The 115,343-nt window shown below is 61.5% G+C and carries 95 protein-coding genes and 7 pseudogenes (1 of these 102 running past the window's edge); 50 read left to right on the top strand and 52 right to left on the bottom strand.

Annotated features, from left to right (window positions below; translation table 11 throughout):
- Together IF204_RS17685 and IF204_RS17680 are read right to left on the bottom strand one after the other, a co-directional pair.
- A protein-coding gene (locus IF204_RS17685; protein WP_418287803.1) for an ISL3 family transposase crosses the window boundary here: on the bottom strand, positions 1-885 show its 5' portion. It extends 732 nt beyond the left edge of the window; only the first 885 of its 1,617 coding nucleotides appear in the window; its start codon is at positions 883-885; the stop codon falls past the left edge of the window.
- 82 nt (positions 886-967) lie between these two features.
- Positions 968-2,062: pseudogene (locus IF204_RS17680) on the bottom strand (S-(hydroxymethyl)glutathione dehydrogenase/class III alcohol dehydrogenase); the annotation flags it as partial.
- A gap of 111 nt (positions 2,063-2,173) precedes the next feature.
- Between IF204_RS17680 and IF204_RS17675 the strand changes: the two are divergent.
- Positions 2,174-2,758 carry a HutD/Ves family protein gene (locus tag IF204_RS17675; protein ID WP_194098483.1) on the top strand — a complete coding sequence of 195 codons (585 nt, stop codon included), beginning with the start codon at positions 2,174-2,176 and terminating at the stop codon, positions 2,756-2,758.
- Here IF204_RS17675 and IF204_RS17670 read toward each other — a convergent pair.
- A complete protein-coding gene (locus IF204_RS17670) occupies positions 2,719-4,077 on the bottom strand; it encodes a formimidoylglutamate deiminase (protein ID WP_194098482.1) in 1,359 nt (452 codons plus the stop codon). The genes IF204_RS17675 and IF204_RS17670 overlap by 40 nt on opposite strands.
- An 87-nt stretch (positions 4,078-4,164) precedes the next feature.
- On the opposite strand from IF204_RS17670, the gene hutI reads away from it, so the two are divergent.
- From hutI to hutU, 4 genes are read left to right on the top strand one after another with little or no spacing between them, the layout of a single operon-like run.
- Complete coding sequence (gene hutI / locus IF204_RS17665; protein WP_194098481.1) at positions 4,165-5,376, top strand: imidazolonepropionase; 1,212 nt, start codon at positions 4,165-4,167, stop codon at positions 5,374-5,376.
- Positions 5,373-6,911 (top strand): histidine ammonia-lyase, encoded by a 1,539-nt coding sequence (gene hutH, locus IF204_RS17660; protein WP_067548316.1) that lies wholly within the window; start codon positions 5,373-5,375, stop codon positions 6,909-6,911. The genes hutI and hutH overlap by 4 nt, the downstream gene beginning before the upstream one ends.
- Positions 6,908-7,720, top strand: a complete 813-nt coding sequence (gene hutG / locus IF204_RS17655; protein ID WP_194098480.1) for an N-formylglutamate deformylase — start codon at positions 6,908-6,910, stop codon at positions 7,718-7,720. The genes hutH and hutG overlap by 4 nt, the downstream gene beginning before the upstream one ends.
- The gene (gene hutU, locus IF204_RS17650) at positions 7,717-9,384 is read left to right on the top strand and encodes a urocanate hydratase (protein ID WP_067548322.1); all 1,668 of its coding nucleotides are present in this window, start codon (positions 7,717-7,719) and stop codon (positions 9,382-9,384) included. Before hutG ends, hutU begins: the two co-directional genes overlap by 4 nt.
- Positions 9,385-9,427: 43 nt before the next feature.
- Here the strand turns inward: hutU and IF204_RS17645 are convergent, their stop codons facing one another.
- Positions 9,428-10,567 (bottom strand): DSD1 family PLP-dependent enzyme, encoded by a 1,140-nt coding sequence (locus IF204_RS17645; RefSeq protein ID WP_194098479.1) that lies wholly within the window; start codon positions 10,565-10,567, stop codon positions 9,428-9,430.
- A gap of 29 nt (positions 10,568-10,596) precedes the next feature.
- On the bottom strand, positions 10,597-11,286 hold the full coding sequence (locus tag IF204_RS17640) for a UTRA domain-containing protein (RefSeq protein WP_194098478.1): 690 nt from the start codon (positions 11,284-11,286) through the stop codon (positions 10,597-10,599).
- Positions 11,287-11,480: 194 nt separating this feature from the next.
- Between IF204_RS17640 and IF204_RS17635 the strand changes: the two genes are divergently transcribed.
- Genes IF204_RS17635 through IF204_RS17620 form a run of 4 tightly spaced genes read left to right on the top strand, consistent with a single transcriptional unit; the run spans position 11,481 to position 15,632 of the window.
- A complete protein-coding gene (locus tag IF204_RS17635) occupies positions 11,481-12,437 on the top strand; it encodes an ABC transporter permease (RefSeq protein WP_194098477.1) in 957 nt (318 codons plus the stop codon).
- A gap of 13 nt (positions 12,438-12,450) precedes the next feature.
- Complete coding sequence (locus IF204_RS17630) at positions 12,451-13,299, top strand: ABC transporter permease (protein ID WP_067548354.1); 849 nt, start codon at positions 12,451-12,453, stop codon at positions 13,297-13,299.
- Between the two features lie 3 nt (positions 13,300-13,302).
- Positions 13,303-14,565 carry an ABC transporter ATP-binding protein gene (locus IF204_RS17625; protein ID WP_194098476.1) on the top strand — a complete coding sequence of 421 codons (1,263 nt, stop codon included), beginning with the start codon at positions 13,303-13,305 and terminating at the stop codon, positions 14,563-14,565.
- Positions 14,565-15,632 (top strand): succinylglutamate desuccinylase/aspartoacylase domain-containing protein, encoded by a 1,068-nt coding sequence (locus IF204_RS17620; RefSeq protein WP_194098475.1) that lies wholly within the window; start codon positions 14,565-14,567, stop codon positions 15,630-15,632. The genes IF204_RS17625 and IF204_RS17620 overlap by 1 nt, the downstream gene beginning before the upstream one ends.
- On the opposite strand, the gene IF204_RS17615 is transcribed toward IF204_RS17620, so the two are convergent.
- The 7 genes and pseudogenes from IF204_RS17615 to IF204_RS17585 form a co-directional block, all read right to left on the bottom strand.
- The gene (locus IF204_RS17615; RefSeq protein ID WP_067548339.1) at positions 15,629-16,789 is read right to left on the bottom strand and encodes a 2Fe-2S iron-sulfur cluster-binding protein; all 1,161 of its coding nucleotides are present in this window, start codon (positions 16,787-16,789) and stop codon (positions 15,629-15,631) included. The two genes, IF204_RS17620 and IF204_RS17615, sit on opposite strands and share 4 nt — an antisense overlap.
- Before the next feature lies 1 nt (position 16,790).
- Positions 16,791-17,831 carry an aromatic ring-hydroxylating dioxygenase subunit alpha gene (locus IF204_RS17610; protein ID WP_067548342.1) on the bottom strand — a complete coding sequence of 347 codons (1,041 nt, stop codon included), beginning with the start codon at positions 17,829-17,831 and terminating at the stop codon, positions 16,791-16,793.
- A 93-nt stretch (positions 17,832-17,924) separates the two neighbouring features.
- A complete protein-coding gene (locus IF204_RS17605; protein WP_194098474.1) occupies positions 17,925-18,866 on the bottom strand; it encodes a LysR substrate-binding domain-containing protein in 942 nt (313 codons plus the stop codon).
- A 57-nt stretch (positions 18,867-18,923) separates the two neighbouring features.
- Positions 18,924-19,681 (bottom strand): IS5 family transposase gene (locus tag IF204_RS17600; protein WP_194098473.1). Its coding sequence is split into 2 segments (ribosomal slippage): positions 18,924-19,357 and positions 19,357-19,681, totalling 759 coding nucleotides; the frame shifts between segments, so codons are not numbered across the junction.
- A 28-nt stretch (positions 19,682-19,709) separates the two neighbouring features.
- The gene (locus IF204_RS17595; protein WP_194098472.1) at positions 19,710-20,006 is read right to left on the bottom strand and encodes a hypothetical protein; all 297 of its coding nucleotides are present in this window, start codon (positions 20,004-20,006) and stop codon (positions 19,710-19,712) included.
- A gap of 68 nt (positions 20,007-20,074) precedes the next feature.
- Positions 20,075-21,104, bottom strand: a pseudogene (locus tag IF204_RS17590) (IS110 family RNA-guided transposase).
- A gap of 102 nt (positions 21,105-21,206) precedes the next feature.
- Positions 21,207-21,407: pseudogene (locus tag IF204_RS17585) on the bottom strand (transposase); the annotation flags it as partial.
- Positions 21,408-21,583: 176 nt separating this feature from the next.
- Here IF204_RS17585 and IF204_RS20280 point away from each other — a divergent pair.
- From IF204_RS20280 to IF204_RS17545, 8 genes are all read left to right on the top strand, one after another.
- Positions 21,584-23,899: a helix-turn-helix transcriptional regulator gene (locus IF204_RS20280; RefSeq protein WP_194098471.1), complete on the top strand. Its 2,316-nt coding sequence runs from the start codon at positions 21,584-21,586 to the stop codon at positions 23,897-23,899.
- A 195-nt stretch (positions 23,900-24,094) separates the two neighbouring features.
- Positions 24,095-25,123: an ABC transporter permease gene (locus IF204_RS17575; protein ID WP_194098470.1), complete on the top strand. Its 1,029-nt coding sequence runs from the start codon at positions 24,095-24,097 to the stop codon at positions 25,121-25,123.
- On the top strand, positions 25,123-26,013 hold the full coding sequence (locus tag IF204_RS17570; RefSeq protein WP_194098469.1) for an ABC transporter permease: 891 nt from the start codon (positions 25,123-25,125) through the stop codon (positions 26,011-26,013). Before IF204_RS17575 ends, IF204_RS17570 begins: the two co-directional genes overlap by 1 nt.
- Positions 26,014-26,015: 2 nt before the next feature.
- Complete coding sequence (locus IF204_RS17565) at positions 26,016-27,692, top strand: dipeptide ABC transporter ATP-binding protein (RefSeq protein WP_228069599.1); 1,677 nt, start codon at positions 26,016-26,018, stop codon at positions 27,690-27,692.
- An 18-nt stretch (positions 27,693-27,710) separates the two neighbouring features.
- Positions 27,711-29,267, top strand: a complete 1,557-nt coding sequence (locus tag IF204_RS17560; RefSeq protein ID WP_194098468.1) for a hydantoinase/oxoprolinase N-terminal domain-containing protein — start codon at positions 27,711-27,713, stop codon at positions 29,265-29,267.
- The gene (locus IF204_RS17555) at positions 29,260-30,372 is read left to right on the top strand and encodes a DUF917 domain-containing protein (protein WP_194098467.1); all 1,113 of its coding nucleotides are present in this window, start codon (positions 29,260-29,262) and stop codon (positions 30,370-30,372) included. Before IF204_RS17560 ends, IF204_RS17555 begins: the two co-directional genes overlap by 8 nt.
- Positions 30,369-31,484 (top strand): DUF917 domain-containing protein, encoded by a 1,116-nt coding sequence (locus IF204_RS17550; RefSeq protein ID WP_194098466.1) that lies wholly within the window; start codon positions 30,369-30,371, stop codon positions 31,482-31,484. The genes IF204_RS17555 and IF204_RS17550 overlap by 4 nt, the downstream gene beginning before the upstream one ends.
- A 20-nt stretch (positions 31,485-31,504) precedes the next feature.
- The gene (locus tag IF204_RS17545) at positions 31,505-33,076 is read left to right on the top strand and encodes an ABC transporter substrate-binding protein (RefSeq protein WP_194098465.1); all 1,572 of its coding nucleotides are present in this window, start codon (positions 31,505-31,507) and stop codon (positions 33,074-33,076) included.
- 267 nt (positions 33,077-33,343) lie between these two features.
- Here IF204_RS17545 and IF204_RS17540 read toward each other — a convergent pair whose 3' ends face one another.
- Both IF204_RS17540 and IF204_RS20145 read right to left on the bottom strand, forming a co-directional pair.
- Entirely contained in the window at positions 33,344-36,424 is a 3,081-nt protein-coding gene (locus IF204_RS17540) for an AAA family ATPase (RefSeq protein WP_228069621.1), read from the bottom strand.
- The gene (locus tag IF204_RS20145) at positions 36,421-37,512 is read right to left on the bottom strand and encodes an exonuclease SbcCD subunit D (RefSeq protein WP_265588454.1); all 1,092 of its coding nucleotides are present in this window, start codon (positions 37,510-37,512) and stop codon (positions 36,421-36,423) included. Before IF204_RS20145 ends, IF204_RS17540 begins: the two co-directional genes overlap by 4 nt.
- Here IF204_RS20145 and IF204_RS17535 point away from each other — a divergent pair.
- Both IF204_RS17535 and IF204_RS17530 read left to right on the top strand, forming a co-directional pair.
- Positions 37,486-38,421 carry a WYL domain-containing protein gene (locus tag IF204_RS17535; protein ID WP_194098515.1) on the top strand — a complete coding sequence of 312 codons (936 nt, stop codon included), beginning with the start codon at positions 37,486-37,488 and terminating at the stop codon, positions 38,419-38,421. The genes IF204_RS20145 and IF204_RS17535 overlap by 27 nt on opposite strands.
- Positions 38,422-38,734: 313 nt before the next feature.
- On the top strand, positions 38,735-39,724 hold the full coding sequence (locus tag IF204_RS17530) for a mediator of RNA polymerase II transcription subunit 4 (protein WP_194098463.1): 990 nt from the start codon (positions 38,735-38,737) through the stop codon (positions 39,722-39,724).
- A 265-nt stretch (positions 39,725-39,989) separates the two neighbouring features.
- On the opposite strand, the gene IF204_RS20275 is transcribed toward IF204_RS17530, so the two are convergent.
- From IF204_RS20275 to IF204_RS17480, 10 genes are all read right to left on the bottom strand, one after another.
- Entirely contained in the window at positions 39,990-43,073 is a 3,084-nt protein-coding gene (locus IF204_RS20275; RefSeq protein WP_194098462.1) for a C-terminal helicase domain-containing protein, read from the bottom strand.
- Positions 43,070-44,932 (bottom strand): phospholipase D family protein, encoded by a 1,863-nt coding sequence (locus IF204_RS17520; protein ID WP_194098461.1) that lies wholly within the window; start codon positions 44,930-44,932, stop codon positions 43,070-43,072. Before IF204_RS17520 ends, IF204_RS20275 begins: the two co-directional genes overlap by 4 nt.
- The gene (locus tag IF204_RS17515; protein ID WP_194098460.1) at positions 44,922-46,088 is read right to left on the bottom strand and encodes a DUF6361 family protein; all 1,167 of its coding nucleotides are present in this window, start codon (positions 46,086-46,088) and stop codon (positions 44,922-44,924) included. Before IF204_RS17515 ends, IF204_RS17520 begins: the two co-directional genes overlap by 11 nt.
- Before the next feature lie 14 nt (positions 46,089-46,102).
- Positions 46,103-49,303: a UvrD-helicase domain-containing protein gene (locus IF204_RS17510; protein ID WP_228069595.1), complete on the bottom strand. Its 3,201-nt coding sequence runs from the start codon at positions 49,301-49,303 to the stop codon at positions 46,103-46,105.
- Between the two features lie 2 nt (positions 49,304-49,305).
- Positions 49,306-51,852 (bottom strand): PD-(D/E)XK nuclease family protein, encoded by a 2,547-nt coding sequence (locus tag IF204_RS17505; protein ID WP_194098458.1) that lies wholly within the window; start codon positions 51,850-51,852, stop codon positions 49,306-49,308.
- A gap of 126 nt (positions 51,853-51,978) precedes the next feature.
- Entirely contained in the window at positions 51,979-53,547 is a 1,569-nt protein-coding gene (locus IF204_RS17500; protein ID WP_194098457.1) for an ADP-ribosylglycohydrolase family protein, read from the bottom strand.
- Positions 53,548-53,580: 33 nt separating this feature from the next.
- Complete coding sequence (locus tag IF204_RS17495) at positions 53,581-54,567, bottom strand: helix-turn-helix transcriptional regulator (protein WP_194098456.1); 987 nt, start codon at positions 54,565-54,567, stop codon at positions 53,581-53,583.
- A 49-nt stretch (positions 54,568-54,616) separates the two neighbouring features.
- On the bottom strand, positions 54,617-56,620 hold the full coding sequence (locus IF204_RS17490) for an AAA family ATPase (protein ID WP_194098455.1): 2,004 nt from the start codon (positions 56,618-56,620) through the stop codon (positions 54,617-54,619).
- 339 nt (positions 56,621-56,959) lie between these two features.
- A complete protein-coding gene (locus IF204_RS17485) occupies positions 56,960-57,802 on the bottom strand; it encodes a hypothetical protein (RefSeq protein WP_194098454.1) in 843 nt (280 codons plus the stop codon).
- 237 nt (positions 57,803-58,039) lie between these two features.
- Positions 58,040-58,693, bottom strand: coding sequence for a hypothetical protein (locus IF204_RS17480; RefSeq protein ID WP_228069593.1), 654 nt, complete (start codon positions 58,691-58,693; stop codon positions 58,040-58,042).
- A 209-nt stretch (positions 58,694-58,902) separates the two neighbouring features.
- On the opposite strand from IF204_RS17480, the gene IF204_RS17475 reads away from it, so the two are divergent.
- Positions 58,903-60,156, top strand: a complete 1,254-nt coding sequence (locus IF204_RS17475; protein WP_322743309.1) for a Fic family protein — start codon at positions 58,903-58,905, stop codon at positions 60,154-60,156.
- A 54-nt stretch (positions 60,157-60,210) separates the two neighbouring features.
- Here IF204_RS17475 and IF204_RS17470 read toward each other — a convergent pair whose 3' ends face one another.
- Positions 60,211-60,489, bottom strand: coding sequence for a hypothetical protein (locus tag IF204_RS17470; protein WP_407658947.1), 279 nt, complete (start codon positions 60,487-60,489; stop codon positions 60,211-60,213).
- 194 nt (positions 60,490-60,683) lie between these two features.
- Between IF204_RS17470 and IF204_RS17465 the strand changes: the two genes are divergently transcribed.
- The 14 genes from IF204_RS17465 to IF204_RS17400 are packed head-to-tail and all read left to right on the top strand — an operon-like array spanning position 60,684 to position 71,980.
- A complete protein-coding gene (locus IF204_RS17465) occupies positions 60,684-61,010 on the top strand; it encodes a hypothetical protein (RefSeq protein ID WP_010138156.1) in 327 nt (108 codons plus the stop codon).
- Positions 60,967-61,650 carry a lytic transglycosylase domain-containing protein gene (locus IF204_RS17460; RefSeq protein ID WP_194098505.1) on the top strand — a complete coding sequence of 228 codons (684 nt, stop codon included), beginning with the start codon at positions 60,967-60,969 and terminating at the stop codon, positions 61,648-61,650. Before IF204_RS17465 ends, IF204_RS17460 begins: the two co-directional genes overlap by 44 nt.
- Positions 61,647-61,961, top strand: a complete 315-nt coding sequence (locus IF204_RS17455) for a TrbC/VirB2 family protein (RefSeq protein WP_194098453.1) — start codon at positions 61,647-61,649, stop codon at positions 61,959-61,961. The genes IF204_RS17460 and IF204_RS17455 overlap by 4 nt, the downstream gene beginning before the upstream one ends.
- Positions 61,962-61,970: 9 nt before the next feature.
- On the top strand, positions 61,971-62,249 hold the full coding sequence (locus IF204_RS17450; protein WP_194098452.1) for a type IV secretion system protein VirB3: 279 nt from the start codon (positions 61,971-61,973) through the stop codon (positions 62,247-62,249).
- A complete protein-coding gene (locus IF204_RS17445) occupies positions 62,239-64,623 on the top strand; it encodes a VirB4 family type IV secretion/conjugal transfer ATPase (protein WP_194098451.1) in 2,385 nt (794 codons plus the stop codon). Before IF204_RS17450 ends, IF204_RS17445 begins: the two co-directional genes overlap by 11 nt.
- A complete protein-coding gene (locus IF204_RS17440; protein WP_127561468.1) occupies positions 64,620-64,835 on the top strand; it encodes a hypothetical protein in 216 nt (71 codons plus the stop codon). Before IF204_RS17445 ends, IF204_RS17440 begins: the two co-directional genes overlap by 4 nt.
- 4 nt (positions 64,836-64,839) lie before the next feature.
- Complete coding sequence (locus IF204_RS17435) at positions 64,840-66,006, top strand: lytic transglycosylase domain-containing protein (RefSeq protein ID WP_194098450.1); 1,167 nt, start codon at positions 64,840-64,842, stop codon at positions 66,004-66,006.
- The gene (locus IF204_RS17430; RefSeq protein ID WP_194098449.1) at positions 66,003-66,800 is read left to right on the top strand and encodes a type IV secretion system protein; all 798 of its coding nucleotides are present in this window, start codon (positions 66,003-66,005) and stop codon (positions 66,798-66,800) included. Before IF204_RS17435 ends, IF204_RS17430 begins: the two co-directional genes overlap by 4 nt.
- Positions 66,797-67,462: a virB8 family protein gene (locus tag IF204_RS17425; protein WP_194098448.1), complete on the top strand. Its 666-nt coding sequence runs from the start codon at positions 66,797-66,799 to the stop codon at positions 67,460-67,462. The genes IF204_RS17430 and IF204_RS17425 overlap by 4 nt, the downstream gene beginning before the upstream one ends.
- Positions 67,459-68,160, top strand: coding sequence for a TrbG/VirB9 family P-type conjugative transfer protein (locus IF204_RS17420; protein WP_194098447.1), 702 nt, complete (start codon positions 67,459-67,461; stop codon positions 68,158-68,160). The genes IF204_RS17425 and IF204_RS17420 overlap by 4 nt, the downstream gene beginning before the upstream one ends.
- The gene (locus IF204_RS17415) at positions 68,157-69,482 is read left to right on the top strand and encodes a TrbI/VirB10 family protein (protein ID WP_194098446.1); all 1,326 of its coding nucleotides are present in this window, start codon (positions 68,157-68,159) and stop codon (positions 69,480-69,482) included. The genes IF204_RS17420 and IF204_RS17415 overlap by 4 nt, the downstream gene beginning before the upstream one ends.
- Position 69,483: 1 nt before the next feature.
- Positions 69,484-70,518, top strand: a complete 1,035-nt coding sequence (locus IF204_RS17410) for an ATPase, T2SS/T4P/T4SS family (RefSeq protein ID WP_194098445.1) — start codon at positions 69,484-69,486, stop codon at positions 70,516-70,518.
- Entirely contained in the window at positions 70,515-70,955 is a 441-nt protein-coding gene (locus IF204_RS17405) for a hypothetical protein (RefSeq protein ID WP_228069589.1), read from the top strand. Before IF204_RS17410 ends, IF204_RS17405 begins: the two co-directional genes overlap by 4 nt.
- A complete protein-coding gene (locus tag IF204_RS17400) occupies positions 70,955-71,980 on the top strand; it encodes a type IV secretion system protein (RefSeq protein ID WP_194098444.1) in 1,026 nt (341 codons plus the stop codon). Before IF204_RS17405 ends, IF204_RS17400 begins: the two co-directional genes overlap by 1 nt.
- Positions 71,981-72,435: 455 nt before the next feature.
- Here IF204_RS17400 and IF204_RS17395 read toward each other — a convergent pair whose 3' ends face one another.
- From IF204_RS17395 to IF204_RS17375, 5 genes are all read right to left on the bottom strand, one after another.
- Positions 72,436-73,698, bottom strand: a complete 1,263-nt coding sequence (locus IF204_RS17395; protein ID WP_194098443.1) for an NAD(P)/FAD-dependent oxidoreductase — start codon at positions 73,696-73,698, stop codon at positions 72,436-72,438.
- Positions 73,699-73,722: 24 nt separating this feature from the next.
- Entirely contained in the window at positions 73,723-74,487 is a 765-nt protein-coding gene (locus tag IF204_RS17390) for an amino acid ABC transporter ATP-binding protein (RefSeq protein ID WP_322743308.1), read from the bottom strand.
- A gap of 12 nt (positions 74,488-74,499) precedes the next feature.
- Positions 74,500-75,420 carry an amino acid ABC transporter permease gene (locus IF204_RS17385; RefSeq protein WP_194098442.1) on the bottom strand — a complete coding sequence of 307 codons (921 nt, stop codon included), beginning with the start codon at positions 75,418-75,420 and terminating at the stop codon, positions 74,500-74,502.
- 64 nt (positions 75,421-75,484) lie between these two features.
- A complete protein-coding gene (locus IF204_RS17380; RefSeq protein ID WP_194098441.1) occupies positions 75,485-76,372 on the bottom strand; it encodes an ABC transporter substrate-binding protein in 888 nt (295 codons plus the stop codon).
- 109 nt (positions 76,373-76,481) lie between these two features.
- The gene (locus IF204_RS17375; RefSeq protein WP_228069587.1) at positions 76,482-77,975 is read right to left on the bottom strand and encodes an aldehyde dehydrogenase; all 1,494 of its coding nucleotides are present in this window, start codon (positions 77,973-77,975) and stop codon (positions 76,482-76,484) included.
- Positions 77,976-78,208: 233 nt separating this feature from the next.
- Here IF204_RS17375 and IF204_RS17370 point away from each other — a divergent pair, with 233 nt between their 5' ends.
- Genes IF204_RS17370 through IF204_RS17355 form a run of 4 tightly spaced genes read left to right on the top strand, consistent with a single transcriptional unit; the run spans position 78,209 to position 81,429 of the window.
- Positions 78,209-78,973 (top strand): UTRA domain-containing protein, encoded by a 765-nt coding sequence (locus tag IF204_RS17370; RefSeq protein WP_194098440.1) that lies wholly within the window; start codon positions 78,209-78,211, stop codon positions 78,971-78,973.
- A gap of 2 nt (positions 78,974-78,975) precedes the next feature.
- Complete coding sequence (locus IF204_RS17365) at positions 78,976-80,295, top strand: UbiD family decarboxylase (RefSeq protein WP_194098439.1); 1,320 nt, start codon at positions 78,976-78,978, stop codon at positions 80,293-80,295.
- Positions 80,292-80,903: a UbiX family flavin prenyltransferase gene (locus IF204_RS17360; RefSeq protein ID WP_194098438.1), complete on the top strand. Its 612-nt coding sequence runs from the start codon at positions 80,292-80,294 to the stop codon at positions 80,901-80,903. The genes IF204_RS17365 and IF204_RS17360 overlap by 4 nt, the downstream gene beginning before the upstream one ends.
- A gap of 1 nt (position 80,904) precedes the next feature.
- On the top strand, positions 80,905-81,429 hold the full coding sequence (locus IF204_RS17355) for a TIGR02444 family protein (RefSeq protein WP_194098437.1): 525 nt from the start codon (positions 80,905-80,907) through the stop codon (positions 81,427-81,429).
- Between the two features lie 141 nt (positions 81,430-81,570).
- Here IF204_RS17355 and IF204_RS17350 read toward each other — a convergent pair.
- From IF204_RS17350 to mobC, 5 genes and pseudogenes are all read right to left on the bottom strand, one after another.
- Positions 81,571-83,388: pseudogene (locus tag IF204_RS17350) on the bottom strand (type IV secretory system conjugative DNA transfer family protein); the annotation flags it as partial.
- Positions 83,389-83,451: 63 nt separating this feature from the next.
- On the bottom strand, positions 83,452-84,678 hold the full coding sequence (locus IF204_RS17345; protein ID WP_194098436.1) for an IS256 family transposase: 1,227 nt from the start codon (positions 84,676-84,678) through the stop codon (positions 83,452-83,454).
- Positions 84,679-84,726: 48 nt separating this feature from the next.
- Positions 84,727-84,954 (bottom strand): hypothetical protein, encoded by a 228-nt coding sequence (locus IF204_RS17340; RefSeq protein ID WP_194098435.1) that lies wholly within the window; start codon positions 84,952-84,954, stop codon positions 84,727-84,729.
- Complete coding sequence (locus IF204_RS17335) at positions 84,947-87,295, bottom strand: relaxase/mobilization nuclease domain-containing protein (RefSeq protein WP_194098434.1); 2,349 nt, start codon at positions 87,293-87,295, stop codon at positions 84,947-84,949. Before IF204_RS17335 ends, IF204_RS17340 begins: the two co-directional genes overlap by 8 nt.
- The gene (gene mobC, locus IF204_RS17330) at positions 87,282-87,869 is read right to left on the bottom strand and encodes a plasmid mobilization relaxosome protein MobC (RefSeq protein WP_194098433.1); all 588 of its coding nucleotides are present in this window, start codon (positions 87,867-87,869) and stop codon (positions 87,282-87,284) included. Before mobC ends, IF204_RS17335 begins: the two co-directional genes overlap by 14 nt.
- A 552-nt stretch (positions 87,870-88,421) precedes the next feature.
- Here mobC and IF204_RS17325 point away from each other — a divergent pair.
- The 3 genes from IF204_RS17325 to IF204_RS17315 all read left to right on the top strand — a co-directional run bounded on the left by IF204_RS17325 (position 88,422) and on the right by IF204_RS17315 (position 90,123).
- Positions 88,422-89,141 carry a nucleotide-binding protein gene (locus IF204_RS17325; RefSeq protein WP_194098432.1) on the top strand — a complete coding sequence of 240 codons (720 nt, stop codon included), beginning with the start codon at positions 88,422-88,424 and terminating at the stop codon, positions 89,139-89,141.
- A gap of 10 nt (positions 89,142-89,151) precedes the next feature.
- Positions 89,152-89,793, top strand: a complete 642-nt coding sequence (locus IF204_RS17320; RefSeq protein ID WP_194098431.1) for a hypothetical protein — start codon at positions 89,152-89,154, stop codon at positions 89,791-89,793.
- A 159-nt stretch (positions 89,794-89,952) separates the two neighbouring features.
- Complete coding sequence (locus tag IF204_RS17315; protein WP_194098514.1) at positions 89,953-90,123, top strand: hypothetical protein; 171 nt, start codon at positions 89,953-89,955, stop codon at positions 90,121-90,123.
- A gap of 294 nt (positions 90,124-90,417) precedes the next feature.
- On the opposite strand, the gene relB is transcribed toward IF204_RS17315, so the two are convergent.
- Positions 90,418-90,717: a type II toxin-antitoxin system RelB family antitoxin gene (gene relB, locus IF204_RS17305; RefSeq protein WP_194098430.1), complete on the bottom strand. Its 300-nt coding sequence runs from the start codon at positions 90,715-90,717 to the stop codon at positions 90,418-90,420.
- Between the two features lie 607 nt (positions 90,718-91,324).
- On the opposite strand from relB, the gene IF204_RS17300 reads away from it, so the two are divergent.
- Together IF204_RS17300 and IF204_RS17295 are read left to right on the top strand one after the other, a co-directional pair.
- A complete protein-coding gene (locus tag IF204_RS17300) occupies positions 91,325-92,380 on the top strand; it encodes a hypothetical protein (RefSeq protein WP_194098429.1) in 1,056 nt (351 codons plus the stop codon).
- Positions 92,374-93,132: a hypothetical protein gene (locus IF204_RS17295; RefSeq protein WP_194098428.1), complete on the top strand. Its 759-nt coding sequence runs from the start codon at positions 92,374-92,376 to the stop codon at positions 93,130-93,132. Before IF204_RS17300 ends, IF204_RS17295 begins: the two co-directional genes overlap by 7 nt.
- Positions 93,133-93,187: 55 nt before the next feature.
- Here IF204_RS17295 and IF204_RS20125 read toward each other — a convergent pair whose 3' ends face one another.
- The 4 genes from IF204_RS20125 to IF204_RS17275 all read right to left on the bottom strand — a co-directional run bounded on the left by IF204_RS20125 (position 93,188) and on the right by IF204_RS17275 (position 96,084).
- A complete protein-coding gene (locus IF204_RS20125) occupies positions 93,188-93,451 on the bottom strand; it encodes a hypothetical protein (RefSeq protein ID WP_228069584.1) in 264 nt (87 codons plus the stop codon).
- 218 nt (positions 93,452-93,669) lie between these two features.
- Positions 93,670-94,869, bottom strand: a complete 1,200-nt coding sequence (locus tag IF204_RS17285; protein WP_194098426.1) for a nucleotidyltransferase domain-containing protein — start codon at positions 94,867-94,869, stop codon at positions 93,670-93,672.
- Positions 94,866-95,852, bottom strand: coding sequence for a CBASS cGAMP-activated phospholipase (locus IF204_RS17280; RefSeq protein WP_194098425.1), 987 nt, complete (start codon positions 95,850-95,852; stop codon positions 94,866-94,868). The genes IF204_RS17285 and IF204_RS17280 overlap by 4 nt, the downstream gene beginning before the upstream one ends.
- A 7-nt stretch (positions 95,853-95,859) precedes the next feature.
- A complete protein-coding gene (locus tag IF204_RS17275) occupies positions 95,860-96,084 on the bottom strand; it encodes a DUF2188 domain-containing protein (RefSeq protein ID WP_194098424.1) in 225 nt (74 codons plus the stop codon).
- A gap of 104 nt (positions 96,085-96,188) precedes the next feature.
- Between IF204_RS17275 and IF204_RS17270 the strand changes: the two genes are divergently transcribed.
- Both IF204_RS17270 and IF204_RS17265 read left to right on the top strand, forming a co-directional pair.
- On the top strand, positions 96,189-97,259 hold the full coding sequence (locus IF204_RS17270) for a helix-turn-helix domain-containing protein (RefSeq protein WP_194098423.1): 1,071 nt from the start codon (positions 96,189-96,191) through the stop codon (positions 97,257-97,259).
- Between the two features lie 8 nt (positions 97,260-97,267).
- Entirely contained in the window at positions 97,268-97,771 is a 504-nt protein-coding gene (locus tag IF204_RS17265; RefSeq protein ID WP_194098422.1) for a PIN domain-containing protein, read from the top strand.
- An 87-nt stretch (positions 97,772-97,858) separates the two neighbouring features.
- Here the strand turns inward: IF204_RS17265 and IF204_RS17260 are convergent, their stop codons facing one another.
- The 6 genes and pseudogenes from IF204_RS17260 to IF204_RS17235 form a co-directional block, all read right to left on the bottom strand.
- Positions 97,859-99,016: a HEPN-associated N-terminal domain-containing protein gene (locus IF204_RS17260; protein WP_194098421.1), complete on the bottom strand. Its 1,158-nt coding sequence runs from the start codon at positions 99,014-99,016 to the stop codon at positions 97,859-97,861.
- A 60-nt stretch (positions 99,017-99,076) separates the two neighbouring features.
- On the bottom strand, positions 99,077-99,817 hold the full coding sequence (locus IF204_RS17255; protein ID WP_194098420.1) for a peptide arginase family protein: 741 nt from the start codon (positions 99,815-99,817) through the stop codon (positions 99,077-99,079).
- Between the two features lie 119 nt (positions 99,818-99,936).
- Positions 99,937-100,191, bottom strand: a pseudogene (locus IF204_RS17250) (WGR domain-containing protein); the annotation flags it as partial.
- Positions 100,192-100,275: 84 nt separating this feature from the next.
- Positions 100,276-101,208, bottom strand: coding sequence for a DUF2493 domain-containing protein (locus IF204_RS17245; RefSeq protein ID WP_194098419.1), 933 nt, complete (start codon positions 101,206-101,208; stop codon positions 100,276-100,278).
- A gap of 363 nt (positions 101,209-101,571) precedes the next feature.
- Complete coding sequence (locus tag IF204_RS17240; protein ID WP_194098418.1) at positions 101,572-102,603, bottom strand: DUF7146 domain-containing protein; 1,032 nt, start codon at positions 102,601-102,603, stop codon at positions 101,572-101,574.
- 3 nt (positions 102,604-102,606) lie between these two features.
- Positions 102,607-106,992 (bottom strand): bifunctional class I SAM-dependent methyltransferase/DEAD/DEAH box helicase, encoded by a 4,386-nt coding sequence (locus IF204_RS17235; RefSeq protein WP_194098417.1) that lies wholly within the window; start codon positions 106,990-106,992, stop codon positions 102,607-102,609.
- Positions 106,993-107,169: 177 nt separating this feature from the next.
- Between IF204_RS17235 and IF204_RS17230 the strand changes: the two are divergent.
- A pseudogene (locus tag IF204_RS17230) lies at positions 107,170-107,466 on the top strand (hypothetical protein).
- Between the two features lie 27 nt (positions 107,467-107,493).
- Here IF204_RS17230 and IF204_RS17225 read toward each other — a convergent pair.
- Entirely contained in the window at positions 107,494-108,846 is a 1,353-nt protein-coding gene (locus IF204_RS17225; protein WP_194098416.1) for a hypothetical protein, read from the bottom strand.
- A 331-nt stretch (positions 108,847-109,177) separates the two neighbouring features.
- Between IF204_RS17225 and IF204_RS17220 the strand changes: the two genes are divergently transcribed.
- Together IF204_RS17220 and IF204_RS17215 are read left to right on the top strand one after the other, a co-directional pair.
- On the top strand, positions 109,178-109,639 hold the full coding sequence (locus tag IF204_RS17220) for a helix-turn-helix domain-containing protein (protein WP_194098415.1): 462 nt from the start codon (positions 109,178-109,180) through the stop codon (positions 109,637-109,639).
- Positions 109,636-110,241: a mobile mystery protein B gene (locus IF204_RS17215; RefSeq protein ID WP_194098414.1), complete on the top strand. Its 606-nt coding sequence runs from the start codon at positions 109,636-109,638 to the stop codon at positions 110,239-110,241. Before IF204_RS17220 ends, IF204_RS17215 begins: the two co-directional genes overlap by 4 nt.
- A gap of 3 nt (positions 110,242-110,244) precedes the next feature.
- Here the strand turns inward: IF204_RS17215 and IF204_RS17210 are convergent, their stop codons facing one another.
- The 4 genes from IF204_RS17210 to IF204_RS17195 all read right to left on the bottom strand — a co-directional run bounded on the left by IF204_RS17210 (position 110,245) and on the right by IF204_RS17195 (position 111,938).
- Entirely contained in the window at positions 110,245-110,889 is a 645-nt protein-coding gene (locus IF204_RS17210) for an antitoxin of toxin-antitoxin stability system (protein ID WP_194098413.1), read from the bottom strand.
- Positions 110,882-111,301, bottom strand: a complete 420-nt coding sequence (locus tag IF204_RS17205) for a hypothetical protein (protein ID WP_194098412.1) — start codon at positions 111,299-111,301, stop codon at positions 110,882-110,884. Before IF204_RS17205 ends, IF204_RS17210 begins: the two co-directional genes overlap by 8 nt.
- A 75-nt stretch (positions 111,302-111,376) precedes the next feature.
- Positions 111,377-111,574, bottom strand: coding sequence for a hypothetical protein (locus IF204_RS17200; protein WP_194098411.1), 198 nt, complete (start codon positions 111,572-111,574; stop codon positions 111,377-111,379).
- Between the two features lies 1 nt (position 111,575).
- Positions 111,576-111,938: a DUF6915 family protein gene (locus tag IF204_RS17195; protein WP_407658946.1), complete on the bottom strand. Its 363-nt coding sequence runs from the start codon at positions 111,936-111,938 to the stop codon at positions 111,576-111,578.
- Between IF204_RS17195 and IF204_RS17190 the strand changes: the two genes are divergently transcribed.
- Together IF204_RS17190 and IF204_RS17185 are read left to right on the top strand one after the other, a co-directional pair.
- Positions 111,933-113,042, top strand: coding sequence for a tyrosine-type recombinase/integrase (locus IF204_RS17190; RefSeq protein ID WP_068246004.1), 1,110 nt, complete (start codon positions 111,933-111,935; stop codon positions 113,040-113,042). The two genes, IF204_RS17195 and IF204_RS17190, sit on opposite strands and share 6 nt — an antisense overlap.
- Positions 113,039-115,126, top strand: coding sequence for a tyrosine-type recombinase/integrase (locus IF204_RS17185; protein ID WP_106406201.1), 2,088 nt, complete (start codon positions 113,039-113,041; stop codon positions 115,124-115,126). Before IF204_RS17190 ends, IF204_RS17185 begins: the two co-directional genes overlap by 4 nt.
- A gap of 117 nt (positions 115,127-115,243) precedes the next feature.
- Here IF204_RS17185 and IF204_RS20335 read toward each other — a convergent pair.
- A pseudogene (locus tag IF204_RS20335) lies at positions 115,244-115,343 on the bottom strand (DUF6915 family protein); the annotation flags it as partial.

The raw sequence follows: 115,343 nt of genomic DNA, 5'->3' as shown, positions 1-115,343 counted from the left end.
AAGCCCTTGATTTCGGAGTGCATGAATGGTGGCGAAAATCTCTTCCCGAGACGTCCTGTGCGCAAGGCGTGACTTCAGAAGGTTGCCGGCGGCGGTGATGTTGTCGGCGTCGGACAGCAGCGCCCTGCCGGTCGCACGGCCATGAAGGTTCATTTGCTCCTCTATGGCCTGCCGCAGGTTTTGTACGATATGGAACCGGTCAGCGACTTGCTTCGCCTGCGGTGCCCCTTGCCGTGCGGCCTGGGCGTAAAGACCGCAGCGATCTCTACTGATCACTTCCACCTCGGGATGTCGCTTCAGCCAGTTGGTGCAGGTGACGACATCTCGATCCTCGAGAACATCGATGACCACGCGCCGCTCCAGATCGACAATGATCGTGCCGTAGGTCTGCGACTTCCGCCAGCTCCAGTCGTCGATCCCGATGACTGTCGGCGGCGCGGCGGTGTCTTGAGCACGCTTCTTCAACTGCCTGAGCACTGTGTCATCGCTGATCCCAAGGCCCAAACGGTGCAAGAGCCGCTCGGCCGGCCGCCCGCCGGTCGCATGCCCAAGATGGCTGACAATCCCCCCGACACGCGAGGTGCGCCGCGCATAAGGACGCGCAATCGAGGCGATCTGGTCCGAGAACGTCCGACGTGGGCAAGCGGGCGTCAAACATTGCCAACGGCAAACCCAGAGAGCCACCGTAACCCCGTCTCCATGGGCGGGGTAATCCTGCAGCCGCCGACGCCGCCATCCGTGACGTCGGCGTGAATGCAATCCACAGTCCGGGCAAATGCCGTTTGGTGTCAGACTGCCCGATACAATCCACCCGCCGGAATCACTTCGCTCGACGCTTTGAACCGAAACTTCGCCCCCGGGCGACCAATGGTGCTTCGAACTCACAATTATCCCTCCTGAATTTTCCAGTTTCAGGATAGTTGCGCCACACAAAGTGAGGCAGAGCCCAATTAAGGGCTACGCGACAGCTCCGGATGCTCTCGCCCGCGTGCATCATCTCGAAGCCCTTGTTGATCTCTTCCAGCTTCAGAATATGCGTGATCATCGGGTCGATCTCGATCTTGCCGTCCATGTACCAGTCGACGATCTTGGGCACGTCGGTGCGCCCGCGCGCGCCGCCAAAGGCGGTGCCTTTCCATGTGCGGCCCGTGACCAGTTGGAAGGGGCGCGTGGCGATTTCGGCGCCGGCGGGGGCGACGCCGATGATGACGCTCTCGCCCCATCCCTTGTGCGATGCCTCGAGGGCGGTGCGCATGACGCCGACATTGCCGGTGGCATCGAACGTATAGTCGCCGCCGCCGGTCAGCTCGACCAGGTGGCCGAGCAGATCGCCCTTCACCTCATTCGGGTTGACGATATCGGTCATGCCGAAGCGCTTGGCCATCTCGACCTTTTGCGGGTCGATATCGACGCCGACGATCTGGCTGGCCCCCGCCATGCGCAGGCCCTGGATGACGTTGAGGCCGATCCCGCCGAGACCGAAAACGATGGCGCGGCTGCCCATCTCGACCTTGGCGGTGTTGATGACCGCGCCGATGCCCGTCGTGACACCGCAGCCGATATAGCAGACCTTGTCGAACGGCGCATCCTTGCGGATCTTGGCCAGCGCGATCTCGGGCAGGACGGTGTGGTTCGAGAAGGTCGAGCAGCCCATGTAATGCAGGATCGGCGTGCCATCGAGCATGGAGAAGCGGCTGGTCCCGTCGGGCATAACGCCCTTACCCTGCGTCGCGCGGATCGACTGGCAAAGGTTCGTCTTGGGGTTCAGGCAATACTCGCACTCGTGGCATTCGGGCGTGTAGAGCGGGATCACGTGATCGCCCACTTCCAGCGAGGTGACACCCTCGCCCACCTCGACGACGACGCCCGCGCCCTCATGGCCGAGGATCGCAGGGAACGCGCCCTCGGGATCGGCGCCCGACAGGGTGAAGTCGTCGGTGTGGCACAGGCCCGTCGCCTTGATCTCGACCAGAACCTCGCCCGCCTTGGGGCCGCCCAGGTTCACTTCCATGATTTCCATGGGTTTTCCGGCCTCAACGGCTACGGCGGCGCATGTTCTCATTGCAGATGTCACTTGAATTTATGTATAGACATATAAGGCGTCACCACGTTGCAGAAAGCGTGACTGGCCCCGTCAAGCATTTGGCGTCATCTGGGATGAAAGGAAGAAATCATGCAGCTGCTGAAGGGCGTCGATCTGGTGGAGGTGCCGTGGAAGAACGGCGGCGGCATCACCCGCAATATCGCAGAAGGCAAGACGGCGCTTGGCCCGACATGGCGACTGAGCCGGGCTGATGTGGCCGGGGATGGGCCTTTCTCGAATTTCGCGGGGCTGCGGCGGGTACTTACCGTTATCTCCGGCGCTGGCATGGACCTTTTGCACACGGATGGCACCTTGCGCGCCGATCCGCTAAAGCCGGTGGCGTTCGATGGGGGCCTGCCCGTCACGGCGCGCCTGCTGGACGGGCCGCTGACCGATCTGAACCTGATGTTCGACCCGGCCCATTGCGACGGCGCCGTGCGCCTGTTGCGCGGCGCGGCCGTGCAGGACGTGGACCCCCCGTCTGGCGGGCTCACGGCAATCCACGTCGTTCAGGGCCGCCCGCGGATCGCGGGCGACGCGCTGGCTGTCGCGGATACCGCGTTCTTGACCGGGCCTGCTGATTTGCAACTGGCCGAGAGCGACGCTCTGCTGGAGATATCCTTGCGGTATCTCGATCAGAGTGCTGCCGTCACACTGTCCATTGCGGCCCGATAGCGCGCGACGATACCCTCGCGCGCGACATGCCTGCCGCCCTGAACCATGTGGCGCCCGGCGGACCAGACATCGGTCACGGCGGCGTCCGTCGCGGCAAAGACCAGACCATCGAGCAACTGGTGGCGCGGCAGCGCCATCAACGCGGTATCATGGCTGTCGATCGCAACCAGATCGGCCAGCTGGCCCACCGCGATCGTGCCCGCCTTGCGGCCCAGGGCCTGCGCCCCGCCGCGCGCCGCGCCGGTATAGAGCATGTGACCGACCGACCCTTCCTCGACGACCATGACATTGCGCGCCATGTCGCGCAGGCGCTGCGAATATTCCAGGGTGCGCAACTCCTCGGTCAGTGAGATCCGCACGTTGGAGTCCGATCCGATGCCGAAGGCCCCGTGCGCCTGCAGATAGGCGGGCCCGTTGAACGGGCCATCGCCCAGATTGGCCTCGGTGATCGGGCAGAGGCCCGCAACCGCGCCTGAATGGGCCATCGCCCGCGTTTCGGCATCGGTCATGTGGGTGGCGTGGATCAGGCACCATTCCGGCGTGACATCGGCATTCGCCAACAGCCAGTCCACAGGGCGCGCGCCCAACCACGCCTCGATATCGGTGACCTCCTTGGGCTGCTCGGCGATGTGGATATGGACGGGGCCGCCCTCATGCGCGGCCAGCGCGGCCGCCAGATCATCCGGCGAGGTGGCGCGCAGAGAATGGGGCGCGATGCCGACGCGGCAATCCTCGGGCAGATCTGCCACCGCTCGGCGCGCATGCGCGACCAGATCGCCGAAACGATCCACGCTGTTGCCGAATCGTGCCTGTCCCGGCTGCAACGGCGTCTGTCCCGCGCCGCCATAGGTATAAAGCACCGGCAGATGCGTCAGGCCGATGCCCGACACTTGCGCGGCGGCAGCGATACGCGCCGAAAGCTCTGCCAGATTGTCATAAGGCCCGCCGTCCGGCTGGTGGTGCAGGTAATGAAACTCGCCGACGCTGGCATATCCCGCCTCCTGCATTTCCAGGAAAACGAAGGCGGCAATCGCCTCGATATGCTCGGGCGTCAGATGCGCGGTAAAGCGGTACATCAGATCGCGCCATGTCCAGAAGCTGTCTTTGCCGGCTGCGCGATACTCGGTCATGCCCGCCATCGCGCGCTGAAAGCTGTGGCTGTGAAGGTTGGCAAGCGCGGGCAAAACTGTGTCGACGCGCAAATCATCAGGCCCGGCGCTGGCGCCTGCGGTCACCTCGGTGATCGTGCCGGCCTCCATGCTCAACCGGACATCGCTGGCCCATCCATCCGCCAAAAGCGCCTGTTTTGCGAAAATCATTTGACTGCCTTTCGAAAGCTTATGTATAGACATATACAGCGCCCAAAGCCGTTGGAAAAGCGAAACTTCAGCCATTTCGGACAGTTTATGACAGATAGCAGCACCCTTTACGTTGATTTAACAGCCGCGACCATGATTCCGGGGGACGAGGCTTATGGCCAGATCCAGGATGCGGCGATTGTCGTCGAGGACGCGCGAATCGCCTGGGTCGGGCCGCGCGGCGATCTGCCTTCCCAGTATGATAGCCTACGTGCGCACAGCCTGGGGGGGCGCCTTGTCACGCCGGGACTGATCGACTGCCATACCCATGTGGTGCATGGCGGCGACCGGGCGGGCGAGTTCGAGATGCGCCTCAACGGCGCCAGCTATGAGGAGGTCGCGCGCGCCGGCGGCGGCATCGTCTCGACCGTGACGGCCACCCGCGCGTCGGATGTGGACCGGATGGTGGCCGATGCCCTTCCCCGCGTCGATGCGCTGCTTTCCGAGGGCATCTGCACGCTGGAAATCAAGTCGGGCTACGGCCTCGACACCGAAACCGAGCTGCGGATGCTGCGCGCCGCGCGCCGGATCGGGCACGAGCGCCCGGTACGGGTCTGCACCACGTTCCTCGGCGCGCATGCGGTGCCCGCCGAATATGACGGCCGCCCCGACGCCTATATCGACGAGGTCTGCATCCCCACCCTGCGCAAGGCGCACGGCGAAGGGCTGGTCGACGCGGTCGATGCGTTCTGCGAGGGCATCGCCTTTTCGCCCGAACAGGTCAACCGCGTCTTTGACGCGGCGCGCAAGTTGGGCCTGCCGGTCAAGATCCATGCCGAGCAGCTGTCGAACCTCGGCGGCGCGATCATGGCGGCAGGGCATGGCGCCATCTCTGCCGATCACATCGAATATCTGGACGAGGCGGGCGTCGCCGCGCTGGCCAAGTCCGGCACCGTTGCCGTGATCCTGCCCGGCGCCTTCTACACCATCCGCGAGACCCAGGCCCCGCCCATCGCAGCCCTGCGCAAGGCGGGCGTTCCCATGGCGCTGGCGACCGACAACAACCCCGGATCGTCGTCGCTGACCTCGCTGCTCTTGACCATGAACATGGCCTGCACGCTGTTCCGCATGACCCCCGAAGAGGCGCTGGCCGGCGCGACGCGCAACGCGGCTGCCGCGCTGGGGCTGGATGATTGCGGAACCATCGCCAAGGGCAAGCGTGCCGATCTGGCCGTCTGGGACGTCAAGACACCGGCCGAGCTGAGCTATCGCATCGGGTTCAACCCGCTTCATTCCCGCATTTTCGGAGGCATTTCGTGACCACGCTTACCCTGACGCCCGGCGCCGTGACGCTGGACCATCTGGCGCAGATCTATTGGAGCGAGGCCGCCGTGCGCCTCGATCCCGCGTGCCACCCGGATATCGAGCGCGCCCATGCGCGCATCGCCCGCGCCGTTGCCGGAACCGATGCCGTCTATGGCGTCAATACCGGCTTTGGCAAGCTGGCCTCGGTCAAGATCGCGTCCGAGGATACGGCCACGCTGCAGCGCAACCTGATCCTATCTCATTGCTGCGGCGTCGGCCCGGCCATCCCGCGCCGGATGGCGCGGCTGCTGATGGCGCTCAAGCTGCTCAGCCTCGGGCGCGGCGCGTCGGGTGTGCGGCTCGAGCTGACACATCTCATCGAAGCGATGCTGGACAAGGGCGTGACGCCCGTGATCCCGGCGCAGGGCTCGGTCGGGGCGTCGGGCGATCTGGCGCCGCTTGCGCATATGGCGGCCGTCATGATGGGTCATGGCGAGGCCGAATTCGGCGGCACGGTGATGGCGGGCGACAAGGCGTTGGAGACCGCGGGCCTCAGCCCGATCGAGCTGGGCCCCAAAGAGGGCCTCGCGCTGATCAACGGCACGCAATTCTCGACCGCCTTCGCACTGGCGGGCCTGTTCGGCGCATGGCGCGCGGCGCATTCCGCGCTGGTCACATCCGCGCTCTCGACGGACGCCATCATGGGCTCGACCGCACCCCTGCAGCCCGAGATCCACAGCCTGCGCGGCCATCGCGGCCAGATCGAGGCAGGCGAGGCGATGCGCGCGCTCTTGGACGGCTCCGAGATCCGTGAGAGCCACAGGGACGGCGACGCGCGCGTGCAGGATCCCTATTGCATCCGCTGTCAGCCGCAGGTGACGGGCGCCGCGATGGATGTGCTGCGCCAGGCCGCGCGAACGCTGGAAATCGAGGCGAATGCAGCAACGGACAATCCGCTTGTGCTGACCGATGCGGATCTGATCGTCTCAGGCGGTAACTTTCATGCCGAGCCGGTCGGCTTTGCCGCCGACATGATCGCGCTGGCCGTGGCCGAGATCGGCGCCATCGCCCAGCGCCGCGTCGCGCTGATTGTCGATCCGGTGCTCAGCCACGATTTGCCTGCCTTCCTGACGCCGCGTCCGGGGCTGAATTCGGGCTACATGATCGCCGAAGTCACAACCGCCGCATTGATGAGCGAGAACAAGCATCTGGCCAATCCTTGCGTTACCGACAGCACGCCGACATCCGCCAATCAGGAGGATCACGTGAGCATGGCCGCCCATGGCGCGCGGCGCCTGATGCCGATGCTGGACAACCTCACCCGCATCCTCGGGGTCGAACTTCTTTGCGCGGCGCAGGGCGTCGATTTCCGCGCACCATTGACCACCAGCGCCGCGCTGGCCCGCGTTGTCGTGCGTGTGCGGCAAGAGGTCGAGACGCTGGGCGATGACCGCTACATGGCCCCCGATCTGGAGCGCGCGGCGCATATGATCGCCACGGGCGCCATCATCGAGGCGGCAGGCACGCCGATGCCGGAGCTGGGCGCATGATCCCGGTCGAGGTCGCGCGCGGCGACAGCCCCGTGGTGCTGGGCCTTCCGCATACCGGCACCCATGTGCCGGACGCCATCATGGCGGATCTGAACGAGCGGGGCCGCGGCCTCGACGATACCGATTGGCATATCGAGCGGCTCTATGACGAGCTGCTGCCCGGCGCCACGACGGTGCGGGCGACCTTCCACCGCTATGTGATCGACGCCAATCGCGACCCGTCGGGCGCGTCGCTCTATCCCGGTCGGAACACGACCGGCCTCGTGCCGCTGACGGATTTTGACGGGCATGACATCTGGCACTGCGCGCCGGATGACGCCGAGATCGAGGAGCGCCGTAAGACCTTCCACGCCCCCTACCACGCGGCCCTCGCCGCCGAGATGGAACGGGTGAAGGCGATCCACGGCATCGCGATCCTCTATGACTGCCACTCGATCCGCTCGGAAATCCCGTTTCTTTTCGATGGCGTGCTGCCCGATTTCAACATCGGCACCAATATGGGCGCCACTTGCGATCCGGCGATCGAGGCCATTGTCCAGGACGTTTGCAATGCTGCCGAAGGGTATAGCAGCGTTCTCAACGGTCGTTTCAAGGGCGGCTGGACGACGCGTCACTATGGTAAACCCACGCACCGCATGCACGCCATCCAGATGGAACTGTCGCAAGCGACCTATCTGAGCGCCGAAAGTCCGCCCTGGACCTATGACAGCGCGAAGGCCGAGCGTCTGCGCCGCCCCCTAAAGGACATTCTGACCCAACTGGCCGATCCGGCCCTTATCGCAAAACTCACGCCCGGAGGCACCTCATGAGCAATCCCCGCAAGAATACCCGCGACATCTATCCCGCGACCGGCAGCGAGATCACAGCCAAGAGCTGGATGACCGAAGCGCCCATGCGGATGCTGATGAACAACCTGCATCCCGACGTGGCCGAGAACCCGCACGAGCTGGTCGTTTATGGCGGCATCGGGCGCGCCGCGCGCACGTGGGACGATTTCGACACCATCGTGGCCAGCCTCAAGGATCTCGAAGAGGATCAGACGCTGCTGGTGCAATCGGGCAAGCCCGTGGGCGTTTTTCAGACGCACAAGGACGCGCCCCGCGTGTTGATCGCCAACAGCAACCTCGTGCCACATTGGGCGACCTGGGACCATTTCAACGAGCTGGATAAGAAGGGTCTGGCGATGTACGGCCAGATGACCGCCGGATCGTGGATCTATATCGGCAGCCAAGGCATCGTTCAGGGCACTTACGAGACATTCGTCGAGGCGGGCCGCCAGCATTACAATGGCGATCTGACCGGCAAGTGGATCCTGACCGGCGGCCTCGGCGGCATGGGCGGCGCACAGCCATTGGCCGCCGTGATGGCCGGCGCCTGCTGTCTCGCGGTCGAGTGCAATCCCGACAGCATCGATTTCCGTCTGCGCACCCGCTATGTGGATGAGAAGGCCGAGACGCTGGACGAGGCGCTGGAAATGATCGAGCGCTGGACCAAGGCGGGCGAGGCGAAATCGGTTGCGCTGCTGGGCAATGCCGCCGATGTCTTTCCCGAGCTGGTCAAGCGCGGCGTGCATCCCGATATCGTCACCGACCAGACCAGCGCGCATGATCCGGTCAATGGCTACCTGCCGCAGGGCTGGACGATGGCCCAGTGGCGCGACAAGCGCGAGAGCGATCCCAAGGCCGTCGAGAAAGCCGCCCGCGCCAGCATGAAGGTGCATGTCGCCGCGATGGTCGATTTCTGGAACGCAGGTGTGCCGACGCTGGACTATGGCAACAACATCCGGCAGGTCGCGCTGGAGGAAGGTCTGGAGAATGCCTTTGCCTTCCCGGGATTCGTCCCCGCCTATATTCGCCCGCTTTTCTGCCGCGGTATCGGGCCGTTCCGCTGGGCGGCCCTCTCGGGCGATCCCGAGGACATCTACAAGACCGACGCCAAGGTGAAAGAGATCCTGTCCGAGGACACACACCTGCACAACTGGCTCGACATGGCGCGCGAGCGGATCAGCTTCCAAGGCTTGCCCGCACGCATCTGCTGGGTCGGCCTCGGCGTGCGTCACAAGCTGGGCCTCGCCTTCAACGAGATGGTCCGCAATGGCGAGTTGAAAGCGCCCATCGTGATCGGGCGTGACCACCTCGATTCAGGCTCGGTTGCCTCGCCCAACCGCGAGACGGAGGCTATGAAGGACGGCAGTGACGCCGTATCCGACTGGCCACTGCTCAATGCTCTGCTGAACACTGCGTCGGGCGCGACATGGGTGTCGCTGCATCACGGCGGCGGCGTGGGCATGGGCTTCAGCCAGCATTCCGGCATGGTCATCTGCTGTGATGGCTCGGAGGATGCCGACCGCCGCATCGCGCGTGTCCTCTGGAACGATCCGGCGACCGGCGTCATGCGCCATGCCGATGCGGGTTATGAGGAGGCGCTGGACTGCGCCCGCGAGCAGGGGCTGAACCTGCCCGGCATCCTCTGATGCGCTTTCGCCGCCGGTCCATAAAGGCCCGGCGGCGCCCCCACTACCAGCCGCCGAAACGCGGCCATTCCATCAGTGGTCCGCCATCCTTCGGGATGACGTGATACTCGCCATGCTGCGATGCCGTTGCGCAGGCATGGTTCGGCAAGATGCGCAGGCGCGTGCCGATGGGCAGGTCCGGCATGGCCGCGTCCGAGCTGGGGCGCGCGGCAATCGTTCCATGCTCCTGACTGGTCTGGGTGACGATCAGATCGGGGATCGGGCGCCCCGCCTCGTCGCAGACCAGTCCGTAGCCTTGATCCACCTCCTGCGCCGCCGTGCCGCGATCGCGCGACATGGCCATCCATCCCGCATCGACCATGATCGAACCGCGCGCGGGTTGATGGCCGATCACGGTCGTCAACACCGACAGCGCGATATCATCCACCGCGCAGGCACCGATACCCGCCATCACCAGATCGAAAAACACATAGACGCCCGCGCGCAGTTCGGTCACGCCGGTCAGATCCGTCGCGGCATGGGCCGTGGGGGTCGACCCTGCGCTGACCACCGGGCATGGCAGACCTGCGCCGCGCAGCGCCTCTGCCGCAGCCACCAATGCGGTGCGCTCGACCTCGGCGAACTTGGCCTGCGCGGCGCGGCCCACCGCGCCATAGCTCTGGCCCGCGTGACAGAGGACACCCGCCAATTCGGCGCCCCCATCCTGCAGGATGCGCCCGATCTCGATGATTTCCGGATCATCCGGCACCAACCCGCTGCGATGACCGTCGCTGTCGATCTCGATCAGCGCCGGAATGGCAATGCCCGCCCGCGCCGAGGCGTCTGCAACGGCCCGCGCCTGCGGAGCGGAGTCGACGAGGACCGTCAGGCGGCACCCGGCGCGGTGCAGATCCAGAACGCGGTTCAGCTTGTTCAAGGCGATACCGACACCATAGGTGATGTCGCGGATCCCGGCAGCGGCAAAGACCTCGGCCTCGGCCAGGGTCGAGACCATCGCAGGCCCGGTGCCGCCCGGCAGCATCCGGCGGGCCACCTCCACCGATTTGCCCGTCTTGAGGTGCGGGCGCAGCGGCACCCCGAGGCTGGCCGCATGGGCCGCGAGACGCTCGATGTTGCGCATCATCCTCGCCTCGTCGACGATCAGGCAGGGCGTCATCATGGTAGCGAGTGATTGGGGGCTCATAGCGGGTCTTTCGATATCAAGGGGCGCGCTCAGTAACGCGTCGTCATGCGGTGACCGGGGCGATAGGCCAGCTTGACGAAGGTGTTTGCACTGCCTTCGAACCATGTCGCCCGCTCGACCGTGAAGAGCGGATCGCCCGTCTGGCAGCCAAGATGTCCGGCCAGCGCGGCATCGGCCAGTGTCGCGGAGAAGCTGATCTCGGCGGTCGAGAAGGGGATTGTCGAGACCAGCCATTCATTGGGGCCGACCTGCGAGAAGTCGGCATCTCGCGCCTGCGGCAGAACCTCGAGATTGATCCAGCGATCCTCGTGCTGGAACGGATCGCCATCGGCGTAATGCATGCAGACGAGGTGCAGCGCGTCGGTCCCCTGCCCCAGCTGAAGCCGCGTGCGCAGCCAGTCGGGCGCGGTCTCGATGCTGCGCGACGCAAGGCTGTAGCGATATTCGGCGCCCTTGTCCTCGATCTCGCGGCGCACAAGCGGAATGTCGAAACGCGCCTGCCGGATCGGACTTGCGCGGACCCGCGTGCCTGCCTTGCGCCGCCGCTCGATCAGGCCGTCATCCGCCAGCTCGCGCATAGCGCGGTTCACGGTCGCGCGGGCGCAGCCATAGGTTTCCGCCAGCTCAATCTCGTTCGGAATAAGGCTGCCGGGTTGCCAATGACCGCTGGTGATCTTGGACAGGATGTCCGATTTCACATCCTTGTAAGTGGCATTCATCGGGCAAGCCTTCGCATAAGTTCGCGCTATTGCACTTATAGTCTATATCTTATCCCACACCAAGCCTGCGGCGCGACCTTGTAGATATTCTAAACGACGGCGCTGCAAGCCTGCGCTTGCCGGACTAGGCGACCTCTATCACCCTATATATAGTCTAGACATAAACGGAATCCCTTGGACAAGAAGCGGTTTAGATGCGGACTATCCTGTCGATCATTCTGAAAAGACTGCTGGTCGGATGCATGACGCTTTTCGTCGTGACGATCATCATCTTCGGCGCCATCGAAATGCTGCCCGGCGACATCGCGACCGAGGTTCTTGGCCAGGCCGCGACCGAAGAAAGCCTGAACGCCTTTCGCGAGAAATACGATCTGAACCGGTCCTTGCCCGCGCGCTACCTGTCATGGCTTGGCGGCGCCATCACGGGCGATTTCGGCATCAGCCTCGCCAATCAGCGCCCCATCTCCGAACTGATCGGCCAGCGCGCCGCCAACACGTTTTTCCTTGCAGGCTATGCCGCCGCGATCGCGGTTCCGATCGCCGTGGTGTCGGGCATGCTGGCCGCGCTCTATAACGGATCCGTCTTCGACCGGATGCTCAGCAGCTCGACTTTGGCCGCGATCTCGTTCCCCGAATTTTTCATCGCCTATATCCTGATCCTGATCTTTTCGGTCGTACTCGGCTGGTTTCCCAGCCTCGCCAATGTCGATCCCGGCACGGGCCTCGGTGAGCGGCTTTACCTGACGTTTCTGCCCGCGATGACGCTGACGTTGATCGTGCTGGCCTACATGATGCGCATGACACGGGCGGCGATTCTGAACCTTTTGGCGCTGCCTTATATCGAGATGGCGCATCTGAAGGGGATGAAGCGCTGGCGCGTGATCGCGGTTCATGCCCTGCCCAATGCGCTCGCGCCGATCATCAACGTGATCGCGCTGAACCTTGCCTATCTGATCGTCGGGGTGGTGCTGGTCGAGGTGGTCTTCGTCTATCCCGGCCTGGGTCAGATCCTGGTCGATGCGGTGTCGAACCGCGATGTGACCGTGGTGCAGGCCGCCTGCCTGATATTCGCGGCCACCTACATCCTTTTGAACCTCGCGGCGGATATCCTGTCGATCATCGCCAATCCCCGCCTTCTGCACCCGAGGTAGCGCCGTGAACGAAATACTATACACCTTACGCGGCGCGCCGGTTTCGGCCTGGAGCGGCATCGCGATCATCGGTCTCTACGCCATCCTGGCCATTGCCGCGCCGCTGCTGGCCCCCTATCCCGAGGCGGCCTCGGTGGGTGCGCAATATCAGCCCTGGGCCGCGCCACATTACCTTGGCACCGATGCGCTGGGGCGCGACGTGCTCTCGCGTCTGATCTACGGCGCGCGCAATACGGTTGGCATCGCGCTGGCCACGACGGCGCTGGCCTTCCTTCTGGGCGCGACCATGGGCCTTCTGGCCGCTACCCTCGGCGGATGGTTCGACGCGATCAGCGCGCGCGTGGTCGATGTGCTGATGGCGATCCCGGCGCTGATCTTCGCGCTGCTCATCCTGACCATCACCGGTACATCGGTCCTGGCCCTGATCTTCGTCATCGCCATCCTGGACAGCACCCGTGTCTACCGCCTGTCGCGCGCCGTCGCCCAAGGCATCCTGACAATGGATTATATCGAGGTGGCGCGGATGCGCGGCGAGGGCCTGTGGTGGCTGATCCGCAAGGAGGTGCTGCCCAATGCCGCAGCGCCCCTGATCGCGGAATTCGGCCTGCGCTTCTGCTTTGTCTTCCTCTTCATCTCGGCGCTGTCATTCCTCGGCCTCGGCATCCAGCCGCCCACCGCCGACTGGGGCGGCATGGTCCGCGAAAGCGCCAAGCTGATCGGCTTTGCCGATTTCTCGACCTGGCAGACCGCCACCTTCGGCCTTGCGCCGCTGCTGCCCGCCGGGGCCATCGCGCTGCTGACCATCGGCGTCAACCTGATCGTGGACTGGGTGCTGCACATGTCTTCGGGCCTCAAGGAGTAACGCATGAGCGATCTGCTGCTGGAGATGACCGATATCCGCATCGAGGGGCGCTCGGAACGGGCGTGGAAGCCCATCATCAAGGGTGTCGATCTGGCGCTGCGACGGGGCGAGATCCTGGGCATCATCGGCGAGAGCGGCGCGGGCAAATCCACGCTGGGCCTTGCCGCAATGGGCTATACCAAGGGCGGCTGCCGGATCAGCGGCGGCTCGATCACATTTGACGGGCAGGAACTTGTGGGAGCGCCACAAGGCACGCTGCGGAAGCTGCGCGGCAAACGCATCGCCTATGTCGCGCAATCCGCAGCCGCCGCCTTCAACCCGGCCTACAAGCTGATCGACCAGTATTCCGAAGGCCCGGTCAAGCACGGGGTCATGAGCCGCGCCGAGGCAGAGCGCGACGCGAAAGAGCTCTATCGCAAGATCCGTCTGCCGGACCCGGACCAGATCGGCTTTCGTTATCCGCACCAGGTATCGGGCGGGCAGCTGCAACGCGCGATGACGGCGATGGCGATGTCCTGCCGGCCCGATCTGATCGTCTTCGACGAGCCGACGACGGCGCTGGACGTGACCACCCAGATCGAGGTGCTGGCCGCGATCCGCGACATCGTGCGCGAATACAACACCGCCGCGATCTACATCACGCATGACCTGGCGGTCGTCGCGCAGATGGCCGACCGGATCAAGGTGCTCTTGCGGGGCGAGGAGGTCGAGGATGCGCCCGCGCGCGACATGCTGGCCAATCCGCAAGAGGAATACACCAAATCCCTCTGGGCGGTCCGCGATTTCCGCCGCGATCCGATGCCTCCGCAGGAAGCGGGTATCGCGCCGCTGCTGGAGATCGAGCTGGACCCGGACGAATTCATCGACCGCCTTCCATCCGAGTTGTCCGGGGGGCAGAAACAGCGCGTCTGCATCGCCCGCGCTCTGGCGGCCGAGCCGGAATTCATCATCTGCGACGAGGTGACATCGGCCCTTGATCAGCTGGTGGCCGAGGGCATCCTGCGCCTGCTGGACCGGCTGCAGCGCGAGATGAACCTGACCTACATGTTCATCACGCATGATCTGGCGACGGTGCGCTCCATCGCGGATAATGTCGTGGTGGTGCAAAACGGCGTCATTGTCGAGCAGGGCACGAAGGACGAGATCTTCACGCCGCCACACGCCGCCTATACCGAGCTGCTTTTGTCATCGGTGCCTGAAATGGATCCCGATTGGCTGACCCAACTGCTGGCCGCGCGCGGCGCAAGCGGGCAAGGGCAGCCATGATGGGCCTTGCATTCGGCACCGTCTCGTCCGCGCTCAATCTTGATGCTCCGGGCAAGCGTGCGGGACAATTCGGCCTGACGCATTCGGGCAACCGACATGCCTTTTCCACCATCCGCGCGCCGCTTGGCGTCATACGTGGTGGGGATGGCCCCACGGCCCTGATCTGCGGCGGCAACCACGGCGACGAATACGAGGGGCAGATCATCGCACGCCGCCTCTACGAGCGGCTCGAGCCGGGTGATCTGGCGGGGCGCCTCATCCTGGCGCCTGCGCTCAACATGCCCGCAATCGAGGCAGTCAGCCGCACCTCGCCGCTGGACGGCGGCAACCTGAACCGCTCCTTTCCCGGCGAGGCGCATGCCGGCCCCACGCGCGAGATTGCCGGGTTTGTCGCGACCCAGCTCATGACTGTGGCCGATCTCGCCATCGACCTGCATTCAGGCGGGACCGGCACCGCCTATCTGGACGCCGCCTATCTTTGCCTTTCGGGCGACGCGGCGCGCGATGCGCAAACCCGCGCCATGGCGACGGCGATGGGTCTGCCCTTCGCGATGGTCGTGCCGCCGGGCGATACGCCCGGAGATTTCGACGGTGCCGCGCATGCGGCGGGCTGCGCCATGCTGTCCTGCGAGCTGGGCGGTGAGGGCAAGGTGTCACGGCGCGCGCTAGAGGCAGGCTGGCAGGGCGTCTTGCGCGTGCTGGTTGACGCGGGCATCCTGCACGAGGCGGCAGCGACGCGTCTGGGGGCGGGACCCGCGCCGCAGACGCGGTTTCTGGATCTCGGCGCCGCTTCGGCGGCTGTTACATCGGATCACCACGCGCTTGCCGAGCCGCTGGTTGCGTTGGGCGAGGCGGTCAGCGCTGGTCAGCCTATCGCCCGCCTACGCGATCTGCATCGTCTGGACGTTTCGGCCATTGACCTGACCGCGCCCGTCGCAGGCATTGTCGCCATTCAGCGTGCGGGCGCGATTGTCGCGCCCGGCGATCATCTTTGCGTTATCTGCCCGGAACTCTCCGGCACGGCACTGGATGCTCTGCTGGAGCAGACCGCGCGCGGCGCGCCCTAGATATCCAGCACTACGGCCCCCTTGGGGCGGGCGCAGCAGATCAGCACCTCGCCCGGCGCGGGCGGGTTCAGCGGATCCTCGAAATATTCGACCTCGCCCGACACAAGCGCGCATTTGCACGAGTTGCAGATCCCGGCGCGACAGCTGAATTCAGGATTGAGGCCGGCATTCTCGGCAAGCTCCAGCAAGGAGGCCGCCCTGCCATCCCATGCCGCTGCCTTGCCGGATTTACGGAACGTCACATCACCCACGGCCGCAACGGGCGCAGCCTTTGGGGCCAGCTCGACCGCGGTTTCGTCGCTGGCCCAGGCATCGGGATTGGTCAGGAAAGTCAGCGACCGGACGGAGGCCGCCGCCTTCGACGCGGCCTGCGACGGCTTATTGGGAGGCGCGGCACTTGTCTGGTCCAGAGACATGGCCTTGCCAAAGAACTCATAGGCAATCCGGTCCTTTGGCAGGCCCAGCTCTTGCAACAGCTGATACATCGCCGCCATGAACGGAGCGGGGCCACACATATAGGCCTCGTAGTCGCCGATGGGGACGTGATCTTGCAGAAACGCCTTGTCGATCATGCCCTCGGCGTGGTTGCGCGCGGCGCTGCGGTCCTCTTCCGTGGGCGTGCGATAAACAAAGAGGGTGCGGATATTGCCACCTGCAAGCGCCTCGACCTCATCGCGCAGCGCGTGGACCGCGCCATTCTCGCAGGCGTGGATGAAATAGACGTCCCGCCCGCTGCCCTTGAGGCTGTGCAGCATCGACACCAAAGGCGTCAGCCCGACACCGCCCGACAGCAGCAGGACGGGGCGGCGGCTGTCCTCGTCCAGAACGAAACTGCCGCGCGGGGCTGCGATCTCGATCTCGTCGGCGATGTCGATCCGGTCATGAAGCCAGCACGATCCGACCCCGTCGGGCGCGCCATTCTGTCCTGCCTCACGCTTGACCGTGATGCGGTGATGACCCGTCTCCGATACGGCATTCGACACTGAATAGGTCTTGAGCACCGGCGCGCCCTCACCCGGCATTTTCAGCGTCAGATACTGTCCCGGTTTGACCGGCCAGAGGGCCTTTCCATCCACCGGCACCAGATGAAAAGACGTGATGATATCGCTCTCGCGCCGCTTGTCCGCGACGCGAAAGGTTCGGAAGCCGCCCGCCATCTTACTGGCTCATCTTGGCGTCGACCATCGCCTCTTCGGCGATCATCGCTTCCAGTTGCCGCCGGAATCGCAGCTGGCCCGCGTCGATATGCAGGTCGATATGCGGTGACGTTTTTTCGGTCATGCCGATCTGCACCTCGTTCAGGACGGCGCGATCCTCTTCGAAGGCACCGCGCACGTCCTCGCTCATCATTTTCGACAGCTCTTCGTCGTCAGGACGGATATTGCGCAGCTGGAACCAGTAATAGCGCGTCTCGGTCTCGGTGGTCGGCGTCATGAAGTTGTAGCTGTCCATGACAAACGTCTTCTCGTGCAGGGTGCCATCGACGCCGCCGGTTCCGGCGGGGGTGAACACGGCGCGGATCAGCGCGTGGCTGGGATAGCGCACTTCGTAATGCTGCAGACGGTCGCAATTGCCCTCGAACTCGACAACCTTCTTGTAGAAGGGCGCGGGCTCGTGATCCATCATCCAGCGGTGGACGATGACGCCCGTGTCGGTCTTGGTCACGCGCAGCGGCGTGTCCTTGGTCGCCGCGGCCGCAAAGGAAGACTCGTGGACCCAGGCCACATGCGTCGGATCGAGCAGGTTGTCGCACATCAGCAGGTAATTGCAATTCAGCTCCATCGCCGCGCCGCGATTGATGCCCCATTCGGGGTTGTCGAAATTCGGGATGTCGATGATGTCCTCGGGGTCCGCGATCGCCGCATTGCCCATCCAGATCCAGACCAGCCCGTATTTCTCATGCACCGGATAGGGCCGCACCTTGGCGGCCGAGGGGATACGCCCGCCGCCCGGCGCCCAGACGCACTGCCCCGCGCAATCGAAGGTCAGACCGTGGTAGCCGCATTCGACATTGTCGTCCTTGATCCGGCCCTTGCTGAGCGGCAGCTTGCGATGCGGGCAGGCATCCTCCATCGCAATGACTTCGCCCTCGCTGTTGCGGAACATGCAGATCTTCTCGCCGAGCACCTTGACCTGCTGCAACTCGTCCTTGATCTCGTCGCTCCATGCGGCGACATACCATGCGTTCTTCAAAAACATGCCGGGACTCCTGACTGGCTTGAGTGTGGCTGGATCTTTTCGATCTATATTGAAGACACGCCGGAATTAAATGCCGTTCTGCAGGATGATTGTTTAGTTTTCCTGAGACCCAGGAGATCGGGGCATGCTTTGGTCCGAGCGCGCCTCGGACAGTATCCAGTTCAGGAACCTGCGCGAGACATCGTTCTCCAGCAGCATTGGCGACCAGCAGATGTGATAGGGTTCGGGCATGGGAATGGACTGCTCGGACAAGCGCACCAGCCGTCCCAGTTTCAGATCCATCGAGGCGAAGGAATGCTGTGCCAGCGCCACGCCCTGTCCGCTTGCGACCGCCTCCAGCGCCGAGCCGGAAAGCGAATGGATCGAGACGGGTTTCTGTTTGGGGCGCGGCTGATCCTGCGCGGCGAGCCAGTCGCCGAGGCGAGGCACGCTCGCATAGCCTGGCCCCCAGTCGATATCGACCCAAGGCAGCGATGCCAGTGCCCGGGGATCTGATGCCTCGGGGTGGCGTGCCAGAAACTCCGGCGCGCAGACCGGAAAGCAAACGTCATGAAACAATGCGCGCCGGTGCGGATGCACCTCGGACGCTGCAGCATAGGTAAGGCGGAACATGTGGTTCAGAAACTGCGGCTCCGGCTCCACATAGGTCGCCTCAAGTCGAAAGGAGGCCGAGCCGTGCGCTGCCTCGAAGCGGTGAAGGCGCGGATTCAGCCATTTCAGCAGCAACGTCGGTAGCCCCGAGATACTCACGTCCCGGTCGGCCATCCGCTCTGCCAACAGCCCCTGCGCCTGCTGGAGCTTGGCGAAACCCGCGGATAGCAAGTCATGATATGATCGCGCCGCAGGCGCCAGCGATGCGCGCCGGCCGTCCTTCATGATCAAAGGGATCTTGAGCTGTGTCTCGAGGATCTTGATCTGCTGGCTGATCGCGCCGGGCGTCACGCCCAGTTCCTTGGCCGCCGCCGTGACAGAACCGAGCCGCCCGAAGCTTTCGAAGGCCTGAAGCGCACGGAGAGGAGGAAGAGTGGATTGCATAGCCTGCCTATAACATGCGGTCGCACCAGATACACTTAGAAAGCCTAGGGTCAGGATTCATAACCAGTAGATGACGGTTGCCGCGAGAGCGATGGCTGAGAGAAAGACCTTTGGACAGCGGTCATAGCGGGTTGCCACGCGCCTCCAGTCCTTGAGGCGCCCGAACATGATCTCGATGCGGTTTCGCCGCTTGTATCGGCGCTTGTCGTATTTGACCTGGGTTTTACGTTGCTTTCGGCCGGGAATGCAGGCGCGTATCCCTTTGTCTTTCAACGCATCTCTGAACCAGTCTGCGTCGTAGCCTCGGTCTCCAAGCAGCCATTCGACCTTTGGCAAACGGCCCAGCAAAGCCCGTGCGCCGATGTAGTCGCTGACCTGTCCGGCGGTGACGAACAGGTTGAGCGGTCGTCCCTGGCTGTCGCAGATGGCATGCAGTTTTGTGTTCATGCCGCCCTTGGCTCGACCGATCAGGCGACCGCGCCCCCCTTTTTCGCGGCCATGCTGGTCGCGGTGCGGTGTGCCTTCAGGTAGGTCGCGTCGATCATCACGGTCTTTTCCTCACCGTGTTCGGCAGCCAGGCCGACCATCATTTGGGCGAAGATGCCTTTCTCGCTCCAACGCCTCCACCGGCTGTACAGCGTCTTGTGCGGACCGTAGGCTTCCGGAGCGTCTCGCCAGCGCAACCCATTGCGATTGATGAATATAATTCCACTCAGCACCCGTTTGTCGTCGACCCGAGGCTTGCCGTGGGACTTGGGGAAGAAAGGGGAAAGCTTGGCCATCTGCTCGTCAGTCAGCCAGAAAAGGTCGCTCATGTCACCGCTCCGTTTTCCGGGCCGTGAATCACGCAGCGCTCCGGAAATCAATGCATCCTGACCCTAGGATCTGGACTTCGGCAACGGGGTCGTCTCGATCAAGCGATTTTACGCAGTCAAATTGATCCGCCAAGGCGGTTTCTTCGGATTGGTTTCGCCCGTCGTTGTTTTCCGGCTGCCTTCGGCTGAGGCCCTTGGGGTACATGCTTCGGTTCGTGGTCAGCGCGGCGGCTGCCAACATGATGCTGGTTCGATGTAATTCCGATGTGCCGATCTCATAGGCGTTCTTGACGGGAGTCAGCGACAGTCCAAACCACGGCATCATCGGAACCACGTCCCTGCGGGACCTCGACAGCCTGCGATCAGACAGGCAACGGGTGACTTGGCAGCCGGTTAGGCAACGTTCGGCGCGGCTTCCGCTTGGAGGGTTGTGCCATCGACCCAAATCCAATGAAGGATGACCGCGATGCAGCATGCTAGGGCGACCATCGCGAATTTGCGACCACGGCGTTGCGCAAACTGGGCTCCCCATGTTCTCAGCCAAGTCGAACGGTCACGGTTCATCATGACCGTAGCGGCCTGGCACAACGCACGCCTCAGTTTTACATCACCTGCTTTGGTGATGCCGCCGGAAACATCTCGCTCACCGGACTTCTTGCGTGAGGGTGTCAACCCAACCCAGGGACCAACGCTCTTTGCAGATCGAAAGCGGGCCGGATCGTCGATTGCTGCGCGGAAAGTCAGCGCTACAACCGCACGGATCCCCGGCATCGTCATTAGACGGCTGCATACGGGGTCGTCCCCCCGCAAATTGGCGCACGCGCTTCTCGAGACCGGCCAGTTCCTGTCGCAGGCATGCCCTGACCCGCAGCATAGGTGCTGTCGCGGTTTCCAACATGAGGTTGTCTTCCGCCAGTTCCCGGATCCGGGCTTCAAACCTACCGCGAGAGATCGCGCCAACTTTCAGACCAAAGCTCCTGAGCAGTCCTCTGAGCGACATTTCCAAAGCGATCATGTTCTGCTGAATCGCTTTTCGAGCACCGAGCACAGCGCGCATCTCCTGCGCAGAGAATGACTTGCAATGCACTGGGCGGAACCATCCAAGGTGAAGCAGACGCGCAATTCCCTCGGCATCCCGCCGATCCGTCTTGATGGGCATCGCCTTCAGCGCGCCTTTCACCTGACGCGTCTCCATAAGGACCGCATCAAGACCAGCTTCGATCAGTCCTTGATACAGCCATTGCGACAGCGGCCCGGCCTCCAGGCCAATCGCCGCGATGCTGCCGTCCAGATCATCCAGCCAGCGCGCCAGAACCTCAGGTGCGCTTTCTATCTCTGCCTCTTTGAGGATCTTGCCATACTCGCTGATCACGCAGACTGAGGTCTTCGCAAGCGATACATCCAATCCAACAAACAACTTCATCCCGTCATCCTCCATGTAGGGTCAATACGATAATGGCGACAGCGCGGTGCTGATCTGACAAGTGGCAACGGTCGTGCGTGACGCAGGCCCCGATATAGCATCTCATAGCCAATAGATGACGAGTGCTGCGAGTGGGATGGCTGACAGGAAGACCTTCGGGCACCTGTCGTAGCGTGTTGGCACACGCCGCCAATCCTTGAGCCTGCCGAATAGGATCTCAATCCGGTAGCGCCGTTTGTAGCGACGCTTGTCGTACTTTATCGGTTTCTTCCGCAGTTTTCGGCCAGTGATGCAGGGGCGTACCCGCCGCAGACGCTTTGGGATAAGTCTATCTGGGAAAAGGCGGAGCCTGCCATTCAGCCGAGTGGTCTAATGGAGCCTCTCAGGTCAAAGGTATATTCGCGGACCGCCTTCGTGGGGATTGAACCGACCTTTCGGATCGGCTCGCGTCATGGCAGACTCTCTTCTTTGACCTTGGTGTGGTGGATATCCAATTGGTGGAAGAAGGACAGGATCGCGAAGAGCTCGTTGACGCGGCCGATCGTCTGATTTCGCGCCTTGGCGCCGGACTGAGGGTGATTCTGTTGCACGCGCTGCCGGGGGCCGGGAAAACGACCCTGCTGTCCCGGCTGGCGGCTCGGCGCGGGGTTGCCGTTCATCACGGGATGCCGGACGATCTTTCCCCGAAAGACAGTCTGGTTCTTGTCGATCTGCCAGAGACTTCGTCCATCGCGCTGCCTGGCGGCGATGCGCCGCCCTGCATTGTCGCCGCAAGGCCGGAGCAGATCCGCGACTTCTCGCGCCTGGCACTCTATGGTGAGGTCAAGTCAGTCGGGAACACGGACTTGTTTCTGCCCGACGATGGTTCGGAGGCATGGCGGCGGTCGTCCGGGTGGCCGGCGCTTTACGGACATTACCGGCGCGCACCCGAAGATGACGCGACGGTGCTGGCTTTTCTGAAATCCACGGTATTGCCCAGTCTGACGTCCGACCTGTCGGCATTGCTTCAATCGGTCTGCAGCGCGCATCATGGGGTTGTCGACAACCGGCTGTCAGAAACGCAACGGGCGGGATTCACATGGTTGCACCCTGTCGTCGTGCGGTCCCCGCACGGGGTCTGGCACCTGCCGGACACACCCTTGTCGGACCTGCTGCGCCGGGCCATGCAGGACGAACCGCAGATCCCGGCAACCGCGCGCATTCTGTATCGCGGAGGCGAGCCGGACGCGGCCATTCGTGGCCTGTTGGCGGCGGGGCGGCGCAAATCAGCCGTGTCATTGTTGCAGAAGGGCGGAGGGGTGATGTTCGGTCACCGATACGGCCCCCATGCGGCGCGCGCGGTTCTCGACGCGTTTGGCGAAGACAATGACCCATCGGTGCTGGCGCTGAAAGCGATGACGGTCATGAAGGCCGGACAGGTCGGACATGCGAAACGCTTGCTCGATGCGGCCATGAGTGATCCCGCGATTGCGCGGAATGTCGAACTTCGGATCGCGCGATTGCTTTTGCAGGTCTATAACGACAGCGCGGCGGTCTGGACGGGGTCTCAGTCGGAATACGGGGCGCTGCTGGCTGAAATTCCGCCCGAAAACAGCATTTTGCGAGGGTCGGTCTACAACATCGCGCTCGATCACCAGATCGAAATGGGCATGACCGGCGAGGCCGAGGCGACGGCGACCCGTGCCTTGCTGCACTATCGTGAGGCAGAGGCGCCCTACCTCGCGTTTTACATCCATGTCCACTTGTCCCTGATGCATCTCATGCAGGGGGCGGTCGCCAAGGCCGAACCTTACCTCGACCGAGCGGCCGAGGAATTGGCGGCGACACCATTCGATACGCCGCAGGATGATCGGTTCCTCGAATTGCTGCGGGCACAGGTGGCCTACGAGCGGGGTGAGCCCAAGGCCATGGCGGATTTCGCCGAAACCGCCTTCGAGGGCTTCGTGTATGGCGAACTCTGGCCAACCATAGCCGAGCAGGCGTTGGCGTTCGGGGCAGAGGCTCTGTTGCAGATGCGGGGTGTTGAAGCGGCAATGTCCTATCTCGAAGGGTGGCGTGTGCAGATGTGGCGGACGCGCCGCTTTCGGCTCGCCGTCGAGCGGCGCGAAATCATGCTGCTGCAAACCGTGCGGCGCTGGCATGAAGCGCGGACCAAGCTCGAGTCGATGGCCACGCGGATCGGGCGGGTCTGGATCGACAGCGCGGGAGAGAACCTCGTTGATCTGCGCGACGCCGAAGATATCATGCAGGCCCTCATCTGGTTGCGGCAGCACCTTTTCGAAAGGCCGCGGGATCAGATCCTCGCGGACCGTTTGTCCTTTCTGGCGGCCAACCCGAACCTGACATGGCGGCAAAGCCAGATCGTGAAGATCTGGCAGGCCGTCTCGGCGCGCAGGCGCGGGCAGGTCGGGGATGCGCGCCACCTTCTGGCGGATGCGCTTGAACATTGCACGGCGCGACAGTGCCTCGCGCCGATATTGGAGGAGCGCCCGCTGGTGATCGGGCTTCTCGACGATCCCCGGATGGCGGGTGGCCCCATGCGCCATGTGAAGCCGCCGCGCCAGCTGCGCACCGGTGTTGTCGGCCAGGCGCCCACAGGAGGCCTGTCGCGGCAGGAATTGCGGGCGCTGCTGTTGCTGGTCGAAGGGTGTTCGAACAAGGAAATCGCGCACCAGATGAGCGTCAGCCTTCCGACCGTCAAGTTTCACCTGAAAAACCTTTTCCGAAAGCTCGACGTCTCGGATCGGCGCAGCGCGGCCATGGCGGCGCGGCACGCGGGAATCGTCGAGACCTGACGGTCCCCCGTTAGCCTCTCTGAAGACACGGCCTTTCTTTTCCCGGCAAACAACCGGGCGAGAATGGGTGCGTCCAACATCTGCATCTAAAAAACCTATCCTAATATCTAAAAAACCTATCCCACTCCTTTCTGGATTTATATCCGGCGGTTCGCGAAGCTCTGGTCATCGGCCCCAAACGGAGCGTTGCACCTCATGCATTCGACCTTTCTTGAATTCCTTTTGCGAAGGATCGTCGGCTTCGCCGCAGTGCTTCTGGTGCTGTCGCTGATGATCTTTCTTCTGGCCCGCGTTGTGCCCGGTGACCCGGCCCGCATGGCGATGGGGCCCGCTGCAAGCGAAGAGCAGGTTCAGGATCTGCGCGAAGAGATGGGCCTCGAAGACCCGTTGCCGACCCAATACATCCGTTTCCTGTCCGGTGCGGTGCATGGCGATTTCGGCACGTCCCTGATTTCCGGCCGCCCCGTGACGGACGAGATCATGCGGGTTCTGCCGGCCACTTTGGAACTCGTCCTTGTCACCCTGCTTCTCATGGTCGTGGTCGGTCTGCCCCTGGGCGTGATGGCCGCCCGGCACAGGAACGGATGGGTCGATACGGTCTTGCGGCTTTTGTCGATGGTCGGGGTCACGATGCCCGCTTTCCTCGTGGCGATCCTGCTACAGCTCTTCGCGGCCTACTACCTGTCCGACTGGCCGCTTCTCGGGCGCATTGACCGCGATCTGACTGTGCCGGACGGCCCGACCGGTCTGCTGATCATCGACGGGTTGCTGTCCGGGCAATTCGCGGTCGTCTTGAGTGCGCTTCAGCATCTGGCATTCCCCGCGTTGGCCTTGGCGCTCTCGGGGATCGGGCAGATCATGCGGATCACCCGCTCGGCCATGATCGAGAACCTCCGCCGCGATCACGTGCAGACCCTGCGCAGCTTCGGCGTGCCCGACCGGGTCGTGACCTTCCGCTACCTTCTCAAGCTCTCGTCCATTGCGCCCCTCACGATCCTCGGGCTGGAATTCGCGTCGCTCATCGGCAACGCCTTCGTGGTGGAGATGGTCTTCGTCTGGGGTGGCTTCGCCTCGCACGGGCTGGAATCGATCATGCAGAACGACCTTAACGCCGTGATGGCGGTGGTGATGGTCTCCGGCATGTTCTTCGTGCTCGCCAATCTTGTCATCGACATTGCCATCGGCGCGCTCGACCCGCGCCTTCGCTTGAAGGAGGGCCGCTGATGTCCGCCAATTCCGTTTCCATTCCCGAGCCTGACGCCCCGGTTATCCTGTCAGCCCGGCGCATGGCCTGGCTTCGGTTCCGCTCCAACCCGGTGGCTCTGATCGGTGCCTTCATGGTCATCACTGTCCTGCTCTGTGCAGCATTCGCGCCGTGGATCGCGCCTTATCCGGATCATGCGGGCAACGTGATCGACTTTGCCAATCGCCACGCCGCGCCGTCCTCCGAACATTGGGCCGGGGCCGACAAGGTGGGCCGCGATATCCTGAGCCGGGTGATCTTCGGTTTCCGTGTTTCGCTGCTGCTGGTGGTCGGTGTCCTCGGGGTTGCGGTTCCGGTCGGCGCGTCCCTTGGCCTCTGTGCAGGGTATTTCGGCGGCCGGACAGAGTTCCTGATCACCGGCTTTACCAACGTGATGCTGGCCATTCCGCCGCTTGTCATGGCACTGGCCGTCGGCAGTGTGCTGAGCCCGACGCTCATCAACGCAATGATCGCCATCGCCATGCTGTGGTGGACGTGGCACGCGCGGCTGGTCTACCGGGTCGCCAAATCCGTTGCGGCTGAGGATTTCGTGGAAGCCGCACGGCTGGCCGGGGCAACTCATTGGCACATCCTGACCAAGGAAATCCTGCCCAATTGCATCGCCGTGATCTCGGTCAAGACGACACTCGACGCGGCCTTCGTGATCCTTTTCGGCGCAACGCTGTCCTTTCTTGGCCTCGGCGTTCGCCCGCCCACCCCGGACCTCGGGTCGATGGTCGCCGACGGGCGTCAGTTCCTCCCCGAGATGTGGTGGGGCGTGCTGACCCCGGCACTCGGGATTTTCTACGCAACCCTCGGCTTCAACCTGCTGGGTGACGGGCTGCGCGACATGTTTGACGTGGAGGTCTGAGAATGGCGCTTCTTGAGATCAATGACCTGAACGTCTCGTTTTCTTCCTACGGCCAGCGCACCCAGGTTCTGCGTGATGTGTCGCTGAAAATCGAACAAGGCCAGCGCGTGGCCCTGATCGGGGAAACCGGCTCAGGCAAATCCGTGACGTCCAAGACGATCCTCAACACCCTGCCCGGAAACGCCAAGGTCGAGAGCGGCCAGGTGTCGTGGCGCGGAGAGGACCTGCTGAGCAAATCCGATGGCGAGCGCGAGCGCCTGAAGGGGATCGAAATGTCGGTCGTCATGCAGGACCCGCTGTCGTCTTTCAATCCGGTCTTCACCATCGGACGGCATCTGGAAGACGTGCTCTACTGGGCCGACCGCCGCGCAGGCAAACGGCGCAGCCGCGCCGATCGTGTGACCCATATTCATGATGTCTTGCGCAAGGTGCAGCTTGGCGACCCCGAGCGGGTGATGGCCTCGTATCCGGCGCAGTTGTCGGGCGGGATGCGGCAGCGGGTGCTGATTGCGCTTGCCCTGATGAACCGCCCCGCGATGCTGATCGCGGATGAGCCGGGAACGGCGCTGGATGTGACCACGCAGGACGAAATCCTGCGGCTCATCAACGACCTGGTCACGGAAGTGGGCCTGTCGCTCCTGATGATCACGCATAACCTCGGCGTGGTGCGGATGACGGCCGATTATGTCTACGTCATGCGCAAGGGCGTGATCGTCGAACACGGGCCGCTGGAGCAAATCTTCGACAACCCGCAAACCGACTATACCCGCGAACTGATCAATGCGATCCCGCCGCTCTACGGCGCATCGGTCAAGGATCAGCCGGTCTCGTCCGAGGCCCCGCTGGTCAAGCTGGAAGGCGTGAGCAAGACCTTCACGCGTCGCCATCTCCTCGGGGCGAGCGATCACACCCATGCGGTGCGTGACGTGTCGATCGACATTCCACGGGGTGAGATTTTCGGGCTGGCCGGTGAAAGCGGCTCCGGGAAAACCACCGTGGCCCGCATGGTCATGGGCATGATGGGGGCCACCTCGGGCAAGATCACCGTGGATGGCATGGATCTGAGCGCCCAGAAAGACGGGCGGATCGATCGCAAGCTGGCCCAGATCGTTTACCAGAACCCGGGCACGTCGCTGAATCCCAAGCGCACTGTCGCGCAAACGCTGGACGTGCCGCTGCGCTTCGCCGGGCTCGATGCGACCGACCGGGCAAAACGCACCGACGAGTTGCTGGAGCGGGTCAACATGCCCCGCCATTTCGCGGCCCGTTATCCGCACGAGTTGTCTGGAGGGCAAAAACAACGGATCGCCATCGCGCGGGCGCTGGCCGCCGATCCCAAGCTGATCGTGCTGGATGAACCGACATCGGCACTCGATGTGTCGGTGCAGAAGCGGGTCATCGCATTGCTGGAAGAGCTCCGGTCCGACCTTGGGCTGACCTTCCTGTTCATCAGTCACGACCTCTCGCTCATGCGCAATTTCTGCTCGCATATCGCGATCATGCTGCGCGGCGAACTGGTCGAGCAGGGGACACCGGCGCAGGTCTTCGCCGAACCCAAACACCCCTACACGCGCGCGCTGATCGCTGCCGTTCCGGTCATCTCGACCGAAGAAGAGGCCGCGAAGCCGATCGTTACACAAGCCGAAAAACAGAAGTTCCTCGTGTCCTCTGCGGCATGACCTGGAAGGAGAAAACGCATGGTTTTGAGATTGGGAATTGATGTCGGGGGCACGAACACCGACGCCGTCATTCTGGACGGGCGCAAGGTGCTGGCCGGCGTGAAATGCACCACGACGGAAGACGTCATGAGCGGCATTTCGGAAGCATTGGAGGCGGTGCTGGAGAAAGCCGGTGTCGAACGCGCCAACGTCGATGTTGCGATGATCGGCACGACGCATTTCACCAACGCCGTGATCGAGCGCCGCGCGCTTGACCCTGTGGCGGCGATCCGGCTTGGCTTGCCGGCAACGGCCTGCCTGCCGCCGATGGTGGATTGGCCCGAAGATCTGGCCGAGGTGGTCGGCGGCCATCGCTACATGCTGCATGGCGGCTACGAGTTCGATGGCCGCGAGATTGCCGAACTGGACCGCGACGGCCTGCGCCGTATCGCTGACGAGATCGTCGCCAAGGGTATCCGCACCGCTGCCATTTCCTCGGTCTTCTCTCCGATCAACCGCGAGATGGAAGAAGAGGCACGGGACATTCTGCAAGCGGCTGTGCCGGGTTTGTCGGTCGTGCTGTCGAGCGAGATCGGCCGGATCGGCCTGCTGGAACGCGAAAGCGCCGCGATCATGAACGCAAGCCTGCTGTCGCTTGCCGACAAGACCATCACGGCGTTCGGCGATGCGTTGAAAGGCGCGGGCCTGACCTGCCCGTTCTACGTCACCCAGAATGACGGAACGCTGATGGCCGCCGACATGGTGCGGCGGTTCCCGGTGCTGACCTTTGCGTCCGGCCCGACCAACTCTATGCGCGGGGCTGCGTTCCTGACCGGCGTGAAAGACGCGATCGTGATCGACATTGGCGGCACCACCACCGATGTGGGGTCGCTGCAAAAGGGTTTTCCCCGGCAGGCATCGACCGTGGTCGATGTGGGTGGTGTACGCACCAACTTCCGAATGCCTGACGTTTTCGCCATCGGTCTCGGCGGCGGCACGATTATCTCGGGCGAGAAGGATGATCTTACCATCGGGCCGAAATCCGTGGGCTACCGGTTGGGCTCCGAGGCCCGCGTGTTCGGCGGCGGGACCCTGACCTGCACCGACATCGCGGTGGCAGCGGGAGAAGCCGAGATCGGCGACCCGTCCAAGGTTTCGGATATGGACCCAGATTTCGTGGCGGCGGTGAGAGCCCGCATCGGAGAAATGCTGGAAGACGCTGTTGAACGCAGCCGTGTCAGCCCAGAGCCGCTGCCGGTCATTGCAGTGGGCGGCGGGTCGATCCTCGCCCCTGACCGCATTGGCGATCTGGAGGTTCTGCGCCCTGAAAACTTCGCTGTGGCCAATGCCGTTGGCGCGGCCATCGCCCAGATCTCGGGCGAGGTGGAACGTATTTTCTCGCTCGCCAGTCAGTCCCGCGAGGATTGCCTTGCTCAGGCAGACTCCGAAGCCCGCGCCACGGCCATCAACGCCGGCGCTGTGGCCGAAACGCTCGACGTAATCGAGCGCGAAGACGTGCCGTTAGCCTACCTGCCCGGCAATGCAACCCGCATCCACGTCAAAGTGGTCGGTGACATGGAGGGGCTCGATGCTTGATCTGTCCAACGGAACCGTCAGCCTGACCGAACAGGATCTGGAAGCGCTGGAAATCGGCTCGGGGATCCTCGGGACCGGCGGGGGCGGCAACCCCTATATCGGCAAGCTGCGCGCGAGAGAGGTTCTGCGCGCAGGCTATGAGCTGCGGGTGCAGCCGCTTGAAACGCTCGACGACCAGGCGAAGGTGATCCCGCTCGGTGGTATCGGCGCGCCCCTCGTCTCGTTCGAACGGATCAAGGAAGGACGCGAGGGCCTGCGGTGCCTGCGCGCTTTGGAACAGCGACTTGGCATTACCGCCGACGCCGTGGCCTGCGAGGAAATCGGTGGCCAGAACTCGATGGAGCCACTGGTGACGGCGGCTCTGGCCGGGCTGCCGGTGGTGGACGGAGACGGCATGGGCCGGGCCTTTCCGGAAATGCAGATGACGACCTACGCCATTTACGGGCATCGCTCGACGCCGTCGGTGATGTGCGACCCGCATGGCAACATTGTTATCTTCGATCATGCGATCACCGAGAAATGGCACGAAACCATGGCCCGCGCCTGCGTCGTCGCGCAGGGGGGCGCTTCGGTTCTCGCCGCCGCGCCCATGTCTGGCGCGTTCATGAAGCGCTATTCGATCCCGCACACCTACACCCAGGCCATCGGCCTCGGTTATGCCGTGCTGGAAGCGCGCCGCGACCATGAAGACCCGATCAAGGCGATCTGCGACCGCGAAGGCGGGCGGCAGGTTTTCGCGGGCAAGATCACCGACCTGAAGCGCCACTTCAAAGGCGGCTTCAACGTTGGGGTCGCCCAGATCGAAGGGCTGGAAGGTTGGCGCGACTCCGAAGCAGAGATCGTGATCCAGAACGAATTCCTGATCTTCAACCGCGATGGTGAGGTCGAGGTTTGTGTGCCTGACTTGGTCGTGGTGCTCGATCTCGACAGCGGGCTGCCACTGACGACCGAGGTGCTGCGCTACGGACAGCGGGTCGCTGTTCTAGCGTTGCCCTGCCATCCGCTGCTGCGCACCAGCGATGCGCTCGATGTTGTTGGACCAGCCTGCTTCGGCCATCCCGAAGTGACGTTCCGTCCGCTCCCGGCGAAGGAGGCCGCGCCATGAGCTTTCACATCGGGCCGGAAGATATGGAGGAGATCGCCCTTGGCGGCGCCTTCCTCGGAACCGGAGGTGGCGGCGATCCCTATATCGGGCGGCTGATGGCGCAGTCGATGATGCGCAAGAACGGCACGGATGTCGAGGTCGTCGATCCCGCGGATGTGCCTGACGATGCGCTGTGTGTCCCCGTCTGCATGATGGGCGCGCCCACGGTGATGGTCGAAAAGCTGCCCAACGGTGACGAAGCCCTGTCGGCGCTTGGCGCACTGGAGGACTATCTCGGCCAAAAGGCGGACTACCTGATCTGCATTGAGGCGGGCGGCCTCAATTCCACCATTCCTTTCGCCGTGGCTGCCCATACCGGGCTGCCACTGATCGACGGGGACGGGATGGGCCGGGCTTTTCCGGAACTGCAGATGGTCAGCCTAACCTTGCATGACATTGCAGCGACGCCGATGGTGATCGCCGATGACAAGGGCAACAACGGGGTGTTGAACGCAATCTCCAACCTCTGGACCGAACGGATGGCCCGCTCGGTGACGGTAGAGATGGGTGGGGCTGCGTTGGTCGCTCTATACCCGATGTCTGGCGCGCAGATGAAGGCGGGGCTCCTGCGCGGAACGCTGAGCCTCGTGCGCGATGTCGGCAGGTTGATCAAGGCCGAGCGAACGGCCAACCGACACCCCGGCAACGCTCTAATTTCGCGTTGTGGCGGTGTAGACCTGTGCACCGCGCGGGTGGTCGATATCGAGCGGCGCACCGTTGGGGGGTTCGCCCGTGGGAAGGCACGGCTGCGTGGCCTCGACGCCGATCAGGGGCGCGAGTTCGTGCTTTCTTTCCAGAACGAGTTTCTTTGCCTGGAAGACGCCGACGGAACGCCCCTTGCCCTGACGCCCGACCTGATCTGTGCGCTCGATGCCGATGGCGGCCTGCCGGTCACAACCGAGTCCCTGCGCTTCGGCCTTGGCCTTCGCCTGATCGGGTTGCCCGCCGATAAGCAATGGCGCAGCCCCGAAGGATTGGAACTCGCCGGGCCCGGCTACTTTGGCTACCCGCACACCTTTCAACCCCTTGAAACCCTTGCTGGATCACCAGCTCGGGAACCTGCCCTCACTTGATTCAACAGGAGACCAGACCAATGAAAAAACTACTCAATGCAACTGCGATGGCCGCTGCCATCGCCCTGACGCTGCCCGGCGCAGCGGCCGCACAGGAAACCGATGTGCGCATCACCGTGAATGTTGTGCAGATCTTCGGCACAATCGACCCGTCCAAGATCACGGACTACACCGAGTACATGGCCGCCGTGAACCTCTATGACGCCATGACGACAGTTGACGCCGACGGCGCCGTAGTGCCGCAACTGGCGGACAGCTGGGAAATCTCGGACGACAATCTCGACTACACCTTCCATCTAAACCCGAACGCGACCTTTACCGATGGCAGCCCGGTCGAAGCCTCGGATGTCGTTTATTCCATGCGGCGTCTGCTGACCCTGAACGAAGGCCCGGCCTATCTGTTCACCGACGTGGTGTCTGAAGACAGTATCGTGGCCGTGGATGCCCACACCGTTCAGATTACCCTATCCGAGGTTTATTCGCCGTTCCTGGCCATCACGCCGCTTCTTTTCGTAATCAACGAGGGCGCAGTAGAAACCACCGAGGATGACCCTTGGGGCGAAGATTTTCTGTCGGAAACCTCGGTCGGGGCTGGCCCCTACACGCTGGCCGAATGGTCGCGAGGATCGCAGATGACCCTTGAGCGCTACGATGGCTATCACGCCGGGTGGCCGAACGAACGCCCGATTGATGAGATCCGCTTCGTGATCACCCGTGACGAGGCGACCGTTCGTTCGTTGGCCCGTCGAGGAGAGTTGGGCCTGTCTTCGCAGTATCAGGCAACCGAGACCTACGAGGGGATCGCTGCGCAGGACGACTATCGCCTGATCGAAGCGGAAACCGCGACAGGCTTCTACTTCAAGCTTAACAACCAGGTTGCGCCGACCGATGATATCCATATCCGTCGCGCGATTGCCCTCGCGACGGATTACAACACCATCCGCGACGTTCTCTATCCCGGCGCGCCGATGACCGGCCCGTTGGCCAGCACCTTTACCGCGGCGGTGCCCGCGAATGCCGAGGAGCCGGTCTTCGACCTTGAAGCAGCCCGCGCTGAGGTGGAACAGTCGCCTTACTACACCGGAGAGCCTATACCGCTGACCCATGGCTATGTCGCCAACACGCCTTTCGAGGAGGAAATCGCCCTTTTGATGGCATCGAACCTCTCCCAGATCGGTTTCGAGGTGACTATCCAGCCCGACCCGTGGAACCGGATCACCGAACTGGCCACTTCGCCGGAAACCACGCCGCATTTCAGCCAGATCTTCTACGGGCCGACCTATCCTTCGCCGGACTCCGTATTCTATGTTCAGTATCACTCGGCCGCGGCAGGGACCTGGTCTTCGATGGATTGGGTGATGGACCCCGAGATCGACGCACTGATCGACCAGTCGCGTCTTGAAACCGATCCGGACGCACAAAATGCGATCTATCAGGAGATCTTCACGGCCCTGAACGAGGAACAACGGACCATCCCGCTGCTGGCGACGCTACAGCGCCATGTGATCCACGAATGCCTTGAAGGCTTCGCCTATGTTCCGATGCAGAGCGTTGCCTTCGATTTCTCGCGCTACTACTGGACCTGCGAGTAAGGTCTCACGCTGCCAGATGTTCTGGATGAACATGAATGCCTGCCGCCCGGCGGCAGGCATTCGCATGTCATGCGGTTCGCAGGGTGGCTGTCGCGTTGCCCTTAAATCGGGCAAAATTCGGTGCTCAACGCGCCATATCTCGGACTTATGGGCTACGCGACATCTTGCTTTCACCATCGCCCCGAACTGCCCAACCGCCGCGGACGGATACCGTGCGCCCTGACGACAGACGGCGGGTGTGTGCCTTCCGGTAATACCAGCGGTCCGTCATCCCATACCCGTTCTTTCCTCGACCCGGCTGCCGCTTGGGGTCGAGCGCACGTAAAAGCCTTGTGGAATAGCCTCCTGCACCAGCCCGACGTGCGAGATCAGGCCGACGGCCCGGCTGCCCTCTGTCAGCGCAGCAAGAACTTGGATCACCTGATCCAACGTGCCCGCGCCATTCTCGGTGTCGAGGCTCCCGAAGCCTTCATCGATAAAAATTGTGTCCATCCGGATCTTGCCCGAAAGGCTCTCGACCACATCAGCTAGCCCAAGCGCGAGGGCCAGAGCCGCGATAAAGGTCTCGCCGCCTGACAGCGTGGCTGTCGGGCGCGCCTTACCGGTGTTGATGTCGAAGACCTCGATTTCGAGCCCACGCTTGCCGCGACCGCCAGATGCCTCGAGCCCGCGCGTCAGCCGGTAGCGCCCACGTGTCATAGGGTCGAGCCTCATATTCGCCGCCTCGAGAACCTGGTCGAACATTGCACCGATCGCGAAGGTCTCGAGTGTCATCTTGAAATCGTTCTTGCCGTTAGCCAGATCGGCCAGCCCCCGGAGCGGACCGATCTCGGTTTCAAGCCGCTCGGTTTCGGCCAGCGCCGCCGCAAGCGATTCCTTGAATTTGGTCAGTGACAATACATCCGTTTTCGCTGTGGCGAGTGCAGCATTGGCCGCGTTCACGGTCTGGGTGGCGTCTGCCAACGCCAGCTGAAGCGGGGCAAGATCCGGGCGTTCACGATCTACACAAGCGGCCGTGGCGTTCTGCAATGTCGTGCGAGCCGCGATCAGGCCCTCACGATGATCGGATACCGTCTTCTGGTCGGCATCGAGGGTCGGGAAATGCGCCTTGCAAGCATCATATCCCGCTTTGTCCAGCCCGACCTCGGCAAGCCGAGCACCAAAATCATCTTGCGCCTTTTTCACGCGCTGTTGCTGCGCGTCGCGCGCCCGCTTTTCTGCTTCAAGCTGCTCTTGCGCACGGGTGAGCATTTCACTGGCGGCTCGGTCCTGTTGCGTCGCCACTTCCAGCGCCTCGGACAGTTGCCTTTGCTCTCTCTGCAAAGCCTCCCGTCGAGCGACAACCGCCTCGGGCGTGCGCAGACCTTCCGGCAGGGCCTCGATCACTGTGTCCAGCTTGGCGCGCGCGCCGGCAAGATCGGTCTCGGCCTTTCCCGCAGCGGTGCGCGCCGTAGCCTCGGCAGCTTCAGCCTCAGTCAGTTTCAGCTTGAGTTGGGCCAACTGCTCCGCCATCGCGTCTAAATCGACCGCTTCTCCAAGCGCGGCGACGTCGCCTTCAAGCCGTGCGATTTCAACTTCGAGTTCCGCCAACGTGCGCTCAGGACGTTCCTGTTCCTCAAGCGCCCGCTTCTTTTCGTCGAGCCGCATTCGAAAATTGCCGAGTTCGCTTTCGGCCCGAACTCTGGCTTCGGAGGCAGTTCTCGCCTGAACCTGCGCACTCCGAAACGCTTCGGTCAAACCAGATTGTTCGAGCGCACCATGGGCAGGCGCAGGATGATCATGGGAGCCACAGACAGGGCAGGGCGCTCCTTCGGTCAACTTTTCGGCCAGAATGATCGCTTGCGTGCGCGAAAGCCGTGCCTCCGCTTCTACCAAATCCGCGTCAGCGGCTCGCGCCGCGTCAGTTCTTGTCGCCAGTTCGTTCGATGCCTCATCGACATTTCGTTCAGCATCCGCGACAGCTTCTTGCGCCTTAGCATACGCCGCTGCCTTGACCCTTTCTCGGTTGACCTCGGCCAACTCGCCGGTCAGCTGGCCTCGATCCGTTTCGGTCTTTCGCGCTTGATCAAGCGCCAGATCAGTCGCATCGCGCTGAGACTTGAGCTTCTCTAGGGCATCTATGGCCTCGGTCAGAGCCTTCTTCGCTGAAGCTTCGTCCTTCGCAGCGTCGTCAAACGCGCTTCTAAGAGCCGCTGCTTGACCGACCTGGTTCTCGATCGCCTCCAACCTTGTCAGGTCAGCCTGAACTTGCTGCCGCCGGTCCTCGCCCGACTGTGCCTCAAAAAGTTTTTTTCCCGCCACCTCCTTCGCGCCAGTGGCGATGTCTAGTTCCGCCTCGACCTTTGTGACAGCCTCCACCGCATTCCGGCTTTCCTGCTCCGCATCGCGCAAAGCCGTCTCAAGATCACGGGCCTGCATGGCATTCCGGACAGCCTCAATCCGCTTGGCCAGTTCTTCGACCTCGGCCGTTTTCTTTTCTAGATCATCGAATGCCTGCTGTGCCGTATCGACAGCAGAAAATGCTTTCTCGATTTGCTCGCCTTCGGTCAGAGCTTTACGCGCGGCTTCGGTAGCCATCGCCGCGCCGTTCTGAATTGCCTGCTTTTCTTCGACTTTTGTTTCGGCTGCGGCAATCCCGAATTCTAGCGCCTCCGCGCTCTCAAAACCACGTTCCTCGAGTCGAGCCACGTAGAGAGCGCGCTGGTCGCGCAACGCTCGTTCTGCCTCTGAGGCTTCTTCTTTCAGCCGTGCGGCGAGATCGCGATAGATCTTCACGTCGAAGAGATCCCGCAATATCTCGACCCGCGCATCCGTTTTTGCGGCCAAGAACGTCTCGAACTTGCCTTGCGGTAAGAGCACGATCTGTCGAAACTGATCTGCCCCGTAGCCAAGCAGCGCCTCGATTTGCTGCCCAACTAGCGAGACCTTCTTTTCCGCAATGACACGGCCAGACTGACTCGGACCAAGAGTGTCCACCGGAATCCCGGTGACGTCGAATAGCGAGGCTTCCGCCGCGTCCTCAGTGGTCCCTTCACCGCGTGCCTTCGGACGTTCCTGCGCCGGACGACGACGGATGAGGTAGGTCTTGGCGCCCAGCTCAAAGACGAATTCGACTTCGGTAGGTAGATCCGACGCGGCGTGATCCGAGCGTAGTGAACGTGGTTCCTGATCAGTCTTGGTCGGCGCCCCGAATAGCGCGAAGGACATCGCCGAAAACAGCGTCGACTTTCCCGCGCCGGTCTGACCATAAATTCCAAATAGACCCGTCTCCAGCGCGGACCGGAAATCGACTACCTCGGTTGTGGCAAATGGCCCGAAGGCTTGAAGCGATAGGCGAATGGGTCTCATGTCTGCTCCTCCCCGGAGGCTACTGCGTGGAGCTTTTCCGCGACGATCGCGACTTCGGTGGCGTTTGGTTCCCGGCCGCGCACAACCTTCACGAAGTCGCCAATCATCTCGATCGGCGTGACCGCGGCCCGCCCGCTGCCGAGCGCCTTGGTCTCTGCCGCGCGCTCCTGCCGGGCATAGGCCAGATGGCAAGCATTGGGATAGGTCGCGCGTAACCGCTTCATCGGATCGATCAGAGGGTTTTCATCCGTCAGGATAGCCTGGATGAAGTCATCAGACGGCGTTCCTTCCAGAAGATCCGAGAATGCCCCGGTAAGCGAGCGAACCTGCCTGATCGGTCGGAACGGTACGATGCGAATCTCGACCCCTTCAGCTTTAATATCGACGACAGTCATGGATTTTTCGTTTCCCACCTCGTCGAAACCGAAAGCGAGCGGTGCGCCGGAGTAACGAATATGGCTCGCGCCCACTTCCTGCGGCTTGTGCAAATGCCCCAGTGCAACATAGTCCGCCCCATCGAAGACATCGGAGGGAACAGTTTCGATGCCCCCGACTCGCGTCAGGGCGCGCTCGGTCTCGCCGACCGCACCCCCCGCGACGAAAGCATGGGCCACGACGACCCAACGCGCCCCATCAGGCACCTGCCCCCTCGCCGCAGCGATCTGGGCGGCAACTACCTCCGCCGGCGCACTAATGCTTTCATCCCCGAACACCTCGCGTGCGGCGTATTCATAGGAAAAAGGCAGTGCGGAAAAGGCGACCTCGCCATGCGCGTCACGCAGCACCAGCGGCGCTTCCACCGCATCGGCAATCCCGCGCACCAGCACACGAGACGCGGTGGAAAAGACAGACATTGCCTCGATCCGGTCGCCAGAATCGTGGTTTCCAGAGATCATAACCACAGCGGCTTCGGTCTCCTCTGCCACGCGTTTGAGGAAGCGATTGAACTGCCGGATCGACGAATTGGGCGGCGAGGCACGGTCAAAAACGTCCCCGGCGATGACAAGAACATCGACCCGATCGGCCACGAGCGTTTCAAGGATCTGACCCAGGATGACCTCATGATCCTCCTCGAGGCTCAACCCCATGAACTGCCGCCCCAGGTGCAGATCTGCCGTATGAAGTATTCGCATCAGATCAATCCATTTTCTATACGTATAGTAAATGTATGGACTATGCGAGCGGAGTCAAGTATTACTCGGCGTATGAGCCTGAAAGCCCTCAAGCACGCGCAACGTGAGCGAATTTTGTTCCTCGACCAATGTCTGACCTGGAGAGGTCAGGCGAACCGCCGCGACTTGATCGAACGCTTCAATATCTCGATGGCACAGGCTGCCGTTGACTTTCGAACCTATCTTTCTCTGACGAATACGCCGCCAGTCTACGATGCCACAGAGAAGGCCTATTTCTCGACCGGCGACCACTGCGCATTGACTGAGGCTGGCCCGGAACAAGTTTTCGAATTACTTGATGGCAAGGCGACATCGCTTGGCGCGAGCATCCCGCTTCCCACTCGCGTGATGGATTCCACCGTTGTCGCACAGCTCTACCGCGCCATGAACGGCGAACGAGACATCCAGATTACCTACACCTCGATGACAAGCGGCCTCTCCAACCCGCAGTGGATCAGTCCAGTTCAGTTTCATTTTGACGGAGAGGCAATTTATCTCCGCGCCTGGAGCTATAATCACGAGGCGTACCGCGATTATCTCCCAATACGAATAACGAAACAAATCGACATGAAAACGCGGGAGAGGCCTGCTCCCCTGCCTTTTGACACGGACTGGAACAGCTTGGTGCGCTTGTGGATACGTCCGCGTTCAGATCTATCTGATGCACAAGCTCGAGCCGTCCGGCTGGAGTACGGCTTTGACGACAAGACGCATTTACTGATCGAAACTCGCAAGGCGCTCGTGTTTTATGTCGTTAGAAGATGGCGGCTGAATCAGGAAAAGGCGCGGCTCGAGTTGGAAATAACGGAAGAGGTGGATAACTGAGCCCGTGTTTTGAGACTAAATCGGAAAGCTACTAAGGCACCGCCCGTAACCTGCTCACGTGGAGCCAAGCCGTAAAGACCTTTTTGCCGGGTCTGTGCCCGCGATGACCGAGCTGCAGTTGGAGAATTGCCATATTCGGTCGGGACCCTGATTGTAAATGCGCGAGAGAGGCGGCGCGCGTCGAAGGCCGGACAATCCGAAGTTCGACTTGCCGCACACTTAAAGCGCATCATAGGCCGCCGTTGGAAAACCAGCTACGTGGTTTACGCCGGCCGGGCCTTGAAGGGAGGCGCCGAGACGAATGAGTACCGAAATGGACGACCGGATCGAAGATAGCGACATCGAAGTCTCCTACCTCGCCTGCATCGATGGCCATGGCCGGGAAGCGGAAATCCTCCGGACCTTACAGGCGGTCACTGCGGAGCTCGACAGACTTGTTGACGGCGACCTTTTTCTTCTGGCGAGACTCTTCGGCGCCATGACAGCTAGTCTCTACTCGGAGGCGCAAAAAACCGGCACTGAGCCAGACGAGGCGCCTGAAATCAGCGCTGCGATGCTCATTGACGCGATGACCGCGCACTCGGATCCTTCCGACACGGAGCCGGACGCAGAGGCAGACATCCGCGAAGCGGCTCCCACGCCCTGGAGCGTTTCGAACGACATGAGGTACAGTAAGGAAGGCCGCCGCCTGCACTTACTGCAGTTTGGTGACGACGTTGCGGGGTCCGGGGCAATCACGTATGAGGATTTGCCGCTAGACCTGGAAAAAACTGCCGAGACCCTGAACGGGATCGAAGCGGGCTATCTTCGGGCAGCGCGCGAGGCTTCCCTCGAGGTCCGGTCAGTATCGCCTGCCCGAGAGGTCGGCGAGGAGACGAACTATGAGGACGAAAACATCTTCTACGCCGACCGGCATCTCTACCACGGCTATCTTTGGCGTGGGCATGTGCGCGGCTTCTTGGGCGATTGCGTCCGACGTTTCGACATCTCGTCGATAGACCGCTTGGATGAGATCTGCCGAAGACTGCCAACCCACCTCGCCGCCATCGTTGTCGATGAAATGCGGGGCGTGGCCGAGGATGTCCGGTCCTTGGCTGCGGCCACGTCCGGCGCAGTCGCCGAGGGCATGCCGGTCCAAGACTTCCGCGACATGGTCGCGGAAAGGGATTTCTCCCGATTTCCTATGGTCAAGGTGAATCCTTGGCTCGGCGATCTCTGTCGCGACGGTCATCTAGTTAAGGGGACGAAAGGCAGCCGCGTGGCCTATTGGCCGGGTCCGGCCGGCTGGCCGTTCCCGTCCTGAGCCCCGCCGACACTACTTAATGCGGGACTTCTCCGTCAGCTTGCCGCAACATACCGGCGCGAACTCTCTCCCGGCGCGCGTGCATTTCCTTCGGAATGGGCTTGGGACCTTCAATGTGGGATCGATTCCGGCTCGGGGTAGGGCAGGGGCGGGACCGAAGGTGGCGTACAACGAACTGAAGGCTGTGAGCGGGGCGCCGGCCATAACGCAGCCGAACTCCCTCGCTATGAGCTCGGTGTGCCGGCACACTGTTCGGCGTGGCGCGTCAGCCTGGCTTTAGCGATATCTGAAGCTCCGATAGATCTTGGACAAATTCGTCCATACCCAAGAAGAGGCTGATCAACTCATCTTGGCGCGGCTGGCCAAAGGCCAGCCGGTAAGTGGCCAAAGATTTGATAAGATCCTTGTAGCGCTCCTTCTCGCGGCTGAATGGCGGGATGAGGACGATCCGCTCAATCTTGTGATCACCTGGGTAGACCCAGTACGGAATGATGTCTCCCGGGCGACCATTTGAAAGCTCACAATCTTGCCCGGCCTCAAAAATGGAGACCCATGGTGATTGATTGGTCTGCGCCGTAAGCGGAGTTGCGGAAAAAGCAGTGGCGACATTGCGCCGAACTGCATGGTTCTTGTAGCGGTGGACCCGACCTTCGCGCTGCTCAATATCAACAGGATTCCGAGGGAGATTCCAATGCACGATCCGAGAGCAGTAGGGATGAAAATCCAATCCTTCCTGTCCAATTGATGTGGAAGCGAGAACAAACGGCCTGAACGGCGACTTAAAGGCCGCCTGGACTGCGGATGTTCGGCGTACCCCCTTTTCTTCCTCAGCTTTTGTTGCAAAACGCATGGCGAAACGGGCACGCACTTCGAATGTCTGTTCATACAGACGCCCCGCTTTTGTCGACCAGTGGTCCAATGTGATCTGTGCAGGGCGCAAGGCGACCACAGCAATTACGCTTGAAGCGATGACCTTCGCACGATCCTTCGGAGCTAATTTTTCGGCGCGTTCGGTTTCCAGGACGAGTTGAAGATATTCGTCCAGAACCGCAGGAAGGTCGCTTTGCGCGGCGTGCTTTATGATGTCGCGCCAATAATTTAGAGGCGAGGTTTCAGCCAGCAATGCGCGGGTTTCAGGTTGATTATATAGGCTACGAAAACCGAGTGCGATCCCGATTGATGCGCTGATCAATTCCGGGTCGTCTACGGCGAGCTCCGGGCAAAGTCTCGAAAGAGCTCGAAGTGCACATATCGCAGGCGAGCCAAGCGCAAAGCTGGCTAGCTTTTCGACAACTGTGTCAGGGTCGATTTCACCCTGCCGCTCATCAGCTTGGAGTGCCTCTCGAAGTGTGGCGATCGTTCGAGCCATTGCTCCATGTTCATCGTGACCATCATGGTCGACGACTCCGACTCTGGACCATCGCACTTCGCGCCCGAGCGTTCTGTCAAGTGCGAGCGCCAGGACGCGGTCGTTCGATTGAGCGAGTTCTGCGATTGCATCCACCGCAAGCTGCTCACGCAGAGCTATGCAGGCCTGAGCGTGCAAAATCTCATAGCTTTCAGCTCGGCCGAACCGCCGCTCCAACACGAGAGGATCAACAAGTGCCGCCAAGGAGGGCGACGGGTAAAGCATTGGCATAAGTTCATCGACACCAATTGGCCTACTAGTCCTGCTGACAAGGTCCGGCGACATACCCATTCGGCGGCTCGCCTCGTGCGACAGCAAAGCAGCGATCGCATCCGGCACCATCGACCAATCTGAGAATACCAACGCCTTGGTACCCGACTTTGGCATGCCGAATGAGGGGCGCGACGGCGGGATCCAGAGCGATCGATCAAGCGCCTCATTGAACGCCAGATCCGCAAGAGCACGCATCCTCCCGTTGCGAAATGGTAGCTCGGCATAATCTTCAATCTGTTTTTTGCTGATGAAGTGCGGGGAGGCCTCTCGAATTGCCTTGCGCAGCGCGGCAGCCGGATTTGGTTTCAACGCTTGAAGCCGATCGCGTAGCTTGTACCCCCGCATGAAGTTCAGCAGATAAGGCGCCGATTTCCAATACTCGATGATGCTGGGGGCCCCAACGAGTTCTGCCACTCTTGCTACTGCTTTCGCCTCTCGCAGATCATCGGTGTCGATAGCTATTTCGGGTATGACTTCTTGGACGAGAGAATTACGATCTTCGGTAGAATCGACGCGCTCAGTGCGGGCAATGACCCGGCTCAGGATACCATGTAATCTATCCCGTTGCTCTATTGCTATCGCTCGAGCACTCGGCATCGACTGGAGCGATCGCCTGAACTTGGCAAGTTCGCTTTTCAATTCCCGTACACGCGCCGGACCTTCAACATCGCCGAAAAGGAAGCGCATCGTCCTTAAAAAGTCGTCGTAGTGTTCGCCCTCTTCTGGTGCATCGCTACTAAGCGTTAGCATGCGATAAGGCGTGGCGGACAGAAGTAGGAGCCTCGCCTTCGATCCATCCTCCCCATTGTATGAAAACAATGCTCGCGCCAATTCAGCAGCCGCTGCCTTTTCAGGCGCGACCTCGTCATCATGATCGTGCAGGAGTTCAGCGAAGCGCTGGAACTCGTCGAGAATGATGAGATCCGGTGTCAAAGCATCCACACAGATCTTCGCAAGCATTCGTCGCAGCTCACCGATCATCGCGGCAAGGCGTTGGTCGTCGGGATAAGTGGGATGCTTGTGCCGCCTGGCAAGGTCCGCCGCCTCACGAAGCCTTTCTATGAATTTATCATCAACTACCCGGTTGAACTTATCAGCGATGTCTTGCGAGATCCGTTCACCCCGGATCCATGTCGTCCAGCCCCGCCAGTTCTCCTCAGAAACGCCGCCACGGAACACTCGTTGGATGCCGCGATGGCGCAAACCTATCCGCGCACGCAGCATTTCAAAGATCAGCGCCCGTTCAGGCGCAGTTCCAAGGGAAGACTTGAGGTCTAATGCAGTTCCAGGGGTGAGGCTGATCAAATTTATGGGTCGGGAAGCAATACCGCCTTCCTTCTCGATCTCAAGCGGCAACAGCGTAAGGCGGGTGTTCAGAGGTTTGGTTGCAGAGCCCACCACATTGAGCGACTTGATGTTCTGTTCAGCAATAGCCTGATTGGAACAGATGTAGACGATGTCGACGCGATCGACTTTGCCCTGCAGTTGTTCGATGGTCTTTGCAATCACACCGCGGGCAACCATGGTTTTGCCCAGCCCGACTTCGTCAGCGACTAAGAACTGATCTGTCGGGGACGGATCTGTAAATAGTCTTCGAAAAACGTATTCTACGGTCGCTTTCTGAAACGGTTTCAACAACGCAAGGTGTTCGTCAGCAATATAGGTCACCTGCGTCCCCTCTTTCTCGTTATTAGAGGCTCGAAGCTTTTCCACAGCGCGAGAAAATCCTTTGGAACAATGGTTTCGTTACCGGCCGGGTCATCGAGCCGCTCGATCAGGCGGCCGATCTCGTCTAGCTCGCCACTTTCCAGATGCAGCGCTCGCACCATCGGCTCGAGAAGCGAAGTGGTTCCATCGCCCAAGCTGCGAAGCCACTGACCTTCGCCACCCGTATCGCTTTCCAGAAAGCTTCCCTCACCAAGCGTGCCGAGCAGCAGACTGAGATAGCGTAGGAAGTTGCCGACGTTCGCGATGTGGGCACGAAGAACGGCTGCGTCACGGCCCTCTGGAACGCCGACCAAGCGCGCTCCAAGTGTGAACGTCAGTTCCACCTTCGTCTTCTCATGGAGCAGTCGAATTCCGAGCCAGCGTGTAACATCGCCAAGAGGTACAGCACCCAATGCAAGCACCGTATCAGAGCCAGACAGCAATCTGCTCGCATCGTATCCCTGTTCATTAGGAATTGTGATGGCCCTAACAAAACATCTGACGCCATCCGGCAGCAAAACGCGCTTGTCTTTGGTGGCCAGTTGCAGCTCAAGTTGGATCAGGTCGTCCACTTCAGAACAACAGAGATCAAGTGGCAGCGCCGAGATGCACGCCCTTATTTCCTCCAGCTTCTTTTCCGCCTTTACGGCCTCGTCCAGGATCGGTGGATCGCTCGGCGTGTAAATCGCAAGCAACCTCTGAAACGCTTCGGAGAAAAGGGCATCGTCGATTGTACCCATGCGCGTCTTCGGGCCGTCCAATGTTGCCATCACCTCGACATTTTGCGTCTTCCCCCCCTTGGTTGGAATCGTCGCAGCCGTGGTAGCATTTGCCGAACCGAGGTGGATCTGAAGCCGGGATCCTCGTTCCACGAGGTAGGCTTTTGCATGAAGACCTTCGAGATCTGACGACTTCGGCCCATCCGTCGCTTCGGCTTCATACTCAGTTGCACGCTCATCGAGCGTTGAGATTGAGAAACGCTCTCGCACTTCCGGATCTATGCCGTCGAGTTCCTCTGCCCGCGAGATGAGTTGGCGATTCTCTCTCGATCCGTATCCCTTGGCGAACCTTTCGAGCACGGGAGCGGTGACAAAGGGAGAAAGAACCGCTAGCTTTTCGCCGTGGGGAAGTACCCAGCCGTCACCATCAAGGCCATTGACCGCAAAGCTGACCTTTGTTGCACCCGCAGGGAGACCCTCCCACCAAGTTCGTTCCAAATCCGAGATTAGCGAAGGCAAGAATTTCGGAGGTGCAGGCCGGGTGGCTGGATTCGTTAGCCTTGGTAGGGCGCGCAGCAACTTTGTCAGTGCGCGGTTATCATTATTCTCTTCATCGTGTACGGCACCATCGAGAGCCAATGCGAGGTCCCAGCAACGATCATTGGTGAGATTCCTTGAAAGTATGGCCACTCTGATTCGAACAGGATCGGACTTCTTTTGGGGCTCAAAACGAATGCACCACAGCTTTGGATGGAATGCACCTCCTCCCGGGGCCGCGACCTCCACAATGGTCTTCTCGTAGAGTGCCATCAGCCTCGCAGTATTCGGATTAGCCTCCTTGATGCGGCCTCGATCGCAGTAGACGGCGATGCGGTCGGCCAAGCGCTCAACACTCTGCAGCAACGCAAGAGGGCTTCGCATCATTTCGTCTCTGTTCTCCGCATCGCGGAACACGATGCTAATCGGAATGGCAAGCGCCGTCTCAAAATCGAGCGAGTACGTAGTGGCAATGGCATGCCCGAAGCTGTAGCCATCCGGTGCACGCACGAGCGCAGTATAGAGTTCACGGTTCTCAGGGTCGAATGGCGAGTCAGCCGACATCTACAAGCTCCCCTAGGTAGCGGCGCGCAACTGCCCAGCGGAAATCCAGCCGTGCGAGACCTGAAGCGCCTGACCAGCGTTCTAGGGGTGCATCGTGAAGTAACCGGGCCTTCATGCGCTTCAACGTCTGTTCGCGCTGCCTCAGAAGATCGATGGCTTCTTGGTCTCTCTCCAGTGACTTGTTGCTTTGAAGCGTAATTTCGAGCCAAGTTCGAACGAAATCCCGAGAGGACTGGGTAAGGTTGTGACTAGTCGTTCCAACGATCTGGAAAAGGTCGTCCAAGTCCCAACTTTGAAGCGCGAGATGCTTAAGCTCTCCGCGCCACGTCTCAAGCGATTGTCGGTATTCTTCGACCAATGTGGCTGCTTCGCCATGCGCCTTGGCATTAGGGCGCTCCGCCGCTCGCAATGCAAGCAGCAGATTGTAGAGGATGCTTGCGCCGTGCATCACACCCGAAAAGCGCTCCGCATGACGGATAATGGATCGATTCCGGTCGGAGACCGAGTCCTCGTGGACTTGCCAAGCCCAATCCTCGCTGAATTTTTTCTGTTTCGAGGCCAGTTCGTTCAGCAAGCTTGTTTTGGCACTAGCAGCAATGCGATCACGCAGGAAATCTGCCTCTTTGGGCAAAAGTTTAAAGTTCACTTGCTCGAACAGCTTTTCGGGCACATCGGGGAGACTTGTGCACCATAATCTGAGGTCATGATCCTTTAGACTCTCGCTCCCATAGGACAAGAATGTCGCCTGATTACCCGCTAATGTGCGGATGCCTAACGTATAAATGCCAGCCCAATAGACGCTCGACGGGAGCCTCTTTAGGCTCCGTCCAGCGAGGCGGCCGATCACATCTTCGCGCTCTCCGCCGCGCAGAAGCGCTTCGCTCAGTTCGAACTCGAGCTCACGAGCGATCATCGTCCGCTCTGCTTGACTTGCCCTTCGCTGCTGTGCTTCCCGATAGATCCAAGGAACGAACAGCATGTAGCGTATCCGTGTTTGAATAGTGCTGGTGCCCGGAAAGAGGAGATCAGCCAGCCCGTCGCGGATCGTACCCAGACCAAGCTCATCACGTGCTTCGGGCTGCTTGAACAGATCTATGAGGGTTTGAGCTCTACGCCGTTCTTCAGGGTCAAAATCGATCCAGGCAAGGTAGGACATCGGCTACTCACGTATTAACAGGATACGGTGAGGTCAGATTCCTCCCCGAGATATTGTGGCTTGGCCAATTCCAATAGCCCATGGTCAACCCAGAACGCAGCCACTCCTTGAAGCGGATGCTGCGGGAAAAGTCTTTCCACCAGTGCGGCGTAGCTGGAGAGCTGTGGCCAGTAGAGTCCAAAACCCTCACCTGCACCGCCGGTCTTGTGATCGATCAACAGGCATCCCTTCGGCCCAACTGCCAGCAGGTCGATCATTCCGGGAATTTCCGCACCCTCTTTAGTACGTCCTAGAAGAGGGATTTCACAAAGTAGATCGGTGTAGCCATCGGCCGCAAGCCAGGCGTTCAGCACTGTCGCCCGCTCCGCGACCAGTTCCAGAGTTGTATCGTCCAACCCGGTAGCCGCGGGCAGGGATTCAGAAAGATCAGGCCGCGTCAGGCAAGTACGCAAGGCAAGATGGATCGCTGTCCCACGGGCCGCGTCACTAACTGTACGGGACCATGGTGTTCCCAATTTGATACCCTGGCTTTCTGGTGCAGACAGGGCCGTGGTAGCTTGCGATGGCTGCAACCTCCAAGGGGTCAAGTCCACAGCAGGCAAGGGGGTATCGCGGCCGAGCCGTGGTGTATCCGTGTTCTCGGCCTCCGAATACGCGGTGAAGCCCGCGTGTTCGGGCAACTGCCTGATGATGGCCGGACACTCAATCCCGCCGATGCGCAGTGTATCACCACCGATCTGCGGCGCGCAGGCATCCGTGAAAACATGGAACAGGCACTTGGCTTCCGGAGCTTCCTCATCACGTTCTTTTAGGAAGCCTGGCCACTCCAACACCAGCCGATCCCGTGCTCGGGTCATGGCGACGTAAAGAAGGTTCTTCGCATTTGCCTCGAAATCCGGGCGCCGATCCTCAATGAACCGCCGCTCGGCCTCCGGGGCGGCAAATCCTGACGTGTGGATCAGTGCGGCCGAGGCCAGCACGGCGTCCATATCGTCGATCTCGTGAAGCGCGGTGAACCGGGTCGCGGTGCTGCCCGGCCAGTCTTCGATACCGTGGTCGAATTCCGCAACCACGGTGATCGGCCATTCACGCCCCTTGCTGGCGTGCCATGTGACGATCTCGACCGCCTCGGCGCTGTTGGCGGCGGGGTCGGGACGGCGGTCGAAATCGCGCTCGCTGGCGCGGGCATCCAGCCAGCCAAGAAACACCTTGGCGCTTTCGCCATGGAAACCGGCTGCCGCCTTGAGATCACGGTGCGCGGATTCGAAGTCGTTTGCTTCGGCTTCAAGCCGCAGAAGGTCTGCACGCGCCTGTGCTGGGTCGGGCTGACGGTCAGCCCAGATACGCAGCCCAGAAGCATTGATCACCAGGTCCACTGCATCGGAAATCGGCAAGCGAGCAAGGCGGTCCGACAGCGCCGCCAGGCGCAGGAGGACCGGATCATCCTCCAACCGCCCTTGGATCTGCGCTTGCATGGCGGCTTGTAGGCTGAGCGGATCGGGGCCGAGGGTGCGCAGGACCAGCGCGGCATTCGTATCGCTAGGGTTCGCGGCATAGCTGAGCGCCGCGCGAGCCGCCTGAACAACCGGGCTTGTCGCCCAGCCATCCTCGGCAATGCGGACAGGTACGCCGCGAGCGCGCAATTCCTCGGCATAGCGGGCTGCGGTCGCGTGCCGGCAGACCAGAAGAGCGATGTCAGAGGGGCGCACATTCCTCCGGGTCTTGCTCTGCCGGTCGGTGATCGTTTCCCCCACCTGCAAAATCTGGGCGATGCGCTCTGCAACATGCTCTTGCGGCTTCGAATACTTTCTTACCCCGCGGCCTTTGACGATGTTCAAAACCTCTAAGGCAGGACCGGACACAGGATCACGCGTCGGGGCTAACGGGTTGTAGCCTGCGCCAAACAGCCCGGCGCCCATAGCATTGACGAAGTCCATCACCGCCGGTGTAGACCGCCAATTGCGGTCAAGGGGCTGCGTCGCATCGGGGTTGGCCGCCGCCAGCGCCTGAGACAGGCGCGGATCAGCGCCCTGAAAACCCATGATCGACTGTTTGACATCCCCCACCAGCAGGGTGCGCGGCGCGCGGGCACCGAGCTGCCAGAGCAGCGCGAATTGCACCGGGTTGGTGTCCTGGAATTCGTCGATGATGACGCAGTCGATTTCATCCAGCACGGCCTGTCGCACTGTCGGATCGGTCCGCAATAGCCGCTCGGCGCCTGCAATCATGTCGGCATAGTCAATCAGCCCAAGCGCCTTTTTGCGTGTCTCATAAGCTTCCATCACTTCCTGCGCACAGGCGATCAGGCACTGAAAGTGCAGCTTCGCATCGGCCAATGGGCCGGGATGTGAAGGCAGCACCTCGGCAGCCTGCATGATCGCAAGAGCAAGGTCATCGTAGCCCTCTGGCGTTTTCGTACGGCTGTTCGAAGTGAAGAGACTGCGCAGGGACTGCCAAAGGCTCCAGTCCCGATCCAGCATCGCCGGATCACGTTCGACACGGCGAAACAGGGCCAGATTGTTTTCCAGCGTCTCGCGGGGGCCCTTGGCTGTGACGCCGTCCATGCCACCGACCGGAAAGGCCGTGAGCATGGTAGCAACCGCCTTCGCCAACGCATCACGGGCGGCTGTGGGGTCTGCGATCACCTTGCCGTAAATTTCATCGAGCCGCGTTAATGCGGGTGCGATCAGCCCGGGATCACGGCCTTTGTCGCCGAGCCCCCGTAACAGGTCGATCATCGACAGAACCCGGCCCCGTAGTGAATCTTCGACCGTTTCGCCTTTTTGCCAGTTGGGCTGATATCCGAACCGCTCGGGTTCAGCCTTGATAGGATCAAGCGATTTCGCATGGGCCAGCGCCTGCCGGATCAGCAGCTCGCGTTCAGCATCGCCAAGGTGACGGGGTTGCAGCGATGCACCTGCTGCCAGCGCATGTTCCGTCAATAAACGCAGGCCCAAGCCATGGATGGTAGAGACATATGCGCGCTCCACGGCCATAGCCTCGGTGACCAGCCCGTCCGCCAGAAGACCCGCCCGGATACGTTCGCGCAATTCGCCCGCAGCGGCTTCGGTAAAGGTCACCGCAAGGATGCGTTCGGGTCGTACGATCTTGCGCTTCACCCAGTCAGAAAGCTGGGTCTTGATACGATGGGTTTTTCCCGCGCCCGCGCCGGCGGGAACGATGACCAACCCTCGGTCTGAATCTGCTCCGTCCATGGTCATACCTCCTCGATCTGGCGGATGAACGCGGTAACCAGGGTCGAGCCATCGGTCAGCGCATAGGGCGTGAATCCTGCTTCTTTCTTGAAAAAGCCCTCATCGGCTGAGGTATTCAGCACCACCCGGCCGGCCCCTAGCTGCGCCAGCCGTTCAGCAAGCATTGCAACAGCCGCATCGTTGACGGCGTCGCCCATGTCGCGGGCGGGAGATCCTTCTGCAGGCACATGCCCGGAGGTTAAGAGCCCACCATCATTCATAAGGTGATAGGCAATACCGACCTGTCGGCCAATCAGCGGGTCCATCCCGTCGCCGTCGCGCCGGATAGGACGGGCGAGCATGTCTCGGTATAGCCCTGCTTGCAGATCCCACCCGGCCTCCATTCGCCTGCGCCGGGCCGATGTGCCGCTTTTCTTGTGATCGACGACAAGCAGCGTACCGTCTGGCAACTCAAGGATCGCATCAGCCTTACCGTGCAGGTTGATGCCATGCGCCTCACCCGCCAGCCAGATCTCGTTGCCGATGATTTTTGCGCCAAGCGCCAGCAGATGTTCGCGCCAGCGCAGCGCCGCCTGAAGGATCTCACGCTCGAGCCCGCTGCGCTCCATTTCCCATGATGCGCTACGCAGAAACCCAGCATGGCGGGTCAGCGCTCGATCATAGGCCTCGGCAACTGCAGCGGTCAGTGCCGCAGGTTCTGGCAGGGGTTGGTCCTTCAGGAACACATGTTCAAACACGTCATGGGCAATGTTGCCTTTGGCCATCACATCGAGTTCCTCAGCGGACCAAGACATGTCGCCCGCGCCAACCTCGTCCAGAAGCCATGCCAGCGGGCTGACCAGAAGTGTTTCCAGCCGTGAGGGTGACTGAGGTTTGCTTGTTCCGTCATCTTTGCGACGGAGCGCCAACAGGTCGAGGCCTGGGAACGAGAGCGCCTCGGGGAGTTCGTCCGATTCCGGCAACGGTGGCAGACGGTGATGTGCCACAGGCCAGTCGCCAGGCGGCAGGCGCGAAAGGTCGAGGATCAGATCATGAGCTTCTTCTACATCCGATATTGCGCGTGCGACCAGTGATAGCCCAGCTGAAGGTTGCTGCCGCACGCCCGACAGATCGCGCCACGGGACCAGAAATGTCACAGACTCCGCAACCGCCTGAAGCTGCTGGTCAAAGAGGAAGAGGCTTTCAGCCAAACCCTCTGCCCTCCCGCGAAGCTGCAAACCGGTGGTGGTTCGAATTGCAGTGATTTCGCTGTCCAGAAACAGCGGGTTGGCGCGAGGCCGGGTCGGATACCGACCGTCAGTGAAATCCGTGATGATCAGATGTCGGCATTGCCGCCACGGAGTTTCGTGCGCGGACCAGAGGCTTACACCTTCAAGGTTGCGCTCTGGATCGGGACTTGACGGGGATGCAATCTGGATACCTCGCAGGATAGCTTCCCAGTCTGGGCTACCCTCGCCGGGCGGGATCGACAGACGGGCTCGAACCTCGTTCCCTTGCGCAATGCGCTCACAGATACGGTCGATCAGGAAACGCAGTTGCGCAAGGCTGCCGGCTGAGGCGCGCATGTCCGTCCAAAGGTCTTTGTGCGCTTGGGTGGGCGACAGGACATCGCCGCGAAAGTCACCATTCATAATGCTTTCGGCAAGGTCGCGCCCGGTTTGGGCTGACCATGGCATCAGCGGTGACAATGCGAGACTTGCAAGGACCATCGCAGGTGTGGGTGTGCGCTTGGCTAACGCCAGTTGAAGTGCTGTTTCACCAACGATGTCGCGCTCTGGCAGGCTGGCGGGAAGTCCGGAAATCGGCACGCCCTGCTCGGCAAATGCACGCGCGATCTGGCGTGGGTCACCAGAGGCCAGCACAGCAATCTCCCGTGCCGGGATGCCACTTTCGATCAGGGCACGCGCGCGGGCGGCGGCAAAATCAGCGCAGGCAGCCACATCGCGCAAACCATAAAAGGCGAGGCTGTCATCCTTTGGCCCGGCCTCGATTGCTGCCTCGGCTACCCCGCCCTGCAAAGCGTTCAGCCGTGCCCATTCACGAGCCGCGCGCCCCTCAGCGGGTGCAGCCACAGCCCCGAATTCATCCTTAAGTCTTCCATAAAGCGCCTTCATCGCGGCTGGTGCATGCGGGTCAAGGGACCCCTCAACAACCGGCAATGGGTCAAGAAACCGTCCATGCGGCAGGTCCAGAACATGGCGGACCGCGGCCAGCCCCTCGGGCAATGCGTCACCCAGCTTGCGCCAAAGTGCGATCAGAGCATCCAGATGTCGCCCTGCACGGCTGTCGCCCATCGCGCCCGCTGATGGAACGCGCAGATCGGCAGTGGCCAGCACCAGACCTTCCAACGCCGCGCTGACGGCCGACATTGTCTCGACCGGTGCATTGGCCAAGCTCTCTTGCCACACCGGGTGAGGCTCTTCCGCTATCACTCGCCCAGGCACCCATTCTTGGGCTTTGGGGGCAAGTGATAGCTCTGCAAGACCGGTATCGGTCAAACGGTAATGTAGGCCGGAGCGGGGATCGGCGACGAGAAAAGGGTAGAACATGGATTTCGGGCTCACTGTGCAATTTGATACTGTAATGGGAAATTATTTTGAATCAATGGCTTGTGTGGCTATTGTCATTCTCTTTCGAACTCTCAATCGATGCATTTCGGATATTTCCCCATGTGTCTAACCGCCCGGATAAACCTCGAAGAGATCCTCCGCCGCACCACTGTCAGATGAAAGCTCCCTGTAATCCCGTACCAGCTGCGAGATGATGTCTGCCCCTTCAACGATTTCGGCCCAACGGTGTTGAAGCACAGCTGCAGGATCAAGCAGACCCAGCATATTCCCGGCAACCGCCGCTGTTGAATCGCTGTCTCCACCATGGGTAGCCGCAATCAGTAGAGCCTCTTCGAAAGAGCCTCCAGCAAGGCAGGCATAAAGCGCGATGGACAGCGCTTCCTCGGCGATCCAGCCGCCACCGAGAGATTCAACGGTTTCTCCCGAACCGTCCCGCGGCGCGCGGAGCGCAGCCTGGATTGCCCGCGCAGTCTCTTCGCCCTCGGTCAGTCGCGCATAGGTTTCTGCAGTCCGGGTCGCACTCTCCTCAAGGTCGGCACCTGCCGTGACATCGGCAAGCATTTCCGCCCAGGCTGCAGCTGCAAGCTGGCCGGTTGGGTGGCCATGCGTCAGAGCAGATGTCTCGATAGCCATCGCACGGACCTGTTCGCGGGGGAACATCAAGCCGATCGGGGCCACACGCATAATGGTGCCGCATCCTTTGCTGTTGTTTCGCGCAGGGTCCCCAAAATGCGCGCTCGCTGCCAAGGATGACAGGCAGGTATTGCCAGGCGCGCGGCAGACCCGTAGGCGCGGGTCGTTGACCAGTCCCACATCATCAGTCTGAACCTGCGGTTTGCCACCTTGGGTTTTGAACCAACGCAGCAGCGCGTGATGGATCACGGACGGCGGGTGGCAGATACCCTTGAGAATGCCGCGGACCTGCGCGCGGATGATCCCTTCGACCGTGAACAGGGTCATCTGGGTGTCATCTGTGATAGCGCCGTGCAGCCCCATGTGTATTGGCAACTCCGAAATGCCGGTCGGAAAACGACGGCGAATTTCGGTTAGAGAAAGGAATTCGATATCGGCACCCAAACTGTCGCCGATCGCCCCACCCAGAAGGCTGGCGTGCAGTCGGATAAGCGACAGCCCGTCATGTCGGGCGTAGTCGCGAACAAAGCGTTCCTGTACCGGCGTTTCAATGGCTCCTGACCGCGCGGCACGGACGAGGGCCATGGCCTCGCCTGCTGGATGCCCGCGATCAACCAGCAGAAGGGCTGCAACGGTTCCCGCACGCCCCAGTCCCCCTCGGCAATGGACCAGCACACGGCCGCCAGTTTCCAGAATGCTATGAAGGCGGGGCGCCAATTGGCGCCAGTGCGCCTTGGCCTTTGGCGTTGGTACATCCAGATCGGGGATCGGGAAGTGGTGCCAGTCCATACCTCGTGCCCTGGTCGCATCGCCAAGACCCGTGACAGAAAGCAGCTCTAACTCCGAGTCCTCGACTAGGGTCACAACGGCTTGCGCGCCCCAAGCCTTGATTGCATCGAGATCAATGTCCAGATCGCGGTCCCATCCCGCGCCAAAGACACTGTCGCCTTTTTTACCGGGACACAGGGTCAGGCCGAGATGACCGTTGCCAACAGGCAAGCTGTCGATGCGAAGGGGGTGAGATGTGCTGTTCCGAAGCAAGCGCGATTCTTTCTTTGTTGATCCTACTTGAGACTACTGCCCGCACACGTCACTTTCGGTCGTATCAGACGAAGAGTGACCCGAAATCTCCAAGAATTGCGCCTCAACCTGATCTCCCCATCTTGCCAGATACCAGTCCATCTCCTGCCGTCCTCCCGCGCGGAAACGGACGATCAGTGACCCGTCCTCCATCCGCCTGGTCTGCTGTTTGGGATGAAACAGATATCCCGCAGCTTCATCGGCAACGTCAGGCAGAAACCGCCAGACGACATCAAGCGGTTCTTCCCGCCACACACCAAAGCTCTCTGATAGCCATTCCTGCAGATCGAACCCTTTGGGGCGCTCATAGACCTCAGGTTCCAACGAAACCCGTTCAAAACCAGAAAGCGCAAACAGTCGAAGATCGTCCTGATATTCGCTCCAAGCCAAAAGGTATTGGCGCCCTTGACCAAATAACATGGCAATTGGGCCGAGCCGGGTATTGCGTGAAAGCTTTGCCGAAGCACGGGCGCGATGATCAGCAGAGATCATAACCCCTGCAAGGATTGCTTCGCGAATTGTATATAGAGTCTCGGGCGAAATTTTTTCTCGTGGTCCGGGTCGGAATGCAACGCCGTCAGCCAATAATTGTGCTTCAAGGTCAGCAGCAATTAAACGGCGGCGATCCTCGCGGAACATTGCCTGCACCTTCACCAAAAGGCGCTCCAATGTTTCCGCTGTCAGCTCATCGCCCTCACGCCGCGCAATAGCGGCGGCGCGGTGGCCGGCGGTCAGTTCATCCAGCGTGGGTTCAGCCATTCGGCCCAATGATCCCGGCGGAAAGCGCCAATATTTTCGACCACTTTCGCCGGAGATTTCCTCAATTTGAGGGTAGGCGTTGCGTACGGCATCACGCATGCGTTCTGCCGTGCGACGGGATACGCTGAATTCTCGCTCTATATCAGAAAGCGAAATCCCCTCGGCTGACCCCTGCATTATCAGAGCGAGACGTTGCAAATCTTCCTGGCGAGCGTAGCGCATAACTCCTCCTAGCAATACAGAGCAACCATTGTGGTGGAGCACTTTGGCGTCAACGGCCAAAGCCAATCGGTCGCGTTGTTCCTATCTTTGCCGCATCCTCAAGGGTCAGAGCGCGCAGGATTTCCTCTGGGTCCGCAACACCCAGTGCCTGCATTCTGCGGGCCACGTTCGCGAAATCTCCCGGAGTAAGCCGATCAAGCGTAGCCAGTTCCTTCGGGGGCGAACATGAGAAATGCGCAGCCCAAGCCAGAGGCAGTTGATCGACTGAGAGAAAATCGAACCGGATGCGGAAGGTAAACCGGCGCTGCGTTGCAGGGTCGAGCTTTTTGGCGAAGTTGGTAGTGCAGACGAAGGGCAACGGGTGGCTTTCCATCCAGGTCAGCATCTCATTGACCTGGCTCACCTCCCAGCTGCGTTCAGCGCCACGACGGTCAGCCAGCAGACTGTCAGCCTCGTCGAAGATGAGCATCGCACCGTCGGCGCGTGCGTCAGAAAAGGCCCGCGCGATGTTCTGCTCGCTTTCGCCAACCCATTTCGACATGAGGTCCGAGGCGCGCTTTTCGATCACCGGCATGCCGATGACCCGGGCCAGATGCCGTGCCCATGCGCTTTTGCCGGTCCCCGCCGGTCCCTCAAGACAGAAACTGACCCGGCGGGGTGCACCTGACCGAACTAGCTGCCCTTCGATCCGGGCTAGATCAACGTCGGCGCGGGCCAGACCTTCGTGCCAAGGCACCTCTGAATAATGCCGCGGCGCGCTGTCGACTCCGCCCTTTGCCAGACGGGCTGCAGCATCCAGCACCTGCGAGACAACAGCCTGCCCACCATCGCAAAGCCTTGCCACCACCATCGCGTCCGAAACAAGCGCCGGGGCCTGATCATGCCGTTCCGCCATATCCGGCAGGGCGGTGTCCGGTATGCCGGCACCATGTCGCTCTTCGAGGCGTTGCCAGATACGCGCTCGCACCCGGCCCGATGGCGGGCGCATCATCACCGAGTAGCTGATCCTCCGTAGAAAAGCAGGATCACAGGCGTGAACCGAATTCGTAGTCCAGATCACCGGGATCGGATTGGTTTCGAGAATTCGATTGAAATGAACCTTCGACAGCATCTCATGGCTAAAGCGGAAGCTGTGCCCACCAATCAGGTCTTCCATCTCGTCGAACAGCAGTACGGTATCCGATCTTTGCCCTAGCATGCGAGATGCCATTGTGAGCTCGGCCAAACGCTCCCGGCGCGACGGCTCGCCTCCGTCATCGTCCGTTTCGCCGACCGCGCGCAGTTCAGCGCCGACCTCATGCGCGAGCACCTTGGCGAACTCGGTCTTGCCTGTGCCGGGAGGGCCGTAGAGCAGTATGTGCACGCCTGGTTGGCGCTTTGCCAGCGCCTTGGACAGTAGTTCACGCATCAGGTCCGCATCTCGGCTTAGACCTTCGAAGTCTTGCCATTGAGCCTGCGGCGCAGCCGCACGCGGGAACATCAGGGCGATCAGGTCGGAAATGCTATCCACTTCGGCAAGTAGCGCGAGGGTCAGGCGATCAGACAGATCGAACGGCATCCGGCGGTGACGCCCGCCGCTGTTGCGCTGCACCAATCCCGAGCAAGTGAGGCGACCGGATGCCCGCATGGCTGTGCGGATTTCAGGCTCGGGCACCGCGCAGAACCACGACAACAGCAGCGGCACCGTGACTTCTCTGGTTTCCAGCGCGCCATCGACGACATGCTCGAAGCCATCGAACAACTTGTAGAACGCGACGAAGGTCAGCATGGATGTTTCGGCAGGGGATAGCCCGAAATGCTCGCCAATACGGGTTGCATTGCGCTGAACGATCTCGCCCTCACCGCCCCCGGCGCTCGGCGCAAGGTCGTGCGCGATGGTCCTGATCTTGTTCCACCATTGCGAGCTTGGTCGGCTACGGGGCCGTTCGGGACATTCGACTTCGGTCAGGTACTCCAGCCAGCCGGGCAGTTCCTTTGCGATACGGCTGGCGGGACCGAAACGGTTGGCCAATCGGACGATCAGATCAAGGGCGAGGTGTTGTTCGTGCGTCATTGTTCATCTCCGTCGTTTCAACAGAGATGTCACGGCCATACGTCAAATTTGGACAGATGGCTTCGATCATGTAGAGTACGGTCCACCGATTTCGGTCGTCAGGCTCTGTACGTCGTCAGGATTTTTCGGACTTCTCGGGCTGTCTTGTAGCGGAGGCGCTGGTTCGGTTTCTGTTTGAGTTTAGGCGGTCGCGGCCTGGTGCTGCAACCAGCGTTGTGTATTGCCATGGTTGCGTGACGTTTCCGATCTGAAGCGGCATGCGGGAGTGCTATCCGAGAACCCGTCTAGTCTCTTCAGATCTCTGTCTGTTTTGAAGTCGCAGCCCCAATCTCATTCAAGTCAACGCTGAATCTCGCCTGCCAGCACTGCTCGCCCGTGCACTGCCAACGTCGCTGAAAACCTCTGGCACCCAAACTTGCGGATAACATCGAGCACCCGCGCTTCGTAGGCAGCGTGTCCGATCAAGCGACACAAGTCGGACGCGTGGAACTGGCGGTTCGCAGTTGGTGCGGCTTGCATCTGTCTCAGCAATTCGCGCTCTTTGGGGTCCGTTATTGGTCTCGCGGGCGGCTTGACCGCGGGACGAGTTGGAGTTCCCGAAGAATTTCGCCATCGTCGCATGAAGCCAAGCAGGAAGCCGGCCGGCACCTTTCCGTTGCCTCGGGACCGGTTGAAGGCGAGGAAGCGATCCCAGATGACCTGGGTGTCGATGTTCCAGCAAGGCAACGTGGCCTTCGCTGATTTGATGAGCTCTGCCCAACTGGTCTGGAAAACGTTCGAACTCGCGGTGATTTCGATCAGTCCTGAGAAGATAGTTTTGTTATTATTATCTCTAGATAGTGATGTGTCGCCTTCACCTGACACGAGATCATGGGTTTCACTCTCCTCGTCGAAGGCGGAAAACCGAAAGATCCAGGGCGCGAACTTGCCATTCGGCTTCGCCCGCTCGAGCTGCAACTCCGAAGCCTCAAGTTCGTTCAGAAGAACCGTAAGATACTGCCGTGAGACACCCATCTTCTCCGCCAGGGCCGAGAGGGTGAAGGCTGCCGTTCCGCGCGACAAACCGTTGTAGCCATCCTTCCAGGCGATGGCGTCGAGGATGAGGGTGGCAAGCTTGTGCGCAGCAACAGAGAGATTTGTCTGCGTGATCCGTCTCAGGATCAGGCCGGTCGTAGGTTCCATGGTCGAGGTCTCCTTGGAGATCCGACGCCATGTCGTGAGACAACAACATTCTTGCCAGCAAAACAACTTTGCTGGTTGCAGGTGTTTTAGCGGTGCGCTAGGAAACTCTTGTTCACGGAGTTTTCTAGCACGGCGTCAGGCTTCACGGTCTGGCGTCGTCTCCTTTTCGGGGGTTTTGCACAGCCTTCCGTGCGGGGTTGTCAGGACGCGCGCGGTAAAAACCGCGCGCAGATTTTGTCAGTAGCGAACTTCTTCAGAGCCATAGTTCCCGGCGTGATCGCGCCAGTCGACGAAGACAGAACGGTAGAAGTAGCTGCCACATCCATTCGGGATGCTCAGGCCGGATGCGGCTGGCACCTGGCCCACGGTGGATCTTGTCCATCGGTAGTCGCCCTGCACGCCGTAGGACCCCAATCGCGTCGAGTCGCTGCGATTGCAGTCGCCATCTCGGTTTTCGTGCTGGCGATACTGGATGTGATAGACCCGTATGCTGCGCACGAAATCAAAGGCGTCGCCTGAGATGTCGATGTCGGCTTGCTCATCTGCTTGGACGTGAACAAGGGGGATCGGAGTCGATTCCTGCGGTTCGGGCGGATCGCGGAACGTGATGTCATAAAGGCGTTCCATAGGCGACATCGGACTGGGATCGTTGAGCGACACACCCATCGGACACCGCCAGATTTGTAAGGGCGGCTCGATCGGCCATGGCGTGATCCGCCGAATGAAGACCGCTCTGGCATGCGCGCAGGGCGCAGAGGCAGGCCAACCGCCCGCAAGGCAGAGGAGGATCGCACAGTCGACCTGATAGGCCTGAGCCGGTGCTGACGAGGCCATTAGTCCAGATATGCTTATTGCCGTGGCTGTTGCCACGCCGTGGATCACGTGCTTCATGATGCCGACTCCATCTATAATGGTGCAGCGATACGAAACAACATTAATGATAGCAAGGAGATTTGATTGATGGTTGCGCGCAAGTCTTGCCTTTGTCGCTCATCAAGTTCTCGAGCCTGGCAGCGGACTGCGGAAGAGTTGCGGCCAAAGAACCGGCCAAATTGGCGGACGGGATGCCACTTTATGAGTCGGCAACCTAATGATAGTCTGTGGTTTTAGAAGAGGTGATTTATGGCCAGCAAAGCGGCCAGAAAGCAGGACAAGTGACAACCCCGGATGATGGAGAAACGGTAGGACTGTTCGAGCCACTCATGGTTTCTGAAGGTGCACCAGCGCGCGCGGGTCTAAACGATCTCGCGCTCGAGCTTGCAGAAAAATCTGCCGCGTTCCGGAGCGGGTTGCCTTCCTCCGTCTCGGAGGCGTTGGCAGATCTCGTGCGGGCGATGAACTGCTACTACAGTAACCTCATCGAAGGGCACGACACCCATCCCATCGACATCGAACGCGCGATGCAGGGCGACTATAGCGCCGACCCCAAGAAGCGGAACCTTCAGCTCGAAGCCAAAGCGCATGTCGCGGTCCAGAAATGGATCGACGAGGACGGCATGGCGGAACAGCCAACCGCGCCCACGTCCATTATCGAGCTGCATCGCCGCTTCTGCGAGCTGCTGCCGCCTGAGCTTCTCTTCGTCGAAAACCCGAAGACGGGCGAAAAAATACCTGTTGTGCCCGGCGAGTTGCGGACGCGCTACGTTGAAGTCGGGCGGCACGTTGCCATCAGCCCTGGCGCGGTGCCGCGATTTCTCGAACGTATGCACAAGGCTTACAGCCTCCCCGGCAGGATCGAACCAATCCTTGCTGCGGCTTGCGCGCATCACCGGCTTCTGTGGGTACACCCTTTCCTCGACGGGAACGGGCGTGTTGCCCGCCTGATGTCTTACGCCATGCTGCGCAAAACGCTCGATACACACGGGCTCTGGTCTGTGGCGCGCGGGCTTGCACGACAAGAGGCGGCCTACAAGGAGCACCTGGCCTCCTGCGACGGTCCTCGTCGCGGAGATCGTGACGGCCGCGGCACGTTGAGCGAAGCCGCGCTTGCCTCCTTCGCAGACTTCTTCTTGCGCACATGTATCGACCAGGTGGAATTCATGGAAAGTCTGATGCGACCTGATCGTCTGCGTGACCGCATCCTGATCTGGGCCGAAGAAGAAATCCGCGCCGGAGCGTTGCCTCCAAAATCCGATACCGTGTTGAAAGCCGTCCTCTATCAGGGGCAGATCGAACGTGGAGAGGTCGAGTCCATACTTGGCACGAGCGATCGCACCGCACGACGGGTGACGTCTGCGCTACTTGAAGCGGGGGCTTTGTCATCGACCTCGACCCGCGCGCCGCTCAAGCTGGCGTTTCCTGCCAAGTATGCAGGTCGGTGGATGCCCGGGCTGTTTCCTGAAAAAGACACATGAAGTTTGGCACAAAGCGGTGATGCTTGATGGCCTCAAGGAAATGGCCGAGCTCCTCTATTCGACAGCATTCAGGAACCTGGCGTAGTCCTCACTGACCTCCCTCGCCTCAACAAAGGCGCGGGCTCGCTCGGTGTCGAGACAACGGAAGTAGTCCTGCACATCGGCAATGTAGGTCTCGAAATCGCTTCTGATCAGATCGGCGTAGGCACGCATGTCTTCTTGCGACTGAGGCAAGAACGGTCGTTCGGGAGGTACGCAATCTGCTGCCGCGGCTATCGGCATGCTTCCAAGCAGGAACGCGAACAGCAACGGTGCGTTGCGCGCAATAAACAAGCGCAGGGCAAAACTCCTTTGCCGCCTTTAAGATTATCATTCTGTCGGCTATCACCGTTATCGGAGCAAGGCGAACTTCGTCAACACGTTATTATTGTCTTGCTATCATTAATGTTGTTTTGTATCGCTCACGGTGTTGCGACCCCGTGGGCCGGATACTGCACCCAGGCAGAACAAGGACCCAAGGGAAGGCCATGATAGAAGAAGCCCCGAATGTGGTTACAGAAGACGGACTGCGCGGCTTGCTCGCCGAGGGCTACCTCATTGAGGTGGTCTGCAAGGAGAGAGCAGAGAAGCGCCATAACAGCTGGTACGGCTCGTGGGTCATCCGCGCCGTCGCCACTGATGGGCGTGACGATAAGATGCTCGTCACCAGCCGAAGCGTCCTCAAGCTCCGCGACTTCAAAACCATCGTTGGCCTTGTCAGTTTCCTGGCCGACATGGGCTGTACGACCGCTAGCATCCCACTTGAAGAAGGTGGCCGCGAACGCCACGCCGCGCCTCCGGTCAAAGGCAGCTGACCGCGCGACTGCGCTCGTCGTTGCTTTGGGTACAGGCGTTTGTTCCGCGCCCTCGGCCCTTGCCGACGGTTTCATCTTTTCGGTTGGTCCAGACGGCCAATTGATTTCCACTTCTCAAGAGGCAAACGAGCGCCTTTTTCTCTTCGCAGAACCTCGCGTTCCTGACGCAACGAGCGAGACAGCGATCCCGGCTCGATCCGCCGCCCACGCCACCCCAGAAATCCTCCATGCGATCGAGACCACGGCGCTACGGTATGCCGGGCATGGTGCGCTGCGTCGCGCGGGGCTTTCCGTCACTGATTGGGCGCTCCTTTACCGAGCCAACATTGAAGTCGAGAGCGCATACAATCCGGCTGCACGTAGCCCTGTCGGTGCCATAGGCCTCGGGCAGCTTATGCCGGATACTGCCCGCGACCTCGGCGTCGACCCACATGACATTGCGCAGAACCTCGACGGATCAGCTCGCTACCTGCTGATGATGCTCGACCAGTTCGGCGAGGGCTCTCTGGCCCTTGCGGCATACAACGCTGGTCCGGAGGCGGTCACACGCCACGGCGGCATCCCCCCTTTTCGCGAAACCCAAGGGCATGTGGCCCGTGTGACGGCCGTGTTTGAGCGGCTCAGAGGAGATCTTTCATGACATCGAGGAAACGTCAAAGCGTGCTCCGCACGCGGGCGACCGTCGCGCTCGGCGCGATAGCCCTTATCGTGCTGGCGGGTCCAGCGCTCGCGCAGAGCATCGACCTCTCGCCGGTGCAGACCCTGCTTCAAGGCATCGTCGATGCGATCACCGGTCCCTTGGGGATAGTGATCGGAACGCTGGCGCTGATCGGGGTGTTCCTTTCCTGGCTCTTTGGCATCCTCGATTTCCGTCAGGCGCTCTGGGTGGTGGTCGCGATCGCGGGCATCGCCGCGGCTCCCACAATCGTCGCCGCCATCTGGACCACCTGAGGTCCATCAATGGCTGACCAGTCCCGCGTGTTCATCGGCCTTCTCAGGCCACCCAAGCTGATGGGCTTGCCGATCATGTACGCCATGGTCTGGCTCTTCGGCTCGACGCTCCTGTTCCTCTGGGTGCAGAGCTGGGTGGTAGCATTGTTCGCGGGACTGGCCTGGCCGGCGCTCTGGAAGGCCGCGGACTGGGATCCGAACTTTCTCGATGTCCTGGTGATCACCTTGCAAGAAACCCCGCCCACGACGAACCGCAAGCTGCACGGGGGCGACAGCTATGCCCCGTGATGAACTGGCCGATAACGTGGCGGAGGCGCTCGATCCGCTCACGGCGCTGCCCGCTTGGGTCAAGGGCGAGAAACGGCTCTCAATGATGCTGCCTTATGTGAGCCTCGTGAACGACCGAACGATCCGGACACGCGGCAACGAGCTGATGCAATGCATCCGACTTGAGGGGGTGAACAGCACCACGAGCGAGGACGGGCATCTCGACCGGATCGGAGGGTTGCTGGCTGGCATCGTGGCGCAGGTCGGGACCGAGTTCTCATTCTACCTGCACAAGGTCTCGAAAGCAGTCGATGTGACGCTGCCGCCCATCCCGGGCGAGGGGTTCGCGGCCGCCGTCGATCAGCGCTGGCGCACCCATCTTGGACGCTCGGGTCTGCGCGACAAATCGCTGACCCTCACGGTGCTGAAACGTCCCGAGGCGGGCAGCCGCTTACCGTTCGGTCTTGGCGCGTCCCGCGCCCGGCATGCAGCCGACACCACTCGGCGCTTGCGCAAACTCGACGAGGTGGTGGGATTTCTGCTGTCGTCTTTCGATGAGCTGAAACCCCGGCTGCTTGCGGCCAGCACCGGCGAGCTTCTGGGCTTCCTAGGGTCACTGAACACTGGCGAAGAGCATCCGCTCTTCCCGAGGTCGCGCCTCGGCGTGATCGCCGAGGACCTGGCCAATACCCGCGTCACATTCCGCGGCACGACCATCGCGCTCTCCGACGGTGCCGTCGGCGACAAGCTCGGCGCGATCTTCGCGGTGAAGAATTACCCGGCCAAGACCGACGGCCTGATGCTCGACGAGCTGAACCTGCCCGTCGATATGGTCGTCACCCACTCGTTCGTACCGATCAACGCCAACATCATGGCGGGCCGGATCAAGCGGCAGCTGCGCCTGATGCAAGCCGCCAATGACGGGGCCGTCAGTCTCGCCCAGGAACTGGAACTCGCGCAGGACGATCTGGAATCCAAACGCCTGATCTTCGGCGAGCACCACATGACGGTGGCGGTCTATGCGCGCACCCAAGCGGCGCTCGACGACATCGCGGCCGAGATCCGCAACATCTCCGCCACCTCCGGCATCAACCTGATCTCGGAAGCATTCGGAGCACGGGCGCATTTTATGGCGCAGCATCCGGGGAATACCGGGGCGCGCAGCCGCAAGGCAGCGATCACGAACCACAACTTCGCCGATCTCGCCACCTTCCACCGCACCCCGCTCGGAAAGACTGGCCGGGAAGTGCCGTGGGGCGTGCCGATCACGCTCTTTCCGACACCCGAGCGCAGCGGCTTTCGCTTCAACTTCCACGAACAGGGCGCACCGGACCGTGAGCCCACGGGAGGGCATACCCTGATCCTCGGCCGCCCCGGCTCGGGCAAATCCGTGCTGGCGGCTTTCCTGATGACCATGGCCCGGCGGGCAGGTGCGCGGGTTTTCGTTTTCGATTATCGCGCTGGCATGGAGATGGCCGTCCGCGCGCTTGGCGGCAGTTATTCGACGGTGCGGGCAGGGCGTCCCACGGGCCTCAATCCGCTGCAGACCGAGATCGATGCGCGCGGTCAGGCCTGGCTTGCCGACTGGCTCGCAAGCCTCCTCGAGCGCCGGGACCGGCCTCTGACCCCGGTGCAGACCAACCGCCTGCAAGAGGTCGTGCGCCAGAACGCGAGTGCCGGGAACGCGGCCCTGCGGAACTGGTCGGATTTCGCATCGCTTTTGGTTTCGACCGATGATGAGGGCGACCTCTTTGAGCGCATGCAGGAATGGACATCCGAAGGGCGCTACGGCTGGATCTTCGGTGCGAACGCGGACGACACATTCAGTATCGACGGCGACGTGGCAGGTTTCGACCTGACCGGCATCCTCGATTCCGAGAGCGAGCGGGAACGCATGGCAGTCCTCTCCTATCTCTTCCGCCGCGTCGAGCGTGTGATCGAGGACCGCAAGCCCACGATCATCGTGATCGACGAGGCCTGGAAGGCGCTCGACAACGCGTATTTCGCGGAGCGGCTCTCGAACTGGCTGGTGACTGCCCGCAAGCAGAACGCGGTCGTCGTGATGATGACCCAGTATGCCAGCCAGCTCGAACGCACCCGGACCGGCAAGACCATCGTCGAAGCCGTGCCGACGCAGGTGCTTCTGCCCAACATCCGCGCCTCGGCTGCGGATTACGCAATGCTCGGCCTCAGCGAGAAAGAGCTGGACGTGCTTCTGGGCGTCGGGTCGGCCTCGCGGCTGGCGCTCGTGCGCGATGACCGGGGTGCTGTGGTGATCGATGCCGATCTCAGCGCCCTCGGCCCCCTAGTGACCATCCTCGGCGGCATGGAAAAGGGAGAGGCATTGGTCGGCCCTGATTACCGCGAACGACAAGATTTCTGGAGAGTGACATGACCCGTACAATCACCCGCAGCGCAGTGCTGCTTGGCCTTGGCCTGACCCTGACGGCCTGTGCGCAACATGAGCCCCGTCTGGCCAACTGTTTCAACTTCCGCGATGCGCCCGCGCAGACGGCTGCTGCCACGACGACGATCTCAACCATAGAGGCTGAGGTTACGCGCCGCGACACGGTCTGCGATTTCGTGATGCTGGGAGCGGGTGGCTAAGCGCATGCGGACCTGGCTTCCTCTCTCGATGATCGGCTTTGCACTGGCAGGTCCCACGGCGGGGCCAGCGGTCGCCCAAGGCGTGCCAACCTTCGATCTGCGCCTCTTCGCAGAGCGGCAGGCGATCCTTGAGCAGACTGATCGGGACCTGGCACTGCAGCAGGACCGGCTAAGCCGCGTGGAGGAACTGGCCGAGATCGAGCGTCAGCAACTCGCCTCCCTCGAAGGGCTGATGGATGCCATGTCCCTCGGCTCCGGCGATGTCGCAGGCACCGTGGCCGGGCTCGAGGCGGGGCAGGGGGTTGTTGGTGACGTCGAGAGTGCTGCGGCCAGCCTCTATGCGCCCGAGGATAACAACCCGGCCGCGGCCCGGATGTTCGGCGATGCCCGAGAAGGGATCGAGGAACTCATCATCCGCGCGGCGCGTCACACCCATAGCCTGCCCGGCGTAAGCCGCGCAGGCCTCTCTCTCGTGCAATGGCGCTGCCTGCTGCAGGCGCTGATCTGGCAGGAAAGCCGCTTCCAGATCGGCGCGCGCTCCCCCGTTGGGGCGTTTGGCCTCACGCAAATCATGCCCGGCACCGCGGGCGATCTCGGGATCTACCCGGCTTATTACGACGACCCCTGGCTGCAGGTCACTGGCGGCGCGCGCTACCTCGCGCAGATGCTGAACATGTTCGACGGCAACATCATACATGCGCTTGCCGCTTACAACGCAGGCCCGGGCAACGTTCAGAACTACGGCGGCATCCCGCCCTTCGCGGAAACCCAGCATTACGTTGTGGTGATCCCGCAGCAATACAACAGCTATCTCGCCGCCGTGGGTGGCATCGATGCGCTCGGCACCATCGACCCTGTCCTTTTGGCGAACGCGAGCTTCAGCCTCTCGGCCCATGGCGCGGGCGTCTATGGCGATTATTCGCTGGTCTCGGTACGTGCGGCAGCCTTGCGCGTTCAGGACATCATCACCCGCATTGGCGAAACCGAAGACCTGCACGAGGCCATCGCACTCAACACCTATGCCCGGGCCGAGCTTGCCCGGCTGGTCGCAATCCGGACCCGGATCAGGGCCGCCCAAATCGAGCCACTCAGCGCCGAGCAAATCGCCTTGGCCGCGGCTCAAGCCGCGGAGCGGCAATACATGGATTTCAGTCAGGAGGATTTGCGTTGAACCTGCGCCCGCCCCGTTCCCTTTTCGCCGGTAGCATCGCTCTCGCGCTTGCCCTAACGGTCACTGGACCTGCCGCGGCACAGGGTGTGCCCACGGTGGACACCCAGAACATTGCTCAGGAAATTCGCCAGCTTCAGCAGATGCTGCAGGATTTCGGGATTCAGACCGACCTTCTGGACAATGCGCTTGCGCAGCTTGAGACGCTGCAAGGCCAGCTCCAACAGTTGAACGAGATGTATGCCTCCCTCACCGGGCCGCGTAGCATACTCGGCCTCGCCATGGGCGGTGATCTCGACAACCTGCTCGAAACCGATCTGGCCGACATTCCCGACCTGATCCGAGGGGTCCAGGCGGGCGATTGGAGTGCTCTGATCGGGCCAAATGCCGGGCCCATGCGCTCGCAGATGGAACAGGCTCTGGCAAGTGCCGGGTTTGACGAAGATTCACTTCGCGAAATCGCCACCAGCGGCAATCCGGGCGCGGAAGGTGTCGCCACGCGGGCAACCACAGGTGCTGTGATGTCAGCGGCGGCGCAGAACAGCCACGCAGAGGCGGAACAATCTCTTGAGCGCGTCGAACGTCTGGTCGAAATGATCCCGGATATGGAAGATCTGAAGGCGTCCATGGACCACAACACCCGCGTGACGGCGGAGCTTGCCATCGCCCTCACGCGCATGTGGGAGCTTGAAGCCATCCAGACTCTTGGCGCAGGCAATACCGGTCTCGTCGATGCCGCAACCATCGCTGAAGAACAGCGCTACATGGACTTCACTTTGCCGGAGCTTCAACCATGAGCGGGGCATTGAGGGTGAGTGCGCGCGAATTCGTGGAAGAGGAACTGATCCATGGCGCGCTGCGCCGGGAACACCTCTGGCGGATGATCGGGCTTGGCGGGGCGGGTTTCGGCGTCTTGGGCTGCCTTGCGGCCGCGGTCGTCGCCCTGATGGTCGAGACGCCCCTACCGGTCGTCGTACCCTATGATCCCGCGACGGGCTTGGCCCTGCCGAACGCCACGGTCGAAACCGTATCACTTGCGGAACGGCCCGCCGTGATCGAGGCGCAAATCTACCGCTACATTCTCGACCGCGAGACCTACAACCAGCTCGACAACGATCTTCGTGTCCGCCGCGTTCTGGCTCAGTCCTCCGGGGCGGCGGAGGCCAGCATGCGCGCGATGTGGACGTCAGGGCAGGAGAGCTATCCGCCGACACGATATGGGCCGGCGGCAGAAATGGCCGTCGAGATCGCGTCGATCACCCTTATTGGCGAGAACCGCGCCCAAGTGCGTCTCAGAAAGCGTCTGACCAGCCCGCAAGGGGCACAGGATGGATCGTTCACAGTGACGCTGATGTTCGATTTCCAGCCCGAGCGAACCCGTGCGATCGACGATGTCTGGCAAAACCCGTTCGGCTTCACCGTCACCCAATATGCAATCCGATCGGACCGTTCCGAATGACCCGTACTCCAATCACTACCCTGTTGGCTGCCAGTATTCTCGCGTTCGCGGGAACAACTGCCTTGGCCGAGACCACGCCCCGCCCAGGTTCTCACGACAATCGCGTGCGCGTGGCGTCCTGGACCGAAGGCCAAGTTTACCGTGTCGTCACGACTCTGACCCGCGTCACCACAGTCGAATTCGGTGAGGGTGAAACCATCCGTTCGATCATCGCCGGCGATACGGTAGGATTTCAATTCGACGGTGTCCCGGGTGGCCGCGCCTTCGCCATCAAACCAACAGCGTCTGGCGTCGCCACAAACATCACCGTCTACACCAACCGCCGCTCCTACTACTTCCATGTCGTCGAAGCCCGGGAGACGCCGCACTATGTCGTGCAGTTCCGCTATCCTGAAAACCGCGTGCAACCCACCAAGGCGGTTGCGGCCGATGCGCCGAACGCGAACTATGCGGTCAGTGCCCGAGAAGAGTTCACGCCGACGGCCATCTGGGATGATGGTACCTTTACGTATTTCCGGTTTTCACGGAACGCGCCGGTGCCCGCCATCTTCCGATATTCGAACGGCAGGGAACGCGCGGTCAACAGCCAGGCCTTGAGTGACGGCGTCATCCGCGTGTCCGGCGTCAACCGACAATGGGTCCTTCGCCTTGGCGAAGAGGTGGTTTGCGTCCAGGACGCAGGACAGGCCACATCATGACCGAAGGTACGGAAGACCTCGCCGCGCGCCTCGCGGCTCTCGAAGGCTCGACTGGCAAAGCGAAGGCCAACAAGCGGCCTGCGCCGCTTGCCGCGATCCTTGGGGTCGTCGGCATCGCGGCAGCAGGTGGTCTGGCGTGGGCTGCGCTACAGCCGTCGGCAGAAGCACCAATGGCGACCGCCGCGCCGGAAGAGTTCCAGAGCAGCGGCCCCGGATTCGGAGATCTGGCGCCGATTTCTACCCCGGAGCCCAGCCAAGCCCCGCCTGCGGACACAGGTCCGAGCGAGTCTGAACTCGCGCTGATGGAAAGTCTTGCGACATTGAGAGCGGAACTCGAGGAACTGCGCGCAAGACCGGCCGAGGCCGCGGATAGCGGGGCGGAGCAGGCTATTGCGGACCTGACGGCGCAAATTGCCACCTTACAGGAAGCATCCGCCGAGGCGCAGCGTGCCCTCGAGCGGCAGCTGACCGAGCGGGATCGCGAATTGGATCAGCTCCGCATGGACTTGGAGCTTGCACGGCTTGCACCACCAGAGCCGACCTCATTGGGACCAAGTGAAGAAGAATTGCGGCTGGCCGAACTCGAAAGGCGGCGCGCAGCCGAAGCCGAGGCCCGCGCAGAGCGCATCGCGTCTCCTATGATCGCCTTCTCGGGGATGGGCGCGGGTGCGGATAGGGAGAATACGCTGGAAGCCGCGCGTCTGAATGCAGATGAAGCCTTTGTTCGTTCGGGCGCGCAACCAGCACAGGTGACACGTGCCGAAGTGATCGCGAACCCATCGAACACGGTTGTTCAGGGCACCATGATTCAGGCTGTGACAGAGACGGCCCTCGACAGCACACTGCCCGGCGCGATCCGCGCCATCGTCTCCGAAGACGTCCATTCCTTTGACGGCACGCGCGTCCTGATTCCGCGCGGCGCGCGTCTCGTGGGGCGCTACCGCTCCGATGTCGCGTTGGCACAGTCGCGGGTCATGGTGGCCTGGGATCGGATCATCCTGCCCGACAATCAGACCGTGCAGATCAGCGCCTTCGGGGGTGACGAACTTGGCCGTACCGGTACCACCGGATTTGTCGACACGCGTTTCGCGCAGCGCTTCAGCTCGGCCGCGCTTATTTCGCTGATCGGGGTATTACCTGCAGCAGCAGCCGGACAGATCGAGGATGAAGCCGCCGCCGATATTGCGAGCGATGTCGGTACGGACCTGCGCGACAGCACGCAAAGCGTGATGCAGGACTATCTGACGATCCGGCCAGTAATCCATGTCGAACAAGGCACGCGGATCACGGTCATGGTCGACCGCGACCTGGAGATCTTCTGACATGGCGGCGAGCTATCTCGAAGCCTCGCTCGACCGTCTAGGCGCGCCTGTGCATCGGGACGACACGATCGAGATCTGCATCAACCCCGACGGGCGGGTCTGGGGCGAGTTACAGGGCGATCACTTCATGCGGGGCCTCGGCATCCCGCTCACCCAGACCGAGATCAAGGATCTTGGCAACCAGATCGCCTCGGCCGCCTCGACCACGCTCAGCACCAAGAAGCCCATCGTCTCGGTCTCGATCCTCTACCGGGATCGTCCGATCCGGGCGCAGGTGATCCAGCCTCCCGCCGTCGAGGGCGGGTTCTCCATCTCACTTCGGTTCTTCTCCTCCCTGCCGCTGGAGGGCATCAGGCTCGGATTCCTGTATGGCAAGGAGCGCAGCCTCGAAGGGCTGCGTCGCGAACGCAACGCCGCGCTGCGCGATGTGGTGGCCTCCGGCGATATCGACGCCGCCCTGCGGTTCTGCGTCGAGAACAAGCTCAACATGATCGTCTCGGGCGGCACCTCGACCGGCAAGACGGTCGCGGCGCGCAAGATCCTCTCGCTGATCCCGCCCGAGGAACGGATCATCACGATCGAGGAGGCAGCTGAGCTGCGGCCCGAGCAGCCGAATGCCGTGACGCTGATCGCAGATCGCGACGCAGACGCCCGCAACGCCGATGTACTTCTGGCCTCCACCCTGCGGATGCGGCCCGACCGTATCGTGCTGGGTGAGGTTAGGGGTCGCGAGGCCATGACCTTCCTCGAAGCGATCAACACCGGGCATGGCGGCTCGCTGACCACCTTGCATGCCGAGACCCCACAACTTGCTGTTCGCCGCCTCGCCATCGCCGCCCTGAAAACCGATGTGCCGATGACCTATGCCGATATGGTGGACTACATCGAGGGCTCGATCGACGTGATCATTCAGGCCGGCCGTCATAATGGCGCCCGCGGCATCACCGAGTTCTTCCTGCCGGGGCAGGCGAGACATCCAGACCAGAACACGGGTCCAGCCGGGGGTGCCGAGCGCCCCACGGTCGCGGCCGAATGAACCGAAAGGAAATCCCCATGCGCAAGATCACCCTCACCGCCGCTGTCACCCTGCTGGCCGCGCCCCTCGCGGCCCAGACCGCGCCTCAGGTGACGAACGACCTCACCGTCACCATTTCGCCCCAACAGTACCGGATCTGCAACGACCGGCCAGCACGTCCGACCTGGATGGACGAGGTCCACCCACGCGAGGCCTACAAGGCACTGACTCTGATGGACCTCTACGAGCTGCGGGCATGGGAACAGATCGTCGAGACTGGCAACTGTGACTGCGACGTCCGCTTCCCGGGATGGGAAGAGGCCTCGGAAGAATTCGAGGAAAGGTACCTCCTGGCCTCTGCTGCGGAACATACAGCAGCGCAGCGGGACATCAGGCAGCAGCGCAATGATCTGCGCCACGCAGTACAGGATCTCTGTGAAGCACAAGGCAACTGGTAATGAGCGTGGTCAGCTGGATGGTCGAAACCGCTGACGGTTTCCTTGTCGATGCGGCCGAGTCTCAGTTCGGGGCCGTGGCGAGCAATACCGGCACGATCGTCCTGCTGATGGTCACACTCTCGCTGATCGGCGTCTGCATCAACATGGCCTTCCAGTTCCGAAGCATGGATGGGGCCAGCTTCTTCTGGTATCTCATTAAGCTGATGCTGATCGGCCTGTTCGCCTTCAATTGGGCCAACTTCAACGCGGTCGCCAATGCCGTGATCGGGGGCCTCGACTATGTCGCCGGCGCGCTGGTGTCGTCAGTCGGTGGAGCAGGGGCAGGTGCCACCCATTTCGCAGGAGAGTTCGACAACCTGATCGAGCGCTTCGCGACATATCTGAACGCGATCGGCAGCAATCTGAACTGGATGACCGGCGCGATCCTAGGTGGGATTGGCCTCGTGCTCCTCAGCCTGCTCGGCTTCATGACCGGCATCGTCCTCATCTTTGCTAAGATGATGCTGACCCTGATGCTCGGGCTCGCGCCGATCATGATCGCGCTGTCGCTCTTCGATGCGACCAAGGATTTCTTTCACAGATGGGTCTCGACAACGATCAGCTACGCCTTCTACCCCATCGTCATCGCAGCCATGTTCTCGACCGTTGTCGGCATGGCGAATTCGCTGCTAGCCCAGCTCGGTGATCCGAACTCCGCAACCAATATCGGATCGCTCGTGCCGTTCTTCGTGATGGTGTTTCTGGCGAAGGGATTTGTGGCAGCAACGCCCCTGATCGTGCGTGGTATCTCGGGAAACCTGATGGTTGCGGCCGCGCCCGCAGTTGTTGCTGGATCTAGTGGGATCATGCGCGGACTCTTTAACACAGCTGGCGTCAAGGGTAGATCACGGATCGGCGCGCTGACCACCGGTGAGGGTATTGGGCGAGGCGTAGCACAGGGTCCAGCAGTTGTACGAGCGGCAGCCACAACCGCCAGTGCACACCTGGTCAGAATGTCGGAGAGGGCGAAGAGGTTGTCCCAGTGATGGATGGTGCCGATTTCCAAGTGAATTCAGTTGGTTGGGCAATGTCATGTGCAGCGCATGTTCATGTTTCGATCGCGCGATTTCGTGCTGCATCGCGAGAATTTCGGTAAGCGGACAGAGATTGGTCTCTTCTGCATTCATGAGTGCTCGCCGGCGAAGTGGAATTGATGATGGCAAGTTCGCTGGACTCGTAGGTCGTGCAGAAAGCAGCCGTTCTACGTAGGCGCCATAAAGGTCGGCTGAGCGGGACATTCCGGTCTTGTGCGGTTGCGGCTATTGCTGATGCAGCATTTCCGCGGAGATGCGGAAAAAAAGATGCAGCGATGTCGCACTTGTCGTCGAATCCGCCGTTCAACAACACCAGTATTGGTGGATTTCAAACCAACCTGTCGCCGCACCACGCACGAGCCATCAAGACACGGGACAATCCGGTCATTCGAAGCAAATAGCCTACGTTACCAAAACCGCTCGGGTGAGAGTTGACTGATATCGACATCGGGTTCCCGCCCCTGAGCCAATTGCGACAAGACGCTGCCCACCATTGGACCCAAGCCGAAACCGTGGCCACTGAAGCCGGTGGCGACCAGCAGGCCGCTGGTTGTTGACACAGGGCCGAGAGCGGGGACCATATCCGGCAACGTGTCGATATAGCCTGCCCAACTTGCGCGAACCCGCAGGTTGGAGAATGCGGGGAAGAAATCGGCGGCCTCAGCGAGTGCCTGGTCAATGCGGGCACGGTTCGGGGGGACGCAGTCGCGTGTCGGCGGAATGTCAGCCAGGGGCGGCGGCGCGCCGCGCGACAGGAGACGCCGAAGGGGGGACAGGTAATTGATGCGCGAGGCATCGGGCTGCTCCTTCCGGACCTTCATGTACCAGCTTGCATAGCGAACGGAATCCATTCGCACGTCATATTCGCCACCCGCCACCGACAGATGCAGCGATCCGTCGGCGGCCTGCCGCATGCCGGTCATCGGGCAGGACACACAGAGCGGAAACGGAGCGGCCAGAGGCTCGGTCTTGGCCACGGTGGCGCGAATGATTTCCTGCGGCAGCTTGACGCCAAGCGGCCTGAGCAACCCGGCGCTTTTCGCTCCGGCAGCGCAGATGACTGTATCCGCACGGTAAAGCCTGCCTGCGGACCAGACCCCGGAGACAGCCCCGGCTGCCCTTTCCAGCCTTGACACAAGCTGGCCCGAGATGACCTCCGCACCATGCTCGACGGCGGCGTCCAGGAAGGCGCGTGTTGCCTGCGCAGGTTCCGCGCGGCCATCAGATGCAGTGAACATGGCCCCCAACACATTGGCATTTGGGTTCAGGCCCGGCAGTTTCTCCGCTACCTCTGCCGCGCTCAAGATCTGCGTGTCCAGCCCGTAGCCCTGCGCCTCTTTCCGCCAGGCAACCTGCCCGGCCATGTCATCCTCGGACAGGGCCAGCACGATATTGCCGCCCTGATGCCAGCCCAGTTTGCGGCCCAGGTCGCACTCCAGATCCTGCCAAAGACGGATTGCGCCCATGGCAAGTGGCACTTCCCTGAAATCGCGCGCCTGTTGGCGGACAAATCCCAGATTGCGGCCCGATTGCGCGGAACCCGGGGTGTCGCGTTCGAAAAGCAGCACGCGCAGGCCGGACCGCGCGGCATAAAAGGCGGCAGAGCATCCCATGATGCCGCCGCCGACGATGATCACATCCCAATGCTCGGTCCTATGGCGTGGTTTCATGAAGCACCTGGCATCACTACGGCCCTAGTTGACCTTGGACAGAAAGGTGCGGGTCCGCTGGTGGCGCGGGTTGACCAGCACCTCGCCGGGCGGGCCGCATTCCACGATCTTTCCCCCATCCATGAATGCAACGCGGTGGCAGACGTCGCGGGCAAAGGCCATTTCATGGGTGACGACCATCATCGTCATGCCGTCTTCGGCAAGGGCGCGCATCACGTCCAGGACTTCGCCGACCAGTTCGGGGTCAAGTGCGCTGGTGGGTTCATCAAACAGGATCAGCTTGGGCTTCATCGCCAGCGCCCGCGCAATGGCGACGCGCTGCTGCTGGCCGCCGGACAACATGCGCGGATAGGTATCCAGCTTGTCCCCCAACCCGACCTGTTCAATGATACCCTTGGCAAGATCGATTGCATGTTCCTTGGGCACGCCGAGAACCTGAATCGGGGCCTCGATGACGTTTTGTAGAACCGTCATGTGGCCGAAGAGATTGAAATTCTGAAACACCATCGCAATTTGGGCGCGTTGCTTGGCGATCAGTTTCTCGGGCAGCTCATAGGCCAGATTGCCGACCTGCCGATAGCCGATCAGCTCTCCATCCACGGTAATGCTGCCGCCATCGATGCGCTCCAGGTGGTTGACGCAGCGCAGCAGCGTGGATTTGCCCGAACCGGACGGGCCGATCAGGCTGAGCACCTCGCCGGGGGCGACCTCTAGATTGATCTCCTTGAGGACCTCCAGTGCGCCGTAGCTCTTGGATACTCGGTCAAACACGACCATCGCTTCTGACATGACAGGACTCCCCTAGGATGAGCGAAACAGCCGCCAGCGGATGGGCGCGTCGGCTTGCAGCAAGGAGCGCCCGTAATGGCGTTCGATCCGGGACTGGATCGCGGTCAGGATCGACGTCGCGGTGAGATACCAGATACAGGCCACGATCAGCAGCGGGATGGTCTGGAAATTGCGCGAATAGATGGTCTGCGCCGAATAGAGCAGGTCGGACAGCGCGATGACGCTGACCAGCGAGGACGTCTTGAGCATCCCGATGGTCTGGTTCCCGGTCGGCGGGATGATGATCGGCATGGCCTGAGGGATCACGATCCGCCACAGCGCCTTACCATTGGTCATGCCAAGTGATTTCGCCGCCTGGCGCTGACCGGAATCGACCGACATCAGCCCGCTGCGGATGATCTCGGACATATAGGCCCCTTCGTTCAGCCCTAGGCCGAGGATGGCAGCCATGACGGGGGTGATTACGGTGTTGGTGTCGACCGAATACCACAGCGAGGTAAAGGGAATGCCGATCGACAGATCCGGAAACAGCGCCGCCAGGTTGTACCAGAAAATCAGCTGCACCAGCACCGGCGTGCCGCGAAAGAACCACAGATAGGTATTGGCGACGACGGAGATGACTCTGTTGGATGACATTGCCATGATCGCCAGGATGGTCCCCAGGACAATACCGATCACCATCGTGACCACCGTCAGCCAGGAGGTCAGGACGAGCCCCGATATGATGCGGTCGTCAAAGAGATACTGGCCGACGACAGGCCAGCCGAAATTGTCGTTATCGGCAATCGAGATCAGGAAGGACGCCAGGATGATCAGCAACACGGCGGCAGCGGCCTTGCGGCCATAGCCGCGGATCGGAACATAGGTCAGCAGTGGCGTTTCGCCGACATTGCCGCCTTTGGCAGGGTCAGGGATGGGTGACGGCAGGTCCATGATCGCTCCGTGGCAAACCGCAGGGCTAGGTCCAGCAGGCATCCCTGCCGAACCCCGTTATCGTTCAGTTCGCGGGAATGGTCTCCGAGTTGATGCCGGGTTCATGCGTCATCATCATCGGGGTCACGTCCCATTCGGTATAAATCGCCTCATAGGTGCCATCGGCCATGATCTCGCGCAGGGCCTCCAGGATCGCTTCGCCCAGGTCCATTTCCTCGGGACGGAATGCAATGCCACTGGGCTGGCGCGGCAGGATGTCGACGGCGACAACGCTGACCGGGCGCGGCGCGTTGTTCATGATCTCACGCGCCGAGGCCGCCGAGGTCAGGACGAAATCGGTGCGCCCGGAATAGAGCGACAGCAGCACGTCATTGCCGGTGCCGTATTCGGACACGGACATCGGTTCCTGGCCATCGGCCACGCAGGCATCCGACAGCGTTTCAGCAATCATGTCGACCCATTCGGTGCCGCTTTGCGCCGCGCCATTCATGCCGCACAGGTCAAGGTGATCCTCGATCCCCTCGCCATTTTCCTCCAGCACATAGGCGGAGGAGGTGGTGTAGCCGTAATTGACGAAGCTCACGACCTCGCGGCGCACGGGGTTATCCGTGATACCTTCCATCGCAATATCCCACCGGCCCGATTGCACGCCGGGGATCATTGAATCGAAGGCCACCGAGGTGACTTCCATCTCCACGCCCAGACGCTCTGCAATCGCATCCCAGAGATCGACTTCGAAGCCGACCATCTCGCCGTTTTCGTCGATATATTGGAAGGGCGGGTAGTTTGCGTCGGTCACAAGCTGGATAACGCCCGCATCCCGATATTCCTGCGGCAAGAGATCCGCGGCACCGTCGGCTGTGGCAGATCCGGCACCGATCATCAGGCCCAGTGCAAGGGCCGATGTTCCGCTCAGGCAGGCGCGGAGCGTCTTTTGGTTGATAAATGTCATTTCTCTCTCCTCCTTGGTGGTCTTTCTGGCCCTTTGGTTCTCGACTGAATCGGGCCGATAAAGTCGGTCTCGCGGAGCGGCGCGCAGCATGCGCCGCCCCGCCCGTGGTTCACCCGATAACGAACGGGTTGGCGATCTCCTCGGCGGTCGAGATCCAGACCGCCTTGGTCTGCAGATATTCGCGGATACCCTCGACGCCGTTTTCCCGGCCAAGGCCGCTTTTCTTGTAGCCGCCAAAGGGGGTGGTGTAGGAAATGTCGCGGTAGGTGTTGATCCAGACGCTTCCCGCCTCCAGCTGCTCCGACATCTTCAGCGCCAGGCGCATATCCGAGGTCCAGACCCCGGCAGCCAGGCCAAACTCGCTGTCATTGGCGATGGCGATGGCCTCTTCGGCGTCATCGAAGGCGATCGTTGACAGGACCGGCCCGAACACCTCTTCGCGGGCGATCCGCATATCATTGGTGACGCCGGTGAAGATGGTGGGTTCAATGAAAAAGCCGCTGGCGCATTCCTCAAGCTCGGGATGCTTGCCGCCCAGGGCAAGCTTGGCCCCTTCGCCCTTGGCAACCTCGATATAATCCAGCACCCGCTGATATTGCATCTGGTTGGCCATCGGGCCGATCTGAGTCTTGGGGTGGCAGGGGTCGCCGACGCGCGCGGCCCTGGTGAACGCGGCCAGCTTTTCGACAAATTCGTCATGCACCTGGCGCTGCACCAACAGGCGCGAGCCTGCGATGCAGGTCTGGCCGGTAGCCCCGAAAATGCCACCCACGACGCCGCGCACGGCATTGTCCAGATCCGCATCGGCAAAGACGATATTGGGGGATTTGCCGCCCAGTTCCAGGCTGACCCGCTTGACATCGCGCGCCGCAAGCATGCCCAGATGCGCGCCGGTCGCGGTGGAGCCGGTAAAGCCGATATGCCGGGTCTTGGGATGGGTGGCCAGCGGCTCGCCCACCTCCTTGCCATAGCCGGTCACGACATTGACGACGCCGGGCGGGAACCCGGCCTCCTCGACCAGTTCCATCAGCTTGAGCGCGGTGGCAGAGGTGGTTTCGGCCGGTTTCATGACAATCGTGTTTCCCGCTGCCAGCGCGGGCGCTGCCTTGAGCGAAAACAGCAGCAAAGGCGCGTTCCAGGGCACGATGCCAACGCAGACGCCAAGGGGTTCATGCCGGGAATAGCTCAGCGCGGGCTTGTCGCAGGGATGGACAGTGCCCTCGATCTTGTCGGCCAGCCCGGCGTAATAGTAATACCACTTCGCGACATAGGCGATCTGGTGGCGCATCTCGGCCAGTAGGCGGCCATTGTCGCGCACCTCGATCTCGGCCAGTTCGTCGGCGTGTTTTTCTATCAAGGTGCCAAGCCGGTGGATGATCGCGCCCCGGTCCGATGCGTGCATCCGCCCCCAAGGGCCGTTGCGAAACGCCTCATCCGCGGCCAGGATCGCGCGGTCCGCATCTTCGGCATTGCCGCGCGGCACCAGGGCCCAGGGCTCAGCGGTGAACGGGTTGACCGTTTCGATATAGTCACCTCCCGAAGGTGCGACCCACTCGCCGCCAATATACATCTGAAGCTTTGTAAGGCCTCCGGCTTCGGTCATCTTCTACCTTTCAAACTTGGCCCGGATCCCACGGCTTGATGCCGGTTTCCGGTGTGTTGCGATCAATCAATCGACTTATTGACATCTCTTTCGATAGCTAATGATATTGTTGTACGACTTGTCAACGACGTTTTTTGGGTGCTAACCTGTAAGAGGCTACAGTTTCTTCGCGTGGACATGGAATTTTTGCTGAAGCATCAGTCTGCTAATGATATTATTATAGGGGCCAAACAGTGAGCACAGAATCAAAGCCGCTTTACAGCCAGGTCAAATCCGCCATCGAGGACCGAATCGAAAGCCGCGACTGGCATGCCGATTTCAAGGTTCCAAGCGAAGAGGCGCTGTCCGAGGAATTCAACGTCTCGCATCTAACCGTTCGCCGCGCCCTGCGCGAGCTTCAATCGGAGGGCGTGCTGGTCCGCGTGCGCGGGCGCGGCACGTTCGTGGTCGGCCCCCGGATGCAATGTGCCGTGTTCGGGATCGAGGATGTCTCGGAAGAGATCGAGAACAACGGCGGCGTGCATACCAGCGAGATCGTCACCCTCTGCGCGCTGGAGCCCGACGATCCGCGCAGCAATCTGCTGCCGGTTGGTGGCGGCACGGTCTATTATTCGCGCATCCTGCATATGGAGGACCGCACCCCGATCCAGATCGAGGATCGGTTCATCAATGCCGGACTGGCCCCTGACTACATCGCGCAGGATTTCACCCGCATCACGACCCATGCCTATCTCTTGCGCGAAACCAAGGTCACCTTTGTCGACAACACGATCCGCGCCGTTCGTCCCGATGACGAGGCGCAGCACCTGTTGCAGATCGACGCCGCGCATCCCTGCCTGCTGATCAACCGCCAGACCTGGCAGGGCGACACACCGGTGACCCGGAGCCGATTTCTATATCCTGGGGACCGTTATCGCCTCTCCAGTGCCCATGAAGCCACAAGCAATGCATCTGTGATGACGCCCCCGTCGCGCAGGTCGAACCCGTCAAGGAGATAGCCATGAGAGAATTTGTCGAACGCCTGCGCGCCCGCGGTGACCTGATGGTTGTCGACAAGGAAGTTGACCCGTTCCATGAATTGGCCGCCGTCACGCATGTCGCCATGAAAAAATGGGGCAAGCCGATCCTGTTCACCAATGTGAAAGGCACGAAATTCCCGGTTGTCACCAACGTCTACGGCTCGCGCGAACGTCTGGCCGAGGTGATCGGCATCGACGCGGATGACTTTTGCCGACAGTGGAGCAATCTGGCCAATCTGGGGCAGGGCGTCGATGCGCCTTTCGTCAAGGCGGAAGAGGAGGAGCGGATCGACGTGAAGATGTCGGACCTGCCGCTGATCACGTATTCGGACCGCGATGGCGGGGCGTATTTTACCTCGGCCATGTTTATCGCCAATGACCCCGATACCGGTGTCGGCAACCTGTCCTATCACCGCAGCATGTATATCAATGATGAGGAATTGCGCTGCCGTCTGGCCCCGCGCCACCATCTGACGATCTACCACGAGAAGGCCGAGGCAAAGGGCGAATACCTGGAGGCCGCGATGCTGATCGGCGCGCCGGCCACCTCCTTCCTGACCGCAGCCGCGCCCTTGGCCTATGACGCCGATGAACTGGAGGTCGCCGCCCGCCTCAAGGGTGAGCCGATGCCGATGCGCAAATGCAAGCATATCGACCTGGAAGTGCCCGCCGAGACCGAGATCGTCATCGAAGGCCGCTTCCTGCCCAATGAACGCCGGCCCGAAGGGCCGTTCGGGGAATTCATGGGCTATTACGTTCCTGAAGGCCCCAATGCCGTGTTCGAGGTTCTGGGCGTCAATGTGCGCCCCGATGCGCTCTTCCACAGCATCCTGTGCGGCTCCGAGGAGGAGGTGCTGACGCTGGAATTGTCGGTTTCCGCCAATATCTTCCAGCGCCTCAGCGCCGCCTTGCCAGGGATTCTGAACGTCACCTGCCAGCCCTTCGTCAACCACGCGATCGTCCAGATTGATCCGCAATTCGAAGGTCATGCGCGCCAGGTCATGCTGGCCACTATCGGCGCGGAGCCGATCTGGGCCAAGGTCATCACGGTCGTCGATGCCGATGTGGACATCTATGATATGGATGATGTGATGTGGGCCACGTTGACCCGCTGCCGCCCGGACAAGGACATGATGATCATCCCCGAAACGCCCTCCTTCTACCGCGATGAGGACAAGGACCATTGGGGCCGCCTTTTGGTCGATGCCACCAAGCCCTGGGGCCGCGAGGATGAATTCCTGCGCAAGACCATCCGCATGGCCAAGGATATTGATCTGGCAGACTGGTTCGATACCAAATGAAACCCGTGAGCGATCATCCGCCGCGCATCATCATCGGGATCAGCGGGGCCTCGGGCGCAATCTATGGCGTCCGCGCGCTCGAGCATCTGGGCCGTCTCGGCGTGGAAACGCATCTGGTGGTGACGAAGTCCGCGCATCTGACCCTGGCGCAGGAGCTGGACATGCGCCCCGCCGAACTGGAGGCGAGGGCAAGCGTCGTCCATAACACCCGCGACATCGGGGCCACGATCTCCAGCGGGTCGTTCCAGACGCTCGGCATGCTGATTGCGCCCTGTTCGGTGCGCACGATGTCCGAGATTGCCGCCGGGACCACCGACACCCTGATCAGCCGCGCCGCCGATGTCGTGCTCAAGGAACGCCGCCGCCTGGTGCTGATGCTGCGCGAAACGCCTCTGCATCTGGGGCATTTGCGCACCATGACCGCGATCACCGAAATGGGGGCGATCATCATGCCGCCGGTGCCTGCCTTCTACACCAAGCCCGCATCGCTGGAGGAAATGGTGGATTACAGCGTCGGGCGCGCGCTCGACCTCTTTGGCATCGACATGGGCGGGATGAACCGCTGGCAAGGTCTCAAGACCGAGATGCAAGACCAGTCGGGCGGCTGAAATGGATGAGCTGGACGCCCTCGATCTGGAAAACCCCGCCTGGGCTTTTGCTTTGGATTTCTACAGGCGTCCCGGCGTGGCCGAGGCGTGCCTTACCCTGCAGGATCAACTGAATGCCGACATCGTGGAGCTTGTGGTCGTGCTTTACGCATGGTCGCAACTCGGCATGTCTCTTTCCGAGACGCAAGCGGGCGATCTGCGCCGCAAAATGCAAGGCTGGCGCGAAACGACGGTGCTGCCCCTGCGCCATATTCGCCGGGCCATGAAACCGCCACGCTCCGATATGCCGCATGAGACCAAGGAGTTCCTGCGCGACCAGGTAAAACGGGCCGAACTGCTGGCCGAGCAGATGCAGATTGCCTGGGCCAACGCCTGGATTGCACGTGAGAAAACGGCAACCCATACCTTTGACCCGTCTCCAGTTCCCGAATGGCATTTCGCGAGTCCGAAGGGTGATCCCTTCCCGGAAAGCTGCACCCAAGCCCTTACTTTCATTGCCCAAACTGCAATTGACATGAAGCAGTGAAGCAAGAACCAATTTCGGATTGTCGATGGAGGATCGGGCCAACTTCGCAACGACGTGGGGCGGATAGATGATGCCGATGTGCGATCCGTGTGCAAGTCTCTGGAAGCCAGCAAAACACCTCAGAAACGCGGCGACCATCAATCATACATGTGCCTCAATGATCGTTCGCGTCGTTTGAACTGCCGCCGCCAGCGCGGCCCTATCCGGCTCCTTGAGCCCCAGCCCCACCGGATCAAATGACAACTGCACTGGCCCAACTCCACTAGCTCCCGCGCGAGCTGCTCGACCCCGCGCACGATTTGGCCGCGAAGGCGTGGAACTCTGCGTATTCGATGCGGGCATCTCCGCCGTTGCCGGTGAGGTCGCTACCCCAGAACCATTTGCGCCTGCAGCCGCCCGCACTTCCTGCAGTTCTTGCTTCAGCCTCTCCACCGTTTCCCGAGTCTCGGACATCTGTCGATCCCGCCGAAGACCGTCCTCGTCCGGATACGGGAAACTCCCCGACTGGCCCGCGTGCAGCACCTTGAGCGCCGGGTCCTCGAAATACTTCACCCTTCTCGCGCGGATCGGCATCTGCGCGTCGATCACAAGGATGACCTCGTCAAGGTCCATGCGCCGGGCCTCATCCTCTGTCAGGAGTGGGGTATCTTCTGTTCGCTCCGAGACGCTGCGCCCTTCGAACGGATTGCGCCCGACAGCACGGGAGCGGGTCACCACACGCTTGGTGGTCTTGCCGACAGCCTGGCTCAATTCCTCGATGGTCTTCTGCTCAGACGGGGTGAGGTAGAGCTTTACCCCGGCGCCGCCCTGCAGCGACCTGCGGGTGTTTTCACCATAGATCTCGTCCAGCGCGGGGATCGTCTGGGTCACGATGGCGAGGTTGCCGCCGAAAGAACGCAGCGTCTTGATGCTCTCGGCGACGATCGGCATTTTCCCGAGCCTGTCGAACTCGTCGAGCATGATCATCACCGGCCAAGGCTCGTCATCACCAGGTTCCTGCGCCTGCAGCGAGGCGATCAGGTCCGAGAAAAAGAGACGGATCAACGGAGCCAGTGGGCGGATCATCTCGGATTCGACCACGAGGTAGATCGCGTGCGGCCGCCGCCGGATATCCCGGAACGAGAAGTCAGATGTCGCGGTGGCCGCATCGATCGCGCGGTTGTCCCAAGTGTCGAGGCCCGATGTCATCAGGAGGGAGAGGTAGGAAGTGAGGGTGTCGTTGTTGGTCGATGCCATACGTTCGAAGATCAGTTTGGCCGACTTGTTCTTCACCTCCTGTGAACGCTTCAGGTATTCCTTCTGCTTGTCGCCCCCCGAGGCTGTGATGCGATAGATCTCGCCGATGGTCGGCACGCCGCGCTCGAAGGCCAGAAGGCCGGCCGCCACGAAGAGGTCGATACCCCCGGCCAAAAGCCCGCTCAGCTTTTCATTGTCGGTCTGCAGGAAGAGCTTGGCGGTGAGCTTCAGCTCCATCTGCTGCCGGTCGGGGTTGGTCATGGCCGCGATGCGCGCCAGCGGGTTGTAGCGATGTGTCGGTCGGTCCCAGTCGGTCGGCGCGAAGCGGAAAACCTTGTCCCCCATGCTGGCGCGGAAGCGCGAGGTCTCGCGGAAGTTCTCGCCTTTCACGTCGAGCACCACGGCCGAGCCCTTGTAGGTCAGCAGGTTCGGGATCACAAATCCCACGCCCTTGCCGCGGCCTGTAGGCGCCACAATCAGTGCGTGGGGGAAGGTTTTTGAGACAAGGAACGGGCGCTTGGACTTCGGGGAGCCGAGCTTGCCCAGAAGGAAGCCGCCACCGGGTTTGGCAAAGAAACCGTTCCTCTTCATCTCACCGCGGGTCTGCCAATGCGTCGTCCCGAAGCGGGTCAATGCATCCCCCAGAAGCGTGACACTCAGCATCAGCGATGCCAGGCCGAAGCCGCCAAGGATGAGGTTCACCCAGAGGAAGTCCTTCGGGGTCGTGTCGCGAATGCTGTGGAAATTCCCTAGCGGCGCGCTCCGGGCATGTGATGGATCGATGTTTTAGGCTGCGAGGTCAAGGGGCATGGGTTCGAGAGGCTTAGAGAGGGTCTCCCAGCCGTCGACCTTGCGCATCTGGATCTGGCCTGAGGCCAGCAGAGCCCAGAGGAGCATCGGCACGGTCTTGGCGCAGGGCAACACGGTCTGTGTCTTGATACGGCGACGGAACTCCTCGTTGAGGCGCTCGATGGCGTTGGTGGTACGGGCGGATTTCCATTGCGAGGGATCAAGGCGGGCGAAGGTGAAGAGCCGGTCGCCAGCCTCCTCCAGGCTATCGGCGACGGCCCTGCACTTCAGGCGCCACTTGCGGAGAAATGCCCTGCGCCTTTTCTCGATCTCGACTGCGGTGTCGGCATAGATCATGTCCCGGTAGTCTTCGGTCAGCTCGTCGTGGATGTGCTTCGGGGCATGGGCCAGAAGGTTACGGTGCTTGTGAACCGTGCAGCGCTGGATCGGCAGATCATCGCCCCACAACCCCACGAGCGCAGCCTCCAGCCCCGGGGCGCCATCGACAATCACGAATTCGGGCCGTTTCAGGCCGCGGGCATCAAGATCGTCGAGGAACTGGCGCCACGCGGCGGTGCTCTCCCCGCCCATATTCTTGATGGAAAGCAGCACCTTCTGACCGTCGCGGCGCACACCGATGGCGGCCAGCACTGAGATGTTCGTCGCCTTCTTATCGATGCGGGTCTTGATCACGGTACCATCGAGAATGAGCCGGACGATGTCCTCATCGGCGAGGCTGCGGGCGCACCACGCATCCCAGTCCGTCTCCACCTTGCGCCAGGCCCGGCTGACCACGTCCTTGCTCACAGCGCCCTCGAACAGCCCGAACAACGCTCGCTTGACGCGCCGGGTGTTGGTGCCGGAGAGATAGACCGCGGCGATCAAGGCCTCGGCCTTCTTGGTCAAGCGCTGGTATCGGGGCAGCGCCTTCGACCGCCATTCCGTCAGCCTTCCCGTTTCGTCCTCAATCCGGGCGCGCGGCACCCGCACCGTCTCGGTCCCGAAAGTGCCGGTCAGCTGCCGTTCCCGGTGTCCGTGGCGATAGCCTTTCGTCGCGCCGGTGCCCCGGCTGTAGCGCAGGCGGCCGAGAAAGTCGGCCAGTTCCTCCTCGAACACAGCCTCGATGGTCGCGCGGATGTTCATCCGCAACCGCTCCTCGATCGGGTCGAACCCGGCCTCATGGGCCAGTAGCGCAAAGCTCGAAGTATCAGTAATCTGGTTCATGGCGTGATCTCCCTGGCGGTTGCTGCCGCCGGTTAGGTGGGTGTTGGTTCACCCGGAGATTACGCCGCCTTCAAATTTCCACCATCTCCGAGACACGACCTCCTTCGGTGCAGACTGAGACAGACCCCGATATTCGCGGGCAAGCAGGGTGACGTCGAAACGCGAGGGAGAAAGCCCATAGCGGAACATGACAAAGCCGGTCGCCACGACATAGCCCATGGCGAGACCGACGAGTACGAGGCTCAACACTCCGAAGGCAATCTTGCCTTTATCCATGGGTGATCCCCTTCTCACCATGTGCCGCGGCGTGGCGCGCGCGCTGCGCCTCTATCTGTTCTTCCGCCAATGCATCGAGAACGCGCTCCATCGTCGGGCCGTGCGCGGTCACCTCGCTGCTCTGGAGATAGGTCTTGGCAAGTTCCAGCTGGCGCAGCGGATCTTCGGTGAACTTGTCGAGGACGTCTGCGTTGCCGGCCCGCAGCGCGTCGATTGCATCTGGGCTGAGCCGTTCGTTCACTTGACGGACGATGTCGTGCCGCTCCGCCTCAGAGAGCGGGGCCACGCCTTCGGCGTTTCGCACAAAGGCCATGACGGTTGGGGCGGTCTCTTCCATATACCGGCGCTCGGCGAAGTCTTGTCGCGCCTGGTCCTCGATCTCGAAACTGCGCTCGCTGATATAGGCACGCGACGCGCCGAGCGAACGAAGGTGGTTGATTTCGCCCCTAACGGCCCGCCCGAATTCATCATCCGGCATCTCCGTGCGATAGCGGGCGAAGGTGCGGAACTCTTCGGTGATCGGACCGAGATGATCCGAGGGATCCCGCAAGGCGAGGTCCATGTCGCCAGCATGCAGCGTGCGGTCCTGCTCCGATACCGCATATTGCGGCGGCTTTCGACTGTCGGTCATCTGGTCCCAGGCCATCGAGGCCAGTTCAGCATGTTGCGGCGATTTCTGCGCGTAGACGTCGAACGCGGCGCGGGCTTCTTCCACCTCCACGGCGCCCGTCCGCCGCACAGAGGGGTCGTCGGAGAACGGATGATCGAAATCCGTCCGGCGGAACTGCGCCACCAGCGCTCTGAACGCCTGCCGCTCCGATGGGGCAAAAATGTCGGACCCGTCTTGCGCGAGATCCCTCCCAGGTGTCGTCAACTGCTCACCAAGCGCTGGCTCAGCGTTGTCCACCTCGTCGATCTCGGTTGGCGCGCGAAGGACGCGTACGTCGGTCAGCACATCGCCCAACCGAACATGAACGGCTTCCAGCCGGTCGAGCGCTTCTTCCCTCTCCGCAGGTTTCTCCAGATCGAGTCCCCCTTCTTTGGCAATCGCCTGTAGGTCCTGTGCCAGCCACTGGGTTTCCAATGCGGCATTGCCAGCCCCTTCCCGCAGACGCGCGGCCACTGCCCCGGCGCCGATGCCCGTGCCTTGCAACGCCTCGGCAAGCTTTGGTGCCACCTCTCCACCGTCAAGACGCGCGAGGTAATCTTCACTGGCGTTTGGCTTTGCATAAATGCCGTCCCGGGACGGGGCATCGATCAGGGCGGCGGAGCGATCCCCGAGCGGGTTCAAATGCGCGACCGAGGCCAGCACGTCGGTCAGCTTGCGCTCGATCACCGGCCTCTCGGCCGCCGGCGCCCTGTCGATCGCCGCCTCGATCTGGCGAATGTTCTGAGAAAACTCGGTGATCAGCGTGTCGAATGCTGTGTCGTCTTGGGACATGTAAATGGCTCCGTCAGATTGAATCTGACCGCCACTGACAAGGATGGTGCTGGCCCTCTCAAGTGCCTCGGCCACGTCTTCGAAATTCGAGCGTGACGCCTCCGCCGCGAGCCCGCGATAGATCATGGCATTCTGTCGGACAGTTTCCAGAGCGGCCGCCAGGTCAGCGCCGGTTCTCTGGCGCTCGACTGGGGGACGACCTTCGTCGCGGGCCTTGTAGATTTCATCGATCTCGGCGCGGTAGGTCGTGACGCCGCGATCCAGACGACGCGTCGCCTCAAGGCGGATCCCATGTCCCCTAGCCGCTTCGACCATCCCCTCGCGAAAGGCGTCGTAGTTGAAGTGATGATCCTTCCCGAGAAAGAACATTTCGCCATCCTTGCTGCGGCGGTTCAGAACGATATGCGCATGTGGATGTGCGCGATCTTGGTGTATTGCAGCAATATAGTCGAATTGCGACCCCTCACCTTGAAAGAACTTCTCGCAGACCGCCTGGGTGATATCGCGCACCTCTTCACCCCTGGTCCCAACCGGGAATGCCATCAGCAGATGCGACGTATGGCCAAGCTTGGGGCTGTAGCGCTCGTTCCACTGGTTCTCGAACCGCCGCGCCACTCGGTTGATCTCGGCTTCCGAAAGCTGCTTCTTCCCGTCATGGGTGCCGCGGCTGTCGAGGATATGGGTCGACTTCGTCGTGAGATATGTGAGCTGCGCCCGTAGCTGCGCCCCGGTGTGGCAGCCCCCTTTCGAGATAGCCTTGAAGATCGCTGGCGAATAGCCGCGTGCGGCCCGAACCATCTGCGCGCCCTTGGAAAGCCCCTGCCAGGATCCCGAAACCCGGCTCCAGCCGCGGTCAAAGAGCGCCGGGTCGATGCCACGGACCCGGTCACTGCGCGCCATTCTCATCCCTCTCGGCGAGGCCCGCCAGGGCAGAGCTGATCTCAAGGTCCAGCACGCTGCGACGCGCCCGCGACATCTCCTGGACCTGGTCGGCCAGATCGAAGACCAGACCCGCAAGGGCGCGGACGTCACGGTGACTTGAGGCCGGGTAAGACAGTCTCTCACCCCGCACCTTGGCCTCGTTCAGACGTCGCGCGATCTGGTTCACGTTGTTGCCGACCCGGTTGAGCGCGGCGCCGAGGCTGCGCAACTCGTCGCACAACTCGTCGTCGGGCAGGAAGACACCTTCGGCCGCCAGCATCAGACGGCGCATGGCATCCGAGCGATGCGCGATCCCGCGTCGCGACAGCGCCGCGTCGAACCGGCGCAAGTCCTCTTCCGAGACCCGGATCCCCACAACCCGCGACCGGCTGTCGTTCGCTGTCTGACGCTCACCCCAGTGGTTCACCACGTTGTAGATCGTCTTCAGGCTGACATCGTAGCGCGCGGCCAATGACACCGCGGAGACGCCGTTCCGGCGCTCCTGGGCGATGGTCGATCGCTCGATCTCTGACAGTCTGCGACGGCGGGGCATTTTGAAGTTAACGTTCCTATTTCTTGCCAACTTCGTACAAGCCCGCCGACTCCCAACGCAAGTGGAGTCGGCCATAAGGGCTTGTACTCAATGTAGAAAATTGTCCTGCAGGGGCGATTTCCCGTCCTTTGTCAAATGGATCGCGCTTCGCGCTCATTGCACCACGCGATGCGGTCTCCGCATCGCGCATCGCATCTTTTGCGCCCCGTCTCTTGCACCCCGCAAGACGGGTTTTGCCGCGTGCCAACCGTCTCGCGTCACCCGCAGAACGACATACGCGAGGCTGCCTCCCGTCGTCTGGAGCGCGCTATCCGTCACCTGCAGTCCGTCCGCAGCACATCGCCAAGCGCATCCCGACATTTGGAGGGTGTGTGGTGCCCCGCGACGAATGCTGAAGGTGCTACGGCAGACGTCGCACGGTCATCGCACAACGCCGCCCGCAGCATGCCAGACGCGGGTCGCATCCCGACTTTTGCTTGACCCCTCCGCCTCATGCGTTTAGCGACATTTTAGCATTATCGTTGCATATCACTATTTTTGTGGAGAGTCAGAATGCCGAACGAAAATCTTGTGGTGATCGCAGCGATGGCCCGGAAAGGGGGCAGTGGAAAAACGACGCTTTCGCGCGCCTTGATCAGCGCCGCGATCGCCGCCGGACGCAGAGTGATGTTGATCGACACGGACAGCACGAGAGTACTCGGGGCCTGGCATACTCGGGCGCAAGCCGGTGGGCTGAGTTCGCCGCTTCTCTACTCGACCACCGTCGAAAGCGTGGCGGATGTCGAGGATCAGATCGATCAGGTCTACATGGCAGGCACAGCAGACTTCATCTTCATCGATACCGCAGGGGTCGGTGCCGAATGGTCAGACGGCATCGCGGTGCTTGCGGACCACATCGTGACGCCCGTCATGCTGTCGACGTCTGATTTCGATGTCGGCGCACAGACGGCTGATTGGTATGAGAAGCTGAAATCCCGTGTTGACGACCCCACCAGCCTCCCGCGTCATCACGTCGTTCTGAACATGGTCGACCCGAAAACGACCCGCGCTGACGCCGCCCTGATTGAAGAAGCGCTCACACGGTTTCCAGTGATCGAGATCGTCATGATGCGACGAAACACTTACAAGGAGATGGATCAGAAGGGGCTTCTCCACGCCTTGGCGCTGGAAAAGCAATCTGATCCAAACCCTCTGATGCGTCCACATGTACGTCATGTCGTCGAGGCGCTCGAGGAGGCGACGGACATCCTCAACAACATTCTTGCGGCGTGAGGACAGTCGATTGCGCAAGAAGATCCCGACCATCACCAGGCCCGACCCTGCCTACGCCGCCACCCTGCAACAGGGTGACCGCGAGGTTTCCGGGAAGGAAGATGAGGCACAGGTCACAGCAACAAAGACAGGGACCCCAGCCGCTGACGTTGACGCTGATCGGCACGAGTCAGAGCTTGTGCCGAAAGGTGCCGTGGCGCCACACCAAGTCACCGCGGAAAGCTCTGACCCGCATACCAGCCTGAGAGCTCCCGTATCGGCGCGCGCTTTGAGCCCGACCCGGAAGATCGACATCAGGGTCAACGCACTCGAACGACAGGAAGCAGCGCTCCAGACTTGTGGTGTTGAGCCAGCACATGTCGTGCGTGCCGCCCTGCGCCGTGCAGTCAAAGGCTGGCAACTGTCGCCGGTCTTCGCCCCAGTCGCGGAGGAGCGACGCACTCGCAACACACAGTGGCAGGCCCGGACATCTCTGGCAGTCGATGCCGCCAGCCTGAGTGTCCTCCTCCGGGACCACGACCCCCTCGACGTCTTGAGTAAATGGGCCCTGATCCGCGGCCAGGTGGAACCACGCATATGGGGCGAGATCGACAAAATCTTGGAAGAAATTGCTGCGCGTGCTGCATCGCCGCAAGAGAATACAGTGCAGTAAACCACCTATCCAAAAGGACACCTTGCAATCGGCTAGTGGAATTCCGCTGACGCATTCCGATTCATATTGCACATGCAGAAACGCGCCATTAACAGGCCGAAATCATTTAATTGGCCTCCATGTTCGAGCGTAACGAGGTCCTGGATTCAGGAGCGCAAATTGACCAGAATTCCCCGCCTCACCGGTGAACCGATCATGCACATCCTCTGCAAGAAAACCGGCAAGCTGGTGGGCTATCTCTACCAGTGGAATAATGGCGATCTGCAGCCAGCGTGGTTCGATGGTGAAGTTCAGGACGTCCTATACAAACCGATCGCGACAGCGGCATAGGCCGGCCTGCGTCATGGAAGACTGGTCAATAGCGACGAACCCCATTCCGAAGTACATGGAGTCCGCTCCAAAAGGCCCTCAGGGCCACTGCTGGCATACACTACGATGTAGTTGGGCCGAACGATCAGTTCGCGCGTTCCAGGCACTCGACCCGGGCGACAACGCTTCGGGTACGCGGTCAGTTGAGTGACCTAGGCGTGGATCTCATCCATTAGCGACAGAGCAACTGAGGGGTTGTCATCCGAGATGTAGTCGACAATCGCCATCAAGTCTTCGACGGCGGTCGCTTTCCACTCAAGTCCTGGCACGGGATTTCCCGTCGATCACTGCTCGCGCGCCTGACATGACCTCATCATGCGAGGCGTTTGGCCGTTCATCGGAAATAGCTTCCTGAACCTTGGCTCGAAACCAGGCGTCATAAGCATCGGGATTGGCAGCAAGCCCGGCGGGCAGCCCGCCCTCGGCCGCAACCCTCGTAAGCAGGATGCGAACGGCGTCAGAGAGCGTCAGCCCGACGCCAGCAAGAGCGTCCGCAGCCTGAGTCTTGAGCTGATCGTCGACTCGGACGTGAAGCATAGATGTGTGGGCAGGCATGATCGGTCCTCCTGTGCATGGCTCAATGTATCGCAAATGAGATACAGTTCAAGATGGGCATTGGAGCTCAAGACGAAAGCACGGTCTGCGTATCGATGGCAGATTGATGCAAATCCGAAGGTCGCGAAAATCGTGGCGGACGTCAGATGCAATCCGGTGTATCAGGGGGCCTGAGCAGAAAGATCATGCTATCGCTCACAAAATACGGCCTTTATGAGCGATAGACGTGCAATCTATCCCTCAGATGCTGGGCCTTTCCACTTGGTGGCGGGTGCTGCAATCGTTGATATCAGAACCAATAATGCCGATCATGATCCAGCTGCTTACCCAACGAGAGTGAGCAATGGGAGCGATCGTGTTTCGCCATGGCGGCAAAGCCGAATTTCTGCTCATCGCACTGGTGGAGTTCGAAGGGCCGGGCTGGATTGCGGCTGGCAGCGCGTGAAGACCCAAATTCAAGTGACCCTGGCGTCACCGATTTTGCCGATAATCCGTTTTATGTAAATTTTCTTGCGGGCCAGACTTCTCGAGAAGTTCGGAATTCCTCCATTTCGATCACAGTTCGCGGCGAATAAGATAACGCCTTACTTGAATACTAACGCTACAAATGTTAGCTTCCAAATTCATGTTAGAAGTAGATCAGAAATCCTCCCGGAGCCTCATCAAGGATGCGCAGTCTCACCTGCGTACAACGCTTCATGTGCCAGCCAGCCTGAAGGCTTGGGGGAGCAAGAGAGGGTTGCCGCTCTTTCTTGCCAATGGGTTCGAATACCGACAAACGGAGCTCTTCGGGCATGCGATCTTGCTCGTCGTCCCGAAGTCAGAGGACGCCAAGAATCCTTCAGGTCTTTCCAAACAGCTTGGAGCTATCCAACGCCACTTTGAGGGAATCCTCGTATTGGTCCTGGACCACCTATCCGCCTATCAACGCAGCCGGCTCATCGAGGAGTCCGCGGCCTTTATTGTCCCGGGCAATCAACTGTTCATCCCGCAGCTTGCCATGGACCTCCGGGAGCATTTTCGGCGAAGACGTGATTTTGCGGAGGACCAGCTTTCGCCGGCATCACAAGCGCTCTTCTTGCGATACCTGAACCTCAGGGACGTGGAGAACGCGCGACCGAGCGATCTCGCGGAAATCTTGCGATACTCGGCTATGTCGATCGGGCGCGCCTTCGAAGAGCTGGAGGCCAGCGAGCTAGCGCATGTGGAAACGCGAGGGCGCAGCAAGCATATCCAGTTCTCCGAAGCTCCTCGAGAATTGTTTGAAGCCGCGGCTTCAAGACTGCGCTCGCCGGTCAAAGCCGAACATTGGTTTCGGGCACCCTCCCTGCCGAAGGGCTTCCACGGCAGCCCATTGCCTGAGTACCTGCCAACCGGTGGCGAAAGTGCACTCTCGGAGCGATCGACAATGTCCAGGCCCCGCATCATACGTTTTGCTGCCGGGCCAAAGGATTGGAAACGGATTCAAAGTGGCGAGTTTGGGAAAGAGGTCGAACAGGACGAGGAGCCGAACTTCGCGATCGACGTTTGGTGGTACGACCCCGATATCGTTTCAGGTGCGCGTGAGGTCGATGTGCTGTCGCTCTACCTGCAGTTCCGCAATAACCCAGACGAGCGGCTGGAAGCCGCCGCGGAACAATTGTTGGAGGAGTTCGCATGGTAGTCGGTCTGGACAAGTTTCGAGAGCATTTCGCGGACCATGCCGACCATTATGCGGTTATCGGCGGCACTGCATGTTCGATGATTTTCGAGGAGGTCGGCATCGATTTCCGCCAGACCAACGACATCGACATGGTTCTCTGCGTAGAGGTGGTGGATCCGCCCTTCGCACAGTCCCTGAAGGCCTTTCTGGATGGCGGTGGTTACCAGGCGCGCGAACGCAGCAATGGCCGCCGGGAGTTCTACAGGTTCCACAAGCCGACCGACCCATCGTATCCAGCGATGCTCGAGCTCTTTGCGCGAAAGCCCGAAGCGCTGGAAATCCCGGAGGACGCAGGGCTGACGGTGGTGGAGTTTTCGGACGAAACCCTGAGCCTTTCCGCGATCCTGTTGGACACGGACTACTACGAGGCACTCCTCGAGAGCCGTCGCGCTATCGACGGTGTTCTGGTTCTCGATGAACGCCTGCTCATCCCATTCAAGGCCAGAGCATTCGTCGACCTGTCTCAGCGAAAGGATGATGGCGACGCGAATGCCAAGGGAAGCGATATCAGGAAGCACCGGAACGATGTGTTCCGGTTGCTTCAACTTCTCCCGACCGATCAGCCCATCGAGGTTACCGAGCCACTGAAAGCTGACCTCAGGGCCTATGTGGAGAGGGTGAACGGGCTGACAGACTTCGACCCGAATACATTCGGTGTCCCCTTTGATCGAGAAACTGGCCTCGGCCTGATCTCCCGCCTCTACCAACTCTAGCGACCCCTATCCAGGGCATCTCCGAACCGACCCTAGAACAATGATCATATGAAACTCAACGCATACGGCGCAAGCTGCGGCGCAACGCGCGGTTGCCCTCGTCTGGGTCATCCTCTCCAGGGTGTTTTCCCCCGCCTTTCCAGTCATCCGACACGAGCCATTCCTCGAAATAGATCAGCCAGAGGTGGGTCCAGGGGATGATGGTGAGGTCCAGACGCTTGCTGGCGTCCCATTGCCCGGTCCCGGGCAGATAGAGACAGAGCCGATCCGGGTTGTGGTAGATATGCGGCAGGTCGCGTCCACCGGCGACCAACCTCAAGTCAGGTTCTACGACCCGAACATCCGGCGTCCCGTCCCTCTCCAGGACAAGCGTGACTTGATATGACCGGGAAAGCGGCGTCGGTTGCGCCCGAAATCGCCACTCCAAACGGCCGGGCCGGAGCACACCTTCGCCGGAGATCGTCTTCGACCTCTGAAGGAACAGGTACTGCTGAGGCAGTGACAGTCGGTTTCTCGTGGTCGATCCCGCCATCGCGCCTAGTCCCCGAAAAACTCGTTCTTGGGAACGGGCGTCGAAGCGGCCGACTTTTGGGTGGTCAGGCCAACACCCGCACCAAGCACGAGTGCCCCCGTCTTTCGCCCCTCGTTCAGCGCACCCATCCGCCGGTTCATGGTCTGGGCAACAAGTTTGTCACCCAGGCTGTCCTTCATGGAGCCTACAATCGCGTCGAGGCCAACGAGGTCACGTAGGGATTCGAAATCCGCTAGCGCCTTGCTGTGCCACTTGTAGAAGGCTGCGACCCGCGCGGGTTCTTCATTCCAACGCTCGGCAAAGTTTTCACCTCCGGTGGTCTCGTCCCAGACCGCGTAGATCTGACGGCCATTGACCAGCGGTCGCTCGATGAAGACCGGCATCAGGCGGATCGTATCGATCAACACCTGGAGGTCGTCGGCGAAAACGTGGCGCCTGACGCACATCTCATAGGATCGCATGGCCAGGGTCGTGATGATGATCGAGATCGGCGCGATTTCTTCCTGAACATGCAGGAATTCCAGATCCCGGTGACGCTTCAGGAGCTGCACGGTCCGCCGCAGAATACCCTTGACGGACTGACGTACCGGGAAAGGCTCTGTCGTCGTCGCATCGCGCTGTGCCGCGATGATCGACTGCGTCATCCTCGGAACCAGGGCCGCCCGTTCGTCGAAGAGGGCCCGATAGGCCCGAGGATTCGTAGCATGCCAGTCTCGCAGCTTGCGATCGGGCACCAGCTCACCGCCGTTCATGCAGTTCGGATTGGCAATGGTCGGGGAGATGTCGAGGTGAAAGTCGCCGGCGTAGTTCAGGCGCCAGCAGCGCTTCTTTTCTTCCAGGATCGATGCGTAGTAGGCATGTTCGCGCAAGCGCTTGCCGATTGCAGCCTTCAGGCGTGCTGGTGCGATCTCCGGGCCAAGGCCGAGGATGAAGCTGATCAGGTCGACATCGAATTCGTCGCGTCCGATCGGTTTGATCGAGGTGCCGAGTGCGCCGGAGCCGTGCAGGTAGACGCGGAGAGAAGCAAGCATCGGGTCGTTCGATCCGGCCAACCAGTCCGCGACCGCCTCGTAGCTGGTTCGGGCCTTCTCGAACTGGGTCTGGGTCCATTCCAGCTCCTGGCAGATTTCTTCGAGGATCGTGAAGACCTGCGCCCGCCGCTGAATGGCGGTATCGGTGAGGGGGTGCGAGAAGATCTGGTTCATGCCGCGTTCCGTTCGAGTTGATGCACGGGCACGAACGGCTCGGCAGGTTGCTGGAAGAAGATGGGGGTCAGGGTGGGGCTCGCGTGCCGGGCGCTGGAGGCGCCAAGCCCCTTGAGCCTCTGGATCTTGCTGGTGTCGTCGAGGGAAAAGAATCCGTCCGGCACGCTCGGCGAATACCGGTGAACAGCCGTCCGGTCGTGCGGATCGCCTGTCAGATGACGGGCAATGCCGAGCGCTCCGCGGGATTGCCCGTCCATGAGAAGGCTGAGGGCCTTCAACCCTAGGCCGGCTTTTCCGGGGGATTCTGGCAGCATGTAGACCTCGTCGACACAGCCGAGGCTCAGGATGTGCAATTCCTGCGGAGACCAGCCGAGCATCGAGATCGCTTCAACGGTCGCGACGCCCACCGGATTGTTGCACCAGGTGCCGCCATCGAGAAGCCCGACATCATCCACCGTCTTATGGCGCGCGAAATAGGTTGGAGCGGCCGACGTCGCCATCGCGGCGTCGAGGACCGGCTTCCTGTAATCCTTGGTGAGCCGCGGATGATGCGACGTCTTGTAGATGTAGACGCTGCGCTGATCGGCATCCCAGGCCGGGATCAGCAACCGGGTCTCCGCTTCGCCGATGAGCTTGTCACCGAGGACGGCACGGAGCTCGTCCCGAAGCGTCGATGCCTCGTGCTTCGGCTTGACCAGATGGCGCAAGGCCGCACGCGCATCCCGGGCCTTTCGTCCGAGCCAGCTCCTGTCTCCGGCTTGCCCAAAGATCGTCGGCCCGCGATTTTCGTAGAGTTCGAGGAGAGTTTTGGCCGGGATGCCGAGGGCAAGGCCGATCGCGAGAATGCCCCCGGTTGACGTTCCCGCAATCAAATCGAAGTAGCGGCCAACCGGTTCATCAAGGTCTTCCTCCAAGCCCGCCAGAAAGGCCGCGGGTTGGGTGCCTTTGATGCCACCGCCATCGATGCACAGGATACGTCTCATGGTTCACTTAGCCTTCCGGGGGGTAGGGGTCTTTGCCGTAGGTGTTGCGCTCACGGATGCGACCGTTGGTTCCGTGGATGAACATTTCCGAGCCCTGATTGCGGGCGATGTCACGCGCCTGGGTGATCGCGGATTGCTGTGTCGGGTGGATGGCCGTTGCCTTCGCATTGCCGGCGCCTTTCACGGCCCAACCGTCCTTGTGGGGAACAACATGCTGATTCTTCTTGGTCATTTTGATCTCCAAGTGCCTTTTTTTCTTGACGATGCGTCAATCTTGTGTTGATATATACAGCAAGAAATGTCGTTTATCAACCGACGTTCTCAGGGGAGTAGGCCATGTTCGGACAACGGTTGCGACTGGCCCGCAAGAAGGCGGGCTTGTCGATGCAGGGCCTTGCGGACCGCACCTCGCCAAGGATCACCGCACAGGCCATCAGCAAATACGAGGCGGACAAGATGAACCCGTCCTCCTTGGTGCTCGTCGGTCTGAGCAAGGCATTGGGCGTGTCGCTCGATTTCCTGATGGGAGGGCAGGTCGAAGAGCTTGTCGGCGTCGAATTCCGCAAGCATTCCAGCACCTCCGCGAGGGATCGCGCCCATGCGGAAGCCATCGTCATAGAGAGGCTGGAAGACTACCTGGCCATCGAAGATATCCTGGAGATCGCACCGCCGGATGACCCGTTCGGCGATCTGGTTAGGGATGTCGTCGAGAGCTACGAAGAGTTGGACCTGTTGGCACGAGAGCTGCGAAGGCATTGGAAGCTCGGAAACGATCCAATTCCCAGCATGTCGCGGCTGCTCGAGGACAAGGGCATCAAGGTCATCGAAGCCGATTTCGCCGAGCGCTTCGATGGGCTGGCCTGCGAGGTGCGACGCAGCGAGGGTCGAAGCGCCACCGATGTCGTCGTGGTTTCAAGCCGCACCAATGTCGAGCGCAGGCGGTTCAATCTGGCCCATGAACTGGCGCACCGTGTCATTCGGGCGACCGGAAACTCGGCGATCAAGCTCGAGAAGGCGATGAACCGCTTTGCCGGGGCGTTCCTGATACCGACCGATCACCTGATTGAAGAGGCCGGTCCCTCGCGCAGCGGCATGACCTATATGGAGATCATGCGACTGAAGCGGCTCTATGGCGTGTCGGCCGCCGCGATGTTGATGCGCCTCGGACAGGTTGGCATCTTACCCCAGTCAATGATCGACTACGCGTTTCGGACCTACGCACGGCGCTGGCGCACCAGCGAACCGGACGAGATACGGGATGACGAAGGGTTCGGCGCATTCGAACATCCGCAACGGTTTGAGCGTCTGGTTTGGCGAGCGCTCGGTGAGGAATTGATCTCGCCAGTACGCGCCGCTCAGATGCTGCACCTCTCGCTGTCCACCGTTGAAGAGAACATCAGGGGATAGTCCGTCTCGTGGCCCGCGTGATCGTCAACGATGCCAGCTGCTTGATCGATCTTCGGAAGGGTCGGTTGTTGCACGTCCTGTGCACCCTACCCCACGAGTTCATCGTACCGCTTCCCGTGCGCGCGAGCGAGATCCTGGATTTCACACCTCAGGAATGGGCGCTCCTCGACGGAAGCGGCACGGCGACGTATGACCTGCCGCCTGCCCAAGTTGGCCAGGCATTCGACATCAAGAAACGGCACGGGCGTCTGTCGGCGAACGATTGCTTCTGCCTCGTGACGGCACAGGTGCACGCGGAAGCTATTCTGCTCACCGGAGACCGTTTGCTGCGGCGCGTGGCCGTGGACAACGGGATCGCCGCGCATGGCGTTCTATGGGTGATCGACCAACTACTGAGGGACAGCCTTTGCGACCCCAAGTTGCTTGAGACGGCATTGACGCTTTGGCGGGACGACAAGGCTGTCTTCTTGCCAAATCAGCTCATCGATAACCTGCTGCGTCGGGTGCGATAGCGGCGGCATGGCGTTACACCGGATGGTTACGACGCGGATCCAGTGCCGCCAAGAAACCTCCATCTCCTGAGGAGCAGGAAGGACAGGTCAGGGATATTCGACCTCGACAAGCCGCAGCCAAGCACCATCTTCGGACGCATCGGCATCAACGACGTTTTCAGGGCCGGCAAAGAGCACGACATTGGCGGCCGTAGACCCCAAAGCCGAAACGTAGCGGATGCCGTGGGGTTTCCCTGCAGAGTATGACCAGTCTCTGAAGAACTCGGTGACGATCTGGGTCGGGATGTATTCGACATTTACACGATTGTCCTGCTCGACCGGCTCCGCCATCTCGCGAGTCAGTTGGTGCAGAAACGACAGGCCCTGACGAACCCACCGAGGCGCACTCGAAAAGAACCCAGGAATCCGTGGAAGCTCGGCAAGGTCGACCAGGGTGATCGGCATCTCGGTTTGGAAGCGCGCAAGAACAGGCTCGTCTGCTCGGGCCTCGGCGATTGCGGAAGGCGCATCTTCAGCCCCGTAGAACATGGGGATCCCCGGCGGGTTCATTCGGTTTGACTGTAGACAGATGCGGGCGGGTGGCGGGCCAAGGGCGGCAGCCGTAGGTTCGAATGGCGGAACGGTCTGGTTCCGCACGCGATAGTAGGATTGCCCAACAGGCACCGAGCGCACCAATCCCAGTTCTTCGATGAGCTCTGCAAGTTCGACAAGAAACATGCCAGCAGAGCGTTCATCAGGGTGAGACACATCAGTTGCGCCGACAGAGTGAAAAAAGAACCTTCGCTCCGACATCGTGATACGCCGGAAATCGCGCCAGCTAAACGCCATGCTGTCGTCGAATTCGAGGGAAAGCCAGTCGTACTCGCACCAGACATCATCCTCGATCTCGCCGAGCAGATCGTCCATCAGCCGGTCGTGATCCCGAGCTTCGATAGCCAGACCAATCTCGTCGAAAAGCAGCTCTTGTGTATCCCAATGCGACCCCAGGTAACCACCTTCACGGGAATTGTAGGGCAACTGATCGACTGCGGCGCCATAGAATGTTCGCATCCGGCCTTCGATGAACTCCGCGATCTCTTCAAGGGGCAAAACCTTCCGTCGACGCGCGCGGCAATAGTTGCACCTGCCGGGACCCCCATCGTTCCGGATGATGTCCTTGAGATCTTCGTCGCCAAAACACTTTCTGCAGACGTATCTGTCGAAAACGCGGTCTTGTCGGAAGTTGGCGGGGTCGATGCGGCTCATTGCACTAGGGTATCAAAGGGCTGGGGGCTCGATAAACTCTGGCGGGAGATATCTTTCTCGCTATGTGGGTTCGACAACATTCGGAAGCTGGAAAGCCAGATCCAGCCGCGCCAAAATCCGGGCAGCCAGAGTCTCGGTCGCCGTCCAGCCCGGTGTGTAGCTATCCGGCGTCAGGCAAAGTGTCAGGACTCCGATGGTGCCACGATCCATCGCATCCTTGAGGCCTGTGGCGACGGCGTCAATGTAGTCATCGGAGACCATCATGCGAATGTCGGTCTCAAACTGACAGTAGAAGTAGTCCAGGTCGATGTTGACGATACATGGCGCTTCCCGTTCGGCAAGCCAATACGAGAGATTCTCGGGTAGTTCCCATGGCGAACTGTACATTGGATGACCGAAGTTTGGTGAGTCCCCGTCTTCATGGGTTAGGCATCGGAAGGTCGTGAGGCTGTCCCCGAACTCCCGCAGGTAGATGGAGAGATAGTTGTCCCAGCGGATGACAGGGCAATCGAAGTCGTCGCTCCGGTAGGTCTTTCCGAGATAAGCGTCGATCCCAGTCGCCCAACTTGGCAAATGCTTAAGCCACTCGTCCAAACGGCTCTGAAGTGCGTCGGGATGACGGTCAATGTGTATGAGGGAATGGGGTGCGGTGAGATCGAGTTCCTGCAGCCAGCACCAGAGGGCTGCACGATGATTGTCCATCACGTAGACATTACCTGCTCTGCAGAGAAAGTTCTGTTCGACGGACCCTGAATGGTTTCGTCCCTTGAAGGGTACGATCCACTCCCATTCGGTTGTCATTCGTGTTCGTTCCCCATTTCGCAATCCGGGCTAATAGGCAGCTATTCAATTACTGCGATGTTGCGCGTCGTCTGGGTCTTGCGCTCTGTGATAGTCTGATCGATACCATCGGAAAACAACCGATACCCTCGCCGCTTCTTCGTCGCCGACAGCTTCATCAAAGCGTTGACCGCCCTGCCCTCGTCTTCATGCTGTTCGACCAGCATCTGGCCACGGTAACCGATCCGACCCCATTCCCGCACCAGGCATGCGCCGCCAAACAAGTCTGGCTGAACGCTCATTCGATAGAAGCGCCGCATGTTGAGAGACGGGTCGATCCGCTTGAGATCGACTGCCGTCGGAAACACCTCCAATTGCTGCAATTCATCGAACATTTTGCGGTCACCTTGTCTACAGCAACAATACCAAGTGTATGTTCGTGTTTCCACAATGTTCTATCCCGAAAGGAAAGAGGGGGCTCACGCCCCCTTCTCGAACTTCATGACCGGGATGCCCAGCTTCTTGGCTTTATCGGCGAGGTTTTCCTGAATACCGGTCCCGGGGAAGACGAGGACCCCGACCGGGAGCACATCCAGCATCGCATCGTTGCGCTTGAAGGGCGCGGCTTTGGCGTGTTTGGTCCAGTCGGGCTTGAAGGCCACCTGCGTCACGCCCCGGGCTTCGGCCCATTTGGCGGCGATGAGCTCTGCGCCCTTGGGGCTTCCGCCGTGCAGGAGGACCATGTCGGGATACTTGGTCCGGACCTGGTCGAGCTTGCCCCAGATCAGGCGGTGATCGTTGAAATCGGTCCCGCCGGTGAGGGCGACCTTGGGGCCTGCGGGAAGCATTACCTCGGTCTCGGCGCGGCGCTTGGCGGCCAGGAAGTCGCGGCTGTCGATCAGTGCTGCGGTCATGTGCTGGCGGTTCACCATCGAGCCGGTGCGGGGCCGCCAGGTCGATCCCGTGTGATGGACGAACTCGGTGGCGGCGTGATCGCGCATCATGTCCATGCAGTTGCGCCGTTCGACGAGGGTCAGGCCTTCGGCCGTCAGGCGCTCGAGTTCGGTGGATTTCACCTCCGAGCCGTCCTGCTCGCGCTGAAGGCGGCGCTGCACCTGCTCGTTCTCGTCGAGCGACCGCTCGATCCTCGCCGTGGCGCGGTGAAAGAGGTTGACCTGGCCCCAGAGCACCTCTTCGAGGTCGGGTTCCATGCGGGTGTCTTCAAGGCTCGCGACGAGGGCATCGAAGATGTCGGCGACGGCGACCGCAAGGCGCTGCCCATCGGGCATCGGGCGCGGATCGGGCTCATCAAAAGGACGGTAGCCATAGAGCTGCAGCTCATCGAGCGCATGGGCGGTCTGGGATGCAGTGTGGGCGGGTTCATACGCGTCGTCGTGGGTGTGGATCGTCATCGGTTTCTTGCCTCCGGGCATGTCTCATCCGCGCGACAACCCGCGCGGCCTTCATGGGCAGACCCGAGCCGTCGGGGCGGTTGCCCCTTCACCCCGGCTTCACCGGGGCCGGAACAGCGTGGAGGAGGTCGGCAGGGAAGCTATTTGTCTCGCGATGCAAAGGCGGCTTCGCCGCCGGCGGAAATAGGTTCCCTGCCGACCTTGCAGGGGCAACCGCTTTGACGGCCTGCCCATCTCTTGAAGGCCGCTCGGGTGTCGGGTGGATGCGCAAGGCCCGGGATGGGGTGAGGACGACGATCCAGAGCCACGACTGGGATGCAGCCCCCCTGCCCCGCACTCCCAGACCCCCCTGCGCGATGCAGCTCAGCACAACAGGCGATGCTTATCCTCTGGCCCGATCTGACCCGCCAGATGCTGGCGCAGCGCGTCCTTGCCGTTCGCCCGAAGATCATCGTTGAAATCCCCGAGCCGCGGTTCCAGCACCCGCACGGGCACCCCGACCTCGGAGACTCTGGCGCTCAACTTCTCTGCCGCGCGCTGCCCGGCCGGATCGCGGTCGATCGCGATGTAGAGGCGCTGAAGCCCCTCCGGCAGCAGGACCGCCCCGAGGTGACCCGACGAGAGCGCCGCCCAGACGGGAAGGCCGGGGGCCGCCTCGGACAGGGACAGCATGGTCTCGATGCCCTCGCCGATAACGAGGATGTCGTCATACGGGGTCAGCCTGACGGCATTGCCGAGGAGGTGACCCATGGCCCGACGCTTTGGATTCACTGCCGCCTTCCCTTGTCCGTCAGGCGCCAGCCAGGTGCGATGCACGCCCTGCACGGCCCCTGCCCCATCGGTGACCGCCGCGATTATCGCAGGTCTGGGGATGCTCCGGGTCTGCCCCTCTTCCCGGTGCCAGCACTTCGGGTGGAAGCGTAAGGCGCCGTTCGCCCCGAATTGAGTGATGCCTCGGGAACGGAGGTAGGTCTCAGCAAGCGTGCCTGTGATCGGGTTCGAGGCAGCAAACAAGCGCGCCGCCGCCGCAGGAGTGCCACCGGGCGCCTTGGCCTTCCTCGGCTCTTGCCTATCCGGGACGACCGGCTGAGGACGGCCAAGATGCGCTCGGGCCTCGGCGAGAAGGTCGGGGAAGCGCGCGATCCCCGTCCGGGCGCGGATGATGTCCAGGAGATCGCCATGCTCGCCTGTGGCCCCATCCGTAAACTTGCCCGCTGCCCCCGGCCCCAACGCAGGGCCCGTCAACCGCACGAAGAGCGAGCGGCCAGGATTGTTTTGCAGGTCACCCACGATCCAGTAGGATCCTTCCCGCCGTCCGGCGGGAAGGTAGGCACGACAGACGCCTTCGGCATTTTCTGCCAGATCGCGCACGAGGTCTTCGGTCTCGGAATACATGGGTCAACAGCCTCCGCGATCATGTAGACTTGCGACAGGACAACGTGCAAGCAGACGATCCAGTATCGCGACGCCATCGGCGTCGGTCGGGCAAAACAGCCGAAGCTTCCAACTAATAATCTCCGAGAAGAAGCCATCGGCCTTGAGCCGATCCTTGGCTGCCTCCGAGAAGCCCGACAGTTCGATCCGGTTCGCGCCCATGACGCGCGAGCGGTACAATTCCATCCCTTCGGACAGGCGCACGACAGTTTTTCCCTCCAGAACGAGGGCATGGACCTGCGCCGCCGAGAGCTTTGGCGCATCGGCGGCCAGCGTGGTCGCGACCCAGGCAGGCGAGACGCGGCGGCCGATGATGCGCTGCCCGTCATCGGTCTGCAGCCGGTAAACGCGGGTTTCATCCTGGGGAAGCTGCTTCCAGATCGGCAGCAGTAGACCTGCCACGATGTGCAGCGTGGACTCCGAGAACTCCGGCACCTCAGCCAGTTCCGCGGTCCACGTGGCAGCGAAGGCTGCGCGGTCGGCTTCCAGCCAACGCGTATCTTCCATGATTTTCGCCGGGACCGTGCTGGCATCAAGCGGCCGGATCAGGCGCAGGCGGGGCTCGATAGTGCCGTCATCCAGCATCAGGCTGGTGGCGGGCACCTGCACGGCAGCCCGGCCCGAACGGCTGTTGACCAGCAGGCGTGCTTTCGGGTCATCCAGCCAGTCGAGTGCATCCGCGAGGGAAGACGGCGTGTTGCGGCGCCTTTCCGCGATGGTGAGAAGCTGGGTTTCTGCGCCAGAGCCGGGATGGGTGTAGATGACCTGTGCGTCGGTCACCCGAAAGCTCTCGGCACGGAGTGTCTCGAGCCCGAGGTCGTAGACCCCGGCGGCGATGGCACCCTCGATCCGCTGGTCGAGGAGTTCTTCGAAGGCAGAGAAGAGCACAGCCTGCATGTCGATCGTCAGCGCCAGCAGGCGATTGAGGAAGGTCGTGATCGGCGGCAGGTCGTCCTTCAGCCCGTTGTCATCGGTGAGCTCAAGGCCAGTGGCATCCTCGAAGGCCCCGAGCGAACATCCCGCCAGATCGCCGCGATAGATGCGGCGGTAAAGCTGGCGCAGTGCGTCGCGGGCGTAGGGAGACTCGAGGTTATCCTCGGGGCGGAACAGCCCCTGCCCACCGGTCTGACGCTGGCCGCGCGTGATGGCCCCGAGCGTGTCGAGACGCCGCGCGATGGTCGACAGGAAGCGCTTCTCCGCCTTCACATCGGTGGCGACCGGCCGGAAGAGCGGCGGCTGCGCCTGGTTGGTGCGGTTGGTCCGCCCGAGGCCCTGGATCGCGGCATCTGCCTTCCAGCCGGGCTCCAGGAGGTAGTGGACGCGCAGGCGCTGGTTCTTCACCCCAAGATCGGCATGATAGCTGCGCCCGGTGCCGCCGGCATCCGAGAAGATCAGGATACGCTTTTCGTCATCCATGAAGGCCTGGGTTTCTACGAGGTTCGCGGCTCCGGCGCGGTTCTCCACCACGAGCCGTGCCGAATGCCCTTCGCCCTTGCGCACGATGCGCCGCGAGCGGCCCGTGACTTCGGCCACGAGATCGGTGCCGAAACGCTGGACAATCTGGTCGAGCGCCCCGGGGACGGGCGGCAGCGAGGCCAGTTTCTCGATCAGCGCATCGCGCCGCCGGACGGCCTCGCGGCATTCGACCGGTTGGCTGTCCCGTGTCACGGGCCGAGACGAGAGGTTGCCCTCGCTGTCGGTGAAAGGCTCGTAGAGCTGCACCGGGAAGGAATGGGCGAGGTAGTCCAGAACGTATTCCCGGGGTGTGATGTCACAACGGATATCCTTCCATTCGTCGGTTGGGATCTCCGACAGGCGGCGTTCCATCAGCGCCTCACCCGTCGAGACGATCTGGATGACCGCCGCATGACCCGCAGCCAGATCGGCATCGATGGATGCGATCAGCGTGGGGGTCTTCATCGAAGTGAGCAAATGGCCGAAGAAGCGCTGCTTGGCGGACTCGAAAGCCGAGCGCGCAGCGGATTTCGCCTGACGGTTCAGCGTGCCCGACCCGCTCGGCCCGTCGGCCGCGCCGGAGATGTTCGCCGCCTCCAACGCAGCGGTCAGGTTGTTGTGAATGATGGCGAAGGCCCCGGCATAGGCATCGTAGATGTCGCGCTGCTCGAGGCTGAGCGCGTGTTCCAGCATCTCGTATTGGACACCGTCGTAAGAGAGCGATCGCGCCGTATAGAGGCCGAGCGCCCGGAGGTCGCGGGCCAGAACCTCCATCGCCGCTACACCGCCAGCCTCGATGGCTTCCACGAATTCCGACCGGGTCTGGAAGGGGAAATCCTCCCCGCCCCAGAGACCGAGACGCTGCGCATAAGCGAGGTTGTGGACGGTCGTTGCGCCCGTGGCCGAGACATAGACCACGCGGGCATTCGGAAGTTTGTGCTGCAGGCGCAGGCCCGCCCTGCCCTGCTGCGAGGCCGTGACATCGCCGCGCTCGCCCTTGCTTCCTGCGGCATTCGCCATGGCATGGCTTTCGTCGAACAGGATCACCCCGTCGAAGTCGGCCCCCAGCCAGTCGACGATCTGATCGACGCGGGACTTTTTTGCGCCCCGCTCCTCGGAGCGCAGCGTGGCATAGGTGGTGAACAGAATGCCCTCGCTCAGCGGGATGTCGCGGCCTTGTGCAAAACGCGACAGCGGCGTGACCAGCAGCCGCTCCTGGCCAAGGGCAGACCAGTCGCGCTGAGCGTCCTCGAGAAGCTTGTCGCTCTTCGAGATCCAGAGCGCTTTGCGCCGACCCTGGGCCCAGTTGTCGAGCACAATCCCGGCCGACTGGCGGCCCTTGCCCGCCCCGGTGCCGTCGCCAAGGAAGAAGCCGCGGCGGAAACGGACGGCGTCAGCGGCATCGTCCGGCGCGGCCGAGACCATGTCGCCGGTCTCATCGACGGTCCAAGACCCCGCGAGATAAGCGCCATGCGCCTCGCCCGCGTAGATCACGGTCTCAAGCTGCGCGTCGGACAGAAGGCCATCGCGCAGGATGGCGTCTGGAAGCTTGGGCCGGTAGCTGGGTTTTGGGGGCGCGACCGAAGCCATGGCCGCAGATTGCACAAGCTTGGTCGGGTGCGGTTCCGCTCCGGGAATTTCGATCGCCTGCAGCCGGAAGGTCTCGTAGATCGCATCCGAAAGACATGCGGCATCTTCTTCCTCGGCGGCGTCGCGAAGTGCGTAGTCCAGTTCCTCGACCTCGATCGGCGCTTCAGGTTTCGCCGGTTGAACCGCAGAGGTCGCGCGCGATCGGCTGACGGGTTTGCGTGTGGTGGGGCCACTCTTCCCTCTTCCCGGGAAGAGGGAAGAGTGGCCCAGACCCGCATTTGCGACCTGTTCCAGTTCGAGGCGCGGCGGAACCTCTGCGGTGATCCGGGACATCAGATGTGCCACGTCCGGAGACGTGGGTTGTCGCAGGTCAGCGGTGGTGCCGCCCGGCTCGACGACACGGCATTTATCGAAGACAGAAATCCGCGTCTCGAAACTGGTGCCATGTTTGGCGAAAGCCGCGCCCGAGACCGCGCCGGTGAAGACGAGATGCGCCGTCTCGGTCAGACGGCCGAAGGTGTCGGCCCAGGTAGGCTCATCCGGTGCGAATCCGGCTCCGGTGATGGCCACGAGCCGTCCCCCAGGCGCCAGCCGCGCAATCGCCGAGCGCAAGTGCCGCGCTGTCGACTCGGTCGTCCGGCCATCGACATTGGCCACGGCCGAGAAGGGCGGGTTCATCAGGACGACGCTCGGGCGGACGCCAGCGTCCAGATGGTCGTCGATCTGCGCAGCGTCGAAGGTGGTGACGGGGAGCCTAGGAAAAAGGTGGCGCAGAAGATCGGCGCGCGTGTCGGCCAGTTCGTTCAGCGCGAGACTTCCGCCCGCGAGCTCGGCGAGGATCGCGAGAAGCCCGGTCCCGGCGGAAGGCTCGAGGACGATGTCACGCGGGGTGATCTGCGCTGCCGCCAAGGCCGCGAGCCCCATGGGCAGCGGCGTCGAGAATTGCTGGAACCGCTCCATCTCTTCCGACCGCCGGGTGTGCGTGGGCAAGAGGCCTGCCACCTTGGCGAGGATCGGCAACAGCCCCTCAGGCGAGCCGGCACGCGCAAGCAGCGCCCGACCGAACTTTCGCAGAAAGAGGATCAGCGCCACCTCGCCCGCCTCATAGGCGAGCTTCCAGTCCCAGGCGCCATCGGCGTCAGAGCCGCCAAAGGCGCGCTCCATCTCAAGCCGCAGACGCAGCGCGTCGATCTGGAAGCCCTGCGCCAAATCGGGCTGCAGCGCTTCGGCCACCGCGAGGATCGCGGGAGCGGGAGCGGTGGAGGAAACAGGAAGGGGAGGTGCAACAGGGGCCAGGTAGGTCATCGGGAAACTCCGGAATGAGGGACAGGGACAGCCCCGGACACCCTCTCTCGGGCACCCTCAGGCCTGATCTTTCCCAGCCACTCTCTTCCTCTCGAACCGACGCACCCCAGACGCTCGGCTTGATTTTGTTCCTTTTATGTTCTATCTTCAAAACCAAGCTAGAAATGGGGTTTCACCATGGAAATCACCACGCACGCCCTGCCCGTAACGCCCAAGCAGATCGCCTATGCGCGGTCGCTCGCCTTGCGAAACCGGACGCTCCTTCCTCATGAGGTTCAGCAAGACCGGCGATCTTTGAGTGCTTGGATCGAGGCTCAGGCCCAGCTGAAGCCGGTATCGGACATGGACCGGCTGCCCACGTCCAAGCAGGTGGCCTTCGCTTAGAAACTCGCCCGGATCAAACGGCGCGCCGGTCCAGACGAATGCATCCGCGACAAGGGGCTGATGTCGAAGTGGATCGACGGGAACAAGTGATCCCGGATCAGCGGGGCCGCGTTCCCTTCAGAAGTCGATCCAGATGGTCTCGGTGCGCTTGCCGGCCGTGCCATCCTTCCGAAACCGTGGCCCTTCAACGATGAAGAAGGATCGGTTCTCGGTGATGTTCATGCTCGTCCGAGAGACTCGAATGCGCGTGATCTGGCCCTTGTGTGATTGAATCAGGACATCACCCAAAGCGATACCCAGAATGGAGCAGCACAAATCCGCTCGTTCGGCCTCGATCTCTTCTCCCCAACGCTCCATCTCGTCGGACAAGCGCTCCCATGCCCTGCGCGCATTCAGCATCGGACGCTCTCCCCCGAACCAGATGCGATCCGCGATGGCGATCTGGTCGTCCGGGATATCCCGCTCCAAGGCATAGGTGCTGCGCTCCAACATCTCATGCACACGTTCGGCCTCGATAAGGGCCCGTAGACGGGGCCAATGCTGTTTGATCCGCACGCGGCCAATCGGTGGCGGGATCTCCACTTCCTCCGATGGCATCAAGTCGATCGGCATAATGTCCCGCAAGGCGACCTTCTCGGTCTTGAAGGTCTCGGTATCAGCGCCGCGGTAATGCGGTGCGGTCATGGTGCAATCCACCCAGAGTTCAGTTGCCGACACGCAGAGCTGACTGAGGGCTGTCATGTAGGTTTCCGAAGAATAGACATGATGCGCAGACCAGGCATGATCGAGCGTGACGAGCGGCATGACGACATGCGCAAGCTTCTGATCCCGCACCAACGTCGCCAGCTGGGCTATCCGCTCCTGCAGATGTGCTGTCAGTCGGATCAGGATGGACGGTTCCCTCCGGTCCTCATCGAAGCTGCGGTCAGCGCGAGGCAGCACAAGAACCTGTGGCTTTGCCACCGGAAGGATCTTGTCAACGAGACCCGCAAGACTTTGCCTGACGCCATGGCTCAACGCGACATCGACATCGCCATTCTTCACCCAGACGAGGTAGCGGTTCTGGATGAGGAGCAGCAGCTGTGTGGCGATGTCAGGAGGTATGTCCCTGATCTGGTTGGACACGACCTTTGTGGTCCCAAGGTCGCCTCCCTTCGCCACGAACTCCAGAAGCGCCTGATCGACGAACTTACGCTGAATTGGCGACAGACTGACGGCGCCCGGACGCGGACGCGGTCGCGCGAGGGCTTTGCGGCGCTCCTCGATTTCCTCGCGAAATGCGCGAAGCGAAGGACGCCGTGGCGCTTGGCCTGCCTCAACGCGCGCCCAATATCCCCGGGGCGGTTTCGGCACTTGAAGGCGCGCACAGAGCTTGGCAACGGCAACGTCCGAGATGCCCATTTCACGCGCGACCTCCACGGTCGGCTTCTCCCAAGTGAGCGCAAAAAGCTCCTCGCGCGATATGTCCATTCTCAGTATCCGGCAACCACAGACTGTTGTTATCAATAGAGCTTTTCAAGTTCACACACCATGACTGCGCCCTACCCACCGCAGGGCGCCGCACAAAGCGGATGACGACGTGTACGGGGACCCGTGAGAGTGCTGTTCAGGGCGAACAGTGCCGGGGACGTGATCATGGCAAACCTTGTGCCACATCCCAGCTTGGCACAACCATTGTGCTTGCCAATCGGTGATAGGGCAGAATAAGACTTACTGCACATCTCTGATGTTGCCAAACTAGGATACCTGCCATACTATAGAATTGCGTATTATGCACGAATGCAAACTCTCAGGTAGGCAAATGTCCGTCACTCGCGCGAAGCAACGTCAGGCCCAAGACCGCGTCAACCAAGCTGCCAGCCTGGCGAAGTCGCTTGCAAAGCCTGTCGGCGGCTGGATCGCCGCGTTCCAGGAGGCGATCGGGATGAACGCGCCCGCCCTCGCGGAACGCCTCGGTGTCTCGCGCAACACGATTTACGCATCGATCAAGAACGAGCAGGCGGGAACGATCTCGCTGAACCAGCTCGAGAAGATTGCCGAGGCCATGGGTGGACGTCTCGTCTATGCCATCGTCCCGCGCGAGGGCCCGGTCGAGGAGATCGTCCTGGCCCAAGCGCGCGCGAAAGCCCGGCGCATCATCAAACGCACGCGCGCACACATGGCACTGGAAGAGCAGAGCGAGGGGCTGCGGAGCGAGGCCGAGATGGTGGAGGAACTAGCAGCCGACATCATGCGCGAAGGCCGTCGGGACTTCTGGCAATGACGCTGGAGCTTCATGAACCCGCTGGGGCGACACCCCTTACGCCGGACGAGTTGCTTGGCCTCAAGGCCAAGCACATCGCGACCCGCGGCGAGTTGAACGAACTCGAAGGCGAGAACATCATCGCCGGTCTGACCTGGCTCGACCGACGCCCCAAGTCGTTCGAACTCCTGACCGATGCTGCCGTCCGCGAGATCCACAGGCGCCTCTTCGGCGAGGTCTGGGATTGGGCGGGCGTCTACCGCCTGACCGAGAAGAACATCGGCGTGCCGGTTTGGCACATCTCGACCGAGTTGCGCACCTGCCTTGATGACGCCCGGTACTGGCGCGACCACAAGAGCTTTGACCCGCTGGAAGCCACGGCACGCCTGCATCACCGTCTGGTCTGGATCCATCCCTTCGCCAACGGCAACGGACGTTGGGCGCGGATCATGGCAGACGCCTACTTGGCAAAGTTCGAACCAGACATCTTCCTCGACTGGTCCGGCGACGGCACGCTGAATGCCGACAGTGACCACCGCACGGCCTATATCGCAGCCTTGCGGGCGGCTGATCAGCACGACTTTGACCCCTTGGTAGCGCTCGTCAAATCGATCGCCCGATAGACCTCACCCGAACCGCCGCCCGGCTTCCGTGAACGTATACTCGTTCACGATGATCCCCTCCTCGATGGACTCGTCCGAGGTGAGGTGGTCGTATTCCGCCTCAAGCTGTTGGTAGAGCCAGCGGGCCAGATCGCGCAGCGCCTCGGTCACGATCTCCTCCGCGTCCTCGGTCGGCGGCTGCCAGGTCGGGCTGTCGCGCGTGACGTCCACCGACATGGTGTGTTCGTGGTAGTAGCGCCCGCGATGGCTGACCGCTGCCGCGAGCTGGTAGAAGTTCCGCCGCTGAATGGTCTGCAACCGATCCGCGATGCCATGCAGCGTCGCGTCCGTCGGGGCATAGTCCCGGATGCGCGCGGCAGCGCCCTTCGCGTGGGACCAGTAACCCTCGAAGCAAGCGCCGTCGCCTTGGCTCCAAAAGCCGGAGAACCAGATGCAGGGCTTGGCGCGCGTCCCGCCGCCCATCAGGCGGACGGGTGTGGTCTTCAGACGGATGCCGAGGATTTCGCAGACCCGCTCGAAATCGTCATAGACCGCGTCCCACCAATCGTCGTGGGGGCCTAGCTCGCGATACCAGCTGCGCGCCTTTTCCTTGGCCGCATCGGAGAGTTCGGGGAACTGGTAGACGGTAGTGCAGATGACCTCAGGCATCGACGTCCTCCCCGTTCAGCGCGGCGGCCAGCCATTCCTGGCTGCTGGTCCAATCGACGGATTTGCGCGCGCCGAGATCGATAACATGCGCGCCGCCACCAAAGGCGTCGAGGCGGGGCCGGGAGCAGGTCAGGGCGTACTGGAAGCCCCAGAGGCCGGTAAGGTCGAGATCTTCGGCAAGGCGCAGCACGAAGCGGATGACGGCTTCGACATCGCCGTGGTCGTCGTCATGGATCCAGAGCGTGCCACCCTCGGGCGCGTCCTGGCGAACGAGATCGAAGCCCGCGACCTCCGGGTCGTCGGCGTCCTGATCCGCGTCGCGGAGTTCCTGAAACAGCGCGAGCGCGCGGACGGCCTTGTCGGGGGTGCCGACGTCGATCAGGCATGAGAAATGGGTGAAGTAATCCGCCATGGGGACCTCCTGAATGGGAAAGACCCAGCCGAGTGGCCGGGTGCTGTGTCGGGGTGAAACGGTGGTTGACGGCGATCAGCCGGATGGCTGGTCGTCCGCCGCCTGTCGCGCTGCATGCGCGCGGAGCATCTGCCGGTAGAAGCGCCTGCGCGCCGTCCGGAAGCCTCGAACCGCGCGCGTGTCGGGGTGGAGCGCCCGAACCGCTGCGCGCAGGACGGCATAGGACGAGGCCGTCGCGGGCAGGCCGAGGCGCTGATAGGCCGGATCGGTCATCTCAGGTGACCTCGACCACGGGCGAGGCGAGATGCGGGTCGACCAACGACTCGATCCGCGTGGTCCGGCCCATCCAGGGCTCGGGCCGGATGGCCTTCACCCAGTCTGCAAAGCTCGGGATGAAGCCAAGGTCTTCCTTAATATGCTGCTCGCCGACCCACCGGGTCGGGATGATGCGTCCGGTCGAGAGCGTGAGGGTCTGGCCGAAGATAGTCTCGGCCATGAAGATGCCCTCGGCATGGTGGCGCAGCGCCCGGTGCCGAAAGTCGGCTGTGATCTCCTTGCTCTGGTCGATTATCTGGACACTTGCGATTTCACCTCCAAGGCTGAAGTTTTCACCTTTTTCCGAGGACCGATTATGCAAGTCACCAGAACTCCAGAGGGGACTGTCCCTCGCTATTTTGTCCGCGACGATGCGGGTAATTCCGTCGAACCGATTCACGATTTCCTCCGTTATCTTGACGCTAGGGGCTCATCCCCGAACACCATTCGCTCCTACGCCTACGACCTGCGGCGCGTGTGGGAGTTCTTTGAAGCCCGAGGGCTCGAGTGGCAGGGCTTCAACATTTCGAACGCCGTCGATCTGATCGCTTACCTGCATGACCGGATCGATATGCGCCCCGGCCGGGGCGCAACCTCGGCTGGCCCGGATCGGCTGTCACCGGCAACGGTCAATCGAGCGCTGGCGGCAATGTCGTCTTTCTGCGACTGGGCGATCATCGCAGGGACGCTGACCCCGCCGAACCCGATGCGGGTCAGCAAGAGTATCAACAAGCCTGCGGTCACTGATCGGCACAGACCGTTCTTTGAAGGCATTTCCCGTCGCTCAGCGAGTGTGCGCGTGATCCGTGTCCGCAGCGTTCACCGCCTGCCTCGCCCGTTGAGCGACGACCAAATCGAACGTCTACTCGCCGAGCTGACCAACCTACGCGATCGCGCCCTTGTGCTGCTGATGCTGCACGGTGGGCTGAGGCCAGGCGAAGCGCTCAGTCTGCATCTCGAGGATATCGCCTATGGGCGGCGGCGCGTGACCGTTCGATGTCGCGCTGACCACCCGAAAGGGGCACGCGGAAAGTCGCGCGTCGAGCGTGTCGTCGACCTCCATGACGGGCAGGCCCTGGATACCATCAGCGCCTATGTCATGCGTGACCGTCCCCGCGAGACAGAGACACCGTTCATCTTTCTCGTCGGAGGAAACGGCACGAGGCGGTCTGAGCCCTTGTCCTATGCCGCGTTGGCAAAAGCCTTCGCGCGAGCGGCGGAACGCGCCGGGGTCAAATCGCCCGGCGTCACACCGCATGCGATGCGACATACCCACGCCACCCGCATGTGGGAAGCCGGCATGCGAGAGCTGACCCTGCAGCGCCGGCTCGGGCATGCGTCGCCGGAATCGACACGCATCTACACACGCGTGTCCGACGCCACAGTGCTCGCCGAGTACAGCCGTGCCATGGGACTGAAGCCATGATAGACCCCTTCCCGAAAGCCCTGATGACGTTTCCGACCGACATCGCGCCGTCGCATAGCGAGGAGGAGGAATACCGCGCATTCCTCGCGGGCCTCGACATGACCCGCAATATGAAGAACCGGTATATCGCTCAACGTCGAGAGTTCGTCGCCGCTTTTCCCGATCTCGCTCTTTGGTGCGAACAACCGCTTGAGGTTCGGCTGGGCCGACTTCACGGAACGTCCGCCTTCACACCTGAACACCCCGCCTCGTTCTGGGCGCGGCAATATCTCTACTACCTCGCCTTCACGGACCGCCTGCGCCTCGACTATGGGTTCCTCCTGTCGATTTCGCCCATGTATGCCGCCCAACTCGCAAATCACCTGGGCATCGATCTGGGCATTCCGGATCTCCGCAAGCGCCAGAAAGCGATGGGGTATCACCAGACGACGCCACAGGGGTCGACCATCTGGGTGGTTTCCCGCATCGCGCTTCATGCCGGCATACGTTCGCCTGAACTTATCACCTCCGATGACCTTGACCTGTTGAACGATGCAATTTCTGCATATGCGGCGTCTTCCCTGATGAAGCGCTTCCATGGCTACGACCCGCAGAAGGCCAAGGCGACCGCCCATTTCTGGCACCGCTATGTCCGACAGACACAGCTTGTACTGCACCACCTCGGCAACGGCATCGCGCGACCGCGAATGACCGCCGACAAGCGCAGGCCTTATGTCTATCCGAGGCCGGATATGGGTGTTTTCATCGAGCGCTGGCTGGAGATCAAGCGCACCAGCCTTTCCAGGGTGACGGTCGACCACTGCGCCGTGTCGCTCCGCCGCTTTGTCGACTTCCTGGTTCGCCACGATCCAAAGATCGAGAAGTTCGCAAATGTCACGTCCGAGGTAATGACCGCCTTCCTGATCGATCTTAGGAGCCAAGTCGGCGCCAGAACCAAGCGTCGATTGTCGATTACCGCCCAAAGATCCCGTGCACTTCATGTCGCGCAATTCCTCAGCGAGGGGGCGGCCTGGGAATGGCCGGATTTCCCGACGCGACCAGTTCTGAACACCCGCGATCTTCCCCGCCTTCCGCAGCGCTTGCCTCGGTATATCCCGGCCGAACAGCTTGGCCCGCTCATGGAAGAGGTCCGCAAGCTTCCATGCGATTTCCAGCGCGCCGCGATTCTGATCGCGCGATGGTCCGGCGCCCGTCGGACAGAGATCGCAAGGTTGCCCGTCGACTGTCTGGACGCCTATCCGGACGGAACGCCACGGCTGCGCATTCCGGCGGGAAAGACCTACAGGGAACGGCTCGTGCCGCTTCACCCTGAGGCTGCTGAAGCTCTTCGCAAGGTCATCGACCTGCGCGCACAGTCGGACGAACGCCCGGTCCCGGATGCCAGAACCGGCCAATACGTCAAGTTGCTCTTCTACCGCCGCGGTGTCGCGATCTCGCCCGACTACCTGTTCAATTATCCACTCAAAGACATCTCTCACCGACTCGGTCTGGTCGATGGAAAAGGGCAGAATCTCATCTCGGCACATCGCTTCCGCCATACGGTCGGCACGGAACTCGCCGAAGGCGGTGCGCGGATGCAGACGATCATGGACGTGCTGGGGCATCAAAGCCCGCACATGTCGATGGTCTATATCCGAGTCAGCGATGAAGCCGTGCTCGCGGACTATCAGGCCGTGTTGAAACCTGATGCGCCGATCGCCGGACCCGCGGCCGAGATCATCCGCAATCAGCGCCTGCCGCAAAGCACGGTCGATTGGCTGAAGTGCAACTTCCTGAAGACCGAGCTCGAACTCGGCCATTGTCTCCGACTGCCGGAAGAAGGTCCCTGCGAATGCGACCTCTATCTGAACTGCGCCAAATTCGTCACCACCCGATCTTATGCGCCGAGGCTGCGAGCGCGCCATCGCCTCGAACTCAATCTGACGGAAGACGCGCGTTGCCGCGGTTGGACACGAGAAATCGAACGGCATTCAGGAATAGCTTCCCGCATCGAACAGCTTCTCGTCGAACTGGGCGAGCCAGTCACAGACGCGGCACAAGAGGTCGGGCAGACGGTCGAAGCGGCACGGAAAATGTCGCGGTAGCCCACAGGTACCTCCCCGCCGCCCGCTCCGCTGCGCGCGTATCCGCGCTACGCGGGCGGCGGGGGCCCTCCTATGGACAACCACGACAAACCCCGGTCGGGAGAACAAAAACAGCTTGATTGTCCGGATAACATCGAACCATGTATGCACCGCGATGAAATCATCGACCGTGCCGCCCCATTTCCTCACCGAGGAGAGCGCGTGGTGATAGGGATGT

The sequence above is a fragment of the Marivivens aquimaris genome (genome assembly GCF_015220045.1).
Taxonomy (GTDB): domain Bacteria; phylum Pseudomonadota; class Alphaproteobacteria; order Rhodobacterales; family Rhodobacteraceae; genus Marivivens; species Marivivens aquimaris.
This window is presented reverse-complemented; position numbering and strand designations above follow the sequence as displayed.

What these genes read in the sequence shown, in the direction of transcription:
- IF204_RS17675 (WP_194098483.1), top strand. Translation starts at nt 2,174, where the DNA reads ATGCAGCTGCTGAAGGGCGTCGATCTGGTGGAGGTGCCGTGGAAGAAC.
- IF204_RS17670 (WP_194098482.1), bottom strand. Translation starts at nt 4,077, where the DNA reads ATGATTTTCGCAAAACAGGCGCTTTTGGCGGATGGATGGGCCAGCGAT.
- hutI (WP_194098481.1), top strand. Translation starts at nt 4,165, where the DNA reads ATGACAGATAGCAGCACCCTTTACGTTGATTTAACAGCCGCGACCATG.
- hutG (WP_194098480.1), top strand. Translation starts at nt 6,908, where the DNA reads ATGATCCCGGTCGAGGTCGCGCGCGGCGACAGCCCCGTGGTGCTGGGC.
- hutU (WP_067548322.1), top strand. Translation starts at nt 7,717, where the DNA reads ATGAGCAATCCCCGCAAGAATACCCGCGACATCTATCCCGCGACCGGC.
- IF204_RS17645 (WP_194098479.1), bottom strand. Translation starts at nt 10,567, where the DNA reads ATGAGCCCCCAATCACTCGCTACCATGATGACGCCCTGCCTGATCGTC.
- IF204_RS17640 (WP_194098478.1), bottom strand. Translation starts at nt 11,286, where the DNA reads ATGAATGCCACTTACAAGGATGTGAAATCGGACATCCTGTCCAAGATC.
- IF204_RS17635 (WP_194098477.1), top strand. Translation starts at nt 11,481, where the DNA reads ATGCGGACTATCCTGTCGATCATTCTGAAAAGACTGCTGGTCGGATGC.
- IF204_RS17625 (WP_194098476.1), top strand. Translation starts at nt 13,303, where the DNA reads ATGAGCGATCTGCTGCTGGAGATGACCGATATCCGCATCGAGGGGCGC.
- IF204_RS17620 (WP_194098475.1), top strand. Translation starts at nt 14,565, where the DNA reads ATGGGCCTTGCATTCGGCACCGTCTCGTCCGCGCTCAATCTTGATGCT.
- IF204_RS17615 (WP_067548339.1), bottom strand. Translation starts at nt 16,789, where the DNA reads ATGGCGGGCGGCTTCCGAACCTTTCGCGTCGCGGACAAGCGGCGCGAG.
- IF204_RS17610 (WP_067548342.1), bottom strand. Translation starts at nt 17,831, where the DNA reads ATGTTTTTGAAGAACGCATGGTATGTCGCCGCATGGAGCGACGAGATC.
- IF204_RS17605 (WP_194098474.1), bottom strand. Translation starts at nt 18,866, where the DNA reads ATGCAATCCACTCTTCCTCCTCTCCGTGCGCTTCAGGCCTTCGAAAGC.
- IF204_RS17595 (WP_194098472.1), bottom strand. Translation starts at nt 20,006, where the DNA reads ATGATGCCGTGGTTTGGACTGTCGCTGACTCCCGTCAAGAACGCCTAT.
- IF204_RS17575 (WP_194098470.1), top strand. Translation starts at nt 24,095, where the DNA reads ATGCATTCGACCTTTCTTGAATTCCTTTTGCGAAGGATCGTCGGCTTC.
- IF204_RS17570 (WP_194098469.1), top strand. Translation starts at nt 25,123, where the DNA reads ATGTCCGCCAATTCCGTTTCCATTCCCGAGCCTGACGCCCCGGTTATC.
- IF204_RS17565 (WP_228069599.1), top strand. Translation starts at nt 26,016, where the DNA reads ATGGCGCTTCTTGAGATCAATGACCTGAACGTCTCGTTTTCTTCCTAC.
- IF204_RS17560 (WP_194098468.1), top strand. Translation starts at nt 27,711, where the DNA reads ATGGTTTTGAGATTGGGAATTGATGTCGGGGGCACGAACACCGACGCC.
- IF204_RS17555 (WP_194098467.1), top strand. Translation starts at nt 29,260, where the DNA reads ATGCTTGATCTGTCCAACGGAACCGTCAGCCTGACCGAACAGGATCTG.
- IF204_RS17550 (WP_194098466.1), top strand. Translation starts at nt 30,369, where the DNA reads ATGAGCTTTCACATCGGGCCGGAAGATATGGAGGAGATCGCCCTTGGC.
- IF204_RS17545 (WP_194098465.1), top strand. Translation starts at nt 31,505, where the DNA reads ATGAAAAAACTACTCAATGCAACTGCGATGGCCGCTGCCATCGCCCTG.
- IF204_RS17540 (WP_228069621.1), bottom strand. Translation starts at nt 36,424, where the DNA reads ATGAGACCCATTCGCCTATCGCTTCAAGCCTTCGGGCCATTTGCCACA.
- IF204_RS17535 (WP_194098515.1), top strand. Translation starts at nt 37,486, where the DNA reads ATGATCCTCCTCGAGGCTCAACCCCATGAACTGCCGCCCCAGGTGCAG.
- IF204_RS20145 (WP_265588454.1), bottom strand. Translation starts at nt 37,512, where the DNA reads ATGGGGTTGAGCCTCGAGGAGGATCATGAGGTCATCCTGGGTCAGATC.
- IF204_RS17530 (WP_194098463.1), top strand. Translation starts at nt 38,735, where the DNA reads ATGGACGACCGGATCGAAGATAGCGACATCGAAGTCTCCTACCTCGCC.
- IF204_RS17520 (WP_194098461.1), bottom strand. Translation starts at nt 44,932, where the DNA reads ATGTCGGCTGACTCGCCATTCGACCCTGAGAACCGTGAACTCTATACT.
- IF204_RS17515 (WP_194098460.1), bottom strand. Translation starts at nt 46,088, where the DNA reads ATGTCCTACCTTGCCTGGATCGATTTTGACCCTGAAGAACGGCGTAGA.
- IF204_RS17510 (WP_228069595.1), bottom strand. Translation starts at nt 49,303, where the DNA reads ATGGACGGAGCAGATTCAGACCGAGGGTTGGTCATCGTTCCCGCCGGC.
- IF204_RS17505 (WP_194098458.1), bottom strand. Translation starts at nt 51,852, where the DNA reads ATGTTCTACCCTTTTCTCGTCGCCGATCCCCGCTCCGGCCTACATTAC.
- IF204_RS17495 (WP_194098456.1), bottom strand. Translation starts at nt 54,567, where the DNA reads ATGCGCTACGCTCGCCAGGAAGATTTGCAACGTCTCGCTCTGATAATG.
- IF204_RS17490 (WP_194098455.1), bottom strand. Translation starts at nt 56,620, where the DNA reads ATGACGCACGAACAACACCTCGCCCTTGATCTGATCGTCCGATTGGCC.
- IF204_RS17485 (WP_194098454.1), bottom strand. Translation starts at nt 57,802, where the DNA reads ATGGAACCTACGACCGGCCTGATCCTGAGACGGATCACGCAGACAAAT.
- IF204_RS17480 (WP_228069593.1), bottom strand. Translation starts at nt 58,693, where the DNA reads ATGAAGCACGTGATCCACGGCGTGGCAACAGCCACGGCAATAAGCATA.
- IF204_RS17465 (WP_010138156.1), top strand. Translation starts at nt 60,684, where the DNA reads ATGATAGAAGAAGCCCCGAATGTGGTTACAGAAGACGGACTGCGCGGC.
- IF204_RS17455 (WP_194098453.1), top strand. Translation starts at nt 61,647, where the DNA reads ATGACATCGAGGAAACGTCAAAGCGTGCTCCGCACGCGGGCGACCGTC.
- IF204_RS17450 (WP_194098452.1), top strand. Translation starts at nt 61,971, where the DNA reads ATGGCTGACCAGTCCCGCGTGTTCATCGGCCTTCTCAGGCCACCCAAG.
- IF204_RS17445 (WP_194098451.1), top strand. Translation starts at nt 62,239, where the DNA reads ATGCCCCGTGATGAACTGGCCGATAACGTGGCGGAGGCGCTCGATCCG.
- IF204_RS17440 (WP_127561468.1), top strand. Translation starts at nt 64,620, where the DNA reads ATGACCCGTACAATCACCCGCAGCGCAGTGCTGCTTGGCCTTGGCCTG.
- IF204_RS17435 (WP_194098450.1), top strand. Translation starts at nt 64,840, where the DNA reads ATGCGGACCTGGCTTCCTCTCTCGATGATCGGCTTTGCACTGGCAGGT.
- IF204_RS17425 (WP_194098448.1), top strand. Translation starts at nt 66,797, where the DNA reads ATGAGCGGGGCATTGAGGGTGAGTGCGCGCGAATTCGTGGAAGAGGAA.
- IF204_RS17420 (WP_194098447.1), top strand. Translation starts at nt 67,459, where the DNA reads ATGACCCGTACTCCAATCACTACCCTGTTGGCTGCCAGTATTCTCGCG.
- IF204_RS17415 (WP_194098446.1), top strand. Translation starts at nt 68,157, where the DNA reads ATGACCGAAGGTACGGAAGACCTCGCCGCGCGCCTCGCGGCTCTCGAA.
- IF204_RS17410 (WP_194098445.1), top strand. Translation starts at nt 69,484, where the DNA reads ATGGCGGCGAGCTATCTCGAAGCCTCGCTCGACCGTCTAGGCGCGCCT.
- IF204_RS17405 (WP_228069589.1), top strand. Translation starts at nt 70,515, where the DNA reads ATGAACCGAAAGGAAATCCCCATGCGCAAGATCACCCTCACCGCCGCT.
- IF204_RS17400 (WP_194098444.1), top strand. Translation starts at nt 70,955, where the DNA reads ATGAGCGTGGTCAGCTGGATGGTCGAAACCGCTGACGGTTTCCTTGTC.
- IF204_RS17395 (WP_194098443.1), bottom strand. Translation starts at nt 73,698, where the DNA reads ATGAAACCACGCCATAGGACCGAGCATTGGGATGTGATCATCGTCGGC.
- IF204_RS17390 (WP_322743308.1), bottom strand. Translation starts at nt 74,487, where the DNA reads ATGTCAGAAGCGATGGTCGTGTTTGACCGAGTATCCAAGAGCTACGGC.
- IF204_RS17385 (WP_194098442.1), bottom strand. Translation starts at nt 75,420, where the DNA reads ATGGACCTGCCGTCACCCATCCCTGACCCTGCCAAAGGCGGCAATGTC.
- IF204_RS17380 (WP_194098441.1), bottom strand. Translation starts at nt 76,372, where the DNA reads ATGACATTTATCAACCAAAAGACGCTCCGCGCCTGCCTGAGCGGAACA.
- IF204_RS17375 (WP_228069587.1), bottom strand. Translation starts at nt 77,975, where the DNA reads ATGACCGAAGCCGGAGGCCTTACAAAGCTTCAGATGTATATTGGCGGC.
- IF204_RS17365 (WP_194098439.1), top strand. Translation starts at nt 78,976, where the DNA reads ATGAGAGAATTTGTCGAACGCCTGCGCGCCCGCGGTGACCTGATGGTT.
- IF204_RS17360 (WP_194098438.1), top strand. Translation starts at nt 80,292, where the DNA reads ATGAAACCCGTGAGCGATCATCCGCCGCGCATCATCATCGGGATCAGC.
- IF204_RS17355 (WP_194098437.1), top strand. Translation starts at nt 80,905, where the DNA reads ATGGATGAGCTGGACGCCCTCGATCTGGAAAACCCCGCCTGGGCTTTT.
- IF204_RS17345 (WP_194098436.1), bottom strand. Translation starts at nt 84,678, where the DNA reads ATGAACCAGATTACTGATACTTCGAGCTTTGCGCTACTGGCCCATGAG.
- IF204_RS17340 (WP_194098435.1), bottom strand. Translation starts at nt 84,954, where the DNA reads ATGGATAAAGGCAAGATTGCCTTCGGAGTGTTGAGCCTCGTACTCGTC.
- IF204_RS17335 (WP_194098434.1), bottom strand. Translation starts at nt 87,295, where the DNA reads ATGGCGCGCAGTGACCGGGTCCGTGGCATCGACCCGGCGCTCTTTGAC.
- mobC (WP_194098433.1), bottom strand. Translation starts at nt 87,869, where the DNA reads ATGCCCCGCCGTCGCAGACTGTCAGAGATCGAGCGATCGACCATCGCC.
- IF204_RS17325 (WP_194098432.1), top strand. Translation starts at nt 88,422, where the DNA reads ATGCCGAACGAAAATCTTGTGGTGATCGCAGCGATGGCCCGGAAAGGG.
- relB (WP_194098430.1), bottom strand. Translation starts at nt 90,717, where the DNA reads ATGCCTGCCCACACATCTATGCTTCACGTCCGAGTCGACGATCAGCTC.
- IF204_RS17300 (WP_194098429.1), top strand. Translation starts at nt 91,325, where the DNA reads ATGTTAGCTTCCAAATTCATGTTAGAAGTAGATCAGAAATCCTCCCGG.
- IF204_RS17295 (WP_194098428.1), top strand. Translation starts at nt 92,374, where the DNA reads ATGGTAGTCGGTCTGGACAAGTTTCGAGAGCATTTCGCGGACCATGCC.
- IF204_RS17285 (WP_194098426.1), bottom strand. Translation starts at nt 94,869, where the DNA reads ATGAACCAGATCTTCTCGCACCCCCTCACCGATACCGCCATTCAGCGG.
- IF204_RS17280 (WP_194098425.1), bottom strand. Translation starts at nt 95,852, where the DNA reads ATGAGACGTATCCTGTGCATCGATGGCGGTGGCATCAAAGGCACCCAA.
- IF204_RS17275 (WP_194098424.1), bottom strand. Translation starts at nt 96,084, where the DNA reads ATGACCAAGAAGAATCAGCATGTTGTTCCCCACAAGGACGGTTGGGCC.
- IF204_RS17270 (WP_194098423.1), top strand. Translation starts at nt 96,189, where the DNA reads ATGTTCGGACAACGGTTGCGACTGGCCCGCAAGAAGGCGGGCTTGTCG.
- IF204_RS17260 (WP_194098421.1), bottom strand. Translation starts at nt 99,016, where the DNA reads ATGAGCCGCATCGACCCCGCCAACTTCCGACAAGACCGCGTTTTCGAC.
- IF204_RS17255 (WP_194098420.1), bottom strand. Translation starts at nt 99,817, where the DNA reads ATGACAACCGAATGGGAGTGGATCGTACCCTTCAAGGGACGAAACCAT.
- IF204_RS17245 (WP_194098419.1), bottom strand. Translation starts at nt 101,208, where the DNA reads ATGACGATCCACACCCACGACGACGCGTATGAACCCGCCCACACTGCA.
- IF204_RS17240 (WP_194098418.1), bottom strand. Translation starts at nt 102,603, where the DNA reads ATGTATTCCGAGACCGAAGACCTCGTGCGCGATCTGGCAGAAAATGCC.
- IF204_RS17235 (WP_194098417.1), bottom strand. Translation starts at nt 106,992, where the DNA reads ATGACCTACCTGGCCCCTGTTGCACCTCCCCTTCCTGTTTCCTCCACC.
- IF204_RS17225 (WP_194098416.1), bottom strand. Translation starts at nt 108,846, where the DNA reads ATGGACATATCGCGCGAGGAGCTTTTTGCGCTCACTTGGGAGAAGCCG.
- IF204_RS17220 (WP_194098415.1), top strand. Translation starts at nt 109,178, where the DNA reads ATGTCCGTCACTCGCGCGAAGCAACGTCAGGCCCAAGACCGCGTCAAC.
- IF204_RS17215 (WP_194098414.1), top strand. Translation starts at nt 109,636, where the DNA reads ATGACGCTGGAGCTTCATGAACCCGCTGGGGCGACACCCCTTACGCCG.
- IF204_RS17210 (WP_194098413.1), bottom strand. Translation starts at nt 110,889, where the DNA reads ATGCCTGAGGTCATCTGCACTACCGTCTACCAGTTCCCCGAACTCTCC.
- IF204_RS17205 (WP_194098412.1), bottom strand. Translation starts at nt 111,301, where the DNA reads ATGGCGGATTACTTCACCCATTTCTCATGCCTGATCGACGTCGGCACC.
- IF204_RS17200 (WP_194098411.1), bottom strand. Translation starts at nt 111,574, where the DNA reads ATGACCGATCCGGCCTATCAGCGCCTCGGCCTGCCCGCGACGGCCTCG.
- IF204_RS17190 (WP_068246004.1), top strand. Translation starts at nt 111,933, where the DNA reads ATGCAAGTCACCAGAACTCCAGAGGGGACTGTCCCTCGCTATTTTGTC.
- IF204_RS17185 (WP_106406201.1), top strand. Translation starts at nt 113,039, where the DNA reads ATGATAGACCCCTTCCCGAAAGCCCTGATGACGTTTCCGACCGACATC.